Source organism: Rhizobium sp. BK602, from assembly GCF_014195095.1.
GTDB lineage: Bacteria > Pseudomonadota > Alphaproteobacteria > Rhizobiales > Rhizobiaceae > Rhizobium.
In genome coordinates, this window is sequence record NZ_JACIBC010000002.1 from 497,710 (window position 1) to 606,397 (window position 108,688).

General features: G+C 62.2%; 119 protein-coding genes (2 of these 119 running past the window's edge). 72 read left to right on the plus strand and 47 right to left on the minus strand.

The annotated features are described in order from the left end of the window. From FHX11_RS07920 to FHX11_RS07980, 13 genes are all read left to right on the plus strand, one after another. Positions 1-870, plus strand: the final stretch of a protein-coding gene (locus tag FHX11_RS07920; protein WP_184356757.1) for a phage tail tape measure protein. 1,212 nt of this gene lie to the left of the window's left edge; the window shows 870 of its 2,082 coding nt (coding positions 1,213-2,082); its start codon lies beyond the left edge, outside the window; the stop codon is at positions 868-870. Then, positions 870-1,334 carry a DNA circularization N-terminal domain-containing protein gene (locus FHX11_RS07925; RefSeq protein WP_184356759.1) on the plus strand — a complete coding sequence of 155 codons (465 nt, stop codon included), beginning with the start codon at positions 870-872 and terminating at the stop codon, positions 1,332-1,334. Before FHX11_RS07920 ends, FHX11_RS07925 begins: the two co-directional genes overlap by 1 nt. Positions 1,335-1,346: 12 nt before the next feature. Continuing rightward, entirely contained in the window at positions 1,347-1,973 is a 627-nt protein-coding gene (locus tag FHX11_RS07930; protein ID WP_184356761.1) for a hypothetical protein, read from the plus strand. A gap of 8 nt (positions 1,974-1,981) precedes the next feature. Beyond that, complete coding sequence (locus FHX11_RS07935) at positions 1,982-3,028, plus strand: hypothetical protein (RefSeq protein ID WP_184356763.1); 1,047 nt, start codon at positions 1,982-1,984, stop codon at positions 3,026-3,028. Then, on the plus strand, positions 3,025-3,477 hold the full coding sequence (locus FHX11_RS07940; RefSeq protein ID WP_184356765.1) for a phage baseplate assembly protein: 453 nt from the start codon (positions 3,025-3,027) through the stop codon (positions 3,475-3,477). The genes FHX11_RS07935 and FHX11_RS07940 overlap by 4 nt, the downstream gene beginning before the upstream one ends. A 14-nt stretch (positions 3,478-3,491) precedes the next feature. After that, complete coding sequence (locus FHX11_RS07945; RefSeq protein WP_184356767.1) at positions 3,492-3,755, plus strand: hypothetical protein; 264 nt, start codon at positions 3,492-3,494, stop codon at positions 3,753-3,755. Further along, positions 3,755-4,291, plus strand: coding sequence for a phage GP46 family protein (locus FHX11_RS07950; protein WP_184356769.1), 537 nt, complete (start codon positions 3,755-3,757; stop codon positions 4,289-4,291). Before FHX11_RS07945 ends, FHX11_RS07950 begins: the two co-directional genes overlap by 1 nt. Further along, positions 4,263-5,345: a baseplate J/gp47 family protein gene (locus FHX11_RS07955; protein WP_184356771.1), complete on the plus strand. Its 1,083-nt coding sequence runs from the start codon at positions 4,263-4,265 to the stop codon at positions 5,343-5,345. The genes FHX11_RS07950 and FHX11_RS07955 overlap by 29 nt, the downstream gene beginning before the upstream one ends. Further along, a complete protein-coding gene (locus FHX11_RS07960; RefSeq protein WP_184356773.1) occupies positions 5,335-6,114 on the plus strand; it encodes a putative phage tail protein in 780 nt (259 codons plus the stop codon). Before FHX11_RS07955 ends, FHX11_RS07960 begins: the two co-directional genes overlap by 11 nt. 18 nt (positions 6,115-6,132) lie before the next feature. Further along, positions 6,133-7,017: a hypothetical protein gene (locus FHX11_RS07965; RefSeq protein WP_184356775.1), complete on the plus strand. Its 885-nt coding sequence runs from the start codon at positions 6,133-6,135 to the stop codon at positions 7,015-7,017. Between the two features lie 10 nt (positions 7,018-7,027). Beyond that, a complete protein-coding gene (locus tag FHX11_RS07970; RefSeq protein WP_184356777.1) occupies positions 7,028-7,531 on the plus strand; it encodes a hypothetical protein in 504 nt (167 codons plus the stop codon). 79 nt (positions 7,532-7,610) lie between these two features. After that, positions 7,611-9,854 (plus strand): hypothetical protein, encoded by a 2,244-nt coding sequence (locus FHX11_RS07975; protein WP_184356779.1) that lies wholly within the window; start codon positions 7,611-7,613, stop codon positions 9,852-9,854. 16 nt (positions 9,855-9,870) lie between these two features. Then, on the plus strand, positions 9,871-10,224 hold the full coding sequence (locus FHX11_RS07980; protein WP_184356781.1) for a hypothetical protein: 354 nt from the start codon (positions 9,871-9,873) through the stop codon (positions 10,222-10,224). Here the strand turns inward: FHX11_RS07980 and FHX11_RS30045 are convergent. Then, on the minus strand, positions 10,206-10,913 hold the full coding sequence (locus FHX11_RS30045; protein WP_184356783.1) for a CatB-related O-acetyltransferase: 708 nt from the start codon (positions 10,911-10,913) through the stop codon (positions 10,206-10,208). The two genes, FHX11_RS07980 and FHX11_RS30045, sit on opposite strands and share 19 nt — an antisense overlap. A 115-nt stretch (positions 10,914-11,028) precedes the next feature. Here FHX11_RS30045 and FHX11_RS07990 point away from each other — a divergent pair, with 115 nt between their 5' ends. From FHX11_RS07990 to FHX11_RS08000, 3 genes are read left to right on the plus strand one after another with little or no spacing between them, the layout of a single operon-like run. Beyond that, complete coding sequence (locus FHX11_RS07990; protein ID WP_184356785.1) at positions 11,029-11,265, plus strand: hypothetical protein; 237 nt, start codon at positions 11,029-11,031, stop codon at positions 11,263-11,265. Further along, positions 11,258-11,719 carry a lysozyme gene (locus tag FHX11_RS07995; protein WP_184356787.1) on the plus strand — a complete coding sequence of 154 codons (462 nt, stop codon included), beginning with the start codon at positions 11,258-11,260 and terminating at the stop codon, positions 11,717-11,719. The genes FHX11_RS07990 and FHX11_RS07995 overlap by 8 nt, the downstream gene beginning before the upstream one ends. Further along, positions 11,719-12,081: a hypothetical protein gene (locus FHX11_RS08000; protein WP_184356789.1), complete on the plus strand. Its 363-nt coding sequence runs from the start codon at positions 11,719-11,721 to the stop codon at positions 12,079-12,081. Before FHX11_RS07995 ends, FHX11_RS08000 begins: the two co-directional genes overlap by 1 nt. Before the next feature lie 306 nt (positions 12,082-12,387). Here the strand turns inward: FHX11_RS08000 and FHX11_RS08005 are convergent, their stop codons facing one another. The 3 genes from FHX11_RS08005 to FHX11_RS08015 form a co-directional block, all read right to left on the minus strand. Then, positions 12,388-12,633 (minus strand): helix-turn-helix transcriptional regulator, encoded by a 246-nt coding sequence (locus tag FHX11_RS08005; protein ID WP_184356791.1) that lies wholly within the window; start codon positions 12,631-12,633, stop codon positions 12,388-12,390. Positions 12,634-12,841: 208 nt separating this feature from the next. Continuing rightward, the gene (locus tag FHX11_RS08010) at positions 12,842-13,360 is read right to left on the minus strand and encodes a hypothetical protein (RefSeq protein ID WP_184356793.1); all 519 of its coding nucleotides are present in this window, start codon (positions 13,358-13,360) and stop codon (positions 12,842-12,844) included. An 11-nt stretch (positions 13,361-13,371) separates the two neighbouring features. Continuing rightward, positions 13,372-13,587, minus strand: a complete 216-nt coding sequence (locus tag FHX11_RS08015) for a hypothetical protein (protein WP_184356795.1) — start codon at positions 13,585-13,587, stop codon at positions 13,372-13,374. A 141-nt stretch (positions 13,588-13,728) separates the two neighbouring features. Here FHX11_RS08015 and FHX11_RS08020 point away from each other — a divergent pair, with 141 nt between their 5' ends. Next, positions 13,729-14,175: a hypothetical protein gene (locus FHX11_RS08020; RefSeq protein WP_184356798.1), complete on the plus strand. Its 447-nt coding sequence runs from the start codon at positions 13,729-13,731 to the stop codon at positions 14,173-14,175. A 185-nt stretch (positions 14,176-14,360) separates the two neighbouring features. Here FHX11_RS08020 and FHX11_RS08025 read toward each other — a convergent pair whose 3' ends face one another. Continuing rightward, a complete protein-coding gene (locus FHX11_RS08025; protein ID WP_246780924.1) occupies positions 14,361-14,609 on the minus strand; it encodes a hypothetical protein in 249 nt (82 codons plus the stop codon). Between the two features lie 126 nt (positions 14,610-14,735). Between FHX11_RS08025 and FHX11_RS08030 the strand changes: the two genes are divergently transcribed. From FHX11_RS08030 to msrA, 5 genes are all read left to right on the plus strand, one after another. Beyond that, the gene (locus FHX11_RS08030; RefSeq protein WP_246780945.1) at positions 14,736-15,119 is read left to right on the plus strand and encodes a thermonuclease family protein; all 384 of its coding nucleotides are present in this window, start codon (positions 14,736-14,738) and stop codon (positions 15,117-15,119) included. 501 nt (positions 15,120-15,620) lie between these two features. Then, on the plus strand, positions 15,621-16,328 hold the full coding sequence (locus FHX11_RS08035) for a pentapeptide repeat-containing protein (protein ID WP_246780946.1): 708 nt from the start codon (positions 15,621-15,623) through the stop codon (positions 16,326-16,328). 42 nt (positions 16,329-16,370) lie between these two features. Beyond that, positions 16,371-16,868 (plus strand): GAF domain-containing protein, encoded by a 498-nt coding sequence (locus FHX11_RS08040; protein ID WP_184356803.1) that lies wholly within the window; start codon positions 16,371-16,373, stop codon positions 16,866-16,868. 187 nt (positions 16,869-17,055) lie between these two features. Further along, on the plus strand, positions 17,056-17,505 hold the full coding sequence (gene msrB / locus FHX11_RS08045; protein WP_184356806.1) for a peptide-methionine (R)-S-oxide reductase MsrB: 450 nt from the start codon (positions 17,056-17,058) through the stop codon (positions 17,503-17,505). Next, positions 17,502-18,029: a peptide-methionine (S)-S-oxide reductase MsrA gene (gene msrA, locus FHX11_RS08050; protein WP_184356808.1), complete on the plus strand. Its 528-nt coding sequence runs from the start codon at positions 17,502-17,504 to the stop codon at positions 18,027-18,029. Before msrB ends, msrA begins: the two co-directional genes overlap by 4 nt. 279 nt (positions 18,030-18,308) lie before the next feature. Here the strand turns inward: msrA and FHX11_RS08055 are convergent, their stop codons facing one another. Continuing rightward, entirely contained in the window at positions 18,309-19,331 is a 1,023-nt protein-coding gene (locus tag FHX11_RS08055; protein ID WP_246780925.1) for a LysR family transcriptional regulator, read from the minus strand. Between the two features lie 206 nt (positions 19,332-19,537). On the opposite strand from FHX11_RS08055, the gene FHX11_RS08060 reads away from it, so the two are divergent. Next, a complete protein-coding gene (locus FHX11_RS08060; protein WP_184356810.1) occupies positions 19,538-20,320 on the plus strand; it encodes a class I SAM-dependent methyltransferase in 783 nt (260 codons plus the stop codon). A 70-nt stretch (positions 20,321-20,390) separates the two neighbouring features. Here FHX11_RS08060 and FHX11_RS08065 read toward each other — a convergent pair whose 3' ends face one another. The 4 genes from FHX11_RS08065 to FHX11_RS08080 all read right to left on the minus strand — a co-directional run bounded on the left by FHX11_RS08065 (position 20,391) and on the right by FHX11_RS08080 (position 25,433). Next, positions 20,391-21,455 carry a 3-deoxy-7-phosphoheptulonate synthase gene (locus FHX11_RS08065; protein ID WP_184356812.1) on the minus strand — a complete coding sequence of 355 codons (1,065 nt, stop codon included), beginning with the start codon at positions 21,453-21,455 and terminating at the stop codon, positions 20,391-20,393. 392 nt (positions 21,456-21,847) lie between these two features. Continuing rightward, positions 21,848-22,906 (minus strand): porin, encoded by a 1,059-nt coding sequence (locus tag FHX11_RS08070; protein WP_184356813.1) that lies wholly within the window; start codon positions 22,904-22,906, stop codon positions 21,848-21,850. A gap of 418 nt (positions 22,907-23,324) precedes the next feature. Continuing rightward, a complete protein-coding gene (locus tag FHX11_RS08075) occupies positions 23,325-23,672 on the minus strand; it encodes a hypothetical protein (protein WP_184357523.1) in 348 nt (115 codons plus the stop codon). A 183-nt stretch (positions 23,673-23,855) separates the two neighbouring features. Further along, positions 23,856-25,433 (minus strand): MFS transporter, encoded by a 1,578-nt coding sequence (locus FHX11_RS08080; protein ID WP_184356815.1) that lies wholly within the window; start codon positions 25,431-25,433, stop codon positions 23,856-23,858. Between the two features lie 189 nt (positions 25,434-25,622). Between FHX11_RS08080 and FHX11_RS08085 the strand changes: the two genes are divergently transcribed. Continuing rightward, the gene (locus FHX11_RS08085) at positions 25,623-26,543 is read left to right on the plus strand and encodes a LysR family transcriptional regulator (protein ID WP_184356817.1); all 921 of its coding nucleotides are present in this window, start codon (positions 25,623-25,625) and stop codon (positions 26,541-26,543) included. Positions 26,544-26,747: 204 nt separating this feature from the next. On the opposite strand, the gene cysN is transcribed toward FHX11_RS08085, so the two are convergent. The 3 genes from cysN to FHX11_RS08100 form a co-directional block, all read right to left on the minus strand. Further along, positions 26,748-28,256 (minus strand): sulfate adenylyltransferase subunit CysN, encoded by a 1,509-nt coding sequence (gene cysN / locus FHX11_RS08090; protein WP_184356819.1) that lies wholly within the window; start codon positions 28,254-28,256, stop codon positions 26,748-26,750. A gap of 1 nt (position 28,257) precedes the next feature. Next, positions 28,258-29,211, minus strand: coding sequence for a sulfate adenylyltransferase subunit CysD (cysD, locus tag FHX11_RS08095; RefSeq protein WP_184356821.1), 954 nt, complete (start codon positions 29,209-29,211; stop codon positions 28,258-28,260). A gap of 128 nt (positions 29,212-29,339) precedes the next feature. Next, positions 29,340-30,077, minus strand: coding sequence for a phosphoadenylyl-sulfate reductase (locus FHX11_RS08100; protein WP_184356823.1), 738 nt, complete (start codon positions 30,075-30,077; stop codon positions 29,340-29,342). A 479-nt stretch (positions 30,078-30,556) separates the two neighbouring features. Between FHX11_RS08100 and FHX11_RS08105 the strand changes: the two genes are divergently transcribed. Continuing rightward, the gene (locus tag FHX11_RS08105) at positions 30,557-31,003 is read left to right on the plus strand and encodes an Rrf2 family transcriptional regulator (protein WP_184356825.1); all 447 of its coding nucleotides are present in this window, start codon (positions 30,557-30,559) and stop codon (positions 31,001-31,003) included. A 3-nt stretch (positions 31,004-31,006) separates the two neighbouring features. On the opposite strand, the gene FHX11_RS08110 is transcribed toward FHX11_RS08105, so the two are convergent. Then, positions 31,007-32,368 carry a chloride channel protein gene (locus FHX11_RS08110; protein ID WP_184356827.1) on the minus strand — a complete coding sequence of 454 codons (1,362 nt, stop codon included), beginning with the start codon at positions 32,366-32,368 and terminating at the stop codon, positions 31,007-31,009. Between the two features lie 192 nt (positions 32,369-32,560). Here FHX11_RS08110 and FHX11_RS08115 point away from each other — a divergent pair, with 192 nt between their 5' ends. Beyond that, positions 32,561-32,833: a YlcI/YnfO family protein gene (locus FHX11_RS08115; protein ID WP_184357524.1), complete on the plus strand. Its 273-nt coding sequence runs from the start codon at positions 32,561-32,563 to the stop codon at positions 32,831-32,833. After that, complete coding sequence (locus tag FHX11_RS08120; RefSeq protein ID WP_184356829.1) at positions 32,830-33,129, plus strand: type II toxin-antitoxin system RelE/ParE family toxin; 300 nt, start codon at positions 32,830-32,832, stop codon at positions 33,127-33,129. The genes FHX11_RS08115 and FHX11_RS08120 overlap by 4 nt, the downstream gene beginning before the upstream one ends. A gap of 12 nt (positions 33,130-33,141) precedes the next feature. Here FHX11_RS08120 and betA read toward each other — a convergent pair whose 3' ends face one another. The 3 genes from betA to betI all read right to left on the minus strand — a co-directional run bounded on the left by betA (position 33,142) and on the right by betI (position 37,041). Further along, a complete protein-coding gene (betA, locus tag FHX11_RS08125; protein WP_184356831.1) occupies positions 33,142-34,791 on the minus strand; it encodes a choline dehydrogenase in 1,650 nt (549 codons plus the stop codon). Positions 34,792-34,960: 169 nt separating this feature from the next. Beyond that, positions 34,961-36,430 (minus strand): betaine-aldehyde dehydrogenase, encoded by a 1,470-nt coding sequence (gene betB, locus FHX11_RS08130; protein WP_184356833.1) that lies wholly within the window; start codon positions 36,428-36,430, stop codon positions 34,961-34,963. After that, a complete protein-coding gene (betI, locus tag FHX11_RS08135; RefSeq protein ID WP_184356835.1) occupies positions 36,427-37,041 on the minus strand; it encodes a transcriptional regulator BetI in 615 nt (204 codons plus the stop codon). Before betI ends, betB begins: the two co-directional genes overlap by 4 nt. 151 nt (positions 37,042-37,192) lie before the next feature. Here betI and FHX11_RS08140 point away from each other — a divergent pair, with 151 nt between their 5' ends. From FHX11_RS08140 to FHX11_RS08155, 4 genes are all read left to right on the plus strand, one after another. After that, entirely contained in the window at positions 37,193-37,741 is a 549-nt protein-coding gene (locus tag FHX11_RS08140) for an HdeD family acid-resistance protein (RefSeq protein ID WP_184356837.1), read from the plus strand. A gap of 247 nt (positions 37,742-37,988) precedes the next feature. Further along, positions 37,989-38,240: a type II toxin-antitoxin system ParD family antitoxin gene (locus FHX11_RS08145; protein ID WP_184356839.1), complete on the plus strand. Its 252-nt coding sequence runs from the start codon at positions 37,989-37,991 to the stop codon at positions 38,238-38,240. A gap of 203 nt (positions 38,241-38,443) precedes the next feature. After that, complete coding sequence (locus FHX11_RS08150; RefSeq protein ID WP_184356841.1) at positions 38,444-40,249, plus strand: EAL domain-containing protein; 1,806 nt, start codon at positions 38,444-38,446, stop codon at positions 40,247-40,249. Positions 40,250-40,329: 80 nt separating this feature from the next. Beyond that, positions 40,330-41,328 carry an NAD(P)H-quinone oxidoreductase gene (locus tag FHX11_RS08155; protein WP_184356842.1) on the plus strand — a complete coding sequence of 333 codons (999 nt, stop codon included), beginning with the start codon at positions 40,330-40,332 and terminating at the stop codon, positions 41,326-41,328. On the opposite strand, the gene FHX11_RS08160 is transcribed toward FHX11_RS08155, so the two are convergent. Next, entirely contained in the window at positions 41,309-42,733 is a 1,425-nt protein-coding gene (locus tag FHX11_RS08160; protein WP_184356843.1) for an MFS transporter, read from the minus strand. The genes FHX11_RS08155 and FHX11_RS08160 overlap by 20 nt on opposite strands. 102 nt (positions 42,734-42,835) lie before the next feature. Here FHX11_RS08160 and FHX11_RS08165 point away from each other — a divergent pair, with 102 nt between their 5' ends. Beyond that, complete coding sequence (locus tag FHX11_RS08165) at positions 42,836-43,474, plus strand: MarR family transcriptional regulator (protein ID WP_184356844.1); 639 nt, start codon at positions 42,836-42,838, stop codon at positions 43,472-43,474. 302 nt (positions 43,475-43,776) lie between these two features. On the opposite strand, the gene FHX11_RS08175 is transcribed toward FHX11_RS08165, so the two are convergent. Then, positions 43,777-44,058, minus strand: coding sequence for a hypothetical protein (locus tag FHX11_RS08175; protein ID WP_184356846.1), 282 nt, complete (start codon positions 44,056-44,058; stop codon positions 43,777-43,779). 168 nt (positions 44,059-44,226) lie between these two features. On the opposite strand from FHX11_RS08175, the gene FHX11_RS08180 reads away from it, so the two are divergent. Then, on the plus strand, positions 44,227-45,234 hold the full coding sequence (locus FHX11_RS08180) for an asparaginase (protein ID WP_184356847.1): 1,008 nt from the start codon (positions 44,227-44,229) through the stop codon (positions 45,232-45,234). A 6-nt stretch (positions 45,235-45,240) separates the two neighbouring features. On the opposite strand, the gene FHX11_RS08185 is transcribed toward FHX11_RS08180, so the two are convergent. After that, on the minus strand, positions 45,241-45,996 hold the full coding sequence (locus FHX11_RS08185; protein ID WP_184356848.1) for a DeoR/GlpR family DNA-binding transcription regulator: 756 nt from the start codon (positions 45,994-45,996) through the stop codon (positions 45,241-45,243). Between the two features lie 126 nt (positions 45,997-46,122). On the opposite strand from FHX11_RS08185, the gene FHX11_RS08190 reads away from it, so the two are divergent. Then, positions 46,123-46,479 carry a DUF4406 domain-containing protein gene (locus tag FHX11_RS08190; protein WP_184356849.1) on the plus strand — a complete coding sequence of 119 codons (357 nt, stop codon included), beginning with the start codon at positions 46,123-46,125 and terminating at the stop codon, positions 46,477-46,479. Between the two features lie 155 nt (positions 46,480-46,634). Then, positions 46,635-47,255 (plus strand): glutathione S-transferase N-terminal domain-containing protein, encoded by a 621-nt coding sequence (locus FHX11_RS08195; RefSeq protein WP_184356851.1) that lies wholly within the window; start codon positions 46,635-46,637, stop codon positions 47,253-47,255. Here FHX11_RS08195 and FHX11_RS08200 read toward each other — a convergent pair whose 3' ends face one another. After that, positions 47,256-47,618, minus strand: coding sequence for an MmcQ/YjbR family DNA-binding protein (locus tag FHX11_RS08200; RefSeq protein ID WP_184356853.1), 363 nt, complete (start codon positions 47,616-47,618; stop codon positions 47,256-47,258). Between the two features lie 38 nt (positions 47,619-47,656). Continuing rightward, the gene (locus FHX11_RS08205; protein WP_184356855.1) at positions 47,657-47,842 is read right to left on the minus strand and encodes a hypothetical protein; all 186 of its coding nucleotides are present in this window, start codon (positions 47,840-47,842) and stop codon (positions 47,657-47,659) included. 147 nt (positions 47,843-47,989) lie between these two features. On the opposite strand from FHX11_RS08205, the gene FHX11_RS08210 reads away from it, so the two are divergent. Continuing rightward, positions 47,990-48,886 carry a LysR substrate-binding domain-containing protein gene (locus FHX11_RS08210; protein WP_184356857.1) on the plus strand — a complete coding sequence of 299 codons (897 nt, stop codon included), beginning with the start codon at positions 47,990-47,992 and terminating at the stop codon, positions 48,884-48,886. 7 nt (positions 48,887-48,893) lie between these two features. On the opposite strand, the gene FHX11_RS08215 is transcribed toward FHX11_RS08210, so the two are convergent. Next, entirely contained in the window at positions 48,894-49,553 is a 660-nt protein-coding gene (locus tag FHX11_RS08215) for a glutathione S-transferase family protein (protein WP_184356859.1), read from the minus strand. Positions 49,554-50,029: 476 nt separating this feature from the next. Here FHX11_RS08215 and FHX11_RS08220 point away from each other — a divergent pair, with 476 nt between their 5' ends. Both FHX11_RS08220 and FHX11_RS08225 read left to right on the plus strand, forming a co-directional pair. Further along, the gene (locus FHX11_RS08220; protein ID WP_184356861.1) at positions 50,030-53,503 is read left to right on the plus strand and encodes an indolepyruvate ferredoxin oxidoreductase family protein; all 3,474 of its coding nucleotides are present in this window, start codon (positions 50,030-50,032) and stop codon (positions 53,501-53,503) included. Between the two features lie 86 nt (positions 53,504-53,589). Continuing rightward, positions 53,590-54,753: an isovaleryl-CoA dehydrogenase gene (locus FHX11_RS08225; protein ID WP_184356863.1), complete on the plus strand. Its 1,164-nt coding sequence runs from the start codon at positions 53,590-53,592 to the stop codon at positions 54,751-54,753. A gap of 37 nt (positions 54,754-54,790) precedes the next feature. Here the strand turns inward: FHX11_RS08225 and FHX11_RS08230 are convergent, their stop codons facing one another. Both FHX11_RS08230 and FHX11_RS08235 read right to left on the minus strand, forming a co-directional pair. Continuing rightward, positions 54,791-55,150: a type II toxin-antitoxin system HicB family antitoxin gene (locus FHX11_RS08230; protein ID WP_184356865.1), complete on the minus strand. Its 360-nt coding sequence runs from the start codon at positions 55,148-55,150 to the stop codon at positions 54,791-54,793. After that, positions 55,147-55,401, minus strand: a complete 255-nt coding sequence (locus FHX11_RS08235) for a type II toxin-antitoxin system HicA family toxin (protein ID WP_184356866.1) — start codon at positions 55,399-55,401, stop codon at positions 55,147-55,149. The genes FHX11_RS08230 and FHX11_RS08235 overlap by 4 nt, the downstream gene beginning before the upstream one ends. 60 nt (positions 55,402-55,461) lie before the next feature. Here FHX11_RS08235 and FHX11_RS08240 point away from each other — a divergent pair, with 60 nt between their 5' ends. The 5 genes from FHX11_RS08240 to FHX11_RS08260 are packed head-to-tail and all read left to right on the plus strand — an operon-like array spanning position 55,462 to position 61,112. Further along, positions 55,462-57,069 (plus strand): carboxyl transferase domain-containing protein, encoded by a 1,608-nt coding sequence (locus FHX11_RS08240; protein WP_184356868.1) that lies wholly within the window; start codon positions 55,462-55,464, stop codon positions 57,067-57,069. A 10-nt stretch (positions 57,070-57,079) separates the two neighbouring features. Then, positions 57,080-57,463: a RidA family protein gene (locus FHX11_RS08245; RefSeq protein ID WP_184356870.1), complete on the plus strand. Its 384-nt coding sequence runs from the start codon at positions 57,080-57,082 to the stop codon at positions 57,461-57,463. A gap of 9 nt (positions 57,464-57,472) precedes the next feature. Beyond that, positions 57,473-59,467 (plus strand): acetyl/propionyl/methylcrotonyl-CoA carboxylase subunit alpha, encoded by a 1,995-nt coding sequence (locus tag FHX11_RS08250; RefSeq protein WP_184356872.1) that lies wholly within the window; start codon positions 57,473-57,475, stop codon positions 59,465-59,467. Then, complete coding sequence (locus tag FHX11_RS08255) at positions 59,464-60,333, plus strand: hydroxymethylglutaryl-CoA lyase (RefSeq protein WP_184356874.1); 870 nt, start codon at positions 59,464-59,466, stop codon at positions 60,331-60,333. Before FHX11_RS08250 ends, FHX11_RS08255 begins: the two co-directional genes overlap by 4 nt. Further along, complete coding sequence (locus tag FHX11_RS08260) at positions 60,330-61,112, plus strand: crotonase/enoyl-CoA hydratase family protein (protein ID WP_184356876.1); 783 nt, start codon at positions 60,330-60,332, stop codon at positions 61,110-61,112. Before FHX11_RS08255 ends, FHX11_RS08260 begins: the two co-directional genes overlap by 4 nt. Positions 61,113-61,131: 19 nt before the next feature. On the opposite strand, the gene FHX11_RS08265 is transcribed toward FHX11_RS08260, so the two are convergent. Next, a complete protein-coding gene (locus tag FHX11_RS08265; protein ID WP_184356878.1) occupies positions 61,132-62,502 on the minus strand; it encodes a TIGR03808 family TAT-translocated repetitive protein in 1,371 nt (456 codons plus the stop codon). A gap of 372 nt (positions 62,503-62,874) precedes the next feature. Here FHX11_RS08265 and FHX11_RS08270 point away from each other — a divergent pair, with 372 nt between their 5' ends. From FHX11_RS08270 to FHX11_RS08285, 4 genes are all read left to right on the plus strand, one after another. Then, on the plus strand, positions 62,875-63,885 hold the full coding sequence (locus FHX11_RS08270) for a ligase-associated DNA damage response exonuclease (RefSeq protein WP_184356880.1): 1,011 nt from the start codon (positions 62,875-62,877) through the stop codon (positions 63,883-63,885). Next, positions 63,885-65,522, plus strand: a complete 1,638-nt coding sequence (locus tag FHX11_RS08275) for a cisplatin damage response ATP-dependent DNA ligase (RefSeq protein ID WP_184356882.1) — start codon at positions 63,885-63,887, stop codon at positions 65,520-65,522. Before FHX11_RS08270 ends, FHX11_RS08275 begins: the two co-directional genes overlap by 1 nt. Positions 65,523-65,612: 90 nt before the next feature. Beyond that, positions 65,613-66,584, plus strand: coding sequence for an alpha/beta fold hydrolase (locus tag FHX11_RS08280; RefSeq protein ID WP_184356885.1), 972 nt, complete (start codon positions 65,613-65,615; stop codon positions 66,582-66,584). 69 nt (positions 66,585-66,653) lie between these two features. Continuing rightward, positions 66,654-67,085, plus strand: a complete 432-nt coding sequence (locus FHX11_RS08285; RefSeq protein ID WP_184356887.1) for a hypothetical protein — start codon at positions 66,654-66,656, stop codon at positions 67,083-67,085. A 69-nt stretch (positions 67,086-67,154) separates the two neighbouring features. Here FHX11_RS08285 and scpA read toward each other — a convergent pair whose 3' ends face one another. Then, entirely contained in the window at positions 67,155-69,287 is a 2,133-nt protein-coding gene (scpA, locus tag FHX11_RS08290; protein ID WP_184356889.1) for a methylmalonyl-CoA mutase, read from the minus strand. Positions 69,288-69,345: 58 nt separating this feature from the next. Beyond that, positions 69,346-70,686, minus strand: a complete 1,341-nt coding sequence (locus FHX11_RS08295) for a methylmalonyl-CoA mutase family protein (protein WP_184356891.1) — start codon at positions 70,684-70,686, stop codon at positions 69,346-69,348. Positions 70,687-70,844: 158 nt separating this feature from the next. Between FHX11_RS08295 and FHX11_RS08300 the strand changes: the two genes are divergently transcribed. After that, on the plus strand, positions 70,845-71,648 hold the full coding sequence (locus FHX11_RS08300; protein WP_184357525.1) for a L,D-transpeptidase: 804 nt from the start codon (positions 70,845-70,847) through the stop codon (positions 71,646-71,648). A gap of 162 nt (positions 71,649-71,810) precedes the next feature. After that, positions 71,811-72,551, plus strand: a complete 741-nt coding sequence (locus FHX11_RS08305; protein ID WP_184356893.1) for a L,D-transpeptidase — start codon at positions 71,811-71,813, stop codon at positions 72,549-72,551. Positions 72,552-72,588: 37 nt separating this feature from the next. On the opposite strand, the gene FHX11_RS08310 is transcribed toward FHX11_RS08305, so the two are convergent. Continuing rightward, the gene (locus FHX11_RS08310) at positions 72,589-73,050 is read right to left on the minus strand and encodes a MarR family transcriptional regulator (RefSeq protein WP_184356895.1); all 462 of its coding nucleotides are present in this window, start codon (positions 73,048-73,050) and stop codon (positions 72,589-72,591) included. Between the two features lie 132 nt (positions 73,051-73,182). On the opposite strand from FHX11_RS08310, the gene FHX11_RS08315 reads away from it, so the two are divergent. The 3 genes from FHX11_RS08315 (at position 73,183) to FHX11_RS08325 (ending at position 74,845) form a co-directional block, all read left to right on the plus strand. Further along, complete coding sequence (locus tag FHX11_RS08315) at positions 73,183-73,605, plus strand: organic hydroperoxide resistance protein (protein ID WP_184356897.1); 423 nt, start codon at positions 73,183-73,185, stop codon at positions 73,603-73,605. 132 nt (positions 73,606-73,737) lie between these two features. After that, positions 73,738-74,121, plus strand: coding sequence for an MbcA/ParS/Xre antitoxin family protein (locus FHX11_RS08320; RefSeq protein ID WP_184356899.1), 384 nt, complete (start codon positions 73,738-73,740; stop codon positions 74,119-74,121). Then, positions 74,081-74,845 (plus strand): RES family NAD+ phosphorylase, encoded by a 765-nt coding sequence (locus tag FHX11_RS08325; RefSeq protein ID WP_184356901.1) that lies wholly within the window; start codon positions 74,081-74,083, stop codon positions 74,843-74,845. The genes FHX11_RS08320 and FHX11_RS08325 overlap by 41 nt, the downstream gene beginning before the upstream one ends. 185 nt (positions 74,846-75,030) lie before the next feature. Here the strand turns inward: FHX11_RS08325 and FHX11_RS08330 are convergent, their stop codons facing one another. Then, positions 75,031-75,561 carry a DUF3455 domain-containing protein gene (locus FHX11_RS08330; protein ID WP_184356903.1) on the minus strand — a complete coding sequence of 177 codons (531 nt, stop codon included), beginning with the start codon at positions 75,559-75,561 and terminating at the stop codon, positions 75,031-75,033. A 264-nt stretch (positions 75,562-75,825) separates the two neighbouring features. Continuing rightward, positions 75,826-76,272, minus strand: coding sequence for a MarR family transcriptional regulator (locus FHX11_RS08335; protein WP_184356905.1), 447 nt, complete (start codon positions 76,270-76,272; stop codon positions 75,826-75,828). Between the two features lie 70 nt (positions 76,273-76,342). On the opposite strand from FHX11_RS08335, the gene FHX11_RS08340 reads away from it, so the two are divergent. Then, on the plus strand, positions 76,343-77,068 hold the full coding sequence (locus tag FHX11_RS08340; protein ID WP_184356907.1) for a thioredoxin family protein: 726 nt from the start codon (positions 76,343-76,345) through the stop codon (positions 77,066-77,068). 158 nt (positions 77,069-77,226) lie between these two features. Beyond that, positions 77,227-78,003: a VOC family protein gene (locus tag FHX11_RS08345; RefSeq protein ID WP_184356909.1), complete on the plus strand. Its 777-nt coding sequence runs from the start codon at positions 77,227-77,229 to the stop codon at positions 78,001-78,003. Between the two features lie 284 nt (positions 78,004-78,287). On the opposite strand, the gene FHX11_RS08350 is transcribed toward FHX11_RS08345, so the two are convergent. Then, positions 78,288-79,808, minus strand: coding sequence for a helicase HerA-like C-terminal domain-containing protein (locus tag FHX11_RS08350; RefSeq protein WP_184356911.1), 1,521 nt, complete (start codon positions 79,806-79,808; stop codon positions 78,288-78,290). 226 nt (positions 79,809-80,034) lie between these two features. Here FHX11_RS08350 and FHX11_RS08355 point away from each other — a divergent pair, with 226 nt between their 5' ends. Together FHX11_RS08355 and FHX11_RS08360 are read left to right on the plus strand one after the other, a co-directional pair. Further along, positions 80,035-80,430 (plus strand): hypothetical protein, encoded by a 396-nt coding sequence (locus FHX11_RS08355; protein ID WP_184356913.1) that lies wholly within the window; start codon positions 80,035-80,037, stop codon positions 80,428-80,430. A gap of 138 nt (positions 80,431-80,568) precedes the next feature. Continuing rightward, positions 80,569-81,432 carry a carbon-nitrogen hydrolase family protein gene (locus FHX11_RS08360; RefSeq protein WP_184356915.1) on the plus strand — a complete coding sequence of 288 codons (864 nt, stop codon included), beginning with the start codon at positions 80,569-80,571 and terminating at the stop codon, positions 81,430-81,432. A 42-nt stretch (positions 81,433-81,474) separates the two neighbouring features. Here FHX11_RS08360 and zwf read toward each other — a convergent pair whose 3' ends face one another. The 3 genes from zwf to FHX11_RS08375 form a co-directional block, all read right to left on the minus strand. Further along, positions 81,475-82,995 carry a glucose-6-phosphate dehydrogenase gene (zwf, locus tag FHX11_RS08365; RefSeq protein WP_184357526.1) on the minus strand — a complete coding sequence of 507 codons (1,521 nt, stop codon included), beginning with the start codon at positions 82,993-82,995 and terminating at the stop codon, positions 81,475-81,477. Positions 82,996-83,271: 276 nt separating this feature from the next. Beyond that, positions 83,272-84,042, minus strand: a complete 771-nt coding sequence (gene tam / locus FHX11_RS08370; RefSeq protein ID WP_184356917.1) for a trans-aconitate 2-methyltransferase — start codon at positions 84,040-84,042, stop codon at positions 83,272-83,274. A gap of 52 nt (positions 84,043-84,094) precedes the next feature. Beyond that, complete coding sequence (locus FHX11_RS08375; RefSeq protein WP_184356919.1) at positions 84,095-85,135, minus strand: zinc-dependent alcohol dehydrogenase family protein; 1,041 nt, start codon at positions 85,133-85,135, stop codon at positions 84,095-84,097. A 208-nt stretch (positions 85,136-85,343) separates the two neighbouring features. Here FHX11_RS08375 and FHX11_RS08380 point away from each other — a divergent pair, with 208 nt between their 5' ends. Next, the gene (locus FHX11_RS08380; RefSeq protein WP_184356921.1) at positions 85,344-86,231 is read left to right on the plus strand and encodes a branched-chain amino acid aminotransferase; all 888 of its coding nucleotides are present in this window, start codon (positions 85,344-85,346) and stop codon (positions 86,229-86,231) included. Positions 86,232-86,252: 21 nt separating this feature from the next. On the opposite strand, the gene FHX11_RS08385 is transcribed toward FHX11_RS08380, so the two are convergent. The 3 genes from FHX11_RS08385 to FHX11_RS08395 form a co-directional block, all read right to left on the minus strand. Continuing rightward, positions 86,253-86,789: a GNAT family N-acetyltransferase gene (locus tag FHX11_RS08385; RefSeq protein WP_184356923.1), complete on the minus strand. Its 537-nt coding sequence runs from the start codon at positions 86,787-86,789 to the stop codon at positions 86,253-86,255. 99 nt (positions 86,790-86,888) lie between these two features. Then, positions 86,889-88,118 carry an MFS transporter gene (locus FHX11_RS08390; protein ID WP_184356925.1) on the minus strand — a complete coding sequence of 410 codons (1,230 nt, stop codon included), beginning with the start codon at positions 88,116-88,118 and terminating at the stop codon, positions 86,889-86,891. Positions 88,119-88,290: 172 nt separating this feature from the next. Then, positions 88,291-88,968: an aspartate/glutamate racemase family protein gene (locus FHX11_RS08395; protein ID WP_246780927.1), complete on the minus strand. Its 678-nt coding sequence runs from the start codon at positions 88,966-88,968 to the stop codon at positions 88,291-88,293. 254 nt (positions 88,969-89,222) lie between these two features. Here FHX11_RS08395 and FHX11_RS08400 point away from each other — a divergent pair, with 254 nt between their 5' ends. Both FHX11_RS08400 and FHX11_RS08405 read left to right on the plus strand, forming a co-directional pair. Continuing rightward, complete coding sequence (locus FHX11_RS08400) at positions 89,223-89,825, plus strand: superoxide dismutase (protein ID WP_184356927.1); 603 nt, start codon at positions 89,223-89,225, stop codon at positions 89,823-89,825. Positions 89,826-89,939: 114 nt separating this feature from the next. After that, the gene (locus FHX11_RS08405; RefSeq protein ID WP_184356929.1) at positions 89,940-90,797 is read left to right on the plus strand and encodes a metallophosphoesterase; all 858 of its coding nucleotides are present in this window, start codon (positions 89,940-89,942) and stop codon (positions 90,795-90,797) included. A gap of 98 nt (positions 90,798-90,895) precedes the next feature. On the opposite strand, the gene FHX11_RS08410 is transcribed toward FHX11_RS08405, so the two are convergent. Beyond that, entirely contained in the window at positions 90,896-91,789 is an 894-nt protein-coding gene (locus tag FHX11_RS08410) for an AraC family transcriptional regulator (protein ID WP_184356931.1), read from the minus strand. Between the two features lie 161 nt (positions 91,790-91,950). Here FHX11_RS08410 and FHX11_RS08415 point away from each other — a divergent pair, with 161 nt between their 5' ends. Continuing rightward, positions 91,951-92,733, plus strand: a complete 783-nt coding sequence (locus tag FHX11_RS08415) for an SDR family oxidoreductase (RefSeq protein WP_184356933.1) — start codon at positions 91,951-91,953, stop codon at positions 92,731-92,733. A gap of 33 nt (positions 92,734-92,766) precedes the next feature. Here FHX11_RS08415 and FHX11_RS08420 read toward each other — a convergent pair whose 3' ends face one another. Then, entirely contained in the window at positions 92,767-93,468 is a 702-nt protein-coding gene (locus tag FHX11_RS08420; protein WP_184356935.1) for a YafY family protein, read from the minus strand. A 128-nt stretch (positions 93,469-93,596) separates the two neighbouring features. Here FHX11_RS08420 and FHX11_RS08425 point away from each other — a divergent pair, with 128 nt between their 5' ends. The 3 genes from FHX11_RS08425 (at position 93,597) to FHX11_RS08435 (ending at position 95,965) form a co-directional block, all read left to right on the plus strand. Beyond that, a complete protein-coding gene (locus tag FHX11_RS08425) occupies positions 93,597-94,235 on the plus strand; it encodes a LysE family translocator (protein WP_184356937.1) in 639 nt (212 codons plus the stop codon). A gap of 155 nt (positions 94,236-94,390) precedes the next feature. After that, positions 94,391-94,834, plus strand: coding sequence for a cytochrome c (locus FHX11_RS08430; RefSeq protein WP_184356939.1), 444 nt, complete (start codon positions 94,391-94,393; stop codon positions 94,832-94,834). Positions 94,835-95,050: 216 nt separating this feature from the next. Then, positions 95,051-95,965, plus strand: coding sequence for a cytochrome c (locus tag FHX11_RS08435; protein ID WP_184356941.1), 915 nt, complete (start codon positions 95,051-95,053; stop codon positions 95,963-95,965). A gap of 24 nt (positions 95,966-95,989) precedes the next feature. Here the strand turns inward: FHX11_RS08435 and FHX11_RS08440 are convergent, their stop codons facing one another. Beyond that, a complete protein-coding gene (locus tag FHX11_RS08440; RefSeq protein WP_184356944.1) occupies positions 95,990-96,760 on the minus strand; it encodes a class I SAM-dependent methyltransferase in 771 nt (256 codons plus the stop codon). A 107-nt stretch (positions 96,761-96,867) separates the two neighbouring features. On the opposite strand from FHX11_RS08440, the gene FHX11_RS08445 reads away from it, so the two are divergent. Beyond that, entirely contained in the window at positions 96,868-97,494 is a 627-nt protein-coding gene (locus FHX11_RS08445) for a C39 family peptidase (protein ID WP_184356946.1), read from the plus strand. 39 nt (positions 97,495-97,533) lie between these two features. Here the strand turns inward: FHX11_RS08445 and FHX11_RS08450 are convergent, their stop codons facing one another. Further along, positions 97,534-98,103 (minus strand): GNAT family N-acetyltransferase, encoded by a 570-nt coding sequence (locus tag FHX11_RS08450; protein WP_184356948.1) that lies wholly within the window; start codon positions 98,101-98,103, stop codon positions 97,534-97,536. 271 nt (positions 98,104-98,374) lie between these two features. On the opposite strand from FHX11_RS08450, the gene dmeR reads away from it, so the two are divergent. The 3 genes from dmeR (at position 98,375) to bla (ending at position 100,748) form a co-directional block, all read left to right on the plus strand. Then, positions 98,375-98,647: a Ni(II)/Co(II)-sensing transcriptional repressor DmeR gene (gene dmeR, locus FHX11_RS08455; RefSeq protein ID WP_184356951.1), complete on the plus strand. Its 273-nt coding sequence runs from the start codon at positions 98,375-98,377 to the stop codon at positions 98,645-98,647. Positions 98,648-98,682: 35 nt separating this feature from the next. Next, complete coding sequence (gene dmeF, locus FHX11_RS08460) at positions 98,683-99,654, plus strand: CDF family Co(II)/Ni(II) efflux transporter DmeF (protein WP_184356952.1); 972 nt, start codon at positions 98,683-98,685, stop codon at positions 99,652-99,654. Positions 99,655-99,740: 86 nt separating this feature from the next. Continuing rightward, positions 99,741-100,748 (plus strand): class A beta-lactamase, encoded by a 1,008-nt coding sequence (gene bla, locus FHX11_RS08465; protein ID WP_184356953.1) that lies wholly within the window; start codon positions 99,741-99,743, stop codon positions 100,746-100,748. Positions 100,749-100,910: 162 nt separating this feature from the next. Here the strand turns inward: bla and FHX11_RS08470 are convergent, their stop codons facing one another. After that, positions 100,911-102,419, minus strand: coding sequence for a protein adenylyltransferase SelO (locus FHX11_RS08470; protein WP_184356954.1), 1,509 nt, complete (start codon positions 102,417-102,419; stop codon positions 100,911-100,913). Positions 102,420-102,512: 93 nt separating this feature from the next. Here FHX11_RS08470 and FHX11_RS08475 point away from each other — a divergent pair, with 93 nt between their 5' ends. Both FHX11_RS08475 and FHX11_RS08480 read left to right on the plus strand, forming a co-directional pair. Next, positions 102,513-102,773, plus strand: a complete 261-nt coding sequence (locus FHX11_RS08475; protein ID WP_184356955.1) for a type II toxin-antitoxin system ParD family antitoxin — start codon at positions 102,513-102,515, stop codon at positions 102,771-102,773. 3 nt (positions 102,774-102,776) lie between these two features. Continuing rightward, the gene (locus FHX11_RS08480) at positions 102,777-103,088 is read left to right on the plus strand and encodes a type II toxin-antitoxin system RelE/ParE family toxin (protein WP_184356956.1); all 312 of its coding nucleotides are present in this window, start codon (positions 102,777-102,779) and stop codon (positions 103,086-103,088) included. On the opposite strand, the gene FHX11_RS08485 is transcribed toward FHX11_RS08480, so the two are convergent. Continuing rightward, a complete protein-coding gene (locus FHX11_RS08485) occupies positions 103,085-103,606 on the minus strand; it encodes a DUF1697 domain-containing protein (protein ID WP_184356957.1) in 522 nt (173 codons plus the stop codon). The two genes, FHX11_RS08480 and FHX11_RS08485, sit on opposite strands and share 4 nt — an antisense overlap. Before the next feature lie 22 nt (positions 103,607-103,628). Then, the gene (locus tag FHX11_RS08490; RefSeq protein ID WP_184356958.1) at positions 103,629-105,722 is read right to left on the minus strand and encodes a S9 family peptidase; all 2,094 of its coding nucleotides are present in this window, start codon (positions 105,720-105,722) and stop codon (positions 103,629-103,631) included. On the opposite strand from FHX11_RS08490, the gene FHX11_RS08495 reads away from it, so the two are divergent. After that, positions 105,713-105,892: a hypothetical protein gene (locus FHX11_RS08495; protein ID WP_184356960.1), complete on the plus strand. Its 180-nt coding sequence runs from the start codon at positions 105,713-105,715 to the stop codon at positions 105,890-105,892. The genes FHX11_RS08490 and FHX11_RS08495 overlap by 10 nt on opposite strands. 123 nt (positions 105,893-106,015) lie before the next feature. Next, entirely contained in the window at positions 106,016-106,405 is a 390-nt protein-coding gene (locus FHX11_RS08500) for a DUF930 domain-containing protein (protein ID WP_184356962.1), read from the plus strand. A gap of 5 nt (positions 106,406-106,410) precedes the next feature. Here FHX11_RS08500 and FHX11_RS08505 read toward each other — a convergent pair whose 3' ends face one another. Together FHX11_RS08505 and FHX11_RS08510 are read right to left on the minus strand one after the other, a co-directional pair. Further along, the gene (locus FHX11_RS08505; protein ID WP_184356964.1) at positions 106,411-106,743 is read right to left on the minus strand and encodes a chaperone modulator CbpM; all 333 of its coding nucleotides are present in this window, start codon (positions 106,741-106,743) and stop codon (positions 106,411-106,413) included. A 3-nt stretch (positions 106,744-106,746) separates the two neighbouring features. Then, positions 106,747-107,658 carry a DnaJ C-terminal domain-containing protein gene (locus FHX11_RS08510; protein WP_184356966.1) on the minus strand — a complete coding sequence of 304 codons (912 nt, stop codon included), beginning with the start codon at positions 107,656-107,658 and terminating at the stop codon, positions 106,747-106,749. Between the two features lie 253 nt (positions 107,659-107,911). On the opposite strand from FHX11_RS08510, the gene FHX11_RS08515 reads away from it, so the two are divergent. Continuing rightward, positions 107,912-108,688, plus strand: partial view of a polysaccharide deacetylase family protein gene (locus FHX11_RS08515; RefSeq protein WP_184356968.1) — the 5' portion only. Its footprint extends 12 nt past the window's final position; only the first 777 of its 789 coding nucleotides appear in the window; it begins with the start codon at positions 107,912-107,914; its stop codon lies off the right edge, out of view.

A 108,688-nucleotide genomic window follows, 5' to 3' on the forward strand; every position in this document is an offset into this window, starting at 1 on the left:
TTCGGCAGCATGATGCTGCCGACGGCGAATGGCATGATCCGCTCACTCAATAAGGACTTCGACTTCGGCGAAGCTATCGGCCGCGGCAAGGATATGTTCGGCTGGACTGGGGCGCAGCGATATATGCCGATCCGCCTCGATACGAGGGATGATCTCGCCTATGCCGGCGGCTATAACGATCCTGAATTCCTGAAGCGATATTACGGCCGGGTACAAACGGCCGTGCCTGGAATGTGGGATGGCGTTAAAGGTTCGGTGCTTCGGGCTTGGCAATTGACGCCGAAGCCTGAAGCAGTCCGATTGGCGCCAGCGAACGACGGCAGCGATCGCGCAGCGTCGCTCGACAGCTTTCTGAATGGCGCACCTGCGCTGCCATCGATCGCCGAACGAAAGGCTATCGCTGAGCAGCGTGCCGCCATGCCGGACAATGACCCCGCTGCCTATAAGGCAAGACGGTTCTTTCGGGTTCCGTCGAAGGACGAATGGCGCAATGCCTTGCGCATCGACATGGGTACGTCACCAGGCGGTGGCCCTGGCGAGCATCCCTCCAAGGATGAGCTGCCTTTCAAGGTGGATGCATCTGATCTCAAGCAGACGGCCGATGATGCTGGTCGGGCGATGGCGGATAGCGGCAAGCAGGCCGGGGATTCGATCAAGAGCGGCGGTGAAAGCGCGGCGGCGTCCCTCCTTGCGGCGGCCCGAGCCATCGTCGAAGCAGCAGATCGGCTGAATGCGGTACAGATTAAGGCTCCTAATCCGGGCGCTGCGATCGGCGCCATGTTCAGGCCTCCGGTCAACGCCGATACCGGCCGGAGCAATACCTTTGCTGCGGCAGGGCCGGGCGGCAATTCCAATGGAGGACCGCGCTGATGGCGATGCGTGACTGGCGAAAAACACTTCTGCCGGCAAGCTTTCGCGGCGTGCCGTTCTTCGTCGAGAGCGAGGACCTCTCCGGCGGCCGTCGGCTGGCTGAGCATGAATATGCCGGCGGCGAGGTGACGCTGGTCGAGGATCTCGGCAAGGCCACGAAGAAGCATGACGTCACGGCCTACCTGACCAGCGATACCGCCGACATCAAGGCGCTCGCCCTGCAGCAGGCCTGCGATCTGGCGGGGGCGGGCATGCTGATCATGCCGATGGATGGCGGCCGCATGGCGCATGCGCAGGGTTTCCGCCGCACGCGCGAGCGGGATCGCACCGGCTATATCGCCTTCGACGTCACCTTCATTCCGGCCGGAGACATGCCGGTCGCGGCATTGTCGATCGGCGATGTCTCGGCCGCCGTCGCGACCGGCGTATCGTCGGTCGCAGCGGCCTTCGCCAGCCTGTTTTAAGGATTATCCACCATGGCGGCAGACAAGGGCACGATCCTGTCGTGGCTTGCGGATCTCTGTGCCGCGATCGTCACGGATGACGACGATCTGGCGGATACGGCGGGGCGCATCACTGATGCGGCCGATCTCGGCGCGTCCGACTTCGCCGCCGAGGCGCTCGATATCATGCGGGTGATTGCCGAGAGTGTGACGGATGCCGCCGGTTTCGACAGGATCGTCATTCCCGATACGGTCGCGGCTGGCGACACGCGTGACGCCATGACCGTTCTGGTCGCGCTCGGGCTTGCCATCGGCGGGTGCCGGGTGGATTGGCGGGCGCGGCCGCAGGCGCGCAAGGCGCGCAGCCGCATCGCCAGCGCCGGCAGCGACGGGCTTGCCGTCGCCTCCGCCATGGGCGGCGATGGCGCCGATCTCTATTCCTGGCTGTCGTCCATCATCGATGTCGCCTGCCGGCTGATCTCGGATATCGCGGCCAATGCCGTGCCGATCGTCAAGGTGCAGACCGGCGTGTCGCTGCCCTCGACCGTGCTCGCCTATCAGCTCTATGGCGACGCTGCCCGCGCCGCCGATCTCGTCGATGTTGCCGGCTCGGCGACGCCGCTGGTCATGCCGACCCTGTTCGACGCGCTCGCCTCCTGAGATCGACGATGCTCGAAAATGTGACGATCGAGGGCTTGCCGCCGCACAAGGAGATTTCGATCACCATGTCGGCCGAGGAAGCGGTGCGCACGGCGCGCGTCGTGCTCGTGCCGGTCGGCGATAGCGTCGGCGTCGTGCCCGATCAGAAAACTACGATCAAGGCCGGCGATGACCTGTTGCTGACCGGTTATGTCAGGGATGTCGAACCATCGCACGATTCCGGCGAGCGCTCGCTCTCCGTGACGATCGTGTCGCGCACGGTGGATGCCGTCGAGTGCTCGGCCGATCACTCGACCGGGGAGATCATGGGCAAGTCGCTCGCCGGTATCGCCCGCGACCTCGACGACAATGACATCGGCATCGAGGATGACGGCAGCCTGCCGGTCGAGCCACGGCACAAGCTGACCCCCGGCGACAGCCTGTTTCACTCGATCGAGAAGCGGGCGCGCGGGCGCGGCGTGCTGATCCACGACACGCCGAAAGGCAAGCTCAAGCTGGCGACGAAGCCGGAAGGCACGCATTCCGGCGGTCTGACCTTCGGCGTCAATATCCTGAGCGCCAGTTCGCATCTGACCGGCCGCGGCCGCTATTCCGAAGTCCGTGTGCGGGGACAGTCGAGCGACGGCGTCGGCCGGCAGCAATTGCGCGCCGAGGCGCGCGCGAAGGACAAGGGCGTTTCCCGTCGGCGCCTGATGATCGTCCGTCATGAGGGCGAGACGACGACGGATCGGATGAAGAAGCGGGCGGGCTGGCACCTGAAGCGCGGCGCCGGCAACGGCACGACGGCCTCCATCACCGTGTCCGGCTGGCGCGATTCTGCCGGGCGGATATGGACACGCAACTGGCTGGTGCCGGTCAAGGACGACTGGATCGGGATCGACGGGATGATGATCATCAAGAGCGTGACGCTCAACCAGGATGGCAGCTCGGGCGGCACGACCGCGACGCTGGAGCTTGCCGACCCGCGCGCGCTCGGTGGCGAGAACCCGCGCGGCAAGACCGCCAAGGCCTATGCGGCGCCGCTGGCCAACGATGTGGATTTCGAAGAGCAATGAGCGGTTACCGGATCGAGCTTGACGGGTCGTTCAAGGAGCGCAACGGCCAGCAGTTCATGGGCGGCCGGGGGCTCTATAACGACGCCTATACGGACATTCATCGCATCGAGCCGCATGGCTTCATGTCGAACCCGGTCAAGGGCGCCAAGGCGCTGCTGCTGTCGCCGAACGGCGATCCGGACCAGGCCTATCTCTTGGGCGGCGAGCATCCGTCGCACCGGCCGGCCGGCCTGCCGGGCGGCGCGACTGCCATTTACGACTCGAGTGGCAGCATCATCAAGCTGGTCAACAGCGAAGCGATCTTCGATTTCCAGTCGAAGACGGCGACCTTCACCGCAGGAACCTGGACGATCAACGGCGACGTGACCATCAACGGCAATGTCACAGTCAACGGTAACCTGAATGCTTCCGGTTCCATCACGGACGGTGATGGCGACGGCGGAGCCTGATCGAGGAGGATCGTATGAACGGGAAAATCATTTGGCCCGGCAATCCCATCGAAACCGCGCCGAAGGATGGCGGCGTCTTCCTTGGGTATGATCCGGCGCATCCGTATCAAAATTGGCTTATCTGCTGGTGGGATGCACGTGAATGGCGAGATCACGAGACCGGGATTAGTCACGTCGGACACTGGGCCTCCATTGATCATCAAACTGGCGAAGACGGCTTCTGTGATCCGGTTTGCTGGTGGGAGCTTCCATCTGAGGACGTTGCGGCGAGATCCTGATGCTGAAGATCATACCCATTGAAGGCGACGAAGATCCCTATCGCGCGCCGGATCTCGGCTGGGATGGTGAGGTCGGTTATTTCGTCATCAATCCGCTCACCCATGCGGATGCGCCGGGCGATTTCCGCGCCGAGCAGGGGCTTGCGACGCAGGTCCTGATCTATCTGATGACCGATCGCCGCGTCGATCCGAGCGAGCTTCGCGACGGCGACGAAAACCGCGGCTGGGTCGGCGACAGCTTCGACATGGCGGCCGGCGAACAGCCGCTCGGCTCTCGCCTCTGGCTGCTGCGGCGTTCGGCCATCTATGACGGTATCGAGGTCAAGGTCGAGGCCTATGTGCGCGAGGCGCTGCAGCCTCTGCTCGATGTCGGCGCGGTCGTCCGCATCGATGTCACAGTCGAGGTCGACCGTCCGGGCAACCGGGTGAGCTACGAGGTCTCGCTCTACGGGCGCGACGGCCGCCGGGTCTACGACAATCAATTCGAACTCTTGTGGAGGCAGATCGATGGCGTGGACCATCCGCTCGCTGGATGAGGCCTCGGCTCGCGTCCGTGGCGCTTTCCGGAAATATCTGCCCGGCACGGACAGTGCGCTTGCAAACAATTTCGTCACCATCACCGGCAAGGTGGTTGCGGCGCTGGCGCATGAATTCGAGCTGCGCATCGCTTATCTCGTCAAGCAGATATTCATCTCGTCGGCGACGGGGCAATTCCTTGTACTGCTTTGCTCGGATGTCGGCATCTATCGCAAGCAAGCGTCGGCCGCTTCGGGATCGGTGACCGGGACCGGCGCGGCCCTGACGACCTATCCGGAGGGCATCCGCCTGATCTCCGGAAGCGTCACCTATCTTTCGGACGAACCGGCTACCTCGGATGCGGATGGGGCGATCACGCTTTCCGTGACATCGGAGAGCAAGGGCTCGGCCGCCAACCGCGATGCGGACGGCCTGCTGGCGCTGGCAGACCCGGTGCTTTATCCGGATCTCGGCACGAGCTGGACAGTCGCCTCTGGCGGCCTCGGCGGTGGTGCCGATATCGAGAGCTATGAAAGCTTGAGGGCGCGGGGCTTGCACCGCAAGCGCAATCCGCCCGGTGGCGGCACGCTGACCGATTACGAGCGGATCGTGCTCGAGGTCTCCGGCGTCAAGGCGGCATGGGCCTTTCGCGGCACGCTGTCGCCGGGAACGCTGTTCGTCTTCTTCCTGTTCGAGGGGCGCACGAACTATATTCCCCTGCCGGCCGATGTCGCCGTCGTCCAGGCGGCGGTGGATGCCAAGCGGCTGATCCGCGTCGACGACAGTGTCGTCGTCGCGCCGACCGCGCGGCCGGTCGATATCACCATCGACAGCCTGTCGGGCGATACGCCGGAGATCCGCGCCGCGATCGCGGCCGCCATCTCCGCCATGTTTCTGGCGAAATGCCGCCCCGGCATTCCCGGCAACACTTTCATACTCTGGAAGGCGTGGATCGACGAGGCGATTTCCGGCGTGTCCGGCGAGGATCGACACGTGCTGGTGCAGCCATCCGCCGATATCGTTCTGACCGACGGCCAGTTTCCGACGCTGGGGACGATCACCTATGGCGCGTGATCCCGGCCTGAATACCGTGACCTCGCTGGCGTCCGACGCCGGCGAGACAGTCACGGTCGCTGCGCCCTATGACGCGCTGGCCAATCCGAGCAATGACGACCTGATCGGCACCGCCCTCTCCATCTGGCCGCCGGGGCCGGCCTGGGGGTCTCCAGACGGGCAGGCGGTTTCGCTGGCGCATCCGCTTGCGAAATTCACCCGCGTGCTGGTCGACAGCTTCGAGTGGCTTTATCAGCGCATCTGGACGCTGGCCCGCAACGCCAGCGTCAAGGGCGTGGACGAACTGCTGCCGGAATGGGAGGCCGAATATGGTCTCCCGGACAATTGCGTCACCGGCGAAACCAGCATTGCCGAGCGGCTGCGCGCGCTGGAGACGAAGGTCGCTTCGCAGGCGATCATCACGCCGGGCGATTTCATCCGCATCGCCGCGACCTATGGCTTCGTCATCGAGATCGAGGAGCCGGCCATCTTCGAATGCGGCTTCTCGGAATGCGGCGGCGAGCACACGGTCGGCGACGTCAGGCAGGAATGCTACTGGATCGTCAGGACCTACAGCGTCGCCATCGATTATTTCCGCTGCGGCGAGAGCGAGTGCGGTTTCGATCCGCTCTTCACCTTCGGCGACGGCGAACGGCTCATCTGCATCCTGCGCCGCCTGGCGCCGGCATGGACCCTGCCGCTGCTGCAAATCATCGTCATCCTGACCGATGGCGAGGGGAACGCCCTGACCGACAGCGACGGCAATCTTCTCATCTCCGGAACCCTCTAGGCTCATCACGAGGTCACCATGGAATATCAGGCACCGTACGGATCGACCGATCCGGACGCATCTTATGTCGACCGCAATTCCGCCGCGGCGGTGAAAGGATCGGCCGTACCGGCGGCCGCGATCGAGGACCCGCAACGCGAACTTGCGGCCTTGATCAGTTACGCCGGCATGACGCCGGACGAGGACGATCTGACGCAGGTTGCGAAGGCGATCCAGAACGGCAAGCTCGTCTATGCCGTCGCCGCCGGCACGGTCAATGCGCTGACGGTCACGCTCGCGCCGGCGCCGGCCGCCTATGCCGACGGTCTGTTCCTGCGCGTCGTGCCGAGCGCGGGCCCGAGCACGGACAGCATGACGATCAATGTCAACGGTCTCGGGGTCGTGCAGATCGGCTATCTCGACGGCACGCTGACGGCGGCCGGCGAGGGGCAGATCGGCCAGGCGATGGATCTGCTTTATTACGGCGGCAGATTTCTGCTGCTCAACCCGGTCTATTATTTCACGCGGATGACGCCGAAGGCGGCGCGGATGACGCGGGCCTTCACGCCGAATATCGCGCTGGCGGATCTTGCGGTGAACACGCTGACGGCGGCCCAGACGATTACGGTCACCGGCACGCGCTATCTGGATTGCACATCCTATTGTGCCTTCAAAAATACCGGGGCATCCCTGGTCAATATGTCGGGCAAATTGCGCTTGCTTGATGGGGCGACCATCGTCGAGACCAGCGACTATCTCGGCTGCGTCAACATGAACAGCTTTCAGACGCCGATCAGTCTGCGCGCCCGGTTCACGGGTCTCGATCCGACAAAGACCTACACGGTCCAGCTCCTGGTCCTCAAGGAAACTGCCATTGGTCCGGTGAACGTCATGGACCCGCTGATTTTCGCCCTTCACGAGTGAGGCCCATCCCATGATCTATTTCAAGCAGACGCTCAACGATGCGGTGAGCTTTGGCGAAGGCTACGTCTTGCCGGCGGGCGCCGCGGAGCTGACCCTGGAGCAATATCAGGCGGAATGCGACGCGGCGCTGCAGCCGGCTACCGAAACCTTGGCGCAGCTCAAGGATCGCCTGCGCAGCCTGGTGGATGCGGAGGCCGAGGCCGAACGTCTCAAATACATCACGCCCGGCGTCGGGCAGTCGATGACCTATCAGCAGAAGGCGGCCGAGGCCTCGCGCTATCTCGCTGCGACCGACCCGGACGCTGCCGATTATCCGCTGCTCAGCGCCGAGGTCGGGATCACCGCCGAGGATATCGCCGGCGTCGCAGCCATCGTCGATGCCGCCTTCCGGCAATGGCAGGCGATCGGCAGCGCCATCGAGGCCGTGCGGCTGGGGGCGAAGGCACAGATTACCGCCGCCGCGGATGCTGATGCCGCCAATGTGGCTTATGCCGCCATCTCCTGGCCGGCCTGACGCTACCAACCACTCAGCGAAAAACGATTTCATTCCTTTTGCGCGGCCTTTCCTAAGGCCATGATGGAGCATTTGCGCCATGCCGGAACTGACCACGAAACGGCTCGTCGATTATCTGAACGGGCCGGGCGTCGATGCCGCTATTCTGAAGGCCAGCCTGATCAGTGCCGGCACGGCATCGACAGAACAGGGTGCCCTCGCAGACACCGCGCTACAGCCTGATGATGTCGGCAGTGCGGCACACAGCGATGTAGCGGATTTTGCAACGAGTGAGCAGGGCGATCTCGCCGACGGCGCCTTGCAGGCGGCGCAGAACTTGACCGATCTCGCTGATCTCGCGCTGGCGCAGAACATCATGCAAGTCGGTGCCATCTTTGCGGATATTGCGACGGCAATGGCCGCTATCATCCCCGCCAGAAACAAGAGCTTGCGGACACAGTTTTACGACCTGACGGCTATGGTTCGGGTCGAGGGCGCGAAATATAAGCGGATCAGCCTTGCGGATCTCGCTGCTTATCCGGCGCTCTCGTATTTCCGGTCGGCGGATCGCTATATGCCGGATGGGACTATCGATGCAACGAATGGCGGGTATTGGGTGTTTTCCGACCCGATCATCTCGCCGCTGCAGATCGGCGCCCGGCTTAATAGTGCTACGTTTGACAGCGGCCCCATGCTGCAGGCGGCGATCGATCTCGGTTCGATCGTCGGCATACCCTGTATTCTGCCGATCGGAACGCTCTATACGGCGCAGACGATTCATGTCTATGCCCAGTCCGTCCTCTGCGGCCATGGAAAAAGCCAGAGCTTTTTGAAGGCCAAGGATGGCGCCGACATCGGCGTTCTCGAGACCTATAATTTCAGCATCCTCACGGGCACCGCTGCGAAATTCGTCACCGATGCCGGCATGACCTGGGGATTTTCGCTTAGGGGCTTCACCGTGGACGGTAACCGCCAGGTCAACTACGGCGGGGTGTCCGGAACGCGCTTCGCCGGCGTCGGATCTGTCGTCTGGGATGGATTTGGTATCCGTCTCTATGGGCGCCGATATATCGTAGAGGACGTGGCTGTTCAATATTGCGCCGGCATAGGCTTCTACTCCGAGTGCGGTAATCCGTCTTCTCCGTCGCCGGCGAACTGGTATTATAATGCCCTCAACGATCAACAAGGCAGCATCACGGATTTGGTTGTCAGTGATTGCTCTTACGATGGGTTTGTTTTCCGTGGGCCTGGCGATATTCTGATCGACGACGTGACCGCCGAGCTTTGCTTCTATCCGGACGAAACCCTCTATGGGACGCTGCGCAATTCACTCATGTTCCCTTCCGAGAGCATATCCGGGATCGTTTTTGCGGATCAGGCGAGCAATAGCGCCGTCGCCGGCTGTGAAATCGGGTTTATCCATAGCCATACCCACAAGAACGGCTACGGCATTCGGTTCGAAGGTAACGTGTTCCAACGCGTCCGAACCGATAATCTCACTTCGGAAGGCTCCTTAGGCGGGATCAAGGTCCGTGGCCAGGTGCTCGGGCAATTCAACAAGGTCAATGTCCGAAACCAGAACTTCGGAAGCGGCGCGCTGCCTGATTTTGACTTGTTGACGACCGATCTCCTCATGATTTCTGAATACGAGAATCGCGGGTCGACCGGGAATGCGGGCTCTACGAAGCTGCTGATCGGATCTGACAAAACGCAATTCGGGACGATCACGATCCATGGCGGCGTTGCTGGCCACGGCGTTGTCGTCGACACGAACGTCGATCATGTTACAATCAATCAGATGTATATCCACGATTTGCGGGGTACCGCTCAGGATGGAAATGCGTCTCGATCATTGTGGACAAAGAGCGGCGCTGCAAACATCTATATCGGCACTGTCATGTTGGTCGACAATCAGGTCGGATGGAGAAACGATAGCACCGGGGACATCGTAATTTCTCGAGGACGGATCGAGGGTAATGCGACGACTTATCCTGGGATCGTCGCCATTGATCTGGCTTCTTCTCCGGCTTTCACATCGTTGAAACAATGTGGCTTCAACACGAATGACGGAACCTCGTCAAAATTCCCCACGTTCAATGGGGCTGTCTCCATCGATCCGACGAACGCCACATCAGAGATCGCGCTGACGTGGACGCACAACATGTGGCGCACGCCCCAGACGAATGAAGTGGGGTGGAATTATGTCACCAACGGCACCACGCGTCCCGGTTTCGGATATCTCGAAATCACAGCCACTTCGAGCACGACGGTGACGGGAAGAATGAAGTTCTCCAGCGCGGGCAATGGCACATCCGGCGGCTCTGCCGCCATAGCAACCGTCTAACATTCATAGGTGTCCAATGACGACATATAAGAGCATCAGGGTTTTCTCGACCGAAAAAGGAATGGTCAGCGAAGAAGGCCACCCCGTTGAGGTCTGGCAGTTTGGGGGTGATGAAGATCGGCCGGATTGGCTTCCTGAGGTCTCGCATATAGTGACATTGCCTCACATCGGCAATCCCGATTGGAATCTTGAAAACTTCGTCAAGGGGGCCGTATGGGGGTCGGTGGCATATTCCGATTCAATCTATATCGGTACGCCTCTCGGGTGGCATCGCTGCGCCCCCACGGATTGGGTAATTCGTGACGGCGACGGCGAACTGAGAATTGTCAGCGCTGACGAGTTCGCCTCGTATTATAGAGAGATCACCTGATTTGCCCCGTTCGTTGTGATCGTCGCCTGTTGTGGCCGCAGGCGATCTATTTTGCCCGCCGCTACGGCGTCTTCGATAACGCTAATGGAGTCTTCAACCTTCGAGTACCGTGGGTTAGCTAGGGCTTCGCGATCGAGGACATAGTTCCACCACTGGAGATTTTGGAGCCGTGCTATCGTCGCTTCATTGAAGCGAGGCCGGATGATTTTCGCCGGCGCTCCGGCATAAATCGCATATGGCGGGATGTCCTTGGTGACGACGGCGCCGGCGCCGATGATCGCGCCGTTGCCAATCGTGACGCCACGCTTAATTATGGCGCCGGCTCCGATCCAAACATCGTTGCCGATGCTTGTCCGTGCCGAGTTGGCCGGAAAGCGTTCAGACGAAACCATCGCCCTATAGCCGCCATATGGTTCAAAAACGGTATCGCCCCAGGAAAAACCACTTGATGAAAGCCAGTCTGTTGGATGCTCGATTGGACCGATGATCACGCGATGACCGATCGAGCTGAAGCGGCCAATGTCAGCGTCGTAAGTGATGGTATCCACATTGCCATAGGAATAGGCGCCCACGGTTACGCGCCCGACGCAACGCATATGGGCGAGGTGTACGGGGCGTTCCACGGTTACGATGGATGAGCCGGAGAGAAGCGGCTTTTCAGCCTTGGGGATATCTAAAACGGTAGACATTCCCGAACGATAATCACACTATCGGAAATTGCAATAGCCGATCAGCGGTGCTCAAGAGATGTATTTCATTTCTGAGCTTTTCTAGTCATCACCAATTCTTAAATCAGGACATCCCATGAAACCGAAACTCGTCCCGAATGCGGGTCGGGTGCTGCGTCATTCTTCGTCGCTGCGCCTGATCGAGGTGAGCATTGTCGTCGGCATTCTGCAATTCCTCGCGGACGCCTCCGATGGCCTCAAGGATTTTCTCCCATTCAACCCAATCTGGCTGACCGCCGCCGGTTCATTCGCAGGTGCCGCAGCCTGGGGCGCTCGCCTGATCGCGCAACAGAAGGTGTCTGGCGATGAGTAAGCTTCGAAAGGGCAGCACTGCCGCCGCCATGGCCGTTGCGCTTGTCGGCGGCTTCGAGGGTCTTCGTCAGACGGCCTACCCCGATCCCGCGACCAAGGGGCCGCCTTGGACCGTCTGTTACGGCGAAACAAGCGGCGTCAAGCGTGGTGATCAATATTCCGTCGCCGAATGCAAGGCGATGCTGGAGGGATCTCTGCAGACCTATGCCACAGGCATTGACCAATGCGTGAAGGTGCCGCTCCCCGACAAGCGCTATGTCGCCTTGATCTCGTTCGCCTACAATATCGGCGTGAAGGGCGCGTGCAAATCCAGTGTCGTCGGACTGATCAACGCAGGGCAGACAAAGGCCGGATGCGAATCCTTGCTCAAATATAACCGGGCGGCGGGCGTCGTCTTCCCCGGTCTGACGCGTCGGCGGCAGAAGGAGCGGGATTATTGCGAGGCCGATCTCTGATGCTGGCCTTCCTTATCTCCCCCATAGGTAAGTTCGCTGGCGGTCTTCTGGTCATCGTAGCGCTGTTGGTCGGCTTCAAGCTCTGGCTCCATGAGCACGACAAGGGCGTCCTGGCTGGATACGTAGCCATCGCTGAGAAGACGACAGCCGAAGCCAAAGCCGCGGAGATGGAGCGGCAACGCAATGCGGCCTCGCAAGCCCTGTCCGAAGTCGCCAAGCGCCAGGCCGCTGACGAAGCCGCCCAGCGCGCCACAGATGCGCAAACCGATCTGGAGCTCTTCGAATATGAGAAACGTCTCGCCGAGGCCAATCGTCAGTGTCTTATTAACGATGCTGACCGTAGCTGGCTGCTCAAGCACTGAGCGGCTGAAGAGCGCGGCTGCGGAACAGGGCAGGATATCGGCCGGGATCAATCTCCCCGACCTGCCGGCAGACTGCGCAGCGCACGAGTCCCATGCCGCAATCGCGGTCGGCGCCGAGCTTCGCTCCATCCTTGTGAAAGAGCGCGCCGCTCTGAACCGGGCCAATTCTCGCGTGGATCGGTGCGCCTTGTTCTACGGCGAGACGAAGCGCGCCTTTGAGGCCAAGCCATGAGCCCTGCTGTCTTCCTTGTCCTCTTCCTGCTCTCTGCCGGCACGCTCGCATGTGCAATCGCCGCCGGCCTTATGTCAATCCCGCATTGATTGCTCTGACTTTGATGCGGGATCGTCCGGCAAGGAGAGGCCGAAATGCCGGCGCACATCGCTGCTGGCCATGATGGCTTCCATCAGCACTTCCAGTGGCCCGGAGATCGGGCGGCTGCCATTCTCGATTTTCCGCACATGCGCGCCATCTGACAAATGCACAAATTTGGCGAGACCGTTGGCGCTGAGACCGAGAGCGTGGCGGGCTGATTTGAGTTCTTCTGGAGTCATACTTGCGCCCTCTATAGCCGCTCATTACAGTGACGATTGTTGATCGTAACGAAGTAGCGATGAGTTGCGGTTGCGGGAAGCCTCTGATAATAAAAATCCGTTGAGGATGCTCGGTGTGTGTGTTGCGGTCGCGGTTCAATCCGTCTCCGTTAATAAGACCTTGGTGCCACCAAATCACCCGCTGCAGGGCTCAGGTCTTGTGGCGGGTTTACTCCAGGCCAAGTCCTTCTTCCCATACCCCATTTGCGACAGCGAGTTTCTTGAGCTTCTTCAACCGGCCGTCTGGTGGAGACGAACCGTCGTATTCGTTGGCGATCCGGAGTGCTTCTTTCGCGTCTGGCGTTCCTGAAAGCGCGCTCGCTATGGAGACGAGCCGCTTTTTCGATTTCTTCCTCTCAGGGGTCATTGCTCCAGCGATAGAGGAAGGGTCGAACGTGTTTGCTGGGATATGGAGGCGCTTTTCTTCAAGGCGCTTACGAAGCGCTTCATTGCTGTATTCTCGGTAGCCATCCGCATCCCAATCAACGACGAACCATCCGAAGCGGTTCGCCTTATTGGGGGACGGGCTACCGTCACTCTCTTCAAATTCCCAGCCCTTACGGACTGTAGATACTTTGAAGCCTAACGCTCTGTTCAAAGCCGCTATTGCTTCAACTTCATCGGCGGTTGACCCAATTCCCTGATTGCCGAATTCAGGCGGGCCCCAGATAGGAAGTGAGATCGACATCGATTTCTTCCTTAGCGAGCAAGGATGGTGAGTTGGTTGATGGCATTCGATGCGCCGACCTTCGTCAGGCCTTCTGCCAATAGCGCCTGATAACGGGCAACGTGGTCGTCACGCATTTTGGCCAGATTCTCGACCGTTCCATAACGGCCAGCAACGATCTTCTTGTTCTGAAGCTTCGTGAGAAGGGCTTCAACATATGCAATCTGCTTTTCGGATGCTGGCGTCATTGTCGTTTCTCCATCTTTTGGCGGGCACCCTTTGCCCTTTCGACATGATCAATATGAGGTACATTGTACCTAATGTCAAGCGCTAAGTTCCATCGAAAGTCCAGCATTCCATACCGATACCCGAAAGGCCTTTGAAACGAAATGAGCGAGGATGCCATGCAAATATCGGTCAAAAAGCCAGAGATCAATCCGGCGCATTTCATCGCCATCATCGGCGGAGCGCTCGTCAATGCCTTCATCATCGGCGGCGTGTGGGTATCCCTCAATCGGGATATCGCCGATCTCCGCAGTTCGCAGGACCGGACGCAGAAGGCGCTGGATGCGACCGCTCAGCAGGTCTCGCAGATCGCGCCCCTGTCGTTTCAGACGACCAGGGCGCTTGAGGCTGGCGCCGAAAACAAGAAGGCGATCGAACTCACGAACGCTCGCATCGATCGGGTCGCCGAGTCGATCGGCGGCAAGCTGGATACGGCGATCGACAGCATCAATAAGGTCAGCACGCAGGTGCAGGTGCTGAGTTCAAAGTTCGAGGATAACCAGGGCAGGCCCGACAAGACGCTTTTTCGGACGCCGGTCGTCAGGCCTTAAAACCGTTGACCACCCTTCGGCTGCGGATATTCCTCCCACTTATGCTCGTAGCAATACCAGCGGGCGTCGCCCTTGCCGATATCATAGCCCCACCCGCCCCATGCCTTGCAGCCGGGCTCTTCGCACCAATGCTCGAAATGAACTAGCTCCCTTGGTCGATCTTGTTGTTCGCTCATAACGCCCCTTCATCCTTTTTCATCTGTCGCTGCGGCCTCAAGATGCCCGAACAGCAGTCTGGCCTTCTTCTCCCCGCACGCGCATTTCAGCCGGCGTTCGATATCCTCTACCTCGGCACGATATAAGGCTATCGGCAGCGTGTCCCGATCGAAATCCTTCTCTATCCCGCACGTCTCGCATCTCACGCGAATATCGACATGCCGCGGGCAGACATACAGATAGCCAGGGGACCAATCTTTGATGGGTAGAAAACGCATTATAGCCTCCATAGATTTTTTCTGTGAAAGCCGCTCTGATGTTCCAACTATGTTCTGGTGTGGCCTGAAGTCAAGGGAGCCTGTTTGAGGATGCGATTCGTGGTTTACTGCATGATGTTTGTCGGGATGGTGCTGGCGTGGTCAAACCTTGGCGCTACGGAGGCCATACCGCGTTTTTCGATCTGCGGCGATGAGCGGCGCGTCAATTGCGTCGTCGACGGCGATACGTTCTGGATGGATGGCGTGAAGATCCGCATCGCCGATATCGATGCTCCAGAAATCCATCCGGCACGCTGTGCTGGCGAGCAGGATCTCGGCGATGCGGCGACCTTGCGGCTGCAGGATCTACTGAACGACGGTCCATTCGAACTCAGGGCTATCGATCGTGATGAAGATCAGTATGGCCGCAAGCTGCGGCTGATCGAGCGCGGGGATCAATCCATTGGCGAGGAGTTGGTGAAGGAAGGCGTCGCGCGGCGCTGGGAAGGGCGGCGCAGGCCATGGTGTTGATCCAAAGGAATTGACCATCTTCACTGTGGTATCTGTATTGACGGCCTCATGCTCTTCATCTAAGGCGAGAACAAATCATACAGCGGACCGATTGCGGACCGATTGGATGGACAGAACCGGAACAGACAGGGACCACGTGGATTTGTCTGTTCCGGAAATGCTGGGTTTTCGCGGAGCCTTCTCCGTTCGGGACGTGGGGGTCGAGTGTTCGAATCACTCCACTCCGACCAGCCTATTCTTCCCGAACCTTCCCCGAAAACTTCAGACTTGCGGCGGGCTTGCCTGACGGGCGCCAAGTCGTTCATCCGCTTCGCAATATCCTTTTGCGAGAGAGGCCTCTTTCTGTCGTTCGAAGCACCATATACAAGGATGATGGTATTGATGCCGCCGACTCGATGGGGCAGGTGGGTGAAGAAGCGGAGCGACGAGATGGGCAGCCTTGCTGAGAGACTGGTCTGGCCGGCCGGAGGGGGATTGCGGCGTCGAAAGGCAGGCGGCGCGATGTCGGGTCCTTCCGCCTTGGCGCTGGCGGCGGTGTTCCTGCTTGCTTCGGGAGCCGGGCAATCCGCCTTTGCCGGCGATTGCGGCAATGTGGTCGCTGCACCCGGCCTCGATTGGAGCGGATGCAGCAAGACCAACATCATGCTGCCGGGCAGCGATCTGCACGGCGCCAACCTGTCCGAAACGCATTTCGACAGCACCGATCTCAGCGACGCCAATCTCACCGGCGCCAATCTGGAAAAGGCAACCCTGGTGCGGGCCTGGCTGAAGAATGCGAAGGCGGAAGGGGCGAATTTCGCCAGGATCGAGGCCTATCGCTCCGATTTCAGCAATGCCGTCGCCAATGGCGCCTCCTTCGCCAATGCCGAGCTGCAGCGGGCCGAATTCAGCGGCGCGCAGCTGGCGAATGCCGATTTTCAGAAGGCCGAGCTCGGTCGTGCCGATTTCGACAAGGCAGTGCTGACGGGCGTCAATTTCTCCTTTGCCAATCTTTCCCGCGCCACCTTGAGCGGCGCAACCATCCAGGGGCCGGTCACCTTCGGTGGCGCCTTCCTGTATCTGACCCGGATCGAGGGGGCCGATCTGTCGGCGGCAACCGGACTGGCGCAGACCCAGGTCAATCTTGCCTGCGGCGACAAGTCGACCAAACTGCCCGCGGGATTGCAGGCGCCCGGTTCCTGGCCTTGCCCGCCGGATGACAAGGACTGACGGCAAGCCGTTTGAGATGATCCAACCGAAAGGCGATAGCCGATGTTTGAACAACAGACGATCGCGGCTTCCAGCAAGCCCGAATTCTATCGTGAGCTTTCCGGGCAATTGCAGGCGCTGCTCGATGGCGAGACCGATCCGATCGCCAATGCTGCCAATACCTCGGCGCTGATCTTCCAGATGTTGCCGGATCTCAACTGGGCCGGCTTCTATTTCCTGCAGTCCGACGACGAACTTGTGCTCGGCCCGTTCCAGGGCAAGCCGGCCTGCGTGCGCATTGCCGTCGGCCGCGGCGTCTGCGGCACGGCGATCGAAAAGGAGCAATCGATCCTTGTCGAGGACGTGCATGCCTTTCCCGGTCATATTGCCTGTGACGCCGCGTCCCGCTCGGAATTGGTCGTGCCGCTGTTCCGTGACGGATATGTTTTCGGTGTGATCGATCTCGACAGCCCGCTTCCGGGCCGCTTCGACGGCGACGACCAGACCGGTATCGAGGCACTCTCGGCGATTTACACCAGCGCCTGCGATTGGGACGAGTGATAGCCGGCCGTCTTGCCGCGCCTCATGCCGCCCATGCGATATGGCAAAGCGGCTCTCCGATACCTATATTCCCGTCGCAAGCACTCCCGCGACGCTGATCGAGCTTAACCTCTGTAACGATTTCCAGCATTCTCCCGTAATGGCTGGTAAAGCTTGAGGCATGCGTCCAAGAGCAAGGCGAACAAGAATGCGAAATTACAGCAAGACCTCCGAGGCCATCGCCAAGCTGTCGCCGGAACAGTACCGCGTGACGCAGCAAAGCGGCACGGAGCGTCCAGGCACGGGCGAATATCTTTATAACAAGCAGCCCGGCATCTATGTCGACATCGTATCGGGTGAACCGCTGTTCGCCTCATCCGACAAGTTCGATTCCGGCTGCGGCTGGCCGAGCTTCACCAAGCCGATCGAGACCGCCAACGTCAGCGAGCTCACCGATCTGTCGCACGGCATGTTGCGCACCGAGGTCCGTTCGGCGCATGGCGACAGCCATCTTGGCCATGTCTTCCCGGACGGGCCGATCGACCGCGGCGGTCTGCGCTATTGCATCAACTCCGCCTCCCTTCGCTTCGTGCATCGCGATCGCATGGAAGCCGAAGGCTACGGCGCCTATCTCGACCAAGTGGAGGATATAAGATGACTACGGAACGTGCAGTTCTCGCCGGCGGTTGTTTCTGGGGCATGCAGGACCTCATCCGCCGCTACAAGGGCGTCATCTCGACCCGCGTCGGCTATACCGGCGGCGATGTCGCCAACGCCACCTATCGCAATCACGGCACCCATGCGGAAGCGATCGAGATCGTCTTCGATCCCGAGAAGATCAGCTATCGCGATCTCTTGGAATTCTTCTTCCAGATCCACGATCCGAGCACGCGCAACCGCCAGGGCAACGATGTCGGCACGAGCTACCGCTCGGCGATCTTCTATACCAGCGACGAGCAGAAGCGGGTCGCTCTCGACACGATCGCCGATGTCGACGCTTCCGGTCTCTGGCCGGGCAAGGTTGTGACCGAAGTGGTGCCGGTGGGCGATTTCTGGCAGGCCGAGCCCGAGCATCAGGATTATCTGGAGCGCATTCCGAACGGCTATACCTGCCACTTCGTCCGGCCCGGCTGGAAGCTGCCGGTACGGCAAGCCGATACGACGCAGCGCGCGGCGTCCTGATGACGGGAACGGCCGCAAGCGAGCGGCTGCGGCACTATCTCGGCACATGGGAGGTCAGGCGGACGATCCTCGACCGTCTCAACCATTGCCGCATCCTCTTCGAGGGGCAGGCGTTCGTGACGCCTGTCCAGTTCGAGGAACACGGCGACACCACGAGCGGCCCAATGACGCTGAGGAGCAGCCGCACCTATCGGCTAGGCTCCGAGGCGGAGCGCCTGACCGTTTATTTTCCCGATCTCAGCGAATTCATCCGCATTGGCGGCGGCGCATCGCAGCAGGTCATCCATCAATGCGGCCCGGATCTTTATCGGGGTCGCCTTTTCTTTCGTGGACCGGACGCCTGGGCTGAGATGTGGCATGTGCACGGTCCTCGAAAGCACTATGTGAGCCTTGCCCATTATCGGCGGGTCTAGCCTCGCAGGGGGCGGGATGCGAGGCGGAGAATGCCTGTGCTTCCTTCTGCAGCCATTCGCAGAACAATGTGGATTTCCGATTTCGGCGAGCCCGCCGTAGCGCGACGTAGTGATGGCCGCTGTCGATGAAGCCCAGCGGGGCGGTCAGACGACCGAAACGGATATCGTCGGTCACATAGGGCCACGGTGTCACGCAGACGCCCAAGCCGGCGCTTGCCGCCTCCAGCATGAAATAGAAGTGCTCGTATTCCACCCGTGTTCCGGCTTCGACCGGTACACCTGACCGCGACAGCCAGTCGCCCCAGGCGCGAAGGCGGGTTCTGGTGTGAAGCTGCGGAATGCCGGCGAAATTCTCCACGACGGCTTTTGCGAGGGAAGGGGCGAGAACCGGACCCGTCTGTTCGGGAAACAGTGCGATCACCTCCGCGCCTTCCGGCCAAGGTGCCGTGCCGACGCGGATCGCGACATCGAACCCGTCGCGGGTAAAGTCGACCGGGCGCGACGATGCCGTCAACCGGACTTCGATATTCGGGTATTCCGCCTGGAACCGGTAGAGCCGCGGGATCAACCAACGCATGGTGAAGGTGCCGGGGCAGGAGACATCGAGCGATCCATCTTCGGCATCGGCGACCGATCGTACCGACATATCGATCTGATCGAAGGCGGAGCTCAAGCCCGACAGCAAGGTCGAACCCGCCTCCGTCAGCCGCAGTCTGTTCTTAGGCCCCTCGAACAGCGGAACACCCAGCACATCCTCGAGATGCTGGATCTGGCGACTGACGGCACTGTGCGTCACATTCAGCTCGTCGGCTGCCAGGGTCATCCGTCCGTGCCGGCCAGCGGCTTCGAAAGCACGCAATGCGTTGAGGGAGGGGATGCGGCGAGCCATGTGAGTTTTCCGAACAATCCTTGTTCGATCATATCGATTTTCTTCCTGTCTGCCATGATGTTTTCTCCCGCCGTTGGAAGAGATTTTCCCTTGGAGGGAACAATGAAGTGCGGGATGCGGCAGCGTTTCCGGCGATGGCGAAGCCATGTCCGAACCGGGCAATGGGCGCTGTCCGGTGCCGCAAGACAGAGAGGACGAAGACCCCGATGACCAAAAGACACAAAGACGGCAGCGCCGGCGACGCGAATTACGGCGTGATCGGCACGAACTATACGAGCTACCGCCAACCCGATCCGCAGATTGCCGCGTTTATCCGCGCTGCATTGGGTGAGGCTCGCAGCGTCCTCAATGTCGGCGCGGGTGCCGGCTCCTACGAGCCCATCGATCGCGAGATCACGGCAGTCGAGCCATCGGCGTCGATGCGGGCACAGCGGCCGGCGCATCTGCCTGCCGCTATCGACGGCACCGCCGAAAGGCTTCCTTTCGCGGATGACAGTTTCGATGCCAGCATGGCGACCTTCACCGTGCATCAATGGTCCGATCTTGCAGGTGGTCTTGCGGAAATGCGGCGGGTGACGCGCGGACCCGTACTGATCCTCACCTGCGATCCGATGGAGTTGGATCGGTTTTGGCTGGTTGACTATGCGCCGGAGGCGATCGCGGTGGAGGCGCGCCGCTATCCGCAACTGGCGACCATCCGCGATGGGCTGGGCGGTCATGCGGAGATCATTCCCGTTCCGATCCCGTTGAATTGTACGGACGGCTTCAGCGAAGCCTATTACGGGCGTCCGGAGCGCCTGCTGGAGCCGGGCGCACGCCTTGCCAATTCGGCCTGGAGTTTCGTCGATCCCTCCGTCGGCGACCGCTTCGTTGCCGAGCTGAGCCGGGATATCGAGGACGGCGCATGGGATGCCAAACACGGGCATTTGCGGACGCAACCGGCATTCGAGGGGTCGCTGCGGCTGATCGTCGGCCGCGGCAAGTCATGATCCAGGCGAGGATAAGGCCCTGAGATCGTTCACAGGCGCGTGGCCTGTGAACGATCGATGACCGGCAGCGTTATTGGCGAGACGTTCGGCGTCTTGCCTGAACCGCCTCGGCCAAGGTTTCCAGCGTCCGTACGGATGTCGGCCAGTCGATGCAGCCGTCGGTGATGCTCTGGCCATAGACCAGCGCCTTGCCGGGAACGAGGTCCTGGCGGCCGCCGACGATATTGCTTTCCATCATCATGCCCTTGATGCGACGGTCGCCGGCGGCGACCTGCTCGGCGACGGCGCTGACCACCGCCGGCTGGTTTTCCGGGTTCTTGTTGCTGTTGGCGTGGCTGGCATCGATGATGATCTGCGGATCGAGCCCGAGCTTGGCGGCCTGCTCCGACACGGCCTGCACGCTCGCGGCATCGTAATTGGGCTGCTTGCCGCCGCGCAGGATGATATGGCCGTCGTCATTGCCGCGCGTCGAGGCGATCGCGGCAAGGCCTTCCTTGGTGACGGCGGGGAAATGATGCGGCTGCGAGGCCGCCAGGATCGCATCGAGCGCGATCCGCGTATCGCCGTTCGTGCCGTTCTTGAAGCCGATCGGGCAGGAGAGGCCGGAGGCCAGTTCGCGATGCACCTGGCTCTCGGTCGTCCTCGCGCCGATGGCACCCCAGGCCACCAGGTCGGCGATGTATTGCGGCGTGATGGTATCGAGGAATTCGCAGCCGGCCGGCAGCCCGATCTCGTTGACGTCGGCCAGAAGGCGTCTGGCAAGGCGCAAGCCTTCCTCGATACGGTAGCTGCCGTCCAGATGCGGGTCGTTGATCAGGCCCTTCCATCCGACGGTGGTCCTTGGCTTCTCGAAATAGACGCGCATGATGATTTCCAGCTCGCCGGCGAAGCGGTCGCGCTGTTCCTTCAGCCGGGCGGCATAATCATGTGCTGCGACCGGATCATGGATGGAGCAGGGGCCGATGACGACGATCAGGCGATCATCGGCACCATGCAGGATGTTGTGCACGGCCTTGCGCGCCTCCGTCACGGTGGCGGTGACGGCCTCATCCCTCGGGATCTCGTCTATGATGCGGGCAGGCGGCGTAAGCGCGGTAATCTCGACAATGCGCAGGTCGTCGGTGGAATTCAACACGGTATCTGTTCCTTTTGGGGTCGTACCGTGGCGACAAAAAAAGCCGCCAGGTAGGACTAGCGGCTGTTCGGGTCTTTGATGTTGCGTCAGTTTTATCTACGCACAGGCCCGCCTCCGCTGAGAGCAGCGGTACGAATAAAATCGCGAGGCGTTTGCGTAGGTGAACGACATGCGGTGTCTCTACGACAAAAAATCAGGCTTGTCGATGCCGTTGATGGGTTGCGGAGCCATCATGATGAAGCTCCGCCCTGTCTTTCGGCCCAAGCCTGGTTTCGAGGCGGATGCCAAAAAAGACGAACCCCGGATCGGAAGGATTGGCCCGCTTCGCTGGAAGCCGGGCCAACCCCCATCCGATCAGGGGTCAAGTCAGATCAGATCTCGAAAACGAGGTCTTAGAAGGTACGCTGGAAGCGCAGAACGCCAGCCCACTGGTCCTGGTTGATGGAGTCCCAGTTGGTGTAGGAAACTTCCGGCGTGATCTGCAGGTTCTTGACCGGGTTGAACTTGACGTTCGCGGTCGCTGCGAAGATCTTCGAGTCGGTGTAGGCAACCTGAGCGTTTGCCTGCAGCTTGTCGTTGATCGGAACGGTGATGCCGGTCCACAGAGCCCAATCACCCCAGCCAATCTTGGCCGCGCCGGAGCCGTTTGCGCTGGCATACTTGTTCAGCTTGTCGCCGTCCGTGTTCCAGCCGCCCATCAAGAAGGCCTTGAAGACGCCGAAGTCGCCATCGATGCGAGCCTTGACAGCGCCTTCTTCGACGATCGAGTCGTAGCCGCCGACGATCTTGAAGCCGAAGTTGCCAGCCTTGTAACCAGCACCGGCAACAACGTCCGGAGCGTAGTGATCGGAGCTGTCTTCGCCGTTGACGCCCGTGGCGCCAGCGCCGGAGTTGCTGTCTTCGAGCGAGATCACGGCGGTGAAGCCGTTGCCGGCGTCGTAGTTGTAGGTGATCTGGTTGAGTTCGTACGGGCCGTCATAGACAACGTCGTCGTTGATGACGCCGCCGGCATAGCCAGCATACAGGTTGTAGGCCGAATCGAGCTTACCGATGGTGAAGCCGGCGAGGCTGATGTTAGCGGCGATCAGCTTGGTGGTGGTCGAACCGCCATCCTGCCAGTCCCAACGCAGAACGGTAGCCGTCTTCAGCGGGCCGTATTCGGTGTCGGTTGCGGTGTCGAGGGTCAGGTGAGCACGAGTGTGCCACAGCGTGCCGTAACGGTCGGCCGGGTTGTAAGCATTGTACCACTTGCCTTCGGTACGGACATAGCCGCCGATCTTGAGGCAGGTTTCGGTGCCCGGAATGAAGAAGTAGCCAGCGCCGTATGCGTCGCAGATGCGGACATATTCAAGCGGCTCCGGCTCAGCGGCGACGACAGCGTCGGCTGCCTGAGCGCCGGATACAGCTGCGAGGGCCGCAGCGGAGCCGAGAAGAAGGCTCTTGATGTTCATAAAAACTCCAATCCAATATAGATTGGGCACAGGCTATCGCGCCGAGAATCCGACGTGCCTCACCCTATCCCTGTTAAAAACCCCGACTCGGGAGAAACGGGCCCCACCCGCTTCTGGTCTCTATTAAAGACGAATTCCCGTAAATTTATATGATATATTTTTCTCAAAATGACGTTTTCGTGATTTTTCATTTTAAGTTGCAGGAAAGCCACAATTGCAAATACAAATAGTAAGTTAGCCATAATATTGGCTGCATAATGGTCATTCAGATATACAAATTGCGCGATGCCGTGCTGAACAGGCCGTAGAGCAAGTGCGATTCGCGGCGCCCGCCGGACACGGAAACGACGCTATTCAAGTGTCGCCAACGCCTGTGGTAGAGGCGGGCTGCATCCGACAGCGGCAGATTGGACGACGATTAATACAGCGCGGTTCGCTTCGAGGCCGGAGATATCAGCCGGCTGAGCATGGCGCCGAGCGCGATGCCCCAGAGTGCGGCGGTCATGGCGACGATGATGTCCATGGGCGAGCCGTAATTGCCGTTCGCCAGGAAATGCGAGAAGCAGAGCGCCGAGACGCTGCCGATCATCAGCAGGCAGGTGAAGGATGGCGATTGCGGATAGGCCAGCCTTGCCAGCATGCCGGCGAGACAGAGCGCAACCGCACGATAGACGTCGAAGGGGTTGCCGAGTTCGGCCTGCCAATTGAGATGCGCGAAGGTCACGGCAACCAGTGCCGCGATATAGGTCCACGCAATAGCCTTCAAAAAGCGCTCTGATATCATGGGGATGTTCATATAGCAGCAGCATGCCGAAACGCCAGCCGTGCGTGGCTTGCGCATTGTAGATCGGTCTTTTGCGCCGCACACATTTTGTGTGGCTGCGAAATATTCTGTTGCGCCGCGGCGAACAGGCGCTCATGCGCCCGCTCGCCGGCATGCGAACCAGCCTCAGGCGCCGGATGCGTCCATTGTCTCGGCTGCCGCCGATTCCGGTCCGTCCGTCTCGATCGTGCTTCCTTCGGCATGGTGGCGGCCGAGGAATGTGAAGATGACGATCGCCGTGAGAATGGTGATGGCCGTCAGGAGCCAGAGCAGCGTGCTGAACCCATCGCTATAGCCTTGCATCAGGGCGGCATGTCCGAGAGCCGGCACGGTGGACGCCGCATCGGAAAGATTGCCCGTCACCAGCCGCTGGGCGGCGATGGATGCATCTTCGCCCGCCGTCCCGAGATTGGATTGCCCCAGTTTCGATTGAATGAGAGCGGAGAGGATGGCGCTGACCACGGCCAGCGCCACGCCTTCGCCGGCGACGCGCGTGGTGCTGAAGATGCCGGTCGCCATGCCCGCGCGTTCCTTCGGCACGACGCTGACGGCAAGTCCGTCCATCAGGCCCCAGGGCAGGCTGATGCCGATACCGATCGTCAGCAGCGGAGCGATCAGTTCGATCGGCCCGGACCCCGCGCCGAAGCGGCTGAGCCAGAATAGCCCGGCGGCGGAAATCGCAAGACCCACGCTGCAGATAGTGGCCGCCGCAAACCATCGCGTAAGCAGGCCTGCAACGATCGGCAGGAGAAGAAGCGGTGCCGACAGCGCGACCATCATGCGGCCGGCGGCAACCTCGCTCATTCCCTCGATGCCGACGAAGCGGATGGGCAGCAGAATGAGCAACACCACGAAGGCATAGGCAGGGGCGGCGGCCAGCAGCTGCACGCCGACGAAACGCGGATAGCGAAACAAGGTGAGATCCAGCATAGGCCGCTTCACCGAGCGCTCGATGATGGCAAACGCCAGGAAGAGCAATGCCGCAGCCGCCAGCAGGACAATGACCAGCGGATCGCTCCAGCCGGCGTCGGGCGCGCGCAGCACGGCATAGGTGAAGAGCGTCAGGGCGAGGGTGAAGCTGAGCGCACCCGGCCAATCGATGCCGGCGGCATCCGGGTCCCTGGACTCGTTCAGGAAGATTGCGCCCAGCGCGAGGGCGAGAAGAGCAAGGATGACGACGAGAATGAAGATCGACGGCCAGCCGAAGGCCTCGATCATGAGACCGGAAGCGATCGGCCCGAATGCGAGCCCCACGCCGAAGCTGGAGCCGACGACGCTGAAGGCGCGCATGCGGGCGGCCCCATCGAACTCCTGCGCCAGCGAGGCCATGCCGCCGGAAAAGGCAGCGGCGGCGCCCATGCCCTGCAGGGCGCGCAGGATATCGAACCAGACGATGTTGCCGGCGAAGGCGAGGCCGACCGAAAACAGTGCGAAGCCGCCAAGGCCGAGAAGGAAGATGCGTTTGCGGCCATAGCTGTCGGCAAGGGCGCCCGCCGCCATGAGGCTGCTGCCGAAGGTCAGCATGAAGGCATTGGTGACCCAATTGAGCGCGATCGGGCTGCCGCCAAGCGTGCGGCTGATCGCGGGCAAGGCGACGGCGGGGCCGGTGAAGGTCAGCGGCATGGCGGCGGCGGCGCAGCAGACTGCGGCGAGAACGAATAGGCTTTCAGCCGAAGCGGCGGCTTTGGTCTTGTCAGGATGCATGGGAGTGTCCCGCGGGGCTCGAGTAAAGGAAGGCGCGCGAACGGCTTGGGAGGGGACCCGCCCATCTGAGGCGAGGTCATCATTCGCGGGCGCATTGAAGTACCCAGACAGGATAATTTTGATGCAATGCTGCGATAAGATAGCTATCTTTCCGTATATAGCGGAATAAAATGATCGAATGGAAACGGGATGGATCGGCTAAGTGGTCTGAACGCCTTCGTGCGGAGCGCTGATCTCGGCAGCTTCGCGGCTGCCGGGCGCGTGCTTGGTCTTTCCGCCTCCGCCGTCGGCAAGGCGGTGACCAACCTCGAGCGGCAGCTCGGTGTGAGGCTTTTGCAGCGTTCGACCCGCAGCATTCGTCTGACCGAAGAAGGGCGCCTTTTTCACGAGCGCTGCCGGCGTGTGCTCGATGACCTGGATGACGCTCAGGCGTCGCTTGCCCAGGCAGTCGCCGTGCCGCGCGGGCGGCTGCGCGTCAGCGTTCCGATCGTCAGCTATCATTTCCTGCTGCCGGTGGTGCCGGAATTCGTTGCGCGCTACCCCGAGATCGAGCTGGACCTCGATTTCAACGACCGCATTGTTGACATGATCGAGGAAGGTGTCGATGTCGCGATCCGCAGTGGCAACCTGCCGGATTCACGGCTGATGTCGCGAACGCTGCGGCCGTTCCAGATGCTGCTCTGCGCCGCGCCCGCTTATCTCGATCGCCATGGCGTCCCGGATTGCCCGCGGGCACTGGACGGCCATTTGGCGATCCGGTTCCGCTTTCCCAATAGCGGCAAGCTGCAGAGCTGGCCGCTGACCTTTCCCGACGGCGGCCCGGAACTGCGCATGCAAACGGCTCTGTCCTGCAACAATATGGAGGCCCTGCGCGGTGCCGTGGTCAGCGGTCTCGGTATCGGATGCATGCCCGATTTCCTGGCGCGCGGCCCGATTGCCGAAGGCAAGCTGCGCACGGTCCTCGACGACCACATCGATGGGCCGGGTCAATTCCACCTGCTCTGGCCGTCCAATCGCCACCTGTCCCCAAAGGTCCGGGTCCTTGTCGATTTCCTGAGTGAAAGGCTTTTTGCGAAAAGCTGCGAGATTTTACCTGCCGCCGGGGCCTGAATGCGGGATGATTTTGGCGCGCTCCATCGTATCTATGCCCTTGAAGCGGGGCAAGCCATCGATCCAGGCGCCATAACCGGGAGCTGGAGAGCGGCATGAGCCGCTCGTGGCAGCTTTCGAGCAGCGCTCAGCCGTTCCCCGAAGCCTCCTCTTCAATGGCGGCTGAGCCAAGCCAGCCGCCATCCTTTGCATATATTGCGACGATCAGATGTCGCTGGCCGCGTTTGCCCAGATCTCCGCGGCCTGCGCGGCGGTGACACGGCGGACTTCGGTCTCATCACGACGGCTGGCGAAGAGTTCGCTCGCCATGATCTGCTCGGCGAGATCCGCCGGCAGGGAGAGCAGAACGCGCTGGCCTTCCTTGTGGATGCCGCCGACATCGGTGCGCTTGCCGGTGATCATACCGCCGGCAATCGTATTGTTGGTCTCCGGATCGATGAGGATGAAGGAGCCGGTCGAGCGGTTCTGTTCGTAAGGGTCGAAGACGGCGGCTTCATCGAAGGTCAGGCGAACCTTGCCGATGGCATTCATCCACAGCGCCTGCGCCGGCGCCCAGGCGCCGGTCTTGAGCTCAAGCTGGGCGATGGGCTGAACCTGCACGCGCTGGCGGCGGCTGCCGCTCTTCAGCCAGTAGCGCTTGCCGGGCTCGATGCCTTCCGGCTGCAGCGCGACGATCTGGGCGTCGAAGGAGAGGCCAGATTGCGGCTGGCTGTCGATGGCGACGATCATGTCGCCGCGCGACACGTCCACCTGGCGATCGAGAACGAGCGTGATGGCATCGCCGGCGACGGCGGCATTGCGCACCAGATCGAAGGTCACGATCTTCGAGACGTTGGCGACCATGCCCGACGGCAGGATCATGACACTGTCTCCGGGCTTGACCGAGCCGCCGGCAACCGTGCCCTGATAGCCGCGGAAGCTCTCGCCGGGGCGGGAGACGCGCTGTACCGAGAGACGGAACCCGACCGTCTGCGCCGAGCGGACAGTCGCCAGTTCCAGCGTCTCGACCAGGGTCGGGCCGCTGTACCACGGCATGGCGGCCTGGCCGGAATAGACGACGTTTTCGCCCTTCAGCGCCGACATCGGGATAGCCGTGATCTGCTTGACGCCAAGCGAAAGGGCGAATTCGCGGAATTCGTTCGAAATCTTTTCGAAACCGGCGCGGTCGTAATTCGTCAGGTCGATCTTGTTGATGGCGAGCACGAACTGCTTGATGCCGAGCAGCGAGGCGATCGTGGCATGCCGGCGGGTCTGCTCGAGGATGCCCATGCGCGCATCGACCAGAAGCACGGCGAGGTCGGCGGTCGAGGCGCCGGTCGCCATGTTGCGGGTATATTGCTCGTGGCCGGGCGTGTCGGCGACGATGAAGGAGCGCTTGTCGGTCGAGAAATAGCGGTAGGCAACATCGATGGTGATGCCCTGTTCGCGCTCGGCCTGCAGGCCGTCGAGCAGCAGGGCGAAGTCGGGCAGGCCGAGATCGTTCTGCTTGCCGGTGGAGTCGCGTTGCAGCGTGGCGGCCTGGTCTTCCTTGACCGCCTTGGTGTCCCAGAGAAGACGGCCGATCAGCGTGGATTTGCCGTCATCGACACTGCCGCAGGTGATCAGGCGAAGGGGGCGCGAGTCGCGTATGGCCTGGGCCGGCTCGGCAGCAATAGCGGTGCTGGCTCCGGCGGTCGGCATCGTGACGACATTTGCGGTTACGGCTGCAGTCATCTCAGAAATATCCTTCGCGCTTCTTCTTTTCCATGGAGCCGGACTGGTCGCGGTCGATGGCGCGGCCCTGCCGTTCGGAAACCGTGGCGATTTCCAGCTCTGCAATGACGTCTTCAAGGGTGGTGGCGGTGGAGCGGATCGCGCCCGTCAGCGGGAAGCAGCCGAGCGTACGGAAGCGGATGACCTCCTCGCGCTTGACCTCGCCGGGCAGCAATTCGAGCCGCGGATCGGCCGCCATGATCATCATGCCGTCGCGCTCGACGACCGGACGCTTCGCGGCGAAATAGAGCGGCACGATCGGAATATTTTCGGCCTGGATATAGCGCCAGATATCGACCTCGGTCCAGTTGGACAACGGGAAGACGCGCACGCTTTCGCCCTTGCGAATCTGGCCGTTATAGACGTTCCAGAGTTCCGGGCGCTGGTTGCGCGGGTCCCAGCGATGGTCCGGCGTGCGGAAGGAATAGATGCGCTCCTTGGCGCGCGAGGCTTCCTCGTCGCGGCGCGCACCGCCGAAGGCGGCATCGTACTGGCCGGCATCGAGCGCCTGGCGCAGGGCTTCCGTCTTCATGATGTCGGTATAGCGGGCCGAGCCGTGGGTGAAGGGCGTGATGTTCTCCGCCTGCCCGCGCGGATTGATGTGCTCGATCAGATCAAGATCGTACTTCTTCACGATTTCGTTGCGGAAGGTGATCATCTCGGCGAATTTCCAGCCGGTGTTCACATGCAGGAGCGGGAAGGGGACACGGCCGGGATAGAAGGCCTTGCGCGCCAGATGCAGCAGCACGGAGGAATCCTTGCCGATCGAATAGAGCATCACCGGACGCTCGAATTCGGCCGCCACCTCGCGGAAGATATGGATGGACTCGTTTTCCAGCGCTTTCAAATGCGGGTCGAGCGGCGGCTTGCTGCTTTGCGGATTGGAGAGTTCCGTATCCGGGTGGCTATCGGGCATTTTCAACTCCAGAACTTAATCAATGGCCCCAGCCGGAAACGGCCGGAAAAACAGGATGCTTTGGTCCCCGGTAGGTTGGCGGCGGACTGGCCGCGCCTCGAACCGATGCCGGGAACCGGCGGGGTATGTCATTGCGCGGCGATGGCCGCCTCTTCGGCGACATGCAGGCCGCATTCGCGCTTCTCGTCGTTCTCCCACCACCAGCGGCCGGCGCGCTCGGGCTCGCCCGGCTTGATGGCGCGGGTGCAGGGTTCGCAGCCGATCGAGGGGTAGCCGCGCTGGTGCAAGGGGTTCACCGGCACGCTGTTGTCGGCGACATAGGCGCGGATCGCGTCGATGTCCCAGTCGGCAAGCGGGTTGACCTTGATGAGATTGCGTTCAGGGTCGTATTCGGCAAACGGCGTCTCCGCACGGTTGGCCGACTGGCCGCGGCGCAGGCCGGTGATCCAGATGGTCGCGCCGGATAGTGCTCGCGCAAGCGGCTTCAGCTTGCGCACGCCACAACAGGCATGTCGGGCTTCGACACTTTCGTAGAAGCCGTTGAGGCCATACTTCGCCGCATAGGCGTCGACATCGGCCTGCTCCGGCTCGTAGCGGATGATATGAATATCGTACTGGTTTTCCGTCTCGTCGATCAGCGCCACCGTCTCGGGAAAGAGGCGGCCGGTCTGCAGTGTCGCGACGTCGATCGGCAGGCGATGATTGCCGATCTCGGCGGTGATGACCTGATCCTCGATGCCGAGCGACGTCGTGAAGACGGCGCGGCCGCCGAGGCCGGCAACGAAAGACAGGCGGCCGGCGAGGTCAAGCGCCGCCAGCCGGCTATTCAGCGTCCTGGCGTCTTCGATAAGTTGGGTGGCAGTCATAGGGGGTCCTGTCCTGATTTTGCCGGGAGTATCGCAGCTTGCGGTGGCGGCGGACAGAAAAAGCGATTTCGAAAGCAAGGCGAAAGGGAGCAAATATCTCCATGAAGCCGCACCCCTGAGAAAAAGCAACCGCCTCGGCTATTAACCAAGGCGTTTTGCCCCCAGAGCGGGCCGGCGGAGACGTGCCGATAAGATCAAACATATCTAAGCACTTGCTTTAATGTCTATAGAAATAGTAGAGTTACACGCAGCTTGTCAAATGGAAATCGGAAGTGATGGGCAAAAAGGTGCGGACAGTCATAATCTGCGCTAAACTATGGGCATAGTGGAAAAAATGAAAACAAGGCTGGGTTGCTGGCTGCTGCCGACTTTCCGTGATTTTCGTCCCTGCTGCGAAGAGCCTCCGGAAAGCCTGAGCTCCGAGATCACGGATCGGATAGGCCGGCAAACGCATCGCATGTGTGTGTAAGCGGTTCGCAATGATCACTCAGAAAGCAAAATACGCGCTACGGGCGCTGTCTGCTCTGGCCCAGGCCGAGGCGGGAGAGCCTGTGATGATTTCCGACATTGCCGCGCAGCAGAAGATTCCCAAGAAGTTTCTGGAGCAGATCCTGCTCGATCTGAAACATCAGGGCGTCGTCATCAGCCGGCGCGGCAAGCAGGGCGGTTATCTCCTGCGCAGGCCCGCCGACGAGATCACCTTCGGCGAGATTCTGCGCATCATCGATGGGCCGATCGCGCCCTTGCCCTGTCTTTCCATCACCGCCTATCGCCGCTGCGACGATTGCGACGGCGAGCAGACCTGTGAGATCCGCCATGTCTTCGCAAGGGTTGCCGACGCAACCCGCAAAGTCCTGTTCTCGACCACCATCGCCGATGCCGTGGCGCGGCCCGACGAAGCGGAAGTCACCCGGCTGCTGGCATAGGCCTTATCCTGCGGCGTGGTCTCCGGCGGCATCCTTCTCCAGCGTGCGCCGCGACCGGATTGCCGCCGCGATGAAGACGCGGGACAGGCCGTGATAAAGCGGCTCGCGCGAGAGCAGACGTGAGGTGACATAGCCGATCATCGATACCGCCATGATTGGTATCACGGCCTGATGATCCCCCGTCATTTCCAGGATGATCACGAAGGCCGTCATCGGTGCCTGCACGACGCCGGCGAAATAGCCGGCCATGCCAAGGATTGCCGCCAGCGCGATGCTGCTGCCGATCAGCGTACCGACGGTGCTGCCGAGACCGGCGCCGACCGCGAGCGACGGCGCGAAGATGCCGCCCGGAATGCCCGATATCATCGACAGGAAGCTCGCAAGCAGCTTTTCCAGGAAGAAGAGCAGGGGCAGGGCGTGTCCTTCGACGGCGCCGCGCGCCTGTTCGTAACCCGTACCGAACGTATTGCCGCCCGAGGCGACGCCGATGATGGCGACGGCAAGGCCGCAGCAGCCGGCAAGCATCAGCACGCGCTTGAGAGGCTGTGGCTGCGCCCAGCGACGGATGCGGATGCCGGCATGGAGCGCCAATCCGCTGAATGCCGCCCCAAGCGCCCCGCCGCCGACGCCGCAGATCAGGACCAGTGCCCAATCCACGAGTGCTGTCGGCGCGGCATCCGCCGTGCCGAAATAATTATAGCTGCCGGAGAGCCCGAGCGCGGCCAGGCCGGAGAGGATGACGGCGGTCAGCACCAGGCCGTTGGCGCGCGATTCATAGGTGCGGCTCATTTCCTCGATGGCGAAGACGATGCCGGCAAGCGGCGTGTTGAATGCCGCCGCGATGCCGGCCGCCGAACCCGCAAGGATCAGCCCCTTGGCCTGCGCCATCCCGCCGAAGCGAGCGACCGCCAGCATGAAGGACGCGCCCACCTGCACGGTCGGCCCCTCGCGGCCGATGGATGCGCCGCAAAACAATCCGAGGACGGTCAGCACGATCTTGCCGAAGGCAAGCCGGAGCGACAGCAGTTTCGAGCGGTCATCGTCGTGATGCAGATGCCGCGCCGCGATCGCCTGGGGAATGCCGCTGCCTTGCGCATTGGGAAACAGCGTCGTGGCGAGATAGGCCGAAAGCACGAAACCAAGTGGCGTCAGCACCAGCGGCAACAGCCAGGTCCATTCTCCCGAGTTTGTCACGCCCGCAAAGGCATGCTGCGCCAGATCGGCCAGCTTGGCAAAGCCGACGCTGATCACCCCGATCGCCAAGGCGCCCGTCCAGAATACCAAGCGTGGCCGCCAGAGATTGAAAGACCCCCAGAATACGCGGGAGCGGCGGAGCAGTTTGGATTTGCGGTAGATGGGGGGCATGGGATTTTGAACCGGCAGGCTGAGCAATATGTCCACTTAGGACTCAATTCTGAATAGTCTGCTTAAAAACGGAGGATCGGGATATTCACACTGTCTTACAAGACTTCACTTTGTTGCCGAAGTTTGCGGCAGCATTGACATGTTTCAGCGGCCCCTTAAAATGCATCGCAATTGCAATGCAAGGGGTGAATGATGAAATCCGCTTCCATTCCTTCGTTGAGGGTCGCTCCGGAACTGCGCGCGGCCGCCGAGAGCGTGTTGAAAGAGGGTGAAACACTCTCAGCTTTTGTGGAGAATTCGCTAAAGGCTCAAATCGACCATAGGCGAGCACAAGCAGAATTCATTGCGCGGGGCATGGCCGCGCGCGAGGAAGCCAAGCGTACGGGTGTTTACTACAGCGCCGACGAGGTGGTTGACGAATTGAGGGAGATGCTTGCAGCAAAGATAGCGAGCAAGAAAAATTGAAATACGCCGTTCGTTATGCCGGCTCTGCTCGTGACGATATCAAGCGGCTCTATGCCTATCTGCTCGATCGCGATGAGAATACCGCCGCCCGCGCCATTTCCGTCATTGAAGGCGCCATGAAGATGCTGGCGGACTTTCCGTTCAGCTGCCGCAAAGCGTCCTCGGACAACGCATTTCTCCGCGAACTCGTCATTCCGTTCGGCTCGTCCGGTTATGTTGCTCTATTCGAGATTGAAGACAGCGAGACAGTGACCATACTGGCGATCAGGCATCAGCGCGAAGAAGATTATCACTGATACCCGCTAAACCTACCGATCGCTTGTCTCCCAGCGCGGATTGATCCACGGCTCCTGATTGGATCTTGCAAGCCTAGGCTTGCCGAGGATGTGATCGGCGGCTTTCTCGCCGGTCATGATCGAGGGACCGTTGAGATTGCCGTAAGTCACATGCGGGAAGATCGAGCTGTCGGCGACGCGCAGGCCGTCGACGCCGATGACGCGCGTGTCGGGATCGACCACCGCCATCGGATCGTCCTTCGAGCCCATCTTGCAGGTGCCGCAGGGGTGATAGGCGCTTTCCAGGTGCTCGCGCAGGAAGGCGTCGATCTGGTCGTCGGTCTGGACATTGGCTCCCGGCTGGATTTCAGCGCCGCGATAGTCGTCGAAAGCCTTCTGCCCGAAGATCTCGCGCGTGAGGCGGACGCAATGGCGGAACTTCTCCCAGTCTTCCGGATGGCTCATATAATTGAAGCGAATGACCGGATCGGCCTTCGGATCGGAGGAGCGCAGCGTGACGTTGCCGCGCGACTTCGACAGGTTGTAGCCGACATGGACCTGGAAGCCGTGGCTCTTGGCCGCCGCCTTGCCGTCATAGCTGATGGCGACCGGCAGGAAGTGATACTGGATATCCGGCTGCTTGATGCCCGGCGCCGAGCGCAGGAAGGCGCAGGCTTCGAACTGGTTCGAGGTGCCGAGCCCCTTCTTGAAGAACAACCATTGCGCGCCGGCAATGCCCTGCATGTACCAGGGCAGCCAGGAATAAAGCGAAACCGGCTTCAGGCTGGTCTGCTGGAAATAGAATTCCATATGGTCCTGCAGGTTGGCGCCGACGCCTGGCCGGTCCACCTTCACCTCGATGCCCATGTCCCGCAGATGCTGTCCTGGGCCAATGCCGGAGAGCATCAGCAGCTTCGGTGAGTTGAAGGAGGAGGCCGAGACGATCACTTCGCGGTTGGCCCTGATGACCTCGATCTTGCCGCCGCGCTCGACCTCGACACCCACGGCGCGGCCGTTCTCGATCACGATCTTGCGGGCGAAGCAGCGGATGAGCTCGACATTCGGCCGCTTCAGCGCCGGCTTGAGATAGGCGGTCGCAGCCGACCAGCGCCGACCCATCCAGGTCGTCTGCTCCATCAGGCCGAAGCCTTCCTGCTTGCTGCCATTATAGTCTTCCGTCGCCTCGAAGCCCGCCTGCTTGCCGGCTTCGATGAAGGCGTGGAAGAGCGGGTTGCGAGCGTCGCCGCGGCGCACATGCAGTGGCCCGTCGGTGCCGCGCCAGCCCTCTTCGCCGCCATGCGAATGCTCCATCCGCTTGAAATAGGGCAGCACGTCGGCATAGGCCCAGCCTTGCGCGCCAAGCTCTTCCCAGCGATTGAAATCCTCCGCGTGACCACGGACATAGACCATGCCGTTGATCGAGGAGGAGCCGCCGATCACCTTGCCGCGCGGCGCGGTGATGCGGCGGTTGTTGAGCTGCGGCTCCGGCTCGGAGAGATAGCCCCAATTGTAGCGGTCCATGCTCATCGGCCAGGCAAGGGCCGCCGGCATCTGGATGAAGGGGCCGATATCGCTGCCGCCGAATTCCAGCACGATGACCGAATGCTTGCCGTCTTCCGACAAGCGGTAAGCCATGGCGGAGCCGGCCGAGCCTGAGCCGACGATGACGAAATCTGCTTGCATGACCATGTGCTCCAGGTGGACAGGGGCGTAAATCGAGGTGGCTTACACCCTCCCGCTGAGGGGGAGGGTCGGCCAAAGGCCGGGGTGGGGTGATTGCTGGTACGTGCGCTGCGGCAGGTCACCCCCACCCGCCGCTATGCGGCGACCTCCCCCTCAAGGGGGAGGTGGTTCAATAAGGCGCCTGTACCGGCCCCATGCCGACATAGACCGTCTTCAGCTCGGAATAATGCTCCAGCGCGGCAAGCGAATTTTCGCGGCCGAAGCCGGATTGCTTGGAGCCGCCGAAGGGGATTTCGACCGGGCAGAGATTGTAGGTGTTGATCCAGAGCGTGCCGGCCTCGAGCTGGTCGACGACGCGGTGGGCGCGGGTGAGGTCGGCGGTGAAGACGCCGCCGGAAAGGCCGAACTCGGTGTCGTTGGCGCGGGCGATCACCTCCGCCTCGTCATCGAAATCGAGCACGCACATCACCGGCCCGAAGATCTCCTCGCGGGCGATGGTCATGTCGTCGGTGACATCGGCGAAGACGGTCGGCTGCACGTAATAGCCTTCGCCGGAGACATTGTTCGGAATGCCGCCGCCAGCCACCAGCGTCGCGCCTTCGGCCTTGCCCTTCTCGATATAGGCGAGCACCTTTTCGCGCTGCGCCCAGGAGACCATCGGCCCCACTTGCGTCGCCTCGTCCATGGGATCGCCGATCAGCATCGCCTCGGTGCGGGCCTTCAGACGCTTCAGGAATTCGGACTTGATCTTCTTGTTGACGAAGACGCGCGTCCCGTTCGAGCAGACCTGGCCGGTCGAATAGAAGTTGCCGAGCATGGCGCCGCCGATGGCGCTGTCGATATCGGCGTCCTCGAAGACGATCAGCGGCGACTTGCCGCCGAGTTCCATGGTGACGTGCTTCAGGCTTCCGGCGGCAGCGGCGGCGACCTTGCGGCCGGTCGGCACCGAGCCGGTCAGCGACACCTTGGCGACATCGGGATGGTTGATCAGCAGCGGTCCGGTCTCGCGGTCGCCCTGGATGACGTTGTAGAGCCCCTTCGGCAGGCCGGCCTCGATGAGAATCTCGGCGATTTTCAGCGCGCCGAGCGGCGTGTTTTCCGAAGGCTTGAACACCATGGCGTTGCCGGCCACCAGGGCAGGTGCACCCTTCCAGCAGGCGATCTGCTGCGGGTAGTTCCAGGCGCCGATGCCGACGCAGACGCCGAGCGGCACGCGCTTGGTATAGGCGAAGTCGCCGCCAAGCGGGATGTAGGAGCCGTTGAGGCCGGCAGCCGCGATACCGCCGAAGAATTCGAAGCTGTCGGCACCCGAGGTCGGATCGGCGACGATGGTTTCCTGGATCGGCTTGCCGGTGTCGAGCGTTTCAAGCTCCGAAAGCTCGCGGTTGCGTTCGCGCATGATCTCGGCGGCGCGCTTCAGGATACGGCCGCGCGCCGTCGGGCTCATGGCCGCCCATTCCGGCTGCGCCCGCTTGGCAGCGGCGATTGCCTTCTCGACGATGGCGGGGGTCGCCGCATGCAGCCGCGCGATCACTTCGCCGGTTGCCGGATAGATGCTTTCGATGACGGTGCCGTCGGTATCCTCGACGTATTCGCCGTCGATGAAATGGGAGGCGGTGGGCTGGGCTTTGAGGGTCATGTTTCAGTCCTTTGAACGGCGGCCTCTGCGGAAAGCGGCGCAAGCAGTGAATTGATGTAATCTTCCGTCAGCGCGATCGAAGCCTCGATGCTGATCGGCGCTGATCGCAGACTTTGACGGATATAAAGCCCGTCGATCATCGCGGCAGCGCCCTCGGCGATGCGTTCTGCGTCTTCACCCGGGCATAGTGCCTTGAGATTGGCCAGCAGGTTGGAGCGCAGCCGTCTCGCATAGATGACGAGGAAGCGGCGGGTCTCCTCGGAGCGCTGTGCCTCGGCATAGAAGGCGAGCCATGCGGCAATCGTCTCCGGCGTGAACTGGTCGGCATGGAAGCTGACATGGATAACGGCGGAGAGTTTTTCCCGCGGTGTCTTCGCGGCCCTCATCGCCGTCACCGTGCTGTCGCGCAGGCGCTGTAGGTGATGACGGACGGTCTCGATCAGCAGTTGTTCCTTGCTGCCGAAATAATGGTGTGCGAGGGCAGGGGAGACGCCGGCCTGCTTGGCGATTTCGGACATGGTGACGGTCAGCGAGCCGTGATCGCCGATCACGCGCATCGCGGCATCCACAAGCGCCTTGCGGCGCACTGGTTCCATTCCGACTTTTGGCATGAAGTACCCCTGAACTGCTCCGATTGTATTTTTGATTGACTGATCAATCAATAAAAAAATCACTTGCCTGCCCGATATTGGCGGAAAAGCCGCGCCCTCTTTTCGAGATTCATTTCTGTGCCATACTCTTGAGGGAGGAGGAGGTGTGGTCATGGTCAATGTTATGGATGAAATCCCCCCGTCCGCGATGCGCGACAAATGGGGTTGGTTTGTTGCGCTCGGCGTGTTTCTGCTCATCTGCGGCGCGCTCGCTTTTGGCAATCTCTTCGCCGCCACGGTCGCATCGGTCTATTATATCGGCATGCTGATGCTGCTCGGCGGCATCATCCATCTGGCGCACGCCTTTCAGGTGCGGGGATGGGAGCACATCCTGTTCTGGGCACTGAGCGGCCTGCTCTATACGGTGGCCGGCATCCTTGCCTTCGCCAATCCCTTGCTCGCCTCGGAAGCCCTGACATTGTTCCTGGCCATCGCCCTGCTGGTCGCCGGCACGTTTCGCGTCTGGGTCGGCCGCAAGCTGAAGCCGGAAAAGGGCTGGGTGTGGATCGTCATCGGCGGCGTGGTCACCGCTCTCGCCGGCATCGCGGTCGCGCTCGGTTGGCCCGTTAACAGCCTCTGGGTTCTCGGCCTGTTTCTCGCGGTCGATCTGACCTTTCAGGGCTGGACGTTGCTGGCTTTCGGCTTCGCGCTCAGGCGATAAAGGCGAGTAAAGCCGGCGGTAACGAAATAGGACTTTTTGACAAGAGGCGCGAGCGGCGCTACTCTTTATGGGTAAGCCATACGGATGAAGCGGCGGCGGAAGATCTGATCTTCAGCGCCCGATGTCCGGAGCCGGGTGTCGATGCGGACATTCCTTGAAGGCTCCGGCTGTCTATGCCGGAGCGGTCTCCTTCTGGAGTGGGTCTCTGGCACAGAATTCTACCTAAAAATAAACAGGGAGGAATATCATGCCGATGGTAACGGTTTCCATCTCTCCGCTTCAGGCTGCCGGTATCCGAGCGGCCGTCGACACAGGCACTTATGCATCTAGCAGCGAAGTCGTGCGCGAGGCATTGCGCATGTGGGATGCCGCCCGCAAGCGCGGCGACATCTGCGCCGTACCCGTTGCCGCCAACGGTCCCGACGGCCCATCGAAAAGCAGCCGTTGTGTTGCCGACATGTTTGCCGATTACGAGACGGAAAGAGCCCGGCACAACTGAACGCGGAAATTTCGCGCTGGAGATCGTGCGAGAGGTCACCGGCCTTCGTGCCGGGGCGTCTTATGGTGAGCGCTCTTTTACCATTCACGAAACTTTCACATAGGGGAAAGGTTTCGTTGACGCTTGTGGCCCATCTTGGGCCGAAAACACGCTAAATCCAAGTTTCTCAAAAACTTAATCAAGAATTCTGAGTGGAGATGGGCATGTCCCTGACTGCCGCCGTCGAGCCCGGCATATTGCGCCGGTATGCCAGCGACCAGATTGTCACGCTTGCCAAACTCGTTATTGAAAATGCCTTCCAGCCGATCGTCGAGGCCGGAACCGGCGCCGTTTTCGGCTATGAAGCCCTGATGCGCGGCCAGCAGCGGATCGGCTTCGACAGCCCGGTCGAGATCCTCGACGAAGCCGAGCGTACCGGCCAGCTGCTGGGACTGGAGCAGATGGTATCGAGCCGCGCGCTGGCGAAGTTCGCAACGCTTGCCGATGCCGCCACGGCGACGCTCTTTCTCAATCTCGATGTCCGCTTGATCCCGCAGGGCGCGGTGCTGGTCGATGGCCTGCTGCAGCATATGAGAAAGGCAGGCATCGCGCCGTCCTCCGTCTGCTTCGAATTTTCCGAGCGCTTCGACAATACCAGCGTGCCGGAGTTTTCGGATCTCGTCGCCAAGATGCGCAATGCCGGTTTCAAACTGGCGATCGATGATTTCGGGGTCGGCCATGGCGAAATGAAACTCCTGTCCGATTATCCTGTCGACTATCTCAAGATCGACCGGCATTTCGTCGTCAATATCGACCGCAGCGCCCGCAAGCGTCATATCCTGCGCAACCTCGTCAATATCGCCCATGTGCTCGGCACCCGCGTCATCGCCGAGGGCATCGAAACCGAGGCGGAGTTCCTGACATGCCGCGAATTCGGCGTCGATCTCGTCCAGGGCTGGTTCATCGCCCGGCCGACGACGCTGGTCAACGAACTGAAGCCCGCCTTTCCGCACCTTCAGGATCTCGGCAGGACGGCACGCAACAGCCAGTCGCTGGACGAGATCCTCATCCGCAAGCAGATCGAGGTGCTGCCGGCCATCCGTGAGAGCGACAGCATCGACAGTGTTTTCGAACTGTTCCGCCGCAATCCTCGCCGCGCCTATTTCCCGGTCGTCAACGTCAATGGCGAGCCGCGCGGCATCATCCACGAATACCGGCTCAAGGAATATATCTATCAGCCCTTCGGCCGCGATCTCCTGAAGAACAAGGTCTATGAGCGCTCCATCGCGCATTTCGTCGAGATGGCGCCGATCGTCGGTCTCGATTCCGACGCGGATACGCTGATGGCGATCTTCGCCAGCATGGACAGCAGCGATTGCCTGATCGTCACCGAGGGCACGCATTATGCCGGCATCGTCTCCGCCGCGTCGCTCATCAAGGTCATCAACGAGAAGCAGCTCAAGGTCGCTCAGGACCAGAACCCGCTGACCGGCCTGCCGGGCAACCGCGCCATCCACGACTTCATGCAGACCGCCGGCCGCGACGGCGATGCGATCCGGCATTTCTGCTATTGCGATTTCGATAATTTCAAGCCGTTCAACGATGCCTATGGCTTCCATCTCGGCGATCATGCCATCTCGCTCTTCGCCGCGCTGATGCGGCGCTATTTCTTTGCCGAAGGCCAGTTTCTCGGCCATGTCGGCGGCGACGATTTCTTCATCGGCGTCGCCGGCTGGAGCATGGAGGAACTGCGCGAGGTTCTGGATCGGCTGCTGGCCGATTTCCACGCCGACGTGCTGGATTTCTATTCCGCCGAGGACCGTGCCGCCGGTCGCATCCGGGGCCACGACCGCAGCGGCGCCGAAGCCGTGTTTCCGCTGATGCGCTGCTCTATCGGCATTCTCGAACTGCCCGAGGGGCTCGTCATCGACGATATCAACCGCGTCGGCACCTCTATCGCCGGGATCAAAGCCAGGGCGAAGGAGAGCGAAATCGGTGTTGCGCTGCTGAGCCTGGGCGAGACGAATTGACGCCCTCGCGCACCGGCTTCTTTTCAAGCCGGATGCGCTAGACTATCTCCACTGCTGTATCGGGAGAGGAGAGTCGAGCCATGCGCTTGCCGTCTGAAATGCGTTTTGTGGATCTGCCGTCTTTCGGCGGTCCCGAAGTCATGACCATTGCCCGTAAGCCTCTGCCGGCGTTGAAGGATGGGGAGATCCTGGTGCGTGTCGAGGCGGTCGGCGTCAACCGGCCCGATGTGGCGCAGCGTCAGGGAACCTATCCGCCGCCGAAGGATGCGAGCCCGGTGCTCGGGCTGGAAGTGGCCGGCGAAGTGGTCGATGTCGCGCCGGGCGTCACCGAGTTCGCCATCGGCAACAAGGTCTGCGGCCTCGCCAATGGCGGCGCCTATGCCGAATATTGCGCTTTGCCCGCCGGTCAGGCGCTGCGCTTCCCGAACGGCTATGATGCCGTTCGCGCGGCGGCGCTGCCGGAGACCTTCTTCACCGTCTGGGCCAATCTCTTCCAGATGGCCGGCCTCACCGAAGGCGAGAGCGTCTTGATCCATGGCGGCTCCAGCGGCATCGGCACGACGGCGATCCAGCTTGCCCACGCGTTCGGCGCCACGGTCTATGCCACCGCCGGCTCGAAGGAGAAATGCGAGGCCTGCGAAAAGCTCGGCGCGAAGCGGGCGATCAACTACAAGGACGAGGATTTCGCCGCGGTGATCAAGGCGGAAACCGGCCATGGCGTCGATATCATCCTCGACATGATCGGCGCGGCCTATTTCGAGAAGAACCTCGCCTCGCTCGCCAAGGACGGATGCCTGTCGATCATCGCCTTTCTCGGCGGTGCCGTGGTGGAAAAGGTCAATCTGCAGCCGATCATGGTCAAGCGCCTGACGGTGACGGGCTCGACCATGCGTCCACGCACGGCGGAGGAAAAGCGCGCCATCCGCGACGATCTCCTGTCGCAGGTCTGGCCACTGCTCGACGAGGGCGCGATTGCCCCCGTCATCTACAAGACCTTTGCCTTCGACGATGTCGCCGCTGCACACCGGCTGATGGAGACCAGCAATCATGTCGGCAAGATCATGTTGACGCTGACTTGAGGGTAAACGACATGGTGATGGCGACAAGGCCGGGCAGGGCCATCAGGCCGTAGAGCCATGTCGCCGCCGACAGGCTCCCCGCGATGCCGCCGGGATCGGCAAGCCCGGCGCTGTTGACGATGACGCCGGCAAATGAAGCGCCGAAGGCGCCGCCCAGCGACTGGATCATCGAGATGGCGGCCGAAGCCTTGTCGCGTTCGCTATGCTCGGCAAGGCTGATGATCCTGGCGATCAGGTGTCCCCAGCCGAGGCCGACGCCGAAGCCCATCAGGAACATGGAAGCGACGCTGGGAGCGAGCCAAACGAGGTCGCCGGCCGGATTGCTTCTGGCGACGAAGGGGATCAGCGAGGCGGTGGAGACCGTCTCAAGCACGCAGCCCGTCATGATCGCGATGACAGCTTGCCGTCCCGTAAACGATGCGCTGAAGAAGGCTCCGATCGTCCAGCCGAGCGCCACCAGCGCGACGAGATAGCCCGAGGCGAGGGGCGCGACGCCATGCAGGTTTTGCAGGAAGTAAGGAATGTAGATATCGCTCGTCAGCACCAGCATCATGGTGAACATCATCAGATAGAGCCGCGAGATCGGATTGGTCAGCACGGCGGCGCCCTCCGGCAGCAACGTAGTCCGTCCTCGGCGCTCGATGAACAGCATCGCCGCGACCAGGGCCATGGCCAGGCCGACCAGCAGGATCTTGCTCGATCCATGATCGCTTGTGCCGGCAAAGCTCGTCAGCAGGACCGCTGTAAGCAGAAGCGCAATCTGGACCAGCGGCGTTTTCCCTTCCGCGCGATCGTCCCTGACCTTTGGCAGCAGCCACCGCGCCGAAAGGGCCATGAGACCAGCCACCGGCACGAGAATGACAAAGGCCTCGCGCCACGCATGGCCGGCGGCAAACAGACCGCCGAGCGTCGGCCCGAGAACCGTGGCGACACCCCAGATCGCGGCATAGAGTGTCGAGGCCTTGCGCCATAGCGGTTCGGGATAGACGAAGCGGATGAAGGCATAGGCGAGGCCAGCGAGCATGCCGACGCCGTAACCCTGTACGGCGCGGCCGGCCAGCACGACATGCATGTTGGGCGCTGCGGCGCAGATCAGGTTTCCGGCGCCGAATATCAGTGCCGCCGCGACATAGACCGCGCGCAGGCCGATGCCTCTCGGCCGGGTCGCGACGGTGATCGAGCCGAGCACGCCGGCCGTCACGAAAAGCGTGGTCATCCAGGAAAACAACTCCAGGCCGCCGATATCGCGGACGATGGAGGGCGCGAGCGTCGCGGTGATGTAGGACTCGACCGCATAAAGGGTGACGCCGCCGCCGAGCATCAGCGTCGCGGGCAGGAGCCGGGGTGAGAACAGGGTGAAGATGGAGTCGGATTGGGATGTATCTGCGTGTTCGATGCTGGACATCGGGCGATTCCTTGGTGTTTTCCCTGGCGAATAATTATTTTCCAAGTTATAGATTGGAAAATTACATCGTTGCAGAATTAAAACAAGAGATAACTTGGAAAAATGCGTCAGTCGCCCGTCAACCGAATCCTGATCCTGTTGAAAACCGATGGTCCGCAGCTCGCAGCGGCGCTCGGCAGCGCTCTCGGCATATCGTCGGAGGCGGCGCGCCAGCAATTGACGAAGATGGCGGAGGAAGGGCTGGTCGAGCCGGTGACGGAGGCGGCTTCGGGCAGGGGACGGCCACGGCAGCTCTGGCATCTGACGGCGGCCGGCAATCGGCAGTTCCCCGATGGCCACGCCGACCTGACCGCGGCGCTTTTGACGACTATGGCCGATCAGCTGGGGCAGGGAGCGGTCGATGCGGTGATTTCGGCCCGCGAGGTGGAGACCTTGAAGCGCTACCGCGAGGAGATCGATGCCGCCGCCGACCTGCCGTCACGCGTCGCATCGCTTGCCACCATCCGCACACGCGAAGGCTATATGGCCGATCATTGGCAGGAGGAGGACGGCTCCCTCATTCTGGTCGAAAACCACTGCCCCATCTGCGCCGCCGCAAGCGTCTGCGCCGGCTTCTGCCGGTCGGAACTCGACACCTTCCGCGCGACGCTTGGGGCGAGCGTGGAGCGGGAAGAGCATATTCTGCTCGGGGCGAGGCGGTGTGCCTATCGCATAAGGGCGGTGTCAAACGGGATCAACTGAGCCTGGAAAGTCGGCATAGTTGAGCGGATACCGTCTGGCGCTGTAGACTCTCAGTATCCAAATGGTTTGATCGCGGACAGCATAGGGGATGATAAATCCGTATCGGGGCTCGACAAGCTCTCTAATATCCTCGCGTATTGTCGGGCGCCCCGAATTCGGCTGCTGTTTTAGTGTTTGTATTGCAGCGGCTAGCCGTTTCGATACGCTGCCATATCCCTGTGGGCTCAACGGTTTCAGCCAGTGCTTGAGTTCCTGCAGATCGCGCATGGCATCGCGGGAAAAGCGAATATCCATGAGTGGAGCTATTGCTTGTGCAAAAGCGAAGGCTGCGGCAGCTCCGCATCCTCTCCCCAACTTTCCAACCATGCCAAGACATCGTCACCGGCATAACCCAGGCCATTGTCGACGTCTTTCAATGCGGTATCCATATCCTGCTGCCAGCGGGCCTGATTGCGTAAGTAGCTTTCGACCGCTACCGTCACAATATCGGTGTTCGAACGGCCAGTTTGCGCAGCAAGATCATCGACCTGAGACTGCAATTCATTTGGAAAATCGATATGCATGGTTCGCGCCGATTGCGGCATGGACATCTCCAGATCAGCTGTGCGTGCGATAATAGCACGATCCAGTCTGCGGGCCAGATTCCTTTTCAGGCTCCGCTCAGTCTTCCTTAGCCCTCACATGCCGATTGGCAACCCTCCCAGCAGCGGCTAACAATAGCGCATCCCGCAAATCGAAGAGCGCTTCCCATCATGTCCAATCCCGTCTGCGTCGAAGTCACCCGTGGAAATCTTGTCGAGAGCCGTCATCGCGGTTCGGTTGCGGTCGTCGATGGCGACGGCAAGCTGGTTCTGTCGATCGGCGATGTCGACCGGGCGGTGTTTCCGCGTTCGGCTTGCAAGGCGATGCAGGCGCTGCCGCTGATCGAAAGCGGCGCGGCGGACGCTTACGGCTTCGGCGCGAAGGAACTGGCGCTGGCCTGCTCCTCCCATAATGGCGAGGACGAACACGTGGCGCTCGCCGCATCCATGCTGGCGCGCGCCGGCCGCGACGCCGCCACGCTCGAATGCGGCGCGCATTGGTCCTTCGACCAGAAGACGATCATCCATCAGGCGCGCACCATCGACAAGCCGACGGCGCTGCACAACAATTGTTCGGGCAAGCATGCCGGTTTCATCTGCGGCTGCTCTCATCAGGATATCGATCCCACCGGCTATGTCGGCTACGACCACCCGCTGCAACAGCAGATCCGTGCGACGATGCAGAGCCTGACCGGCACGCCGCTCGGTCACGACAATTGCGGCATCGACGGCTGCGCCATCCCGAGCTATGCCGTGCCGCTCCAGAGACTGGCGCATGGATTTGCCAGGATGGCGACCGGCAATGGACTGGAGCCGTTGCGGACCAAGGCTTCGCGCCGTCTGATCGACGCCTGCATGGCCGAACCCTTCTATGTCGCCGGCACGGACCGTGCCTGCACGAAGCTGATGCAGATCGCTCCCGGCAGGATTTTCGCCAAGACCGGTGCAGAAGGCGTCTTCTGCGCGGCGATCCCCGAACAGGGCATCGCGATCGCGCTCAAATGCGATGACGGCACCACGCGCGCCGCCGAAACCATGGTGGCTGCGACGCTCGCCCGCTTCTTCGAAAAAGATGGTGATATCAATGCCGGTTTGATGGCCATGGCCAACAAGGCGCTCAAGAATTGGAACCGCATCCATGTCGGCGATATCAGGGCGACGGCAGCGTTGACGGCTTGATAAGGCTTACGCGACGAGGACATTCACGCCGGCATCTCGATAGGGTGCCAGGCTTCCCTCCGCAATATCCGACGGCACGATCATGCCCGAAACCGCCGTGATGGGCAGGATGTGGCAGGGAGAGGCCGCATCCAGCTTCTCCTGTGTCGCCAGCACATAGGTTTCCGCCGAAGATTGCGCGATGTGCCGTTTGATGGCGGCTTCTTCGAAATCGCCGGTCGAAAGACTGCGGGCGGGGTGAATGGCGGTGACGCCGAGGAAGAAGATATCCGGCCGCACCAGCGAGATCGCCGCCATTGCCACGGCCCCCGTCGCTACCATCGAATGCTTGTAGAGCTTGCCGCCGATCAGGATCACTTCGGCCGTCGGATGATGCTCCAGTTCGCCTGATATGGTCGGGCTGTGGGTGACGATCGTGAAGGCGAAATCCCTGGGAAGATGCCGCGCGATCTCCGCATTCGTCGTGCCGCCATCGAGAAACACAGTCTGTCCCGGCCGAACCATCCCAGCGGCATAGGCGCCGAGCCGACGCTTCACCTCCGATGATAAGCTTTGCCGCGCGGTAAAATCCGGCAGCTCAGGCGAAAGCGGCAATGCGCCGCCATGCACGCGCTTCAGCAGCTTCTCCGCTGCCATCTCCCGAAGATCCCTGCGGATTGTATCCTCGGACAGGCCGAGATCGTCGGCGACCGCCTTGGCGATCACCTGGCCGTCACGGCGGAGGATATCGAGGATGAGGGTCTTTCGTTGACTGGTGAGCATGCCGTCTGCTTTCGCACGATAAATCATGAATTTTCATGAAACTACCAGAAATGAGTCGACAATCAAGAAATTTAATGCATTTTCGTGCAAATTCCTGCAGGAGGCAGGAGAAAAAGGAGATGTGACATGTTGATCCTGATTGCCGGACCCTATCGCTCCGGAACCGGGGACGATCCCCAGAAGATGGCCGCAAATCTCAAGCGGCTGGAAGAACCCTCCCACGCGCTGTTCAGGGCAGGGCATCTGCCGATGATCGGCGAATGGGTTGCCCTGCCGGTCTTGCACGCCGCCGGCGGCAAGAGCATCGGCGATGATCTCTATGAGGAGATTTTCCACCCGACCGCACACCGGCTGCTGCAATTGTGCGAGGGCGTTTTGAGATTGCCGGGCGAGTCCAAGGGTGCCGACAACGACGTCCGCATCGCTCGCGAGCGCGGCATTCCGGTCTGGCATCGGCTGGAGGATGTGCCCGGCTGCGGCTGAAGGGCTGCTTGACACCCGCCCTCGTGGTTCGAGACGGCCCCATAGGCCTCCTCACCACGAGGGTCGGCCCCATACTTCGCGGACGATCATGGCTTTCGCCCAAATGCAAACCGGCTATAGTTCGCCCAGTCTCCAACGAAGTGGAAATCGATATCATGCTGAATTTGTATTTTGCGGCAGGCACCTGTGCGCTCGCGAGCCTGATCGCGCTTGAAGAATCCGGTCTTGCTTATGAAGCCCGGCCCATCAGCTTCGCCAACGGTGAGCAGCGTTCGCCGGAATATCTGGCGATCAACCCAAAGGGCCGCGTTCCCGCGCTGATCACCGACAAGGGTGTCATCACCGAGAATGTGGCGATCCTTGCCTATGTCGCCCAGATCGCCCCGCAGGCAAAACTGGCGCCGCTCGACGATTCCTTCGAATTCGCCCGCATGCAGGCCTTCAACAGCTATCTCGCCTCGACCGTGCATATCAATCATGCCCATAAGATGCGCGGTCATCGCTGGACCGACGATGCCGCGGCAATCGAGGCGATGAAGGCCAAGGTGCCGCAGACCATGGGCGAAAGTTTTGCCTTGATCGAAGAGACGATGCTGGAAAGTCCATGGGTCATGGGCGAGCAATATACCGTCGCCGATGGTTATCTCTTTACCCTGACACGCTGGCTGCCCGGCGACGGCGTCGATCTGGCCCGCTTCGAAAAGGTCAGTGCTCATCACGCCCGCATGCTGGAACGCCCGGCGGTGCAAAGGGCGCTTGCCGCGCAGCAGGCTTGATCAGATGGCGTCGACGGCGGTCCGCAGCTTCTTTGGTGCGCGGAACCGCCAGGCCTCGGTTAGCCGAACCTGCAATTCCGTGTCGCCGATTTTGGCGATGCGGACCGGCAGCGATGGCCAGCCGATATAATGATCCGACTGGAAATAGATCTCCGGCGCTATCTCGATCAGTTGTTCCTTGCAGTCGACGGGCAAGGACAGGACGATGGTTTCGGTATTCTTGATCGAGACAAATGCCTTGCCGCCGACCTTCAGCGCCGGCAGGCCATAATGGGTGCTGATTTCGACCTCGGGTAGGTGAGCGGCACTGACGAGCCGCAAAAGGCGCTGGAGGATGGCATTGGTGTCGCTGTCCGGTTTCATGTCATCCTTGTCAGGGCTGCAAACTCTGTCGCTTTTCTTTACGCGCATTCATTCGGGCAAGCTTCCCGCTTTCCCGTCGACCGCCCCAGATTTTCCGGCATGAGTGGCAGGTCGGCCAGCTCCTCCAGCGACATCGCTTCCAGCACGGGATGACTGAGCGGGTCGTCTTCCCGTGCGCGATCCTCGTCCAGCAGATGATTGAAGAAAAGCTTCAGTATCGACATGACATGCCTCCTCGTCTCTCCGCGACTATATGCCCTTGGGCATTCAGTGGGTCTGTGGCGGCAGGTTTCAACTCTATGCTGTGATGATCGTGCATTTCGCGCGGAATTTCAATTGAGAATGCCGGGACGCTGATATAGATATTCTATATGAAAAATCTCAACAGCGTGCATTTGAACGGGCTTCGCGCCCTCGAGGCGGTCGGCCGGCTTGGGTCGTTGCAGGCGGCGGCCGACGAGCTTGGCGTCACCATCGGTGCGGTCAGCCAGCAGGTGATCAAGGCCGAGGCGCAATTAGGCCGGCCGGTGTTTGACCGCACGTCGAAGGGCATGGTGGTGACCGAGGCCGGCGCGGCGGTACTCGCGCGGCTCCGGGAGGCGTTTCGAACCCTGTCTGCCGCCGTCACGCTCGCGCAGCATCGCGACGACAATATTCTCACCATCTCCGTGGCACCGGTTCTCGCCGCCCGCTGGCTGGTGCACAGGCTCGATCGCTTCGCCAAGCGGCATCCGGATATTCGCCTGCGGATCGACGCGACCACGCAACTGGTCAATCCGGCCACATCGGATGTCGATATCGGCATCCGCGTCGGCAGCGGGCAATGGCCGGGCGTCAAATCCGAGCTGCTGCTGGCGCAGGAAGTCTTTCCCGTCGTCACGCCGCAGATCGCAGCCACGCTCAAGGAGCCAGCCGATCTCTTGAGCGTGCCCGCCGTCATTGACGGACATGCCATGTTCAGCTGGGACGTCTGGCTGAAGCCGGTCGGTCTTTCCGGCAAATGCATGGAAGAGCGGCATATCTTCAACGACGCCTCGCTCTGTCTGGATGCCGCCATCGCCGGCCAGGGCGTGATGCTCGCCTGGCAGACGCTGGCGGCCTATGCGCTGCAACAGAAATGCCTCGTCGATCCCTTCGGCATTCGCGCCAAGACCGGCTTCGGACATTATTTCATCACGGCCGAAGGCGTGCGAGAAACCAAGAAGGTCACGGTCTTCAAGGCCTGGATTCGCGAGGAGATGGAAGCGAGCATGCGGCTCTTCCAGTGAGGCGGTCTCAGATAGGCTCCTGGCTGCGCGTTGCCTGCATCGCCTTGTAGGCCGGGCGCGACTGGCAGCGCTCGATCCATGCCTTCACCTTCGGATGGCTGCCGAACAGCGCCTGTTCCGTCTGCGCATAGCGCAGCACTTCGGCGAGGTTGAGATCGGCGACGGTGAAGCGGTTTCCGACGAGATAGTCCTGGTTCCGAAGATGTTGTTCCAGCACGCCCAGCGGCAGCTTCAGCCGGCGGCAGGCAACCGCGATCCCCGCCTTGCCGGCCTCGCTGTTTTCCTGGGCATTGTCGTAGATCCTGACGAGCGCGACGCTGTAGGGCTCGACTTCGGTTGCCGCCCACATGGTCCACATCGACATCAGCCCTTCTTCCTCCACCGTCTCGCCGGCGAGCGGACCGCCATGCTTGCGGGCGAGGTAGAGATTGATCGCCAGCGATTCATGCATGATCAGATCGCCGTCCTTGATACAGGGGATCATGCCCATCGGATTGATGGCCAGGAATTCCGCCGACTTCGTGTTGAGCGGCGCATCGGTGCTTGCGGGATTGTCGACCCGGCCGGACTGGATGACGGGCACGGATTTGAACGGGATGCCGAGTTCCCCGGCCATCCAATAGTTGCGCGATGCGCGCGAGCGATAGACGCCGTAGATCGTCAGCATGTGGGGTCTCCCGGTTATTGAGTCAGGTGCACGTTATTGGTGGGCGCAAGTAAGGAAAAGGGGCTGCCGTTGATGGGGCGATGAAAGCTCGTGATGGATGGCAGGCACTCGGGCCGCATCGTCCTTCGAGGCATTTCTGTGAAATGCACCTCAGGATGAGGCGGAACCGGCTTCGTGGTTTGCAACACAGTGCAGATGTTGCGGCGACGGGGCACGAAAGATCAGTCTTCACCCGAGATGTGGAGGCTGCAAGCCGGAGCCTCGAAGGGCGAGGGCGGGTCGTCGGGGGCAAGCACGAAAATATCCGCAAGCCACCCGGAATCTTTGCAAATCATGCTGTTGATAGGCCGCCTTCGTTCGGAAATTAGCATTGCCACATGTTAAAATCGACTCACAGTTTTCCTCGGACGCGGTAGGAGGCGTTTGGCGAAAACCCATATGCGCAATCGATGACTGCGATCTCGGGAGGAGAGCAGATGCTTGCGACCAGCGTATCGCTAGACGACAAATATACCGCAGAGGAAGGCCGCGTCTTCATGACCGGCCTGCAGACGCTGGTGCGGCTGCCGATGACCCAGATGCGCCGCGACCGCGCCGCTGGTCTCAACACTGCCGCCTTCATATCCGGCTATCGCGGCTCGCCGCTCGGCGGCTACGATCAGCAGCTTCTGAAAGCCAAGACTTACCTCGATGCGCATGACGTCACTTTCCAGCCCGGCATCAACGAAGACCTTGCCGCCACCGCTGTCTGGGGCACGCAGCAGGTCGGGTTATCGCCCGGCGCGCGCAAGGACGGCGTGCTCGGCATCTGGTACGGCAAAGGCCCCGGCGTCGACCGCTCCGGCGACGTGCTGAAGCATGCCAATGCCGCCGGTACGTCGAAACATGGCGGCGTCCTCTGTTTCGCCGGCGACGACCATTCCGCCAAATCCTCCACCATGCCGCATCAGACCGACCATGATTTCATGTCGGCGGTCATTCCGGTCCTCTACCCGTCCTCCATCCACGAATTCCTCGAATACGGCCTGCTCGGCATCGCCATGTCGCGCTATTCCGGTTGCTGGGTCGGCATGAAGTTCATAGCCGACACGATAGAGACGACAGCGGCCGTAGATCTCTCCGGCGAAAAGCGACAATTCGTGCTGCCGACCGATTTCGAGCTGCCGCCCGGCGGCCTGAACCTGCGCTGGCCCGATCCGCCGCTCGTCCAGGACGACCGGCTGCAGACCTATAAGGCCTATGCCGCCATCGCCTTCGCCCGCGCCAATCGCGTCGACGAGATTACGCACGATGTGCCGAACGCCCGCCTCGGCATCATCTCCTCCGGCAAGGCCTATGAGGACGTATTGCAGGCGCTGCGCGAGCTGGAAATCGGTCCGAGGGAAATGGCCGCCATCGGCCTGCGCATCCTGAAGGTGCGCATGCCCTGGCCGCTGGAGCCGGAGGCGGTCCGGCATTTCTCCGAGGGACTGGACGAGGTGCTGGTCGTCGAGGAACGGCGCGAGATCATCGAAAACCAGATCAAGCAGCAGCTCTTCAACTGGCGTGCCGACGTCCGTCCGCGCATCGTCGGCAAGTTCGACGAACACGACAAGCCCTATCTCAGCCTGTCGGCGGCATTGACCGTCGGTGCCGTCGCGCGCGCCATTGCCGGGCGCATCCTCAAGCTTGATCTCGATCGGGGCCTACATGACCGCATCGCCGCCAAGCTCGTCTATCTCGCCGAGCGCGGCCAGATCAGCCGCACCCATGTCGCGCCGCTCAATCGAACGCCGTTCTTCTGTTCCGGCTGTCCGCACAACACCTCCACCCGCGTTCCCGAGGGTAGCCGCGCCATCGCCGGCATCGGCTGCCACTACATGGTCACCTGGATGGACCGCAACACCGAGACCTTCACGCAGATGGGCGGCGAAGGCGTGCCGTGGACGGCGATCGCCCGCTATACCGACGAAAAGCACATGTTCGTCAATCTCGGCGACGGCACCTATTTCCACTCCGGCATCCTCGCCATCCGCCAGTCTGTCGCCGCCAAGGTCAATGTCACCTACAAACTGCTCTACAACGACGCCGTCGCCATGACCGGCGGCCAGCCGATCGACGGCTATCTGACGCCGCAGCTCGTGACGAAGCAGTTGCACGACGAGGGCGTGACGCCGATCTATCTGCTTTCCGAAAATCCCGAAGCCTATCCGGCAGCGGACCTTGCGCCCGGCGTCAAGGTGCTGCATCGCGACCATATCGATCAGGTCATGCTGAAATTGCGCGAGACCGAGGGCTGCTCGGCCATCGTGTATGTGCAGACCTGTGCTGCGGAAAAGCGCCGCCGGCGGAGCCGTGGCCTGCTGGAAGACCCGGCCAAGCGTGTCTTTATCAATCCCGCCGTCTGCGAAGGCTGCGGCGATTGCTCGGTGCAGTCCAACTGCATTTCCGTCGAGCCGCTGGAAACCGAATTCGGCCGCAAGCGCCAGATCAACCAGTCGAGCTGCAACAAGGATTTCTCCTGCGTCAAGGGCTTCTGCCCGTCCTTCGTCACCGTCCATGGCGGCAAGCGCCGCAAGCGCAAGGGGCTGGACCATGCCGATGCCGAGGTGCCGATGCCGGAAGTCCCGGTTCTCGGCGAGCGCCCCTGGAACATTGCGATCGCTGGCGTCGGCGGCACCGGCATCCTGACGATCGGCGCCATCCTGGGCATGGCCGCCCATCTCGACGGCAAGGTGCCGATGATCCTCGACATGGCGGGCCTTGCGCAAAAGGGCGGCGCGGTGATGAGCCATCTGCGCATCGGCCATAGTGAGGCCGACGTCACCTCGTCACGCATCGTCAATGGCGGCGCCGATCTCCTGCTCGCGGCCGATGAGGTGGTCGGCGCCTCCAAGGATGCGATCACCCTTTGCGCCACCGCCCGCACCACGGCCGTCGTCAATACCGGCCTCATGCCGGTTGCCGATTTCGTCCGCAACCGCGATTTCGATTTCAAGATCGGCTCGGTGCAGCACACCATCGCCAAGACCGTCAGCGACAGGTCCGTCTTCCTCGATTTCGGTCATGTCGCCACCGAAGTCACCGGCGATGCCATGTCGACCAATATCCTGCTCACCGGCTTTGCCTGGCAGCGCGGCCTGCTGCCGCTGTCGCTGGAAGCCATCGAGAAGGCGATCGAGCTCAATGGCGTCGCCGTCAAGGCCAGCCTCTCGGCCTTCCAGTGGGGCCGGTTGCTGGCGCATGATCCGAAGGCCGTGCATGACATGATGGCGGAGCCGGATGCCGGAAAGACCTTGGCCGAGATGAGCCTCGACGAGCTGGTCGTCCATCGCAAGGCGCATCTGACGGCCTATCAGGATGGCGCGCTCGCCGATCGCTATGCCGCCGCCGTCGCGCGCGCGTCGGCTGCGGCCGCCAAGGCTCAGCTTTCCGACAAGGTGCCCTTCGCCGTCGCCGTCGCCTATGCGCGCGTGCTGGCCTATAAGGACGAATATGAGGTGGCGCGGCTGCTGACCGATCCCGCTTTCGAAGCGCATCTGCGCGAAGAGATGGAAGGCGATTTCAAACTGGCCCTCAATCTTGCCCCGCCGATCCTTGGCGGCAAGGACCCGAACGGCCGGCCGAAGAAGCGCGAATTCGGTGCCTGGATCTTGCCGCTGCTGCGGGCGCTCGCACCGATGAAGCGGCTGCGCGGCACCGCCTTCGATCCCTTCGGCTATATGGCTGAACGCCGTCTGGAGCGCCGGTTGATCGGCGACTATGAAGGGATCGCCGAACGCGTCCTCAGCCGACTGCGCGCCGATAATGAGACGGAGGCCCTTGCCATTCTGTCATTGTTCGATGAGATCAGAGGCTACGGACCGGTCAAGGAGGAGGCCGCCCGCAAGATCATGGCGCGCATCGCCGAGAAGCTGAAAGCCTATGAAATGCCTGAGGAGAAACGCCACGTTCCCGCCGATGCGGCGTGAGGGTTGCAAGAGGGTATGAGGAAAGCGCGATCCCCGGCGCGAATGGTTTCGGGATCGCGCATTTTTAAAAGTGGGAGGAGAGGCCGATGTATGCTGGGGGATTGAACTTCGCGCTCGGCGATGAAATCGAGGCATTGCGCGACAGCGTGCGCCGCTTTGCCGAGCAGCGCGTGGCGCCGCTTGCCGACGAGATCGACCGCAACAATGGTTTCCCGATGCATCTGTGGCAGGAGATGGGTAATCTCGGCCTGCTCGGCATCACCGCCGACGAAGCCTATGGCGGTGCCGGCCTCGGCTATCTCGCCCATACGGTCGCCATGGAGGAGATCAGCCGCGCCTCGGCCTCCGTCGGCCTGAGCTACGGCGCCCATTCCAATCTCTGCGTCAACCAGATCAACCGCAACGGCACCAGCGAGCAGAAGGCGCGCTACCTGCCGAAGCTGATTTCCGGCGAGCATGTTGGCGCGCTCGCCATGTCGGAGCCGGGCGCCGGCTCCGACGTGGTGTCGATGAAGCTCAATGCCGAACGGCATGGCGATCGCTATGTGCTGAATGGCAGCAAGATGTGGATCACCAACGGACCGGATGCCGAGGTGCTGGTCGTCTATGCCAAGACCGCACCCGATGCCGGCCCGCGTGGCATCACCGCCTTCCTGGTCGAAAAAAGCTTCAAGGGCTTTTCCGTCGGCCAGAAGCTCGACAAGCTCGGCATGCGCGGCTCCAACACCTCGGAACTGGTCTTCATCGATTGCGAAGTGCCGGTGGAGAATGTGCTGGGGCAGGCCGATGGCGGCGTTCGTGTGCTGATGTCCGGCCTCGACTATGAGCGCGTCGTACTGTCAGGCGGTCCCGTCGGCATCATGGCGGCCTGCATGGACGTGGTTTTGCCCTATCTGCACGAGCGCAAGCAATTCGGCCAGCCGATCGGCGAGTTCCAGCTGATGCAGGGCAAGCTTGCCGACATGTATGTCACCATGAATGCCGCCCGCGCCTATGTCTATGCGGTCGCCGCCGCCTGCGATCGCGGCGAGACGACGCGCAAGGATGCGGCCGGCTGCATCCTCTATGCCGCCGAAAAGGCGACGGCGCTTGCACTCGAATGCATCCAGGCGCTCGGCGGCAATGGCTATACCAACGATTATCCCGCCGGACGGTTGCTGCGCGACGCCAAGCTCTACGAGATCGGCGCCGGCACCTCCGAAATCCGCCGCATGCTGATCGGGCGGGAGCTGTTTGCCGAGACTGCCTGATTTTGAAAGCGCAACATCAGTGAATTCAGGGAAGTACCTATGCCTTCACAACCATGGAAGCCGACTCCGCATCTCGAGAAGCTGCTTCCGTCAACGTATCGGTGATCCATTGATTGACGGACTGAGCCTTGTTCCCCGCAGCGCGAACGACCTGCTGATGCAGGCGCGGAGTCATGCGCAGGGACAGGTTCCCCGAAAATGGCCGATCGGGTTCCTGCGATCTCTCCGCGCAGAATGCCAGATAGTCATCGACACTGTCGCGGAAGGCCTGCACCAGCTCTTGCGCCGTCTCCGCTTCAAAGGTCACGATATCTCTGATGCCAACGATCCGGCCATGAAAAACCATATCATCCTCATCAAACTCCACCGAACCGGTATATCCCTTGTAAGATCTCATGGCTTTATTCCCAAATCTGTCAGGAATTCCCTGACGGTGCGCACCACATATTGCTTCGTATCGGGCTTTGGATGTGGCCTATGGATGAACAACGTTCGACCGCCCAGCGTAAAACGGACGCGCGAACCATTTCCTTCCGACACCTCACAGCCAATCGCCACCAGCAGTGCTTCGATATCCTGCCATTTGATCGTGGCTTTCACCGGGTTGGTGAAAATGGCTTCCAGCGTTTGCCGCTGCTTCGAATTCATGGGTCGTTCCGCTACGGCAAATTATTGGTATCAAAATATGGTAGCAAATAGGCCAAGTCAATGACCGTCCTGAAATCAGAAATATCGACGCATTCCGAGCGCTTCAGGGACAATCGCGCCGCCATGCTGGAAGCGATCGGCGTGGCCGAGGCGGCTGTTCTGCGGGCAGCGGAGGGCGGTGGCGCGCAGGCGCGCGAGCGGCATGTCGGCCGCGGCAAGATGCTGCCGCGCGACCGGGTGGCGGGGCTGATCGATCCGGCAACACCGTTTCTGGAGATCGGCGCGACGGCTGCGCATGGCATGTATGGCGACGAGGCGCCAGGCGCGGGCCTGATCGCCGGCATCGGCCGCGTCTCCGGCCGCGATTGTATGATCGTCTGCAACGATGCCACGGTCAAAGGCGGCACTTATTATCCGATGAGCGTGAAGAAGCATCTGCGCGCCCAGGAGATCGCGGCGGAAAACAATCTGCCTTGCATCTATCTGGTCGATTCCGGCGGCGCCAACCTGCCGAACCAGGACGAGGTCTTTCCGGATCGCGAGCATTTCGGCCGCATCTTCTACAATCAGGCCAATATGTCGGCCGCCGGCATTCCGCAGATCGCCGTGGTCATGGGGTCGTGCACGGCGGGCGGCGCCTATGTGCCGGCCATGTCGGACGAGACCATCATTGTCGAGGGGCAGGGGACGATCTTTCTTGCCGGACCGCCATTGGTCAAGGCTGCCACTGGCGAAGTGGTCTCGGCCGAGGATCTTGGCGGTGGCGATGTCCATACGCGCCTGTCCGGCGTTGCCGATCATCTGGCGCGCGACGATGCCCATGCGCTTGCGCTCGCCCGGCAGGCGGTCGCCAATCTCAATCGCCGCAAGCCCGAGAGTGTCGAACTGCGCGCGCCCGAGCCGCCGCTCTACGATCCCGAGGATATCCTGGGCATCGTCCCTTCCGATCTGCGCACGCCCTATGACGTGCGCGAGGTCATCGCCCGCATGGTGGATGGCTCCCGCCTCGATGAATTCAAGGCACGCTACGGCACGACGCTGATCTGCGGCTTCGCCCATATCCACGGCATTCCCGTGGGGATCATCGCCAATAACGGCGTCCTCTTCTCGGAATCGGCGTTGAAGGGCGCGCATTTCGTCGAGCTTTGCTCGCAGCGCAAGATCCCGCTGGCCTTCCTGCAGAACATCACCGGCTTCATGGTCGGCCGCAAATACGAGACCGAGGGCATCGCCAAGCACGGCGCCAAGCTGGTGACGGCTGTCGCTACGACCAAGGTCCCGAAGATCACCATGCTGATCGGCGGCTCCTTCGGCGCCGGCAATTACGGCATGGCCGGCCGCGCCTATTCGCCGCGCTTCCTCTGGACCTGGCCCAACAGCCGAATCTCGGTCATGGGCGGAGAGCAGGCCGCCGGCGTGCTTGCCACCGTGCGGGGCGAAGCGTTGAGCCGCGCCGGAAAGCCATGGACGAAAGAGGAAGAGGCCGCCTTCAAGGCGCCGACGCTCAAGATGTTCGAAACCCAGAGCCACCCGCTCTACGCCTCGGCCCGCCTCTGGGACGACGGCATCATCGATCCGCGCAAGAGCCGCGACGTGCTGGCTCTGTCGCTTGTCGCAGCACTCAACGCGCCGATCGAAGACACGCGCTTCGGTCTGTTCAGGATGTGAGGAGATGGAGATGAAACGCGATAATATCAATGCCAAGAATGCACCACAACCTCGTGGCGGCTATGCCCAGGCCGTGAAGCTCGAGAATTTCGAGCGATTGCTGTTCGTCAGCGGTCAGATTCCGATGACATCGGACGATGAGCTTCCCGATGGATTCAAGGCGCAGGCCCGTCAGGCCTGGCTCAATATCGATGCGCAGTTGAAGGCAGCCGGCATGAGCAAGGCGGATATCGTCAAGGTGACGACCTATCTTGCCGACCGCCACCACACGATGGAAAACCGCGAGATCCGCAGCGAATATCTGGGCTCGCTCACGCCGGCCATGACGGTGGTGATCGCCGGGATTTTCGACACCGCCTGGCTGCTGGAAGTCGAGGTCGTTGCCGCGCAATAGGGTCTGCCGATGTTTTCGAAGATACTGATCGCCAATCGCGGGGAAATCGCCTGCCGGATCATCCGGACGGCAAGACGCCTCGGCATCCGCACGGTCGCCGTCTATTCCGATGCCGATCGGGATGCCATGCATGTGGCGCTCGCCGACGAGGCGGTCCATGTCGGCCCGGCGGCGGTGAGTGAGAGCTATCTTTCGAAGGAGAAGATCATTGCCGCGGCCCAGCGCACCGGCGCGCAAGCCATCCATCCCGGCTATGGCTTCCTCTCGGAAAATGCCGATTTTGCCGAAGCGGTCGAGGCGGCAAGCCTGGCCTTTATCGGCCCGTCATCGGCCTCGATCCGGGCCATGGGTCTGAAGGATGCCGCCAAGGCGCTGATGGAGCGGGCCGGCGTGCCTGTCGTGCCCGGCTATCACGGCGACCGGCAGGAGCCCCCCTTCCTCGCTGAACGAGCGGCCGAGATCGGCTTTCCGGTGCTGATCAAGGCGCGGGCGGGCGGTGGCGGCAAGGGCATGCGTCGCGTCGACCGGCCGGAGGATTTTGCGGCCTCGCTGGAGGCGGCCAAGCGCGAGGCCAAATCCGCTTTCGGCGACGACGCCGTGCTGATCGAGAAATATCTGGTCCAGCCCCGCCACATCGAGATCCAGGTCTTCGGAGACAGCCACGGCAACGCCGTGCATCTCTTCGAGCGCGATTGCTCGCTGCAGCGGCGGCACCAGAAGGTGATCGAGGAGGCGCCGGCGCCAGGTATGACGGCGGAGATGCGTAGCGCCATGGGCGAGGCGGCGGTTCGCGCCGCCCGCGCCATCGATTATCGCGGCGCCGGTACGGTGGAGTTCATTGCAGATGTTTCCGATGGCCTGTCGCCCGACCGTTTCTTCTTCATGGAGATGAACACCCGCCTGCAGGTCGAGCACCCCGTCACCGAGGCGATCGCCGGCGTCGATCTGGTGGAGTGGCAATTGCGTGTCGCGAGCGGCGAGCCGCTGCCGAAGACTCAAGGAGAGCTCGTCATAAACGGCTGGGCCTTCGAGGCGCGTATCTATGCCGAAGACCCGTCGCGCGGCTTCCTGCCGGCAACCGGCAGGCTCTCGCATCTTCGCTTTCCCGAAGGCGATGTCCGCATCGATGCCGGCGTACGCGAAGGCGACGGCATCACCTCGTATTACGATCCGCTGATCGCCAAGCTGACGGTGCATGCCGCCGATCGTCCGGCCGCTCTTGCCAAGCTGACGCGGGCACTGGAGCGGACTCAGGCGGCGGGAACTATCACCAATCTCGATTTCCTCATCCGCCTCAGTCGCCAGCCGGCTTTCGCCGCGGGCCATCCCGATACCGGCCTGATCGACCGGGAGGTGGAGGCGCTGACATCGCTGTATCAGCCCGATGATGCCGCGCTTGCCGTCGCCGCCATTGCCGAGGCTGGCGGATTCTCTCGCACCGATGGCGCCGATCCCTGGCTCTCGCTCGGTGCCTGGCGGCTCTGGGGAGAGGCAAGCCGGCCGGTCGTCCTGCATCTTGAGGATGGCGGGCGGAAAAATTGCCGTGTGACGGCGAAGGGAAAAGGGCTGTTCGGGGTCGCTTTCGACGACCGTGCGATTGCGGTGCGCCTGCTTGCCCATGACCGCGAAGGCAACCAGCGCGTCGAGATCGACGGGAGGCAGACGAGCGTCGGTCACGTTCAGGCACCCGCCGGTATGACCTTGTTCCTCGACGGGCGAACGTATCACTTCCACCGCCCCGATCCGCTCGATGGCGGCGAGGAGAGCGCTTCCGGCGGCGACCGGCTGGTGGCGCCCATGCCCGGCCTGATCAAGATCGTCCGGGTACGCGAGGGCGATGCCGTAACCAGGGGGCAGGCTTTGATCGTCATGGAGGCGATGAAGATGGAGCTGACATTGGTGGCCGCCCGCGACGGTGTGGTGGAAAGCCTGCATGTCGGCGAGGGAGACCAGACCAGCGAAAGCGCCGTCCTCCTGTCGCTGCGACCGGAGGATTCGCCATGACCGACCGCTCTTCCAGGCATGTCACCATTGTCGAGATGGCGCCGCGCGACGGCCTGCAGAACGAAAAGCAGCCGATCGACACGGCCGGGAAGATCGTGCTGGTCGATCTCTTGTCCGATTGCGGTTTCGAGCGCATCGAGGTCACCAGCTTCGTCAGCCCGAAATGGGTACCGCAGCTTGCCGACGCGACCGAGGTCATGGCCGGGATCAAGCGTCGGCCGGGCGTGCGCTATGCGGCGCTGACGCCCAACATGCAGGGTTTCGAGGCGGCGGTCGCCGCCGGGGCCGATGACGTGGCGATTTTCGCCTCGGCGTCCGAAACCTTCTCGATGCGCAACATCAATTGCTCGATAGCAGACAGTATCGAGCGCTTCCGGCCGGTGGCGATGGCAAGCCGCGAGCGCGGTATCCCGCTGCGTGGCTATGTGAGCTGCGTCGTCGAGTGCCCCTATGAAGGCGCCGTGCCGTCGGCGAGCGCCGCCGGTGTCGCCCGGCAATTGGCGGAGCTGGGCTGCTACGAGATCAGCCTCGGCGACACGATCGGCAGGGGAACGCCGGAGGCGGTCAACCGGATGCTGGAGGCCGTGCTCGGCGCGCTGCCCGCCGGCATGCTCGCCGGCCATTTTCATGATACGTCCGGCCGGGCTTTGGACAACATCGCCGTTGCCCTGGAGCGCGGCTTGCGCGTCTTCGATGCGGCCGCCGGCGGCCTTGGCGGCTGTCCCTTCGCGCCGGGCGCCAAGGGCAATGTCGACACCGTCGCGGTTCACGACTACCTGACGACGCAGGGCTACGAGACCGGCCTCAACGAGGAAAAGCTCGCCCACGCCGCCGCCTATGCCCGCAGCCTCAGGAGCGCCTCATGACATCGCAAACGATCCGGATCGCCATCGACGGGCGCGGCGTCGCCAGCCTGACACTGGCGCGCCCGGACAAGCACAATGCGCTTTCGGCCGAGATGATCGATGCCTTGACCACCGCTGCCCGCGATCTCGGTCGCGACAGGGCGGTCCGGGTCGTGGTGCTGCGTGGCGAGGGTGCGAGCTTTTGCGCCGGTGGCGATCTCGGCTGGATGCGTGCCCAGTTCGAGGCAACGCGCGAAGGCCGCATGGTCGAGGCGCGGCGGCTGGCCATGCTGTTCAAGGTGCTGAACGAACTGCCGAAACCGCTGATCGCTCGTGTCCACGGCAATGCCTTTGGCGGCGGCATCGGCATTCTCAGCGTCTGCGACATGGTGATATCAGCCGCCACCGCCCGCTTCGGCCTGACGGAAGTGCGCCTCGGCATCATCCCTGCTACCATCAGCCCCTATGTCGTCGCCCGCATCGGCGAGGCGCAGGCCCGTCCGCTCTTCATCTCCGGCAAGGTCATCGATGCCTGGCAGGCGCATGCCGCCGGCCTGCTGTCGCGCGTCGTTGCCGAGGAGGCGCTCGACGAGGCCGTCGAATCCGAGATCCGTCATCTGCTCGCCGCCTCGCCGGAGGCCAGCGCCCGCGCGAAGGCGCTGGCGCGGTCCCTCGGCATGCCGATCACCGACGCGGTGATTGATCGGGTCATCGAGCAACTGGTGGAGGCTTGGGAGAGCGACGAGGCGAAGGAGGGACTGGCGGCCTTCTTCGAGCGGCGCCCGCCCAGGTGGCGTTAAAGCAATAAGATAGGGCAACTCAGGCGACCCTGTTGCGCTCCACCGTCAACTGCGGAAAAGCGCTGCTCCCCGTGGCCGCGAGATCGCCCGATGCCGGCTTGTCCCACAGGAAGCCGATGATCGCGCCTTTTTCAACCTGCTGGAACAGGTTGTCGCTGATGATGGCCGAGCCGGCGCCCTCGGCCACGGAGACGACGCAGCCGATGCCGGCCTGGCGGATGATATTGCCGGTGGCGACGAGATTTCTGAGATAGGGACCCCAGCCAAGCTTCAGCCCCCAGAGCGGTGCGCCTTCGACGAGATTGTCGGCGATCAGCGTATCGGCCTCGGCGGATATGCCGATGCCGAAGCCGCTTTCCTGAGGGTAGGGGCCGGTCGGCGACAGGTTGCGGACGATGTTGCCGGTGATGCTGGCAAGCCGGCCGCCCTTGTCGAAATTCGCAACCGCGATGCCATTCGCGGCGCCATCGATGATGTTGCCGCTGATGGTGGCACCTTCGAACTCGAATTCACAGAAGATCGCCGCTTCGCCGGAGCGCAGGCATTGATTGCCCGATATCTGCACGTTCGATGCCGAATTGGCGCGGATCGCCGTAAAGGCGCAATCGGCGATCCGGTTCCCGGAGACCAGAACGCCGTCGGCGCGGAACACATTGATGCCGTTGCCGTTCTGGCCGGTGCCGCCGTCCCTGGCGCCGATGCGGGCGATGCGGTTGCCGCTGACGATGCTGCCGTCCTCGCCCTTGGCCCAGCGATGGATGAGGATGCCGCCATTGCCGCAATCCTCGACGCTATTGTTCGTGATCGTCAAACCGGCTGATTGGACGGAATAAAGACCGGCATCGGCCGCGCCGGATATATGGCTGCGCTCGATCCGTCCGCCGCAGCGTTCCAGTCGCAGCGCATGCTTGCGGCTGCCGGCAATCTCGCAATTGTCGATCAGCAGCTGGTCGACGCCGGCAAATTGCAGCAGCCCGCCGGCATAATCGCCGAGCCAGCGATTGCCGCCATCCAGCACCAGACCGGACAGCTCGATGCGCTTAGCCTTGTCGGCGCTGATCAGATGGCCGTCGCCGCCATAGACCAGCCGCGAAGCGCCGGGCACGCCGGAGATGCGGGCATTATCCGGCAGCGTCAGGTTCGAAACCTCGTAGTTGCCGGGCGGCAGAAAGAGTGGCCTGTTGTTTCGCGCGGCCGTGTCGATCATCGCCTGCAGCTTGCCGCTCTTGATATCGCTGCTGCCCGGCACCGACCTGTAGGCGATCGCATCGATCGGCCCGCGCATCTCGGCATCAGCCATCCTGGCGAGCGGCGCGGCAAGAACGCGCGGCGCAAGCAGCCCCGCGGCGGCGGAGGCCACAGAAGCAATGAAGGCGCGGCGTTGCATCATGACGAACTCCCGAAACAACGCTTATGGAAGCAGGAAATGTGCCACGCTCATTTGTCCCGTTTTGGTACGGGAAAGCCGAACATTTTATTCCTTTGGTTACCTCGTGCTATCCCAGGGTGATCGCGTATGGGGCGGATGAGCACCGGAAGTTCCTTCTCCCCTCGGGGAGAAGGTGGCCCGAAGGGTCGGATGAGGGGGTGCTGCAACGACCCCATCTCATATGCGATTCCCTTGCGTGCCATCCCAAGGCCAAACCCCATAGCGAGGACGTGCTGGTCTTCGACCTGCCTGATCGACAGGACAAAAGCGAATTCGATCAAAAAGCGTCGCTGATCGCTACATAATCGCGAAAATCGCGCTATCCTTGTTTCCATGAGACCGGATCAACTCCTGTATCCTGCCCCGGAGGGACTGTTTTGCCCGATCGGCGGCTTTTATGTCGATCCGGTGCGGCCGGTCGAGCGGGCGTTGATCACGCATGGCCATTCCGACCATGCCCGCGCCGGCCATGCCCATGTGCTAGCCACCCGCCAGACCCTGGACATCATGCGCATACGCTACGGCGATGGATTTGCCGGATCGGAGCAGGCGATTGGTTTCGACGAGGAAGTGACGATCAACGGGGTCAGGGTGCGGTTTCATCCCGCCGGCCATGTGCTCGGTTCCGCGCAAATCGCCGTCGAGAAGGATGGGCTGCGCATCGTCGTTTCCGGCGATTACAAGCGGCGGCCCGATCCGACCTGTGCCGCCTATGTGCCTGTCCCCTGCGACGTCTTCATCACCGAGGCGACCTTTGGCCTGCCGGTGTTCCATCATCCCGAACCGATGGCGGAGACGCAAAAGCTGCTGGCTTCGCTCCGACAATTTCCGGAACGCACCCATCTCGTCGGCGCCTATGCGCTCGGCAAGGCGCAGCGCGTCATCCGGCTGCTGCGCGACGCCGGCTATGACCGGCCGATCTATATTCACGGCGCGCTGGAGACCCTGTGCGGCTACTACGCCGGGCAGGGCATCGCGCTCGGCGAGCTCAAGCCGGCGACGATGGAAAGCCGGGACCAGTCGGTGTTCAAGGGGGCGGTCGTCGTCGGCCCGCCCTCCGCTTTCCAGGATCGCTGGGCGCGGCGGTTCCATGATCCGCTGCCGGCCTTTGCCTCCGGCTGGATGATGGTGCGCCAGCGTGCCAAGCAACTCGGTGTCGAGCTGCCGCTTGTCATCTCAGATCATTGCGACTGGCCGGAGCTGACCGAGACGATCGCCGAGCTGAAGCCGGGCGAGGTCTGGGTCACGCATGGCCGCGAGGAGGCGCTGGTGCGCTGGTGCGAGCTGCAGGGCATCACGGCCAAGCCGCTGCATCTGATCGGCTATGAAGACGAGGGCGACTGATGAAAGCCTTCGCCGATCTCCTCGACCGCCTGGTGCTGACGCCGAGCCGCAACGGCAAGCTGAAGCTGCTGACTGATTATTTCCGCGATACGCCCGACCCGGATCGCGGCTATGGTCTGGCGGCGATCGCCGGTACGCTGGAGGTGCGCAACGTCAAGCCGGCCATGCTGCGCGAACTCGTGCTGGAGCGCATGGACGAGGTGCTGTTCCGCTATTCCTATGACTATGTCGGCGATCTCGCCGAGACCATCTCGCTGGTCTGGGACAGGGAGAGCGATATCGTCCGGCCTCCCGGCGAGCAGCCGCGGCTCGGCGAAGTCATCCGCCGCATGAATGCGTTGGGGCGAACGGAAGTGCGCGGTTTCGTGCGCGATCTGCTCGACCGGCTGGACACATCAGGCCGTTTCGCCTTCCTGAAGCTCGCGACCGGAGCGCTGCGCATCGGTGTGTCGGCGCGGCTCGCCAAGCAGGCCCTGGCGGAGCTGAGCGGCAAGGATGTGACCGAGATCGAAACGCTGTGGCATGGCCTGCAGCCGCCCTATGAAAGCCTGTTCCACTGGCTGGAGGGCAAGGGCGACAAGCCGGTGCTGGCGACACCGGCGATCTTCCATTCGGTCATGCTCGCCAATCCGGTCGAGCCCGGCGATCTCGACGGACTGGAGCCCAAGGATTTTGCCGCCGAATGGAAATGGGACGGCATCCGCGTCCAGCTATCGCGGGCGGGCGCGACCGCCAAGCTCTATTCCCGATCCGGCGACGATATCTCCGGCGCTTTCCCCGATATCGTCGATGCCATCAGCTTCGAGGGTGTCGTCGATGGCGAGTTGCTGATCGGCGGCACCGCGCGTTCCAACAGCCCGACCCGTACCTTTTCCGACCTGCAACAACGGCTGAACCGCAAGACGGTGACCGCGAAGATGCTGGAGGACTATCCGGCTTTCATCCGCGCCTATGATCTGCTGTTCGACGGCGAGGAGGACGTTCGCGCCCGCGGTTTCCTCGACCGGCGCGAACGGCTGACGGAGATCGTCGAGGCAGCACCGCACGACCGGTTCGATCTGTCGCCGCTGGTCGATTTTACCTCCTGGGAAGAACTGGATCGATTGCGCTCGTCTCCGCCGGATCCGGTGATCGAGGGTGTCATGATCAAGCGTCGCGACAGCGCCTATCTCGCCGGCCGCGCCAAGGGGCCATGGTTCAAATGGAAGCGCAATCCCTACAATGTCGATGCGGTGCTGATGTACGCCCAGCGCGGTCATGGCAAGCGCTCCAGCTATTATTCGGACTTTACCTTCGGCGTCTGGTCGATGACGCCGGAGGGCGAACAATTGGTGCCGGTCGGCAAGGCCTATTTCGGCTTCACCGACGCCGAACTCGATGTGCTCGACAAATTCGTGCGCAACAACACGGTCGATCGCTTCGGGCCGGTACGCGCCGTGCGGGCCGATCGCGATTTCGGCTTCGTGCTGGAGGTCGCCTTCGAGGGCATCAACCGCTCGACGCGGCACAAGTCCGGTGTCGCCATGCGCTTTCCGCGCATCGCTCGTCTGCGGCCGGACAAGCCGCCCTACGAAGCCGACCGGCTGGAAAGTTTGATAGCGCTAATTGACGCCAAGGCTCCCGCGGTTGATGAATAGGAGCAGGCTGATTCCTCACCACAATGTGAGTTGGCCTCGTCTTTCAACCCGTGCAGATTTGCTTGTGCCGGGGATTTTTGGACAGAGCATATGACAAGGTCTGAAGACAACGCATTCCGCCCCGGCCGCCGCATCGTTCTTGCCGGTCTCGCCGCAACACTTTTTGCTCCCAACATCGCCAAGGCCGCCGAGGCCAGGATTGCAGATCCCAAGTCCCCTTTGGCCGCCAAAGTCGAGGAGGCGCTGGCCGATCCGCCGCTGCTGTCGGGCGATTATGCCAAGGAGCGCCGCAAGTTCCGCACCGAGCTTCTGAACAAGGGGCCGGCCCCGGACAAATACGAGCCTTTGGTCGCGCCCGCCGGCGCCGATCAGATTTTCTATCGCAGCGGCCTTGGCGGCGAACTCGAGCTGGTCGCCTGGGTGTCGCGCTACGAGCGCACGCCGAAGCCGAAGCCGGCGGTGCTGTTCCTGCATGGCGGCAATGCCATCGGTCAGGGCCATTGGCTCGTTGCGAAGGCCTATATCGACGCCGGTTATGTCCTGATGATCCCGTCGATGCGCGGCGAAAACGGACAGAAGGGCAATTTCTCCGGTTTCTACGACGAGGTTTCCGATGTGCTGGCCGCTTCGGACCGGCTGCGCCACCTGCCGGGCGTCGATCCGCATCGCCTCTTCCTTGCCGGCCATAGCGTCGGCGGCACGCTGGCGATGCTGACGGCAATGTCGACCAAGCGCTTCCGGGCCGTGACACCGATCTCGGGCAACCCGGACGCCTTCTCCTTCTTCCACCGTTATCCCGAGGATATCCGCTTCAACGCCAAGAACCCGCGCGAATTCCAGATGCGCTCGCCGCTCTGCTATGCGCATAGCTTCAAATCCCCCGTGAAGGTGATGCACGGCACGGAAGAGGCCCATTTCGATGGTCGTGCCGCTCTGCTCGCCAAGCGCGCGACCGCCGGCGGCGTGAAGATCGAGATGGCGACCGTTCAAGGCAACCATACCTCGGCCCTGCCGGCGGAAATCGAGCAGGGCATCCAGTTCTTCAAGAGCGTGGCAGCCTGAGCCGCTTGCTTTTTCTCATCCGCCCGGTAGCTTGGGATATTCGAGCGATTTGATGGCATGGGAGGGCGTGTGGGTTCGGTCGAAAAGAGCTTCAACCTGACGGGCGTATGGGATGGGATCTATAACTATCCAGCGAAGTACGAGATTCCCGAAAGCCATTTTCTCGCAACGCTGATCGAATTCGGCGGCTCATTTTCCGGCTCGATTCATGAAACCATGCAGCGTCGTGCCCATCGGGGCGTAAAGGCTTACGCATCCGTCGAAGGCAGGCGCGACGGCGACCTCGTGACCTTCGTCAAACGCTATGATGGCGGCGGTCTCTCGCACAGTGTCCACTACGAAGGACATTTGAGCCCGGACGGCTGCGAAATCGAAGGGCATTGGCACATTCCGCACGACGATCCGGCCCGCGTCTTCGCCGGTCGCTTCCTGATGATCCGTCATCGCCTGGGCAAGACCCAGCGGGCACTGGTCGAGCGGTTCGAATACACCGGACCATAGGCCCGGCCGGTCAATATTGCGCATTTTTCCTCGGCTTGCGGCGTCGCGCGGCAGCTTGAGGTGTAGCGATCATTCCATCAGCCGATCGATCAATGCCGCGGCCGCTTCCGCGATCACCGTGCCCGGCGGAAAGATCGCGTCGGCGCCGGCGGCTTCCAGTGCCGGGAAATCCTGTGGCGGGATGACGCCGCCGACGGCGATGAGGATGCGGCCGGCGTGGCGGCGAGCGAGCGCCTCCTTCAACTCCGGCACTAGCGTCAGGTGCCCGGCGGCGAGCGAAGAGGCGCCGATGATGTCGACCCCTTCGCGCACCGCGAGATCGGCCACTTCCTCCGGCGTCTGGAACATCGCCCCGACGACGACATCGAAGCCGAGATCGGCAAAGGCGGTGGCGATGACCTTCTGGCCGCGGTCATGGCCGTCCTGGCCCATCTTGGCGACGAGAATGCGCGGCTTCTCGCCCTTTGCCTTGCGGAAGGCATCGACCCTGGCGACGGCCGTGTTGAAAACGGGATCGGCGGCGCCGACCTCCTTGCGGTAGACGCCCGAGATCGTCCGGATTTCGGCGACATGCCGGCCATAGGCCTTTTCCAGCGCCAGCGAAATTTCGCCGACAGTTGCGCGCGCCCGCGCAGCCTTGACGGCGAAATCCAGCAGATTGCCGGTGCCGTTGCGCGCAGCCTCGGTCAACGCATCCAGGGCGGTCTCGACCGCTGTCGTCTCACGCGTACCCTTCAATTGCTGCAGTTTGGAAAGCTGCCGGGCGCGGACCTCGGAATTGTCCACCTTCAGCACGTCCACTTCGATATCCTGCTCCGGCCGCGAGAAATTGACGCCGACGACGGTCTGGTGGCCGCTGTCGATGCGCGCCTGCGTGCGGGCGGCCGCTTCTTCGATCCGAAGCTTGGGAATACCCTTTTCGATCGCCTTCGCCATGCCGCCGATCGCCTCGACCTCCTCGATATGGGTGAGCGCGCGGGCCGCCAGATCATGCGTCAGCCGCTCGACATAGGCCGAGCCGCCCCAGGGGTCGATGATGCCTGTGGTGCCGGATTCCTTTTGCAGCAGGATCTGCGTGTTGCGGGCGATGCGGGCCGAATGATCCGTCGGCAGCGCCAGCGCCTCGTCGAAGGAATTGGTATGCAGGGATTGCGTATGCCCCTGCGTCGCCGCCATGGCCTCGACCATGGTGCGGATGATGTTGTTCATCGGGTCCTGCGCCGTCAGCGACCATCCGGAGGTCTGGCTATGGGTTCTGAGCGCCAGTGATTTCTGATCCTTCGGCGCAAAATTCTTTTGCATCAGCGCCGCCCAGATCAGCCGCGCCGCGCGCATCTTGGCGACTTCCATGAAGAAGTTCATGCCGACGGCCCAGAAGAAGGAAAGGCGCGGCGCGAAACTGTCGATATCGAGCCCGGCGGCAACGCCTGCGCGCGCATATTCGATGCCGTCGGCGATCGTATAGGCGAGCTCCAGGTCCGCGGTCGCGCCGGCCTCCTGCATGTGATAGCCGGAAATCGAGATCGAATTGAATTTCGGCATGCGCTGGCTGGTATAGCTGAAGATGTCCGAGACGATCCGCATCGAGGGCTGCGGCGGATAGATATAAGTGTTGCGGACCATGAACTCCTTGAGGATGTCGTTCTGGATCGTGCCCGACAGCTTGTCCTGCGAAACGCCCTGTTCCTCGGCGGCGACGATATAGAGCGCCATCACCGGCAGCACCGCGCCGTTCATGGTCATCGACACGCTCATCTCGCCGAGCGGGATGCCGTCGAAGAGCTGGCGCATGTCGAGAATGGAATCGATCGCCACGCCGGCCATGCCGACATCGCCGGCGACGCGTGGATGATCGCTGTCGTAGCCGCGATGGGTGGCAAGGTCGAAGGCGACGGACAGGCCTTTCTGACCGGCCGCCAGATTGCGGCGATAGAAGGCGTTCGATTCCTCGGCGGTGGAGAAACCGGCATATTGCCGGATCGTCCAGGGTTGCTGGACATACATTGTGGGGTAGGGGCCGCGGACGAAGGGGGCGGCGCCGGGATAGGTATCGAGGAAGTTCAGGCCGGCTAGGTCATGTGTGTCGTAGAGGCGCTTGACGGCAATCCCTTCCGGGGTTTGCCAGGAAGGGGCACTCGTCGTTGGCGTATTCGTTTGTGGTTTTTTCCAGCTGATGTTGGTGAAGTCGGGGATACGGGTCATGGAGCCGAGACCTCCGCGTGTGCCGGGCTTGCACTTTCTGGAAACGTCACGGCCATCCTCATGCTTCCACCTCGTCCAGCCGCACCGGCGTCAATCCTGTACCGCCCGTAATGGAGCCGAGCCCGCCCAAAACCACAACCGGCCGCTCCGTCTTCATCGCGAACAATGTCGTCCCGACAATCGGCCTCGCCACGCGGCGTGCGCGCGCTTGTGCCACCATCGACGCCAACCGGCCGCTGGCGATCACCTTCGCCAGCCCGCCGTCGTGCTCGATGCCGGCAAAGATCTCCCAGGCTTTTTCCGCGAGCGCCTCGGTCAGCGCCTCGATGCCGCCGGCGCCGGCAGAGGGGTCGATGACATGATCGAGGTGGCTTTCGGCGATCAGGACGGTCTGCGTGTTGCGCGCCAGCCGCCGCGCCAACGGATCGGGAATGCCGTGGGTCAGGCTGTGCGGCAAGACCGAAATTTCGTCCGCGCCCCCTGTGCCGGCGGCGAAGACGGCGATGGTATTGCGCAGGATGTTGGTTTCCGGGTCGAGCCGGGTTAGCATGCGGTAGCTCGTCTCCACGAGCAGATGCGGCGCCGGCGGAGTTGCAATGCCGCAGGCTTCGGCGATACGCGCGAAAATCAGGCGCGCGGCACGGACTTTCGCGGTGCTGACGAATTGGTTCTGATCTGCGGCGAGGCAGAGGCTCATGGCCTTGAGGACGGTTTCCGGCGCATGGCCTGCCGGTTCCAGCAGCCTTAGATGACCGACGAGCGAGGCCGCGACGACGGCGAGTTCCTGTGCTTCGGTGCCGCCGGCATTGTGCACGGCGCGGCCATCGGCATTGAGGATCGTGCCGACCGTTCCGGCACCATCCAGACGCTTGAAGCCGTCTGCGATCTCGCGAGCCGTCATCCCCGAGGCGAACAGATCGAGGCCGGCATGCAGCGTCGCGGGCTTCGAAGCGCGGCCAAGCGTTTCGGCAAAAGCCGGGGTAAAACCGTCCAGCCGCAGCGAGATCGGCTTTCCGGCAAGCGCCGTGGTCAGTCGGGTCGCCAGCTCCTCCGCCCCCGCATCGATGCCGAGGCCGAAGGCGGAGGGACTGTTTTGGGAGATGAGATGGATGCCGCCAGCGCCATTGGCGAGATCGTCGCCAAGCTGCGCGAGGGCGCGGCCAATATCCGGGTCGTCCATGCGCTGGCTGACGGTCCAGGGAGCCTCGACATGGCGGCGCGGCAGCGGCGCGGCATCCCGGCGGCGGGCATGGAGTGGCTCGATGGCGACGCCGTCATCCGTGTGCGAGACCAGCGTTTCCTCGAAACCGGCGCCCTTCAGCGCCCGGTTCACCAGCTTCAGCCAGGTTTCGCGGCTCGCCGGCGCAAAGATTTTCGGATCGAGACTGTCGATATTCATGCCATCCTCCGTCTGGCACTGGTCTAGCCCAAGCTGGCGCAAGGGAAAACAGGAGTTTGCTGCGTCGGCGCAATATCTTCGCATCTGACGCCAGCTTCGCGCCAGCCGCGCGGGTCATGATGCGGCAGACCGATCCCTGTTCCAACTGGTTTCCGATGATGGCCGTTCTTCTGTCCGTTTCCCGCCGCCTGCCTGCCGTTGCCGCTCTCGCCGTGCTGTCCGCCTGCAGCATCGTTCCCGATACGGGGGCGACCGATCCAGATCGGTTTGCGCAGGAGACCTCGCCGATCTTCTACCGGCCGGAGGGCATTGATCCGCAGAAGGTGCAGCGTCTGCCGGTGCAGCCGGTGCCGCAGTCGCGCGATCTGTTCCGCACGCAATTCCACCAGACCTACGGCCTGCCGACCTTCAATCCGGTGCATCAGGCCATGTATGCCCAGACGAGTGAGGATGACTTCACCCTGCCGGCCATCCCCTACAAGCGCATCGATCCGCGCTTCCTGCGCCAGGAGGTGGATTACCGCACCAATGAGCGGCCAGGTACGATCGTCGTCGATACCCGCAATCATTATCTCTATTTCATCGAACCGGGCGGCCGCGCCATGCGCTACGGCGTCGGTCTCGGTGCTGCCGGTTATGCCTGGCATGGCAGGGGCGTCATCCAGTGGAAGCAGAAGTGGCCGCGCTGGACGCCGCCGGCGGAAATGGTGGCGCGCGAGCCGCAGATCAGGCCGATCTCGGCCGAACGCGGCGGCATGAATCCGGGGCCGACCAATCCGCTCGGCGCGCGGGCGCTCTATATTTTCAAGGACGGCAAGGACACGCTTTATCGCGTCCACGGCACCCCCGATTGGCAGTCGATCGGCAAGGCGGCGTCATCGGGATGCGTGCGCATGCTGAACCAGGACGTGATCGATCTCTACAACCGGGTGCCCGAGAAAACGGAAATCGTCGTTTTATAACGACAGTTTATAACAAATTTTCGTGATGTTGCATAAGTGCGATAGCCGGGCCCGGTTGCGCTCTTTAGTTTTGCTCCTGTCTCTGCGAATCTCGTGGGAAGCCGAATCGGCTTTGTTTGTCATGGTTTCCCACTCCCTTCCAACAGGAATGATGCTGTCGACATGAGCCTGCCTACTTCTTTCTCCCGACGAAATTTCCTCGCCTTTGCTGGTGTCGGCGCCGTTTCGACGCTCACCGGCTGCGCCTCCACGGTCGAAAGCGGCCCCGTCGTCAGCCCTGTGCAATACAGCGGCATGCCGGTTTCGCGTCCCTTCAGGACCTGGTTCTCCAGTTATGATGGCGAGCAGCCGGATCCGGCCGTGATCTATGCCGCCGTCGAGGATGGCGGTTTCCTGGTCCCGGCCGTTCCCTATCAGCAGATCGATCGGCGCTTCTATCGCCAGCGCGTCATCGATCCCACCGGCGAGGCACCCGGCACCGTCGTCGTCAATACCACCGAGCGCATGCTCTATGTCACCGAGCCGGGTGGCTCGGCGATGCGTTACGGCATCGGCGTCGGCCGCGAAGGCTTTGCCTGGCAGGGCCGTGGCGTCATCCAGTGGCGCAAGAAATGGCCGCGTTGGAACCCGCCGGACGAAATGGTCGCCCGCCAGCCGGAACTCGTCAAATATTCCATCGCCAATGGCGGCATGGATCCGGGCCTGAAGAACCCGCTCGGCGCGCGCGCCCTCTATATTTTCGAGGACAAGCAGGATTCGCTTTATCGCCTGCATGGCAATCCGGATTGGCGCTCGATCGGCAAGGCCGTGTCTTCCGGCTGCGTGCGTCTGCTGAACCAGGACGTCATCGATCTCTACGACCGCGTGCCGGAGCGCGCGCCGATCCTGGTGACGCAGGCATAAGCTTGGATAATGTTTCGATGGGTTCGATTTGACGGCTTTACTCGGCCGTCAAATTCGATCTCAGGCGTTGCAGCCGGTCGCGCAGGCCGGCCATTTCTTCCATGTCGCAGCCAGTGGCGTCGCCGATGGCGCTCATGATCGTATTGATCTGGCATTTCATGCCGGCGCCCTTTTCCGTCAAGGACACGATAACCTGACGTTCGTCCTTCGGATCGCGGACGCGGCCGATTAGGCCGGCCTGTTCCAGGCGCTTCAACAGCGGCGATAGCGTGCCCGAATCGAGATCGAGCTGCTCGCCGATGATCTTGACCGGCTGGCAGCCTTTTTCCCATAGCACCAGCATGACCAGATATTGTGGATAGGTCAGGCCGACGCGGTCGAGGATCGGCTTGTAAGCGCGGTTGAAGGCATGCGCGGTGGCATAGACGGCAAAACAAAGCTGCCGGTCCAGCCGCTTTTCCTCGTCGGGAATGTCTCGTCCTTCCACCTTGTCTGTCATCGCTGCTCCGCCATTTTCTTATTAGTCCCATTGTCACAGGTTCATTTTCCAAAATCAAACTGCAAAAATATATTGTGCACGACTAAATCGTGCTATATATAAAATCCATCCAACCCGCAAAGGAGAACTGACATGCCCATTCTCTACACCACCAAAGCTTCCGCCACCGGCGGCCGCGCTGGCCGCGCCGTTTCCGAAAACGGCGTTCTCGACGTCACGCTGACCGTACCCAAGGAGCTTGGTGGCGATGGCGCCACGGGCACCAATCCGGAGCAGCTTTTCGCTGCCGGCTATTCCGCCTGCTTCTTGGGTGCGCTGAAATTTGTCGCCGGCCAGCAGAAGGTCAAGATTCCGGAAGACGCCAAGGTGACGGCGACGGTCGGCATCGGTCCGCGTGAAGATGGCGGCGGTTTCGGCATCGACGTGGCTCTGTCTGTTCACATTCCGGGCCTGGACAAGGCCGAGGCTGAAAAGCTCGCCGCTGCCGCCCATATCGTATGCCCTTACAGCCATGCCCTGCGCACCTCGACGGAAGTGCCGGTCACGGTTGTCTGAGAATAGGCTCTCCCTTCGTCCCAAACAGACGGAGCGGACGGTACACAAAAGAGGCGACACGCTTTTCGGCGTTCCGCCTCTTTTTCTTTTGCAAGAAAGTTGCTATATATTTTCCTAGGAAAGGATATGGCCATGGCAAATGCTCAAGCGATAGGTCGTGCAAATCCTGGCGAGGCTCTGGTCATCACCAAGGCGGTGGTGAGCGCGGCGGAGCGGCTGGGCCTGAATGCGCGCATGCTGGCCGCCGTCATCGGCGTCTCGGAGGCGACGGTGTCGCGCATGAAGCGACAGGATCACCTCCTGGAGCGCAACAGCAAGCCGTTCGAGCTCGCCGTGCTCTTCGTGCGCCTCTTCCGTTCACTCGATGCCATCGTCGGTGGCGACGAGACAGTGGCGCGGCAATGGCTGCGCAACGCCAATCTCGCCTTCGGCGCGCCGCCGCTCGAAAAGATCACGTCCATTTCCGGATTGACCGATGTCCTTGCCTATCTGGACGCCCGCCGCGCTCTCGTCTGAGGCTCGGCCGCTCTCGGGCCGTTACTGGCGGCTGGTGGAGGCGCAGCATCAGGTCTCCACATTGAAGCTGGTCGATACGCTGGAAGAGCAGGCGCTTCTCGAGGATCTGCTGGAGGAGAGCAAGCCGGTTTTGCCGCCGGAATGCGCCGGTCTCGACTATCTGCTTGCCACGCCTTTTCGCTATGGCGCGGTCTATCCCCATGGTTCGCGCTTTCGCCGTGCCGGGCGCACGCTCGGCGTCTTCTATGCCTCCGAACGGGTGGAAACGGCGCTGGCGGAAATGAGCTTCTACCGGCTTCTTTTCTTCAGCGATTCTCCCGAGACGCCGCTGCCCGCCAACGCGGCCGAATATACCGCCTTCGCCGCCGCGATCGCCACCGGCCGCGCCATCGACCTGACGCGGCAGCCGTTGGCGCGCGACGGCGAAGCCTGGAGCGATCCCGTCAGCTACGAAGCCTGCCAGTCGCTGGCCGATGCCGCGCGGGCAGGGGAGGTGGAGGCGATCCTCTACCGATCCGTCCGCGACCCCAAAGGCGGCAGGAACATCGCGCTGCTGACCGCCCGCGCCTTCTCGGAACGCGAACCCGTCGAGCGCCAGACATGGCGCATCCGTCTGTCGCCGGCCGGCGTGCAGGCGCTCTGCGATTTTCCGAAAAGCCGTATTGGTTTCGCGCGTACCGATTTCGAGGGCGATCCGCGCATCGCATATGGTGAGGGATCTTAGAGCAGCGAAGCGCGCTTCGGGCGATCAGGATTCGTGCTGAGACCTTACCATGGCCTCGAAGCAGCCTGGTCGGAGCCGCACATCTAGAGCATTTCCGCTTTTCTCCGAATTGCGAAAACGCTCTATCTCTTTGTTGTTACGCAATTCCGGACGGAAAACCGCTGCGTACTTTTCCTGGAGTTGCTCTAGCGCAAGAAGGCGTAGTCTGCCGAATAGGGTTCCGCGCGCAGCTCGCCCGCCTTCGGGCATCCGCCCTTCAGGACGCCGCCATGCGTGTTCAGGCGCAGCACCAGTTTCGCATCCTTGAGGGTGCCGTCTCCACGATGGTCGACGACGTCAAGCTTCAGCAAGGCTATGTCATCGGGCGTGGCACCAGGCGCCGTGGCCGATTGCTTGCCTTTGACCATGCTGCCATCGCTAAGTTCCCAGCTGGGGCCGGCATAGTGACGGCCTATCGTCCCGCCATCCTTGGTGAGCGTGGCGATGGGTTCGCGAAAAGTCCAGCTTGTCGCGCCGCCGGCATCTGCCTTGCATTCGTAAATCTGGGCTCCGGTGGCGTGAGCGATCAAAATGGCAGGATGATCGGCCACAGCAAAGGCCGCCGGCGCGTCCACCAGCTCGCTTTGCTGTGCGGCGGATGCGCCGGAAAGGCAGCCGAGCAGCAGCGCCGGGATCGCACAGGCGATGACCTGGAGGCAGGGGATGCGTTTTGCCATTCTTCATTCTCCTCGGCTGGGATTCCGTCGCCGATGTAGCACCGATATCTGTCGTCCGCCACGGGTTAGGCACGGCTTCACGTCTTTGTGCAACGGACATGCCATCGTCGTGCAATCAGTCGTTCGCAGCATGGCCGGCACCGTTTCGACCGCACGCGACGCCCTAAGAGCATTCCCGCTTTTCTTCGAATTGCAAGATGCTCTATCCCTTTGTTTTTATGCAATTCCGGACGAAAACCGCTATGCGCTTTTCCTGGAATTGCTCTAGGTCAGAGCCAGCAAGTCCCGCCGCAGCCGGTCGGCATCGCCGTCGGGCAAGCGTTCCTCCACCTCCGCATGTGTCCGCTCCCAGATCGGCACCGCCGCAGCCAGCACGGTCTTGCCAGATGGCGTCAGGCTCAGCAGCCGCGCCCGGCGATCCCTCGGATTGGGAAGGATCTCGACCCAGCCCCGCCGCTGCAGCGGCTTTAAGGCGGCTGTCAGCGTCGTCTGGTCTATTGCCAGCAGATTGGCGACCGGCCCCATGGGGGCGGGCTGCGGCCGGTTCAAAGACATCATCAGCGAAAACTGGCTGTTGGTGAGCCCAAGCGGCCTCAGTGCCTGATCGAAGCGCCGCGCCAAGGCACGGGCGGCACGCTGTACATGCAGGCAAAGGCAGGTATCGCGCACCAGAAGCGTTGTTTCAAAAGGGATTTCAAGCATGTTTGACATGATTCATTAATATTGATATCAATGTATTTGTCAAGATTTGGAACAAGCGGACACCGGAGGAGGGTGGACAATGAACCAGGTCGTTTCCCGAGAGGCGTGGCTGGAGGCTCGCCGCGCGTTGCTTGCCAGGGAAAAGGAGGCGACGCATTTGCGCGACAGCGTCAATGCCGAGCGCCTGGCCTTGCCCTGGGTCAAGGTCGACAAATCCTACATGTTCGATACGCCGGCGGGCAAAAGATCGCTTGCCGATCTCTTCGACGGGCGCAGCCAGCTGCTCGTCTATCATTTCATGCTCGGTCCCGATTGGGAGGCCGGCTGCCCCGGCTGCTCCTTCGTCGCCGATCATTTCGACGCAACCTTGCCGCATCTCAATCATCACGACGTCACGCTGGTCGCCGTGTCCCGCGCGCCGATCGACAAGGTGGAAGCCTACAAAAGGCGCATGGGCTGGAACTTCCCCTGGGTGTCGTCCTTCGGTAGCGACTTCAATTTCGACTATCACGTCTCCTTCACTAGGGATCAGCTTGCCGGCGAGACGATATTCTACAATTTCAATGCCATGGACCCGTCCGATGGCCATGACGAGCTGCCGGGTCTCAGCGCTTTCCAGAAGGATGAGGCGGGCAATATCTTCCATACCTATTCCAGCTATACCCGCGGGTTGGAAGAATTCATCGGCACGCTGATGATCCTCGATCGCGCGCCCAAGGGGCGGAACGAAAACAGCACCATGGATTTCGTGCGTCGCCACGACGAATACGAAGAAATCCCCAAGGCGCAGTCCTGCTGTCACTGAGCTGTGAGGCGGCCTGTGTAAGATCCCGGCGGCATGCCGCCGGGAACAAAGATGCGAAACGCCATGTTTAGGATGCAGTGAAGTTCGGTCGTGCCGACCGGCTGGGGCCGCTGGCGGGCCGGGTAGGTCATATCATCAAGACAATAGGGAGTGAGACAATGGCTGCGAAGGGATATTTCGTCTGGTACGAGCTCATGACCACCGATATGGCGGCGGCGGAAGCCTTCTACCGCAAGGTGGTCGGCTGGACGGCCGCGGATGCCGGCATGCCGGAAATCGAGATGGCCTATACCCTGTTCAGCGCCGGCGCCGGCCCGATCGCTGGACTGATGCTGCTGCCGGAAGAGGCCAAGGCCATGGGCACGCCGCCCTGCTGGATCGGCTATATCGGCGTGCCCGATGTCGACGAGGCGGCCAGGGCTGTCGCCGCCAAGGGTGGCAAGGTCCATCGCGAGCCGGCGGATATTCCAGGCATCGGCCGCTTCGCCGTGGTCGGCGACCCCTATGGCGCCGCTTTTTGCCTGTTCACGCCGCTGCCGGGCCAGGACTGGGAACCGTCGGCGCCCAACGCGCCCGGCTATGTCGGTTGGCACGAACTCTATGCCGGCGACGGCCCGAAGGCTTTCGATTTCTATTGCGACATGTTCGGCTGGGAATGGAGCTCCGATTTCGACATGGGGCCGATGGGCCAATATAAGATCTTCAAGATCGGCGGCCGGGACTTCGGCGGCATCATGACCAAGACGCCGGAAATGCCGGTGCCGGCCTGGAATTTCTATTTCAACGTGCCGGCTATCGATGCTGCCGTTGGCCGCGTCAACGAAGCCGGCGGCAAGATCGTCAACGGCCCGATGCAGGTCCCCGGCGGCAGCTGGATCGTCCAGGCGACAGACCCGCAAGGGGCGTTCTTCTCGCTGGTCGCGCCGGAGCGGTAAAATAACACCTTCCCCTTGAGGGGCAGGGCTATCGCATATGAGATGAGGTGGTTGCCGCGCAACCCCTTCTCCCCAGCGGGGAGAAGGTGCCGACAGGCGGATGAGGGGGGCGAGGAGTGGAACGACGAGCACCTTGAGCGTCAGCGAAAGGTCATTCTTGCCGTGGAGAAAGACCCCCTCATCCGACCCTTCGGGCCACCTTCTCCCCGCTGGGGAGAAGGAGTTTCCGGTGCTCATTCGCCTCATATGTGATTGCCCTGCCCCCTCAAGGGGAGGGTAATTCTTTACCGCTTCAGACTTCCCAAAATCCCGCGCACCAGCGCCCGGCCGACCTGTGTCGCCACCGTGCGCGCGACGCTTTTCAGCGCCGCTTCCATCACCGTCTCGCGCTGGTAGCCGGAGCGGCCGCGTCCTGCCGGCTTGTCGCCGCCGAAGCCGGGAAGCGTCCAGCCGCCGGTGCTGTCTGCGTCTTCCTTGGCCGCAGCCTGGTCGGCCGCCTTGCCGGCGCGGGCTGCGAGGATCTCATAGGCGGATTCGCGGTCGACCGTCTCGTCGTAGAGGCCGGCGACCGGGCTCGCATTGATCACGGCCTGGCGCTCGGCGTCGCTCACCGGACCGATGCGGCCGGACGGCGGGCGGATCAGCGTGCGTTCGACGATCGAGGGGGCGCCCTTGGCCTCGAGCATGGAGACCAGCGCCTCGCCGGTGCCGAGCGTGGTGATGACCTCGGCGGTCTTGAAGGCCGGATTGGGCCGGAACGTCTCGGCCGCCGTCTGCACGGCCTTCTGCTCGCGCGGCGAATAGGCGCGCAATGCATGCTGCACGCGGTTGCCGAGCTGGGCGAGCACGGTTTCGGGCACATCAAGCGGGTTCTGCGTGACGAAATAGACGCCCACACCCTTGGAGCGGATCAGGCGCACCACCTGCTCGACGCGCTCGATCAGCACCTTCGGCGCATCGTTGAAGAGCAGATGCGCCTCGTCGAAGAAGAAGACCAGCCTCGGCTTTTCGGGATCGCCCACCTCGGGCAGCTCCTCGAAGAGCTCCGACAGCAGCCAGAGCAGGAAGGTGGCATAGAGGCGCGGGTTCATCATCAGCTTCTCGGCCGCCAGCACCGAGACCTGCCCGTAGCCGTTGTTGCTGACGCGCATGATGTCGGAAATCTTCAGGGCCGGCTCGCCGAAGAAATGCTCCGCGCCCTGCTGCTCCAGGACCAGCATCGCACGCTGGATCGAGCCGACCGAGGATTTCGAGATCAGGCCGTATTTGCTGGAAAGCTCGCTGGCATTTTCGCCCATATAGTTCAGCAGCGCCTGGAAGTCCTTGAGGTCGAGCAGCGCCAGGCCGTTCTCGTCGGCGATCTTGAAGGCGATGTTGAGCACACCCTCCTGCGCCTCGGATGCGTCCATCAGCCGGGCGAGCAACAGCGGCCCCATCTCGGCGATGGTGGTGCGCACGCGATGGCCCTTTTCGCCGTAGAGATCCCAGAAGATCACCGGGAACTGCTCGAAGTCGTAAGGCTTCAGGCCGACCTCCTCGGCGCGCTTCAGAAGAAAATCCTTCGGTTCGCCCTTGGCGGCGATGCCCGAAAGATCGCCCTTGATGTCGGCGCAGAAGACCGGCACGCCGGCTTTGGAAAAACCTTCCGCCAGCACCTGCAGCGTCACGGTTTTGCCGGTGCCGGTCGCCCCGGTGACGAGGCCATGGCGATTGCCGAATTTCAGCGTCAGATATTCGCTCTTGTTGAGGCTGTCGTCCGGATTGCGGCTGGCGCCGACGAAAATCTGTCCATCCTGCTGCGGCATGAGGTGTCGTCTCCCTTTGGGCGGCGGCACGGCAACGCCCGAGAGCTTGCCAGGGCCATTCATAGATTTGTGCTGCTACTGTTATAGGAACAGACGTGAGTGAGAACAACCATTCACACCATGCTTATGCTTCTGGTAGAATAGGCATATTCGGCATGGCTTGTATCGATCGGGTCATTCAGTTACGTTGACGTTAGCGTTAGAGTTTAACAGGCAGGAGGCCACAGTGAACGAAGTTATCGACCAAATCGCAGCAAAAGCCGGCATCGCTCCCGATGTCGCGGAGAAGGCCGTCGGCATGATCCTTGGCTTCCTGCAGCGTGAAGCGCCGGATGGCGCGGTCACCAAGATGATCGCGGCGATCCCCGGCGCTTCCGATCTGGTCGCACAATATGGCGGCGAGGAAGCCTCCGGCGGCGGCCTGCTCGGCGGTCTCCTCAGCGCCGTCGGCGGTGGCGGCGGCCTCATGGCGCTTGGCCAGCAGCTGATGAGCAGCGGCCTCAGCATGGGCGAGGTCACGTCGCTCGCCAAGGCAACCATTGCGACTGCCCGCGAGCATGCCGGCAACGACGTGGTCGATCAGGTCGTCGGCTCGGTGCCGGGGCTGAACCAGTTCCTTTGATCTGCTGTCATTGGTGATGAAGGCCCCGTGGGTAGACTGCGGGGCCTTTTGTGTTTTGTCGCATGATGTCCGCAGGTCATCTTAGCCGCTTTCTGCTAAACTGGTTGCCCACCAGTCGAGTCGTGGCGGGGAAGGTTCATGGCGAAATGGGACGGCACCTATACTTGGCATAAGCGGCCGTCGGCAATTGGTGCGCCGGACCGTTTGCGCGTGGCGACGTGCCAGATTCCGGTGGGGCATGACATCGCGGCGAACGCGGCGCGGATTCTGTCGCTGATCGAAGCGGCGGCTGAGGCTGGCGCCGATGTCGCCCATTTCCCGGAATGCGCTTTGTCCGGCTATGGTTCGGCCAATTGGCCGGATTGGACCGGCTTCGATTGGGCAGCTCTCCAGACGGCGGTGGAAGCGGTGCGGTCGGCGGCGCGGCGGCATCGTATCTGGATCGCGACCGGCAGCGTCCATCGTGACGAGGTCACGCAGGCGAAGTTCAACTCTCTCTACGTTTTCGACCGCAACGGTCAGCTCGCCGGACGCTATGACAAGCGCTGCTGCTCGACCAACGATCTGCGCGCTTTCGAATTGGGCCGACACCAGCTCGTCCTGGATATCGAAGGCGTTTCCTGCGGCTTCCTGATCTGCCGCGATTGGAGTTATCCAGAGCTTTGGCGCGCCTATGAAGGGCAGGTCGAACTCGTCTTTCACTCGGCCTGCGCCGACGGTCAGGGCCGCGACAAGAATGAAACCCATACGATCCCGCCGATGATGCAAGCCTATGGCCGGCAATATGTCTATGCCATCAGCTCGGCCAATTCCTGCCGGTACAGCCAGGACTATCCGAGCCTTTGGGTCGAGCGCGGCGGATATATGGGCGGGCAGGCCACGCGCCATGAAGCCGGCTTCACGATGAACGCGCTCGCCGACGATCCCGAACAGGATCGCTTCTTCGCGGCCGTTCTGGAAGCACGCCGCGCCGAGCGCATCCTCTATCAATTCGAGAATTAAGACGCGGGGCCGGCCCCGTTTCCGGAGCCAGCCCCCGCATGCTCACACCTTCTTGCTGTCCGGCTTGTCGTCCGGCTGGTGCCAGGCGCGGCCGTCGCGGCCGATGAGGTCGTCGGCGCAGGCCGGGCCCATGCTGCCGGGGGCGTATGGGTCGGGCTTGCCACCCTCGGCCCAGAGGTCGAGGAAGGGCTGCACGGCGGCCCAGCCGGCCTCGATGCCGTCGGCGCGCTGGAACAGGGTCTGGTCGCCGACGAAGAGTTCGTAGAACAGGCTTTCGTAACCGGTCTGATGGCCGATGTCGAAACGGTCGGCATAGCGGAAGTCGAGCGAGATCGGCACGGTCTTGAGCACGAGGCCGGGAGCCTTGATCGAGATCTCCATGTCGAGACCCTCGTCGGGCTGCACCTGGATGATCAGCCGGTTCGGCGGCAGGTCCGGGCTCGAGGCTTGGCGCGGGAATTGCGCGAAAGGCACCTGCCGGAAGGTGATGACCACCTCGGTATCGCGCGCCTTCATCGCCTTGCCGGTGCGCAGGTAGAAAGGCACGCCGGCCCAGCGCCAGGTGTCCAGGTAAAGCTTCAACGCCACGAAGGTTTCGGTGTTGCTGTCGGGGGCGACGTCGGTCGTCTGCGTATAGGCGGGCAGGTCCTTGCCGGCGAGCGGGCCTGCCGTATAGGCGCCGCGCACGCCGTTCTGGGCTGCCTCCTCGCGGGAATAGATGCGCAGGGCCCTCAGAAGCTTGCCCTTTTCGTTGCGGATGGATTCGGCGTCGAAGCTGTTCGGCGGCTCCATCGCCACCATGGAGAGGAGCTGGAACAGGTGGTTCGGCACCATGTCGCGCAGCGCGCCGGTCGAATCGTAGAACTTGCCGCGCGTGCCGACATCCACCAGCTCGGCCGCAGTGATCTGGACGTGATCGATATAGTTGTTGTTCCAGAGCGCCTCGATCATCATGTTGGCGAAGCGCGTCGCCAGGATGTTCTGGACGGTTTCCTTGCCGAGGAAATGATCGATGCGATAGATCTGGCTTTCATTGGCGTGGCTGAGCAGCCGGGCATTCAGCTCGCGGGCCGAGGCCAGATCGTGGCCGAAGGGCTTTTCGATGGCGATGCGGCGGAAGGCGCCGGCCGTTTCCTTGAGCAGCCCGTTCGCGGCAAGTCTTTCGGCGATATCGCCGAAGAAGCGCGGCGGCACGGCGAAATAGAAGGCCGCGTTGGCGCTTGGCGCCTGCGTCAGATATTGGCCGATCTCGTCATAGACGGCGTTCTGGGTGAAGTCGCCGGAGATGTAGCTGATGCGCTTGCGCAGGCTCGCCCAGGCCGCCTGCCGGTCCGGATCCTGCATGTCGCCGGATGTCTGAAGGAAGGATTCCAGCCGTTCCAGCAGCATGTCGACGCCACCGGTCTCGATGCCGATGCCGAGGATGTGCAGGTCCTCGCCGACGAGCCCGCTGCGGGTCATGTTGATCAAGGTCGGGATCAGTAGCCGCCGCGTCAGATCGCCGGTGGCGCCGAAGATCACGAAGGTCAGCGGCGGCGCCGGCGCGACATCCGGGGCGCTCACGAGCGCACCTCGGCCAAGCGGATGAACATCGGGTTTCTGGACGACATCGGGTATCTCCTCGGACCTGTTGCGGTTTTTGCCTTGGTTACGCATGTTCTACTGCATAATTCCTTAGATCGGAATCGATCTAAGGATAAAATTACGCAGCAGCTTTGACGTGCTACGGCGACCTTTGCGCGTCATATGTGACGCGCGGCGCTGTAGCGCGGGCCGTCGCCGGTTGTCGATGGGATCAAGCATCGCCGCCAGCCGGTCGTTGTTGACTTCGGAGTTCGTCTACTTCTTCACCGCAACCAGAAACAGCCGCGGAAAGCGCAGCAATACCTTGCCGTCCGCAAGCGGCGGATAGGCCTTTTCGATGCGGGCGAGATAGGCGACGGCGAAGGCGTCGCGGTGTTCCGGCCCGGCATGGTCGAGATAGGGGCGCAGGCCCGTGCCCTTGACCCATTCGACGATGGCGGCCGCATTGGTGAGCGGATGATTGTAGTGGGTGTGCCAGATATCGATGCGCTCGGATTTGCCGATCAGCCTGTCATAATAGACCGAGGGCGCGGGCAGGGGATTGCGGCGCACGCTCTTGCGGGCAAAGGCCTCGCTCCAGGGGCCGTTCCTGGCGGTTTCCTCCATCATCAGATGGCTGGGCTCGGTCAGATTGTCCGGCATCTGGACGGCAAGCGCGCCGCCCGGCTTCAGCCCGTCCATCAGATGCTCGAGACGATCGAGATGGTCGGGCAGCCATTGGAACACGGCATTTGCGAACAGCAGGTCGACGGGCTCTTCCGGCTGCCAGGTGGCTAGGTCGGCCTTGATGAAGTCCGTGCCGGGCAACCGCTTGCGGGCGGCTTCCAGCATGTTGTCGTCGCTGTCGAGACCGGAGACGCCGGCTGCGCCATAGCGCTCGACGATCAGTTCGGTGGAGTTGCCCGGCCCGCAGCCGAGGTCGATCGCGCGCTCGATACGCGTAAGCGGCACCTGCGCCAGCAGGTCGCGCGCCGGGCGGGTGCGTTCATCCTCGAATTTCACATATTGGCCGGCGGACCATGCCATGATGCTATCCTCTCCGCAGGTTGCTGCTCGCCGGACATAGCACCGGCATATATCAGAACCGTGTAATCACGCTGATGCCGGTGCCTTCCGCCTTGTCCATCGTCATCAGTGCCGGCACGGCCTCTTCCAGGCTGATCCGCCGGCCGATCAGCTTTTGTGGCGCGATCTTGCCGGCGGCGATCATGTCGAGCATCGCGTCGTAACGCCAGGCCTGCATGCCGTGGCTGCCGTAGATTTCCAGCTCGTGGCCGATCACCTGCGCCATCGGGATCTGCGGTGTCGCATGCTCGCCGAGCATCAGGCCGACCTGCACATGCCGGCCGCGACGGCGGAGGTTCTTGATCGAGTTGAAGCAGGTGGCGGGATGGCCGAGCGCGTCGATCGAGACATGCGCGCCGCCCTTGGTGATCTCGCGCACGGCTTCGGCGACGTCGGCAACATGGCTCGCATTGATCGTCGCCACCGCGCCGCATTCGCGGGCGAAGGCCAGCTTCTCGTCGGAAATGTCGACGGCGATGGCGTTCGCACCGAGCGCGCTGGCGATCATGATGGCGGACAGACCGACACCGCCGCAGCCGTGTACGGCGATCCATTCGCCCGGCCGCGTCTTCGCCTGGTCGGCGACGGCGCGAAACGAGGTGGCGAACCGGCAGCCGAGGCTTGCCGCCGTCGCATCGTCGACTGTTTCCGGCAGATGCACGAGATTGGTGTCGGCATAGTCGATCGCGACATATTCGGCGAACGAGCCCCAATGGGTGAAGCCGGGCTGGAACTGGCTCGGGCAGACCTGCTGGTTGCCGGAATGGCATTCGGCGCAATGGCCGCAGCCGGAGACGAAGGGAACCGTCACCCGGTCGCCGACCTTGAAACGCACGACGCCGCGCCCGGTCGCCACGACCTTGCCGGCAAGCTCGTGGCCGGGGACATGCGGTAGCTTGATGTCGGGATCATGTCCCATCCAGCCGTGCCAGTCGCTGCGGCAAAGGCCGGTGGCGCCGACGGCGATGACGACGCCATCCTCGCCGGGCGTGGGATCGGGGAGGGTGCGGATTTCGGGCGTGGCCTCGAAGGCCTCATAATACATAGCTTTCATGGGTATCTCGTATAGCTTGCCGCGTTTGCTTTGGCTCATCATTTTTCCTGATCGACCCATTCGTCAAGCTGTTGTTTCGACGCATGAAAATTGCGCGGGGAGGGTGGCTTCCGGCGCTTTGTTGCGAATGGGTTTCGGGCGGCGATTTCCGCTTGACCCTCTGGCTGTACGGGGATTTCCTTCTTGCCGCCTTCAGGAGGAAAACATCATGGCCGTCGATACATCGCCCCGCTTCACCACCTGGACCTATGTCGAGGGGGAATGGCTCACCGGCAACCCGCCGCTGATCGGGCCGACCTCGCATGCCATGTGGCTGGGTTCGACTGTCTTCGACGGCGCCCGCTGGTTCGACGGCATCGCGCCGGATCTCGACCTGCATTGCCAGCGCATCAACCGCTCGGCGCTCGCCATGGGCCTGAAGCCGCTCAAGACGGCTGAGGAGATCGAGGCGCTTGCCTGGGAGGGCATCAGGAAATTCGACGGCAAGACGCCGCTCTATATCAAGCCGATGTATTGGGGCGAGCATGGTTCGCCGGGCAGCGTGGTGGCTGTCGACGCGGAATCGACCCGCTTCGCGCTCTGCCTGTTCGAGGCGCCGCTGGGCGGCCAGGGTGGTATTTCACTGACCGTGTCGCCCTTCCGCCGCCCGTCGCCGGAAACCGCGATGACCGACGCCAAGGCCGGTTCGCTCTATCCGAACAGCGGCCGCATGATCCTGGAAGCCAAGAAGCGCGGCTTCGACAATGCGCTGGCGCGCGACATGAACGGCAACGTGGCGGAAACCGCCTCGTCCAACATCTTCATGGTCAAGGACGGCGTCGTCTATACGCCCGTCGCCAATCGCACCTTCCTCGCCGGCATCACCCGCGCCCGCGTCATCGGCCTTTTGCGCCAGGAAGGCTTCGACGTGCGCGAGGAAACGCTGTCCGTCGAACAGTTCATGGCCGCCGACGAGATCTTCACGTCAGGCAATTTTTCCAAGGTGGTCGCCGTCACCCGCCTGGAGGATCGCGAATTCCAGCAGGGGCCAGTCACCCGCAAGGCGCTGGAACTGTACATGGACTGGGCCTATGGCCGCAGCGCCAGCGAGGAGTAGGCCACGCGCCGAGCTTTCGGATCATGAGGCCATGGAATTGGCTTCGAAGGCCGCCCTTGTGATCCGGTAGGACGCAAAGGGTTGGCCGAGATATTCCGTCTCCTGCGCCGGCGACAGGCCGAGTTTTTCGGCGACGCGCATGGAAGCCGTGTTGCCGGGCGCGATATCGGCAATCACGTCTGTCAGGTGGAGCGTCCCGAAGGCATGGGCAAGAACCGGCCTTGCCGCCTCGGTGGCATATCCCTTGCCCCAGGTGAGCCTGTTCAGCCGCCAGCCGATCTCGATCTCCGGCCCGACCGCATCGGCGGGAATGAGCAATATCCATCCTAGGAACTGCTCGGGCTTGTCCTTGGCGAAGACGGACCAATAGCCGAGGCCGTCGCCAAAGTCGGCCTGAATGCGGTTCGTCAGGAAGAGCCGGTGCGCCTGCGGATCATCCCACGGCCCCGGAATGAACTTCGTGACCTCCGGATCGCGATCCATCGCCATGCACGCCTCGATATCGGCCATCGTGCGCGGGCGAAGGATCAGGCGGTCGGTTTCAAAGGTCGGAAGCATTGTGGGTCTCCAGAATCACCCGTGACCTGTCGAGAATAGCAAAATGTACACCGGCCTACGTCATCCCGAAGATACTTCGACAGCGACAAGGAAGATGGGCTACGCCCCCTCTTTCCTCGGGCTGACCCACCAGCAATAGACCGCTCCCATTGCCAGCAGCACGCAGGTGCCGAGGAAGACGGCGGGCATGCCGATGTGGCCGCCGACGAAGCCGCCCATCACCGGGCCGGCCACCTGGCCGACATATTGCGCGGAGATCGAAAGGCCGAGGATGCTGCCGGCGGCGGCGTCCGGTACGTTGTGGCGGATGACGGCGGTGATGCAGGGCAGCAGCCCGCCGAGCGCGATGCCCATCAGGAAACGCAGCGCGATCAATTGCCAGGCGGAGGTTACGAAAGCCTGCGGGATCAGCAGCAGCGCCGCGACCGCCAGAGCCGCCGTTATGACGGTCCAGTGGCCGATGCGGTCGGCAAGCTTGCCGAGCCATGAGGCCGACAGAATGCTGCCGAGCGCCGCGGCGGCCATGACCACGCCCGAAACCATCGTGACATGCGCGCTCTCGACGAATTGGGCGACATAGACGGTGATGATCGGCTCGATCGACATATTGGCAAGCATCAACAGCAGGCCGATCGCCAGCATGGCGATGGCGGGCCGTTTGTCGGGGATGGAGGCCCAGCCGCCGCTTGCCTTCGCGGCCTTCTTGCGTGCCGGCGACTTCTCCTCCTTGATCAGGAAGGTCGTCGCCAGGAAGGTGAAGAAGATCACGCCGCCGGCGAGCAGAAAGGTGCCGCGAATGCCGATGACGGGCGGCAGGCCGCCGCCAATCAGGGGGCCGACGAGATTGCCGGCCATGATCCCCGAGGACAGGACGCCGAGCGCCCAGGCCGAGCGATGTTTCGGCGTCTGGGTCGCCACCAGCACCATCGAGCCGGAGGCATAGCCGCCGGCAAGACCGGTGAACAGGCGCAGCGCCACCAATTGCCAGACGCTGCCAGCCATGCCCATCAGCGAGATCGCCACCGTCATGCCAAGGCTGGCGCGCACCAGCATCAGCTTGCGGCCGTAGATATCCCCAAGCCGGCCCCAGAGCGGCGCGACGAAGGCGGCGGCAAAGAAGGTGGCGCCATAGGCGATACCGGACCATTGCACGATCGCCGCCTTGTCGCTGACGCCGAGCTCCTCGACATAGAGCGGCAGGAAAGGCAGCAGGAGGGTCATCGCCACGATGGTGGTGAAGGAGCCGAGGAGGCAGATGATCAGGTTCCGCATCCAATAGGCGGTTTCCGGTTCAGCCGGCGCGGCTGCCTCCCATCTCGTCTCGGTCATTGTCTGGCCTTTGCATGTCTCGGTGCCGGCGCGTGGCCGGCTGATGGTCTTCCGCGAGGTGGCGCGACCGCTGCAGAATGTGCGGACAGGCCTCGCGGGCGTAACGGTCATGCCAATCTGGACCACGGGATCGGCAATGCCAAGCCTGCTAACCGTCTTGTCGGTACTCTCTTTAAGTGGCGGCCACCGCCGTCACGGCTGCCTGCAGAGCGGCGGCGGGGCCGGTCATCGGCAGGGTGCCGCTTTGTTTCAACAGTTGCAGTGCCCCCGTCATCGATGCCTGCGCGAAGACGACCGTCCGGGCGCCTTCGCGATGGGCTTCTTCCGCCGCTTCGGCGATGCGCGCCAGATAGGCCGGCTGATCGCCGCCACGGAACAATGCCCATGCGCCCGGAATGAGCCGCACGTCAATCGCAGCGCCAGTCTCCCTCGCGGCCGTTTCGAAAAGCCGCGTCGTCGGGACGATGGTCGTTTCGACCGTGCAGAGGACGATAACCTTGCCGCCGCCTGCCACGGCCCTTTGCGCCAGCACGCCATCCGCCCTGATGACGGGAGCTGCGGTTCCATCGGCCACCCGCAAGGCCGTCGGCCCGAGGGTCGAGCAATTCAGCACTACGGCATCGGCCTCTTGCGCAAGCTGCCGCAGGACGGCTGCCGTTTCGGCCTCGATATCCGGCGTCAGTTTTCCCACGCGTTCGGCGGCCAGAAGGAGGTCGGCGCGGACATGATGGTGCAGGACGCCGGGCAAAAGGCCAAGCTCACGGGCGGCGTCTTCGTAGATCGCGATATTGCTGTCGGCGGTATGCAGGCAGGCAATTTTCAAGGAACCGGTCTCGCTGATGCGTTGCATGTCGGGCACTCGATGAAGGCTAGCTTTCGGAGGCGCGGTTGTCGACGGCGATCATACCTGGCGGTGGGGCGTCGGCCCGTCATGATATGCATCGATGTCGGTTTTTAAGCTATGCCTATATTCAATTGAAAGCAGAGCAATTTTTCCTTCGATCAGCGCTTTTTTTGGCATGTCGCCGGTTGCCCTTCAATGCGTCCCCACCTATGTTCCCGATCACCTGCCGACGCAATCTTTTGCCAAGAGGAGATATGACCATGGCTTTCGTATTGCCTGAACTTCCCTACGATTATGACGCGCTTTCCCCCTTCATGTCGCGTGAGACCCTCGAGTATCACCACGACAAGCATCACAAGGCCTATGTCGACAATGGCAACAAGCTCGCTGCCGAAGCCGGTCTCTCCGATCTCTCCCTCGAAGAGATCGTGAAGAAGTCGTTCGGCACCAATGCCGGCCTCTTCAACAATGCTGCCCAGCACTACAACCATGTGCTCTTCTGGAACTGGATGAAGAAGGGCGGCGGCGGCAACAAGCTGCCGGGCAAGCTCGAAGCAGCCTTCGCCTCCGATCTCGGCGGCTATGACAAGTTCAAGGCCGATTTCGCCGCTGCCGGCGCCACCCAGTTCGGTTCCGGCTGGGCCTGGGTTTCCGTCAAGAACGGCAAGCTCGAAATCTCCAAGACCCCGAACGGCGAGAACCCGCTGGTTCATGGCGCGACCCCGATCCTCGGCATCGACGTCTGGGAACATTCCTACTACATCGACTACCGCAACCTGCGTCCGAAGTATATCGAGGCCTTCATCGATAGCCTGATCAACTGGGATTACGTCCTGGAGCGCTACGAAGCCGCCACGAAGTAAGCCCGGCCGTCACGGCTTGGTTTTCCGCACCCGGCGCCCTCCAGGCGTCGGGTGTTTTCATATCTGCCGTTTGCCAGCGCCCGATCGTTGCTTTGCCGGCCCGAAGGAGGCTGCATGTCGTCCCTGTCCGTCCCGCTCTTCCGCTTCGGCGTGGTCGCCGATCCGCAATATGCCGCCCTGGAGCCCAATCTCGCGCTCGACCGCTATCCGGCCAAGAGCCTCGGCAAGCTCGCGGACGCGATCGCGGAGTTCAATCGACACGATCTCGCCTTCGTCGTCACCCTCGGCGACATCATCGACCGTCATTGGGAGAGCTTCGACGATATTCTCCCGGTCTACGAGACCCTGCGGCATCAGCGGCATTTCCTGCTTGGCAATCATGATTTCGTGGTTGCGGCGGAGCATCTGGCCGAGGTCGCCGGCCGTGTCGGCATGCCCTCGGCCTATTATGACTTCACCCATGCCGGCTATCGCTTCATTGCGCTCGACGGCAATGAGATCAGCGTCTTCGCTCCGCCGGAGGGCGATCCGCGCCGCGATGAGGCCAAGGCGCTGATGACGGCGCTGCGCAACACCGGCGCGCCGAACTGGCAGCGCTGGAATGCCGCGATTGGCGATGCGCAATATGCCTGGCTTACCACCCGGCTGGACGAAGCCAAGGCGGCCGGCGAAAAGGTGGTCGTGATGAGCCATTATCCGGTTTTCCCGGAGAATGCGCACAATGCGCTCGACAGCGGCCGGATGCTGGCGTTGCTCGCCGGACAGGACCATGTCGTCGCCTATCTCAGCGGCCATAATCACGCCGGCAATTTCGGCGTGGCGGACGGCACCTCTTTCGTCAATTTCAAAGGCATGGTCGATACAGAGTATGACAACGCCTATGCGATCGTCTCCGTCTATGACGATCGGCTGGAAATCGCCGGTTTCGGGCGGGAGGAGAGCAGGGTGCTGGCGCTCGGCCAGAGCCGCTAGCGCAAATCCAGAAACAGTGCGCGGCGGTTTTCCGTCCGGAACTGCTGGAAAACAAAGAGATAGAGCAGTCCAGAGTTTCCATGAAACACTGGACTGCTTTAGCTCGCCATCCGCATCTCGGTAACGTCTCGTTTCGGCGGCGTACCGAACATGCGGGTATATTCGCGGCTGAATTGCGAGGCGCTTTCGTAACCGACCCGATAGGCCGCGGTCTCCACATTGGCTTGACCGGCCACCATCAGGCGCCGGGCTTCGAGCAGCCGCATCTGCTTCTGATATTGCAGCGGGGTCATCGAGGTCAGCGTCTTGAAATGCTGATGGAACGAGGAGGGACTCATGCGCGCGGCCGCAGCCAGCCGCTCGATCCGCACCGGCTCGGCGAAATTGTCGCGCAGCAGGCGGATCGCGTCCGCGACGCGGCGCGTCTGTCCGTCCGGCAGCATAAGCTTGCAGACCTCGCCGCCATTGGGGCCGGTCAGCATCCAGAAGCAGATTTCCCGCATGATCGCCGGATAGAGCACCGGAATGGCGCTCGGCGTTGCGAGCAGCCGTGTCAGTCGCGCCAGGCAGTCGGCAAGCTGCTCGCCGAGATCCTCGACAAAGATGCCGAGATGAGCGCCGCCGGTCGGTTTCGGCGGCCTGTCGAGCTGCTCCATCACCTCGCGCATCACGCCGACATCGAATTCGAGCGAGAGGGCAATATAAGGCTTCTCCATGCTGGCCTGGATCACCCTGCCGGCTGCGGGCAGCTCGATGCTGATGATGAGGGCCTGCATCTCGGCATAGTCGATCACCCTGTCATTCAGCATCAATTGCTTTGCGCCCTGGAGAATGACGCAGAGCGCTGGTCGATAGATCATCGCATGCGGCATCTTCGGCTCGGTGGAGCGCATGATGTGCAGGCCATCGATGCCCGTCGAAAACACCGTATCGCCGCCGCTATCATTGGCATCGATGAATTGCGTGATCGCATCTTTAAGGGCTGACGACATCGGCGGTCTCCGGGGTAGGGGCCATTGCGCGATCATAGCAGAGGGATGACGGCCAACAAGGCGGTTGGAGGAATAGGCAAGAAATTCGAGAGTTCCGGCATTCAGGAAAATGGCTCCGCGGGCGTAGATTCCCGTCATCAGATAGTCCTCGGAGAACGGCAATGACAGTTGAAAATGCTGATAAATCAAAGGCAAAGATCGCAATCATCACCGGCGGCAGCCGCGGTCTCGGGCGCAATACCGCCCTTCATCTCGCTCGTCGCGGCGTCGATACCATCCTGACCTATCGCTCAAATCGGGCAGAAGCCGAGAGCGCGGTTGCCGAAATCGAGGCGCTTGGCGGCAAGGCTGTGGCCCTGCGGCTCGATGCCGGCGACGTGGCATCCTTTGCCATTTTTGCCGTCGAGATCGGGCGCGCGCTGCAGCAAAACTGGGGCCGCGATCGCTTCGATTTTCTCGTCAACAATGCCGGTACCTCCTATCACGCCGCCTTCGCCGAGACGACGGAAGCCGAGTTCGACACGCTCTACAACGTCCATCTCAAGGGCGTGTATTTCCTCACGCAGAAGCTGTTGCCCTTGATCCGGGATGGCGGCCGCATCGTCAACATTTCCTCCGGCCTTGCCCGCTTCAGCAATCCAGGCTCGTCGGCCTATGCGGCGATGAAGGGTGCGGTCGAGGTTCTCACGCGCTATCTCGCCAAGGAGCTCGGCCCCCGCGGCATCGCCGTCAACACGGTGGCGCCGGGGGCCATCCAGACGGATTTCAGCGGCGGCATCGTCCGCGACAATCCGGAGGTCAACAGGATGGTCGCCTCCATGACCGCGCTCGGCCGCGCCGGCCTGCCCGACGATATCGGTCCGATGATCGCTTCGCTGCTGTCGGACGACAATCGCTGGGTCAATGGCCAGCGCATCGAAGTCTCGGGCGGTATGATCCTCTAAGGCCGGATCGTATCCCCGACACCTCGCGACACCTCAGCCGGTCGCGGCTGGGGTATTGACCTGCCATCCCTGCACCCAGAGCTGCCGCAGGCCATCGCCTTCACCCTTGAACCATGACCCCGTGGCTTCGCAGCCCTCGATCCGGTCGCTGCGGAAATTTCGGATCGCCTGGCGCAGCTCGCACCAGGCGACGATATTGGCGGTCTCGGCATAGTAGATCAGCGCGACCGGCCGGATGATGCGCTCGGTGGCGCGGCCGAGTTCGTCGCGGTAGAAAAGATCCAGCTTCTCCTCGTCGCGGATGGCGCGGCGCACCAGGGCGAGATCGGTCGCGGCGGTCGAGGGGGCGGCGAAGCCCCAGGCATGCAGCGCATTGGCGTCGATCGTCTGACGCAGCGGCGCCGGCACGGCGCCGGCGATCTTGGCGCTGACGCGTTTGGCGGCCTGTTTCAGCTCGTCGTCCCCGGTGCGCTCCAGGAGCGCCAGCGACAGCACGATTGCCTCCATCTCCTCGATCGAGAACATCAGCGGTGGCAGGTCGAAGCCAGGCCGCAGGATATAGCCGATGCCGCGCCCGCCTTCGATCGGCACGCGCATGGCCTGCAATGCCACGATGTCGCGATAGACCGAACGCACCGTCACCTCCAGCCGCTCGGCAATGATGGCGGCGGTCACCGGCTTTTTCGCCAGCCGCAGGATCTGGATGATCTCGAACAGGCGCGACGCCTTGCGCATTTCTTCCTCCAGGATTGAAGGCTACTGACAATACCCTGTCAGTTGGGTGCCTTTATAGAACTGCCTATCGACTTGAAAATCAACATGTTCCCTGTGCCTTTGCGCATAAGGGGTGATGGGCAACTGACATGGATTATACCGAGAATCTCTGGCTCTATTTTCTGCTTCTCTTCGGCATCATCATCGTGCCGGGCATGGATATGCTCTTCGTGCTCGCCAATGCGCTGAGCGGCGGGCGCAACAGGGGGCTTGCCGCGACCGGCGGCATCATGCTGGGCGGCGCGGTGCATTCGCTGAACGGCGCGCTCGGCGTCGGGCTGCTGATGCATTTCGTGCCACTCCTCTTCAATCCGCTGCTGCTTGCCGGCGCGGCCTATATGGCCTTCATCGGCATCACGCTGATGCGCAGTTCGATCACCGTCGGCGATGGCGAGGGGCCGGCCGGCAGCCGCTCCGCGTGGCGGGCCTTTCGTCAGGGAGCGATTACCTGCCTGATCAATCCCAAGGCCTATCTTTTCATGTTCGCCGTCTATCCGCAGTTCCTGAAGCCGGATTATGGACCGATCTGGCTGCAGGCGACCATCATGGGGCTGATGACCGTCGCCACGCAGTTCGCCATCTATGGCGGGCTTGCCGTCACCGCCGGTCGCAGCCGCGAGTTGCTGGTCGCTAATCCCTGGGCGACCGCTCTTGCCGGTCGTGCCGCCGGGCTGCTGCTTTTCGCAGTCTCGGTCTTCACTCTATGGGAAGGCTGGAGGACGGCGTAACCGCCAGCGCATGGCTCGCATATGGCGCTGATTCTGCTAAGCTCTCACCACTTTGTGACTTCATAGCTGTCATGGAAATCGGCAATCATGGCGGCCGTGATGGAGCACCGACCGTATTCTCGGTCCTGATCACAATGGAGAGGTAGGAGAGCTACATGAGATGGAGAGTGATTGTGGCGGCAACGGCCCTGGCTGGCGTCGCCTTCGGTTCTGTCGTCGCCGCCGACGGCACGCATGATTCCCGCATCGCGCTGATGAAGAAGATCGGCGCCGCCGCCGGTGCCCTCGGCGCCATCGCCAAGGGCGACAAACCCTATGATGCCGAGGTCGTCAAGGCATCGCTGACGACGATTGCCGAGACCGCGAAGGCCTTCCCGAACCAGTTCAATGCGGATAGCGACAAGACCGATCCGGAGGTCAATCCGAAAGTCTGGGACAATCTCGACGACTTCAAGGCCAAGGCGGCGAAGCTGTCCACGGATGCCGAGACCGCGCTTGCCCAGCTTCCGGCCGACCAGGCCGGCGTCGGCGCGACGCTCAAGACGCTGGGCGGCAATTGCGGCGCCTGTCATCAGGCCTACCGCATCAAGAAGGACTAAAGCGCGTCGCGATCTCTAAGATTCGCTTCCCGCGCTTTAGGTCTTTGATGTTGCGCATGTCGTTCTCGCAAAACCGATGCGCACTTTTGCGCGACATGCTTTAAGCGGTAGGTCGGTATCATCAGGACATCAGGTCGAGCATCCGCACCGGCTTTATCGCCGGTGCGGCGTTTCGTGGTTTGGAGCCAGGCTGGCGGCGGGTTGAAGGGGAAAGGCATGATTGCGCGATTTGTTCGATGGCTGCTCTGTCTTGTCGGTCTCGTCATCATCGGCTTTGCCACCTTCTATGTCGTCACGGCGCCGTCGCCATTGCCGGCAAGCCATTGGGCAGGCCTCGGCGATCCCGATATCAAGAACGGCGAAATGGTGTTCTGGGCCGGCGGCTGCACCAGTTGCCACGCGGCGCCGGGTGCCCAGGGCGATGCCAAGCTCGTACTGTCCGGCGGATTGGCGCTCAATAGCCCATTCGGCACCTTTCATGTCCCGAATATCTCGCCGGATGAAAAGGCCGGCCTCGGCAGCTGGACGCTCGCCGATTTCGGCAATGCCATGAAGCGCGGCGTCGGCCGGAATGGCGAGCATCTCTATCCGTCCTTTCCCTACGGCTCCTATGCCCGCATGAGCGACAAGGACATCAACGATCTCTGGGGCTTCCTGAAGACGCTGCCGAAGAGCGCCAATGTCGCGCCGCCGCACGAGTTGCCGTTTCCATTCAATATCAGGCTGGCGCTTGGCGGCTGGAAATTCCTCTATTTCAACAACCAGCCTCGCGTCGTGCTCGCCAATGCCGACAATAAGGTCGGGCGCGGCCAATATCTGGTCGAAGGCCCCGGCCATTGCGGCGAATGCCACACGCCGCGAGATGCCCTCGGCGGTTTCTTGAAGGACAAATGGCTGGCCGGAGCGCCGAATCCCGAGGGCAAGGGCAATATTCCGGATATTACCCCCGGCTCGAAGGCGGTCGGAAGCTGGAGCGCCGCCGATATCGCCAACTATCTCGAAACCGGCTTCACCCCGGATTTCGATTCCGCCGGTGGTTCGATGGCCGAGGTGCAGCAGAACATCGCGCATCTGCCGGCCTCGGACCGCGAGGCCATCGCGGCTTACCTGAAGGTGCTGCCGGCGCGGTGACGGGGAGGTCGGTTCGCCGCTGTTTCAGCGTCGTCTCGCCAGATAGAGATGCGTCTCGTATCGCAGCTCGAATTCGCCGCCATGCGCCGTGATCGCCGCGGCGATCGCTCGGAGCAGAACTTCTCTTTGCGTATCCGCCAGCAGCCGATGGCCTGACAGCGTTCGCAGAAGGTCGGTATAGCTTGCCGCGCTGTGTGTCCGGCTCCAGGGATAGCAGCGATGCGTGGCCGGGCCGAAATGATCGGTCTCTTCGAATTGCGCGGCGAAAGGACCGTCCGGCAGATACCAGGATTCGGCGGGTGGGCCGGCAAGGGAGGGCGCGTATCGCGAATAGATGCGGGCAAATTCAGACCCAAGCGGCGCTTCCGGCGGCAGCGGCACATTGCCGAACACGGCAAGCGTTCCGTCCGGCGTGAGCTGGGCGGCTGTCTTGGCAAACCCGATCTCCGGCGCAACCCAGTGAAAGGACTGGGCGGCGAGCGCAAGTTTGAAGCTCTCCGTCTCGCCGATCCAGGCTTCGAAGGTCGATTGCGCAAAGCGGACACCGGGAAATTCCGCCAGGTTCTCGGCGGCAATGCCGATCAGGTCGCGGCCGGGGTCGAGAGCAAGCACCGGAAAGCCGCGGCGCGCAAACCCCTGCGTCGCCTGTCCCGTGCCGCAGCCGATTTCGAGGATACGATCCGTCTTGTGCAGGTCGGCAAAGGCGATGATGTCGTCGAAGAGCGGCTCCGGATAGACCGGACGCGCCCCGCCATAGAGCGTCGCCACGCCGTCGAAGGTAAACCGCCGTTCCAAGGAATATCCTCAGTTGAAAAATCGCGCGCGAGCAGCCTTTTTTCCATCGTATTTCCATCGGAGGTTACCGCATCTCGGATGAGGCGTACAGTGAAGGGGCGACGGGCGTGGACGCAACGGTGAAGTATGACGTTCCTTATTTCAGCCAATGGGAAACGCCTGACATGACGCTCGCTGTGGTGGCCGAAGGGGCTCAGGCGGCCTTGCTGAAAGATCCGCTATGGGCGTCTTCCGGGGCGCACAATGTCGAGGACTATGCCCGCTGGGCTGGCAATCTCTGCGGCATGGCATGCCTGAAGATGGTTCTCGCCGCCCGCACCGGGCGGGCGATCCCGATCATGGATCTCGCCATGGGATGCCGGGAGCACGGTGGCTATGTCGAGGAGCCGGATGGCAGGATCAAGGGCCTGATCTACGCGCCCTTCATTCCCTTCGTTAGAGATCGCTTCGGCCTCGATGCGCGGGTCGTCACCGGAATTTCCACTGCCGATATCGGTGGCATCCTGAAGGAGCCGGCGTTCTTCATCGCCTCCGTCCACCATTCCATTCGCTGGCCCGAGACCGAGCCGCCGTCGAAGGGTGGGCATCTCGTTCTGGTGACCGCGCTCGAAGGCGACCGCATCCGCTTCCACAATCCCTCCGGGCATGTCGTCGCCACCCGAGAGAATGTCGAAATGCCGCTGGAGACATTCGACCGGTTTTTTGCCGGGCGCGGGATCGCCATCGATCGCTGACGATAGGAAGGTCAACGGCGATCCCGGCGCGGGCCGGCTTCAGCCAAGCGCCTGCAGAAAGCGCATGCCGGTGACCGGACGCGGCTTGAAATCCATGTTTTCGTAGAAGCGGTGCGCCTGGACATTGCCGGTCGCGGCGCTGACGGAGAGATAGCCGCAGCCGGCCTTGCGGGCGACGTCGCGCGCGCGGTCGACGAGGTGCTGGCCTATGCCGTGGCCGCGATGGCCGTCGCGCACGAAGAGATGGTGCAGGTCCATGCCGCGCTGACCTTCCTGCGCCCGGTAGAGCGGCACGAGAATGGCATAGCCTATCAGCCCGTTTCCGCCCTCGGCCACCAGCGCCGTGATCCATGGTACCGGCCCGAAGAGGTCACGCTCCAGCTGCTCCGGCGTCGTGGCGGAGGGATCGCCATGATGGGCGGCCAGCAGGCGGATCATGTCGTTCAGTTCCGGCAGATCGCGCGGCTGCGCGGTGCGGATGGTGATGACGGATGGGCGGAGAAGTGAGATTTCGCTATCGTCCAGCATGGTATTTCGCGTCCTTGTTTCGAATGAGCCGTCAGGACGCTGCTGATACAACAAAGCCGCCTGACGGCGGCTTGTTGACAATATGATCTGTCCAGCCGCCCTTTACAGGTACAGCCAAAAATACGAGCAATTGTGGAGCGCTTGCGTGATCATGGGCGCATAGATGATCCGGAATGGCGGATTTGTCAATGGGGGCTCCGCCATTGTGCCGCCGCGCATGCCGCATCGCCGGGCGCCGCCCTCATAGCGGCCGTCACCATGCCTGCCATTATCTCCGCATGCCTCGTCGAACGGCGTTTGCTTCCTCTGCTTCTTTATAGTATACCCCCCTATATTATATTTCGAGGTCGCCATGTCGCACACCGTTCGTGAGCAAGCCAAGCTTCTTTCCCGCATCCGCCGCCTCAAGGGGCAGATGGAGGCGGTGGAGAGGGCTTTGGAGGCTGAGCGGCCCTGCGGGGAGATCCTCCAGCTTCTCGCCTCCATTCGTGGCGCGCTGACCGGCCTCACCGGCGAGATCGTCGAGGATCATCTGCGCGAGCATGTCCTGGAGGCCGAAAATGAGACGGCCCGTCGTCAGGCGGTCGATGAAATATCGGATGTGTTGAAGACTTATCTGCGCTGAGCAGAGCTTTGGAAATGGAACGGGAGACCGATGTGATGAGTGGTTCTTCGGATGCTTTGACGCACAGCCACGTGTTCTTGGGCAGCGATCACCAGCGCAACGAACGCCGTATCTGGCTCGTCATCGCGCTGACGACCGTGATGATGGTAATCGAGATCGGTGCCGGTTCGCTCTATGGCTCCATGGCGCTGGTCGCCGACGGCTGGCACATGTCGACGCATGCCAGTGCCATGCTGATTTCGGCGCTCGCCTATCTCTATGCCCGCCGCCACGCGCACAATGCGCGCTTCACCTTCGGCACCGGCAAGCTCGGCGATCTCGCCGGCTTCGCCAGCGCCATCATCCTTGCGATGATCGCGCTATTGATGGCATGGGAAAGCCTGCTGCGGCTGCGAAATCCCGTTGTGATCGATTATCGCGAGGCGATCGCGATCGCCGTTGTCGGCCTGCTCGTCAATATCGCCAGTGCCTGGCTATTGCGTGACGATCATGCCCATCATCACCACGGGCATGGTCACGATCACGGTCATCACCATGACCATCATCACGATCATGATCATCCCCATCCGCACAGCGTTTCGGACAACAATCTGCGCTCGGCCTACATTCACGTGATTGCCGACGCCATGACGTCGGTTCTGGCGATCGTCGCGCTTCTGCTCGGCAGCCGCTTCGGCTGGACCTTCCTCGATCCGCTGATGGGCATCGTCGGCGGGCTGGTGATCCTGCAATGGTCGTGGAGCCTGTTGCGCTCCACCGGCGGGATCCTGCTCGATTTCATCCCGCCGGGAGAGGAACTGCCCGAGGAAATCCGCGAGGCCATCGAAACGGATAGCGACCGCATCACCGACCTGCATGTCTGGCAGGTCGGCCCCGGCCATCACGCCGCGATCGTCGCCGTCGCGACGCCGGAGCCACGCGATGCAGCCTTCTACAAGGCCCGGCTCGCGGACCTGCACGAGCTCTCGCATGTCACCGTCGAGGTCACGGTCGAAAGGGCTGCCTGAGGCGGCGGAAATTCGTTGCTCGCCAGAGCCTTGCCATATTCCGCGCTTACCCCAGATTCGGCCTGATTCCGCTGGAGGTTTTCCGCATGCCTACATTGTTGACACGCCGCCGCCTCATGGCCGGCTCGGCGCTGCTCATCCCCGCCCTGACGTTTGGCCCGGACGCGCTGTTTGCCGAGGATGCCAATGCCAGCAAGAGCCCGGATGCAGACGCTCCGGCGGCAGATGCACAGGATGATGCCGCCCCCTCGGACGACGACATGGGCGGAGGGCAGCAAGGCGCGGACAATTCCCAGGTCACCGAGGACGCGGACAAGCAGCTCGCGGATCTGGAAAAGAAGACCGGCGGCCGCCTCGGCGTGTCCGTCCTCGATACGGAGACCAATATCTCGCTCGGCAGCCGCGAAGCGGAGCGGTTCGCCCTGTGCAGCACCTACAAGGTGCTTGCGGTCGGCTTCGTGCTCGCCCGTGTCGACCAAGGCGTGGAAAAGCTCGACCGGCGTGTCACCTACGGCAAGGATGTTTTGCTTTCCTATTCGCCGGAGACGGAAAAGCATGCGGGCGGCGACGGTATGACGGTCGCCGAACTCTGCAATGCAGCCATCACGCTCAGCGACAATACGGCCGCCAATCTGCTGCTCGACAGTTTCGGTGGCCCGGCGGCGCTGACGGCGTGGCTGCGCACGTCCGGCGATACGGAAACCCGGCTCGATCGCAAGGAGCCGGATCTCAACCAGGCGGCCAAGGACGATCCGCGCGATACGACGACGCCCGATTCCATGCTGGATACGCTCGGGCTGCTGACGCTTGGCAATACGCTCTCGGAGACCTCGCGCGATCAGCTGTCGAACTGGCTGGTCAGCAACACCACCGGAAATGCGCGCCTGCGCGCCGGCTTGCCGAAAGAATGGAAGGTCGGCGACAAGACCGGCACAGGTGACAATGGCTCCTATGGCGACGTTGCCGTCATCTGGCCGCCGGAGCGCGGCCCGATCCTCGTCGTGACCTATGTGGGCGAGGCAACCGCGCCGGCAAAGGACATCGAAGCGGTCTTCGCCGATGTCGCCAAGATCGTGGTGGGTATGGTCGGGTGATATAGTAGCGCCCTGAAATGTGATCGACAAATCAGGGCAATAGGGTTGCGACCTGAATCAGGATCGCACGGACTTCAAGTCATTTCGAGAAACGTCGCGTGGAGAGCGAGCGGCTGGCGCATCTCTCGTCGGTCTCTGCAGCCCGCCCTCGGCCGGCTGCCGCTATGTGCCGCAAAAGGTTTGCAGCACTCGCTCCGCCGGCCGTGGCGGCTCGGCATAGGGCGCAAAAGCCGGCTGGTCCTCGTAAGGTTTCGCAAGCACGGTCAGCAGCGCCTCGAACAAGGAGAAATCATCGTCCTCCATGGCGGCCTGGATCGCCTGTTCGATGCGATGGTTGCGTGGGATGAAGGCCGGGTTGATGCGGCGCATGGCGCTGGGGCGCTCGGCGGCGGACCGAGACTCCCGGCTCAGGCGCTCGCGCCAGCGTGCCAGCCATGGCATGATGGATTGCGGGTCCGTGAAGCTGGCGGCGAAAGCGGTCTCCGCCTCGTCGCTCGCGGCGAGTGCGGTGAGCCGCCGGAAGGTCAGGCTAAAGTCCGCTTGCCCTTGCTGCATCACGGCCAGCAGCGACTGGATGAGGTCGAGATCGCCGTCATCCTCGTCGCCGAGCCCGATTTTGGCGCGCATGCCGGCCAGCCAATGGCCCTGGAAGCGCTCGCCATAGCCCTTGATCACCGTATTGGCCAGGTCGACGGCCGTGTCGAGCGTGGGGTCGATCAGCGGCAGCAGCGTTTCGCCGAGCCGGGCAAGATTCCACTGGCCGATCCCCGGCTGGTTGGCATAGGCATAGCGGCCCTGCCGGTCGATCGAGGAAAAGACCGTGGCCGGATCGTAAGCGTCCATAAAGGCACAGGGGCCGAAATCGATGGTCTCGCCGGAAACGGTCATATTGTCGGTGTTCATTACGCCATGGATGAAACCGACATGCAGCCAGCGGGCGATCAGCGATGCCTGCCGTTCGGCAACGGCTTCCAGCAGGGCGAGATAGCGGTTCTTGCGGTCCTTGATATCAGGATAGTGCCGGTCGATCACATGGTCGGCGAGGATGCGCAGATTGTCAGTATCGCCGCGCGCGGCAAAGAACTGGAAGGTGCCGACCCGGATATGGCTGGCCGCGACCCGGGTGAAGACCGCGCCGGGCAGCACGTCCTCGCGATAGACGGGCTCGCCCGTCGTCACGGCTGCAAGGGCTCGCGTCGTTGGAATGCCGAGCGCATGCATGGCTTCGCTGACGATATATTCGCGCAGCACCGGTCCGAGAGCGGCCCGTCCATCGCCGCGCCGCGAAAATGGCGTCGGCCCGGCCCCCTTGAGCTGGATATCGCGGCGCCGGCCATGGCGGTCGACCACTTCGCCGAGCAGGATCGCCCGGCCATCGCCGAGCTGCGGCACGAAGCTGCCGAACTGGTGGCCGGCATAGGCCATGGCAAGCGGCTGAGCGCCGGGCAGGGGCTTGTTGCCCGAAAAGATCGCCGCTCCGTCCCGCTCCAGAGCCTCCGCATCCAGCCCGAGATCACGCGCCAGCGCCGCATTGAACTTGATCAGCCGCGGTTCCCGAACCGGCGTCGGCGCCTGTTCCGCGAAGAATTGCTGCGGCAGGCGCGCATAGCTGTTGTCGAACGGTGTGGAGGGTGCCTCGCGCACCGGATTGTCGTGAAGAGAAGAGCTCATGCTTCTAAGGTAGGGCCGGGCGGGATGGGGTGCAAGGCGCTTGTGTCCGGTAGGAAATCATCCTACTTTATACTACCAAAACAGGAGGTCGGCATGAACGAGAAACTCAGCATCTCGCTTCCCAGCGAAATGGTCGCCGCCATCAAGAGCCGCGTCGACGCCGGAGCCTATACCTCCACGAGCGAAGTCCTGCGCGCGGCCGTCCGGGTCTGGCTGCGGGAAGAAGAGGAATATCAGGAACGGATCGCGGCGATCCGGCAAAAGGTTCAGGCATCGCTGGACGATCCGAGGCCGAATTTGAGTGGACACGAAGTCAAGCAACGTCTCGAGGCCTTCTTTGATAAGCGTCGCTGATCGATGAAGCGATTTGTCGTCGAATACCGTCCGGAAGCAATGAACAATCTGCTTGATATCGCGGCATATGTTTTCGAAAAGAGCCAGAATATCAAGACGAGCGAAACGTATCTCGACCGCATTTACGCTCGTTGCGAAAAGATCGGCGATGCCCCTTTTGGCGGCGTTGCCAGGGATGATCTGAGCTTGGGCCTTCGCATGGCTGTCTTTGAAAAAACTATTGTTATCCTTTATACGATCGAGCGCGATACCGTCTGGATCACAAACATCTTTTCCGGCAGCCGCGACTACGAAACGCTTCTGGGTCGCCCCTAACCCTCTTCCATCTCCCGCGCCATCTCCGCCAGTTTCCTGACCGTATTGAGGTTCCGAGTGGTCGCAAGCTTCAGCGCCGGCAGCTTCAGTTTCGAACGGCCGCTGCCGTCGGGATAGTGGATGTAAATCTCTCTTCCGGCGACATGCACTTCTTCGCCGCCGGGTGCCACGAGCTTGTCGAGGACATCGGCCGGCGCCGGCTCCGGCAGGAAGGCGACGAGCAGATAGTTCGGCTTGGCGTTCGGGAAGGGCGCTGCGTCGGCAATCTCTTGCAAGTCCTGGCGGCTGCGCAGGATCACGCCCGGCGATTGGCCCATCCTGCGCGCGAGCGCCTCTTCCAGGCGCGTGCGCACGGTCCTCTCGTTTTCTTCGGATCGGAACAGCACATTGCCGCTCTGGATATAGGTCTTCACGTCGGTGAAGCCGATCTCCTCGCAGAGCGCTTTCAACTCCGCCATCGGCAAGGTGCCGGTGCCGCCGACATTGACGGCACGCAGCAAAGCGATATGGACCGGCATCCGTTCCTCCCGCAATCCCCGATTACATCTTGCCGGCAACCTTGATGGCGAAGCCGTATTCGAAAGCGATCTCTTCCAGCCGCTGGAAGCGACCGGAGGCGCCCCCATGGCCGGCATCCATGTTGGTCTTCAACAGGATCGGCGCATCGCCGGTCGTCCTGTCGCGCAGCTTGGCAACCCACTTTGCCGGCTCCCAATAGGTAACGCGCGGATCGGTCAGGCCGCCGAGCGCCAGGATCGGCGGATAGGGCTTGTCGCCGACGTTGTCGTAGGGGCTATAGGCGGCGATCTGCTCGTACTCTTCCTGGCTGTCGATCGGATTGCCCCATTCCGGCCATTCCGGCGGCGTCAGCGGCAGGGTGTCGTCCAGCATGGTGTTGAGCACGTCGACGAAGGGCACGGCGGCGATGATGCCGGCGAATTTCTCCGGCGCCATATTGGCGACCGCGCCCATCAGCATGCCACCGGCCGAGCCGCCCTCGGCGATGATGTTCGCGTAGGAGGTGAACTTCTCCTGATTCAGATAGTCGGCGGCTGCGATGAAGTCCTTGAACGTATTGGTCTTCTTCTCCATCTTGCCGTCTTCGTACCAGGCAAAGCCCTTGTCCTTGCCGCCGCGGATATGGGCGATGGCATAGACGAAGCCACGATCGGCAAGCGACAGGCAATTGGTGTTGAAGCCGGCGGGGATGGTGACGCCATAGGCGCCATAGCCGTAGAGCAGGCAGGGTGCGGAGCCATCGAGCGGCGTGTCCTTGCGATACAGCAAGGTGACCGGCACGCGCTCGCCGTCCCAGGCGGGGGCGAAGACGCGGCGGGTGACGTAGTCGTCCGGGTTGTGGCCAGAGGGAACTTCCTGCGTTTTCAACAGAGTGCGCTCGCGCGTTACCATGTTGTAGTCGTAGAGCTGGCTCGGCGTCGTCATCGAGGAATAGGAGAAGCGGATGACGTCGGTGTCGTATTCCGCCGCGCCCTGCAGGCCCAGCGAATAGGCTTCCTCGTCGAAGGCGATGGCATGTTCTTCGCCGCTGCGGCGATCGCGGATGACGATGCGCGGCAGGCCGTCCTTGCGCTCCAGCCAGATGAGATGGCGCGCATAGGCCATGTGGCTGAGGATCAGCGTGCCCGGCTTATGAGCCACGACTTCGCGCCAGTTTTCCTTGCCCGGCCTGTCGACCGGCGTCTCCATGATCTTGAAATCCTTGGCGTCGCCGTCATTGGTGAGGATGTAGAAGACGTCGCCGCCCTCGGCCATCTCATATTCGATCCCGGTGTCGCGCTCGGCCACGAGCTGTGGTTCGGCCATCAGGTCCGAGGTCGGGATGAGGCGGTACTCGCTGGTCTCGTGATCGTGGATGTCGATGAAGATATAGTCGTCGAGCAACGAGCCGCCGACACCCATGAAGAAGCCCGAATCCTCCTCCTCGTAGACCAGCCGGTCTGCCGATTGCGGCGTGCCGATAATGTGATGGAAGATCTTCGACGGGCGATGGTTCTCGTCCTGCAGCGTGTAGAAGAAGCTCTTGCCGTCCGGTGCCCAGACGCCGTCGCCGCCGGTGTTCTCGATCACGTCGGCCAGATCCTTGCCGGTCTCGAGATTGCGCACCTTCAGTGTGAAATACTCCGAGCCCTTGTCGTCATAGCCCCAGATGCCGTGGCTGTGGTCGGTGGAGTGATCGATGCCGGAGAGGCGGAAATAGGATTTGCCCTCGTTTTCCTTGTCGCCGTCGAGAAGCAGCTTGCGCTCGCCGCCGTCACGCGGCTCGCGGAAATAATGCGGCTGCTCGCCGCCGGTCACATAGAGCGTGCCGTAGGCATAGGGACCGTCCTTGACTGGAACGGAGCTGTCGTCTTCCTTGATGCGGCCCTTCATTTCGGCGAAGAGCACCTTCTGCAGCTCTTTCGTGTCCGCCATGGCGGCGTTCATATAGGTGTTTTCGGCCTCCAGATGTGCGCGGATTTCCGGATCGAGGATCGAGGTGTCCTTGAACATCGCTTGCCAGTTGTCGGCGCGCAGCCAGGCGTAGTCATCGCTGCGGGTGATGCCATGGCGAGTATCCGTGACCGGCTTTTTCGCTGCTGCGGGCGGGGCGGGGAGGTTCTTGAATGAAGACACTGGAAGGCTTTCTCTGGGATGAAAGTCGGGTATGCGGTGAAAGAGAAATAGAGGTCGCATGGTCGACGTTCAAGCGGCAATTGCCGGCTCAAGCCTCGTGCAAGCGGATGATCCTAGGCTTCAACCGAGCTGATGACGGAGGAGGCTCCGTGATGGTTGCCATGATGTGACCACATTGTTTAACGAAGTCCGCATGGCGTTGCATTGATAATAAGTGCTTCTTAGTATCGCTTCCTTCTCCCCCATGGAAGGGATGCAGCTCAGCTCGCAAAACAAACGAGGGACCGGTCTTCATGCTGAAATTCGTCGCCATTCTCCTGCCCCTGGCGTCCATCGCGACTTCGGCCTTCGCCGTTGACGCGACCATGAAGAAGGAGCTGGAAAAGCTTGATCCTTCCGAGCGGATGGAGCAGGCCTGCGATGCGGAGGCGATGAAGCGGATCGGCACGGAAAAGACTGGCTTCAAGCCGGATAAGGTAATCGCCTATACCTTCGGCGATCCCAACATGGCGCCGGATTCGATGAATGCGCCCGGTGCCGTCTTCCGCAGCAAGGGTGACTGGTATCACCTTGCCTACAAATGCACGACCGGCCCGGAACATGTGCATGTGCGCGATCTGAGCTATCAGATCGGCGACAAGGTGCCGCGCGATAGCTGGCAGAAATATTATCTCTACGATTGACGGCGTCAGGGCGCCTTCTGGCGCTCCATGCGGTCGAGATCGGACAGGATGCGGTCCTGCACGTCACGGCTCTGATGGCAGACGGCATCCGTCAGGTCGCGCAGCGTCGCTCTCAGCCCGTGGAGCTGATCGACCAGATCCATGACCACATCGACGCCTGGCTCGTTGATCCCCATGGCGTTGATCAGGTCGAGGATCAGCTGGCCGCGCGCCAGGTCCACGTCGCGGAAAGAGCGACCCTCGCTCGTGGTTTGCGGGATGAGCCAGCCCTGTTCAATCCAGACGTCCAGGACCGTGTTGTCGATCTCGAGGTGCAGACGGAATTCGCTCTCGTTCATGGCTCATTCTCCCATGGTCTTTCTGGGATCTTGCGTCTTGCCGGCCTGCCAGTCGGAGACGAAGGCCGTCAGCTCCGGATCAGCGGCCTCTGGCAGCACGATCTTCAGCGAGACATAGGCGTCGCCGTTCTCCTTGCCGCGCACGGGCACGCCCTTGCCCTTGAGACGTAGCACCTTGCCAGTATTGGAGTTCGGCTGCAGCGTCACCGTGACGGCGCCGGATGGCGTGGGGACGCGGACCTTGCCGCCAAGCACCGCCTCCGTCAGCGAAATCGGCAGTTCCAGCCTGATGTCGTCGCCGTCGCGGGTGAAGAAGCGGTGCGGGCGCACATGCACCTCGATCAGCGCGTCGCCCGCCGCGCCGCCGCCGAAACCGGGCTCGCCCTTGCCGCGCAGGCGCAGCGTCTGTCCGTCCTTGGTTCCGGGCGGTATCTGCACATCGAGCGCCGGTCCGTCCGGCAAGCTGATCTGTTTCTTCGTGCCATTGATGGCGTCGAGGAAATCGACCTCCATGGAATAGTGACGATCCTGTCCCTTCATTCCGGATCGGCCCCCGCCGCGGCGCGAGAAAAAGCTGGAAAACACATCGTCGGCATCGCCGAAATCGGCAAAGCCGCCGGTGTTGCGATAGGGGCCGCGCTGACCCTCGTTTGCCGCATAGTCGCGATAGTAGCTGCGCGGCGGCTTCTCCGCGCCGCTGCCGTCGATCTCGCCGCGGTCGAAGCGGGCGCGCTTCTCCTCGTCGCCGAGAACGCCGTAGGCTGCCGAGACTTCCTTGAATTTGTCCTCGGCCTGCTTGTCGCCGGGATTGAGATCCGGATGCAGCTTCTTGGCAAGCTTGCGATAGGCGGTCTGAATGTCCTTTTGCGGAGCGTCCCTTTTTACGCCCAGAATATCATAGGGATCACGGCTCATGGATCTTTCCCTTTGGGAGCACAGGAAGATTGGCAGATAGTGTTAAGACGGCCTCGTATCAATCGTATTATAGATGATCGCGTGCCGGAACCATGACCTGCCGTCTCGTCACACGCATATTCATGGGGATGGTCGGTTCGCCATATTTCCGTCGTCTTGCCGGATCATGCGAGCGCAACGGATAAGGCAATATGGCAATCGTCCGCTTTTTCCGCCAAACTTCATCGCATTCGATCCGACCGGTGGCCGCCTGATGAACCGTTTCCTGCTGACATCCGCATTCCTGCTGGTCGCCGTTCCGGCCGCCTTCGCCGTCGAACAGGCGCCTCCCGGCTGGCCGCAGCTTCCGCCGAAGGCGCCGGTCTCCGCCGTCAAGCTGGTCGAGCCGCATCTGCATGTCAATCGGGCCGGCAAGGGGGCGCCGCGTATTGCGCTCACCTTCGATGCCTGCATGGGTAAGACCGATCCGCGTATCCTCTCCACTTTGATCGAACAGCGCATTCCGGCGACGATCTTCGTCACCGCCCGCTGGCTGCGCACCAATCCGGACGCGCTTGCCGCCTTCCTTGCACATCCCGATCTCTTCGAGCTGGAAAATCACGGCCAGAACCACATTCCGGCGGTCGATATCCCGACCAAGGTCTATGGCATTGCCGCCGCCGGTTCGCCGCAGGCCGTGGCCCAGGAAGTCAAGGGCGGTGCCGATGCCATGCTTGCGGCCGGCATCCCGCAGCCGCGCTGGTTCCGGGGCGCGACCGCGAAATACAGCCTCTCGGCCATCGCTGAGATCCGCGGCATGGGCTATCGCATCGCCGGCTATTCGGTGAACGGCGACAGCGGTTCGCTGCTGCCGGCGAAATTGGTGGAAAAGCAATATGCCTCCGCCAGGGATGGCGATGTGATCATCTCGCATATCAATCAGCCGACGCACGCCGCCGGCGAGGGAGTTGCCGCGAGCATCCTGGCGCTGAAGGCCAAGGGGGTGCAGTTCGTCCGCCTGCAGGACATTCCCGAGCAGGGCGACGACGAC

What these genes read in the sequence shown, in the direction of transcription:
- FHX11_RS07940 (WP_184356765.1), top strand. Translation starts at nt 3,025, where the DNA reads ATGAGCGGTTACCGGATCGAGCTTGACGGGTCGTTCAAGGAGCGCAAC.
- FHX11_RS08410 (WP_184356931.1), bottom strand. Translation starts at nt 91,789, where the DNA reads ATGTCGTCAGCCCTTAAAGATGCGATCACGCAATTCATCGATGCCAAT.
- FHX11_RS08320 (WP_184356899.1), top strand. Translation starts at nt 73,738, where the DNA reads ATGGCAAATGCTCAAGCGATAGGTCGTGCAAATCCTGGCGAGGCTCTG.
- FHX11_RS08300 (WP_184357525.1), top strand. Translation starts at nt 70,845, where the DNA reads ATGGCCGTTCTTCTGTCCGTTTCCCGCCGCCTGCCTGCCGTTGCCGCT.
- dmeR (WP_184356951.1), top strand. Translation starts at nt 98,375, where the DNA reads ATGTCGCACACCGTTCGTGAGCAAGCCAAGCTTCTTTCCCGCATCCGC.
- FHX11_RS08360 (WP_184356915.1), top strand. Translation starts at nt 80,569, where the DNA reads ATGGCGAAATGGGACGGCACCTATACTTGGCATAAGCGGCCGTCGGCA.
- FHX11_RS08435 (WP_184356941.1), top strand. Translation starts at nt 95,051, where the DNA reads ATGATTGCGCGATTTGTTCGATGGCTGCTCTGTCTTGTCGGTCTCGTC.
- FHX11_RS07995 (WP_184356787.1), top strand. Translation starts at nt 11,258, where the DNA reads ATGAGTAAGCTTCGAAAGGGCAGCACTGCCGCCGCCATGGCCGTTGCG.
- FHX11_RS08115 (WP_184357524.1), top strand. Translation starts at nt 32,561, where the DNA reads ATGAAATCCGCTTCCATTCCTTCGTTGAGGGTCGCTCCGGAACTGCGC.
- FHX11_RS08225 (WP_184356863.1), top strand. Translation starts at nt 53,590, where the DNA reads ATGTATGCTGGGGGATTGAACTTCGCGCTCGGCGATGAAATCGAGGCA.
- FHX11_RS08305 (WP_184356893.1), top strand. Translation starts at nt 71,811, where the DNA reads ATGAGCCTGCCTACTTCTTTCTCCCGACGAAATTTCCTCGCCTTTGCT.
- FHX11_RS08295 (WP_184356891.1), bottom strand. Translation starts at nt 70,686, where the DNA reads ATGAATATCGACAGTCTCGATCCGAAAATCTTTGCGCCGGCGAGCCGC.
- FHX11_RS07965 (WP_184356775.1), top strand. Translation starts at nt 6,133, where the DNA reads ATGGAATATCAGGCACCGTACGGATCGACCGATCCGGACGCATCTTAT.
- FHX11_RS07980 (WP_184356781.1), top strand. Translation starts at nt 9,871, where the DNA reads ATGACGACATATAAGAGCATCAGGGTTTTCTCGACCGAAAAAGGAATG.
- FHX11_RS08390 (WP_184356925.1), bottom strand. Translation starts at nt 88,118, where the DNA reads ATGACCGAGACGAGATGGGAGGCAGCCGCGCCGGCTGAACCGGAAACC.
- FHX11_RS08015 (WP_184356795.1), bottom strand. Translation starts at nt 13,587, where the DNA reads ATGACGCCAGCATCCGAAAAGCAGATTGCATATGTTGAAGCCCTTCTC.
- FHX11_RS08155 (WP_184356842.1), top strand. Translation starts at nt 40,330, where the DNA reads ATGCGCTTGCCGTCTGAAATGCGTTTTGTGGATCTGCCGTCTTTCGGC.
- FHX11_RS07970 (WP_184356777.1), top strand. Translation starts at nt 7,028, where the DNA reads ATGATCTATTTCAAGCAGACGCTCAACGATGCGGTGAGCTTTGGCGAA.
- FHX11_RS08010 (WP_184356793.1), bottom strand. Translation starts at nt 13,360, where the DNA reads ATGTCGATCTCACTTCCTATCTGGGGCCCGCCTGAATTCGGCAATCAG.
- FHX11_RS08395 (WP_246780927.1), bottom strand. Translation starts at nt 88,968, where the DNA reads ATGCAACGCATCAGCGAGACCGGTTCCTTGAAAATTGCCTGCCTGCAT.
- FHX11_RS08205 (WP_184356855.1), bottom strand. Translation starts at nt 47,842, where the DNA reads ATGTCGATACTGAAGCTTTTCTTCAATCATCTGCTGGACGAGGATCGC.
- FHX11_RS08375 (WP_184356919.1), bottom strand. Translation starts at nt 85,135, where the DNA reads ATGAAAGCTATGTATTATGAGGCCTTCGAGGCCACGCCCGAAATCCGC.
- FHX11_RS08190 (WP_184356849.1), top strand. Translation starts at nt 46,123, where the DNA reads ATGTTGATCCTGATTGCCGGACCCTATCGCTCCGGAACCGGGGACGAT.
- FHX11_RS08265 (WP_184356878.1), bottom strand. Translation starts at nt 62,502, where the DNA reads ATGATGCAACGCCGCGCCTTCATTGCTTCTGTGGCCTCCGCCGCCGCG.
- FHX11_RS08385 (WP_184356923.1), bottom strand. Translation starts at nt 86,789, where the DNA reads ATGCTTCCGACCTTTGAAACCGACCGCCTGATCCTTCGCCCGCGCACG.
- FHX11_RS08140 (WP_184356837.1), top strand. Translation starts at nt 37,193, where the DNA reads ATGGTCAATGTTATGGATGAAATCCCCCCGTCCGCGATGCGCGACAAA.
- FHX11_RS07930 (WP_184356761.1), top strand. Translation starts at nt 1,347, where the DNA reads ATGGCGGCAGACAAGGGCACGATCCTGTCGTGGCTTGCGGATCTCTGT.
- cysD (WP_184356821.1), bottom strand. Translation starts at nt 29,211, where the DNA reads ATGCCCGATAGCCACCCGGATACGGAACTCTCCAATCCGCAAAGCAGC.
- FHX11_RS08005 (WP_184356791.1), bottom strand. Translation starts at nt 12,633, where the DNA reads ATGACTCCAGAAGAACTCAAATCAGCCCGCCACGCTCTCGGTCTCAGC.
- FHX11_RS08235 (WP_184356866.1), bottom strand. Translation starts at nt 55,401, where the DNA reads ATGAATTCGAAGCAGCGGCAAACGCTGGAAGCCATTTTCACCAACCCG.
- FHX11_RS08405 (WP_184356929.1), top strand. Translation starts at nt 89,940, where the DNA reads ATGTCGTCCCTGTCCGTCCCGCTCTTCCGCTTCGGCGTGGTCGCCGAT.
- betB (WP_184356833.1), bottom strand. Translation starts at nt 36,430, where the DNA reads ATGACCCTCAAAGCCCAGCCCACCGCCTCCCATTTCATCGACGGCGAA.
- FHX11_RS07935 (WP_184356763.1), top strand. Translation starts at nt 1,982, where the DNA reads ATGCTCGAAAATGTGACGATCGAGGGCTTGCCGCCGCACAAGGAGATT.
- msrB (WP_184356806.1), top strand. Translation starts at nt 17,056, where the DNA reads ATGCGAAATTACAGCAAGACCTCCGAGGCCATCGCCAAGCTGTCGCCG.
- FHX11_RS08430 (WP_184356939.1), top strand. Translation starts at nt 94,391, where the DNA reads ATGAGATGGAGAGTGATTGTGGCGGCAACGGCCCTGGCTGGCGTCGCC.
- FHX11_RS08500 (WP_184356962.1), top strand. Translation starts at nt 106,016, where the DNA reads ATGCTGAAATTCGTCGCCATTCTCCTGCCCCTGGCGTCCATCGCGACT.
- FHX11_RS08280 (WP_184356885.1), top strand. Translation starts at nt 65,613, where the DNA reads ATGACAAGGTCTGAAGACAACGCATTCCGCCCCGGCCGCCGCATCGTT.
- FHX11_RS08210 (WP_184356857.1), top strand. Translation starts at nt 47,990, where the DNA reads ATGAAAAATCTCAACAGCGTGCATTTGAACGGGCTTCGCGCCCTCGAG.
- FHX11_RS08510 (WP_184356966.1), bottom strand. Translation starts at nt 107,658, where the DNA reads ATGAGCCGTGATCCCTATGATATTCTGGGCGTAAAAAGGGACGCTCCG.
- FHX11_RS07990 (WP_184356785.1), top strand. Translation starts at nt 11,029, where the DNA reads ATGAAACCGAAACTCGTCCCGAATGCGGGTCGGGTGCTGCGTCATTCT.
- FHX11_RS08110 (WP_184356827.1), bottom strand. Translation starts at nt 32,368, where the DNA reads ATGCCCCCCATCTACCGCAAATCCAAACTGCTCCGCCGCTCCCGCGTA.
- FHX11_RS07945 (WP_184356767.1), top strand. Translation starts at nt 3,492, where the DNA reads ATGAACGGGAAAATCATTTGGCCCGGCAATCCCATCGAAACCGCGCCG.
- FHX11_RS08495 (WP_184356960.1), top strand. Translation starts at nt 105,713, where the DNA reads ATGAAGACACTGGAAGGCTTTCTCTGGGATGAAAGTCGGGTATGCGGT.
- FHX11_RS07925 (WP_184356759.1), top strand. Translation starts at nt 870, where the DNA reads ATGGCGATGCGTGACTGGCGAAAAACACTTCTGCCGGCAAGCTTTCGC.
- FHX11_RS08040 (WP_184356803.1), top strand. Translation starts at nt 16,371, where the DNA reads ATGTTTGAACAACAGACGATCGCGGCTTCCAGCAAGCCCGAATTCTAT.
- FHX11_RS08475 (WP_184356955.1), top strand. Translation starts at nt 102,513, where the DNA reads ATGAACGAGAAACTCAGCATCTCGCTTCCCAGCGAAATGGTCGCCGCC.
- FHX11_RS08215 (WP_184356859.1), bottom strand. Translation starts at nt 49,553, where the DNA reads ATGCTGACGATCTACGGCGTCTATCGCTCGCGCGCATCGCGCAACTAT.
- FHX11_RS08505 (WP_184356964.1), bottom strand. Translation starts at nt 106,743, where the DNA reads ATGAACGAGAGCGAATTCCGTCTGCACCTCGAGATCGACAACACGGTC.
- FHX11_RS08340 (WP_184356907.1), top strand. Translation starts at nt 76,343, where the DNA reads ATGAACCAGGTCGTTTCCCGAGAGGCGTGGCTGGAGGCTCGCCGCGCG.
- FHX11_RS08060 (WP_184356810.1), top strand. Translation starts at nt 19,538, where the DNA reads ATGACCAAAAGACACAAAGACGGCAGCGCCGGCGACGCGAATTACGGC.
- betI (WP_184356835.1), bottom strand. Translation starts at nt 37,041, where the DNA reads ATGCCAAAAGTCGGAATGGAACCAGTGCGCCGCAAGGCGCTTGTGGAT.
- FHX11_RS08105 (WP_184356825.1), top strand. Translation starts at nt 30,557, where the DNA reads ATGATCACTCAGAAAGCAAAATACGCGCTACGGGCGCTGTCTGCTCTG.
- FHX11_RS07960 (WP_184356773.1), top strand. Translation starts at nt 5,335, where the DNA reads ATGGCGCGTGATCCCGGCCTGAATACCGTGACCTCGCTGGCGTCCGAC.
- FHX11_RS08260 (WP_184356876.1), top strand. Translation starts at nt 60,330, where the DNA reads ATGACATCGCAAACGATCCGGATCGCCATCGACGGGCGCGGCGTCGCC.
- FHX11_RS08030 (WP_246780945.1), top strand. Translation starts at nt 14,736, where the DNA reads ATGGTGCTGGCGTGGTCAAACCTTGGCGCTACGGAGGCCATACCGCGT.
- FHX11_RS08150 (WP_184356841.1), top strand. Translation starts at nt 38,444, where the DNA reads ATGTCCCTGACTGCCGCCGTCGAGCCCGGCATATTGCGCCGGTATGCC.
- FHX11_RS08425 (WP_184356937.1), top strand. Translation starts at nt 93,597, where the DNA reads ATGGATTATACCGAGAATCTCTGGCTCTATTTTCTGCTTCTCTTCGGC.
- FHX11_RS07975 (WP_184356779.1), top strand. Translation starts at nt 7,611, where the DNA reads ATGCCGGAACTGACCACGAAACGGCTCGTCGATTATCTGAACGGGCCG.
- FHX11_RS08325 (WP_184356901.1), top strand. Translation starts at nt 74,081, where the DNA reads ATGTCCTTGCCTATCTGGACGCCCGCCGCGCTCTCGTCTGAGGCTCGG.
- FHX11_RS08310 (WP_184356895.1), bottom strand. Translation starts at nt 73,050, where the DNA reads ATGACAGACAAGGTGGAAGGACGAGACATTCCCGACGAGGAAAAGCGG.
- FHX11_RS08195 (WP_184356851.1), top strand. Translation starts at nt 46,635, where the DNA reads ATGCTGAATTTGTATTTTGCGGCAGGCACCTGTGCGCTCGCGAGCCTG.
- FHX11_RS08350 (WP_184356911.1), bottom strand. Translation starts at nt 79,808, where the DNA reads ATGCCGCAGCAGGATGGACAGATTTTCGTCGGCGCCAGCCGCAATCCG.
- FHX11_RS07955 (WP_184356771.1), top strand. Translation starts at nt 4,263, where the DNA reads ATGGCGTGGACCATCCGCTCGCTGGATGAGGCCTCGGCTCGCGTCCGT.
- FHX11_RS08250 (WP_184356872.1), top strand. Translation starts at nt 57,473, where the DNA reads ATGTTTTCGAAGATACTGATCGCCAATCGCGGGGAAATCGCCTGCCGG.
- FHX11_RS07950 (WP_184356769.1), top strand. Translation starts at nt 3,755, where the DNA reads ATGCTGAAGATCATACCCATTGAAGGCGACGAAGATCCCTATCGCGCG.
- FHX11_RS08380 (WP_184356921.1), top strand. Translation starts at nt 85,344, where the DNA reads ATGGCCGTCGATACATCGCCCCGCTTCACCACCTGGACCTATGTCGAG.
- FHX11_RS08020 (WP_184356798.1), top strand. Translation starts at nt 13,729, where the DNA reads ATGAGCGAGGATGCCATGCAAATATCGGTCAAAAAGCCAGAGATCAAT.
- FHX11_RS08335 (WP_184356905.1), bottom strand. Translation starts at nt 76,272, where the DNA reads ATGTCAAACATGCTTGAAATCCCTTTTGAAACAACGCTTCTGGTGCGC.
- FHX11_RS08220 (WP_184356861.1), top strand. Translation starts at nt 50,030, where the DNA reads ATGCTTGCGACCAGCGTATCGCTAGACGACAAATATACCGCAGAGGAA.
- FHX11_RS08240 (WP_184356868.1), top strand. Translation starts at nt 55,462, where the DNA reads ATGACCGTCCTGAAATCAGAAATATCGACGCATTCCGAGCGCTTCAGG.
- FHX11_RS08470 (WP_184356954.1), bottom strand. Translation starts at nt 102,419, where the DNA reads ATGAGCTCTTCTCTTCACGACAATCCGGTGCGCGAGGCACCCTCCACA.
- FHX11_RS08000 (WP_184356789.1), top strand. Translation starts at nt 11,719, where the DNA reads ATGCTGGCCTTCCTTATCTCCCCCATAGGTAAGTTCGCTGGCGGTCTT.
- cysN (WP_184356819.1), bottom strand. Translation starts at nt 28,256, where the DNA reads ATGACTGCAGCCGTAACCGCAAATGTCGTCACGATGCCGACCGCCGGA.
- FHX11_RS08245 (WP_184356870.1), top strand. Translation starts at nt 57,080, where the DNA reads ATGAAACGCGATAATATCAATGCCAAGAATGCACCACAACCTCGTGGC.
- FHX11_RS08200 (WP_184356853.1), bottom strand. Translation starts at nt 47,618, where the DNA reads ATGAAACCGGACAGCGACACCAATGCCATCCTCCAGCGCCTTTTGCGG.
- FHX11_RS08480 (WP_184356956.1), top strand. Translation starts at nt 102,777, where the DNA reads ATGAAGCGATTTGTCGTCGAATACCGTCCGGAAGCAATGAACAATCTG.
- bla (WP_184356953.1), top strand. Translation starts at nt 99,741, where the DNA reads ATGCCTACATTGTTGACACGCCGCCGCCTCATGGCCGGCTCGGCGCTG.
- FHX11_RS08330 (WP_184356903.1), bottom strand. Translation starts at nt 75,561, where the DNA reads ATGGCAAAACGCATCCCCTGCCTCCAGGTCATCGCCTGTGCGATCCCG.
- dmeF (WP_184356952.1), top strand. Translation starts at nt 98,683, where the DNA reads ATGAGTGGTTCTTCGGATGCTTTGACGCACAGCCACGTGTTCTTGGGC.
- FHX11_RS08420 (WP_184356935.1), bottom strand. Translation starts at nt 93,468, where the DNA reads ATGCGCAAGGCGTCGCGCCTGTTCGAGATCATCCAGATCCTGCGGCTG.
- FHX11_RS08275 (WP_184356882.1), top strand. Translation starts at nt 63,885, where the DNA reads ATGAAAGCCTTCGCCGATCTCCTCGACCGCCTGGTGCTGACGCCGAGC.
- FHX11_RS08485 (WP_184356957.1), bottom strand. Translation starts at nt 103,606, where the DNA reads ATGCCGGTCCATATCGCTTTGCTGCGTGCCGTCAATGTCGGCGGCACC.
- FHX11_RS30045 (WP_184356783.1), bottom strand. Translation starts at nt 10,913, where the DNA reads ATGTCTACCGTTTTAGATATCCCCAAGGCTGAAAAGCCGCTTCTCTCC.
- FHX11_RS08145 (WP_184356839.1), top strand. Translation starts at nt 37,989, where the DNA reads ATGCCGATGGTAACGGTTTCCATCTCTCCGCTTCAGGCTGCCGGTATC.
- FHX11_RS08315 (WP_184356897.1), top strand. Translation starts at nt 73,183, where the DNA reads ATGCCCATTCTCTACACCACCAAAGCTTCCGCCACCGGCGGCCGCGCT.
- FHX11_RS08175 (WP_184356846.1), bottom strand. Translation starts at nt 44,058, where the DNA reads ATGCCGCAATCGGCGCGAACCATGCATATCGATTTTCCAAATGAATTG.
- FHX11_RS08415 (WP_184356933.1), top strand. Translation starts at nt 91,951, where the DNA reads ATGACAGTTGAAAATGCTGATAAATCAAAGGCAAAGATCGCAATCATC.
- FHX11_RS08035 (WP_246780946.1), top strand. Translation starts at nt 15,621, where the DNA reads ATGTCGGGTCCTTCCGCCTTGGCGCTGGCGGCGGTGTTCCTGCTTGCT.
- FHX11_RS08100 (WP_184356823.1), bottom strand. Translation starts at nt 30,077, where the DNA reads ATGACTGCCACCCAACTTATCGAAGACGCCAGGACGCTGAATAGCCGG.
- FHX11_RS08085 (WP_184356817.1), top strand. Translation starts at nt 25,623, where the DNA reads ATGGATCGGCTAAGTGGTCTGAACGCCTTCGTGCGGAGCGCTGATCTC.
- FHX11_RS08345 (WP_184356909.1), top strand. Translation starts at nt 77,227, where the DNA reads ATGGCTGCGAAGGGATATTTCGTCTGGTACGAGCTCATGACCACCGAT.
- tam (WP_184356917.1), bottom strand. Translation starts at nt 84,042, where the DNA reads ATGGCATGGTCCGCCGGCCAATATGTGAAATTCGAGGATGAACGCACC.
- FHX11_RS08185 (WP_184356848.1), bottom strand. Translation starts at nt 45,996, where the DNA reads ATGCTCACCAGTCAACGAAAGACCCTCATCCTCGATATCCTCCGCCGT.
- FHX11_RS08230 (WP_184356865.1), bottom strand. Translation starts at nt 55,150, where the DNA reads ATGAGATCTTACAAGGGATATACCGGTTCGGTGGAGTTTGATGAGGAT.
- FHX11_RS08255 (WP_184356874.1), top strand. Translation starts at nt 59,464, where the DNA reads ATGACCGACCGCTCTTCCAGGCATGTCACCATTGTCGAGATGGCGCCG.
- msrA (WP_184356808.1), top strand. Translation starts at nt 17,502, where the DNA reads ATGACTACGGAACGTGCAGTTCTCGCCGGCGGTTGTTTCTGGGGCATG.
- FHX11_RS08400 (WP_184356927.1), top strand. Translation starts at nt 89,223, where the DNA reads ATGGCTTTCGTATTGCCTGAACTTCCCTACGATTATGACGCGCTTTCC.
- scpA (WP_184356889.1), bottom strand. Translation starts at nt 69,287, where the DNA reads ATGACCCGTATCCCCGACTTCACCAACATCAGCTGGAAAAAACCACAA.
- FHX11_RS08080 (WP_184356815.1), bottom strand. Translation starts at nt 25,433, where the DNA reads ATGCATCCTGACAAGACCAAAGCCGCCGCTTCGGCTGAAAGCCTATTC.
- FHX11_RS08070 (WP_184356813.1), bottom strand. Translation starts at nt 22,906, where the DNA reads ATGAACATCAAGAGCCTTCTTCTCGGCTCCGCTGCGGCCCTCGCAGCT.
- FHX11_RS08025 (WP_246780924.1), bottom strand. Translation starts at nt 14,609, where the DNA reads ATGCGTTTTCTACCCATCAAAGATTGGTCCCCTGGCTATCTGTATGTC.
- FHX11_RS08055 (WP_246780925.1), bottom strand. Translation starts at nt 19,331, where the DNA reads ATGGCTCGCCGCATCCCCTCCCTCAACGCATTGCGTGCTTTCGAAGCC.
- FHX11_RS08180 (WP_184356847.1), top strand. Translation starts at nt 44,227, where the DNA reads ATGTCCAATCCCGTCTGCGTCGAAGTCACCCGTGGAAATCTTGTCGAG.
- FHX11_RS08270 (WP_184356880.1), top strand. Translation starts at nt 62,875, where the DNA reads ATGAGACCGGATCAACTCCTGTATCCTGCCCCGGAGGGACTGTTTTGC.
- FHX11_RS08165 (WP_184356844.1), top strand. Translation starts at nt 42,836, where the DNA reads ATGCGTCAGTCGCCCGTCAACCGAATCCTGATCCTGTTGAAAACCGAT.
- betA (WP_184356831.1), bottom strand. Translation starts at nt 34,791, where the DNA reads ATGCAAGCAGATTTCGTCATCGTCGGCTCAGGCTCGGCCGGCTCCGCC.
- FHX11_RS08160 (WP_184356843.1), bottom strand. Translation starts at nt 42,733, where the DNA reads ATGTCCAGCATCGAACACGCAGATACATCCCAATCCGACTCCATCTTC.